71 protein-coding genes (1 of these 71 only partly in view) are annotated in these 84,756 nt (G+C 62.1%); 33 read left to right on the top strand and 38 right to left on the bottom strand.

All coding sequences use genetic code 11. The annotated features are described in order from the left end of the window. Positions 1–731, top strand: a 731-nt coding sequence (locus tag F4U95_RS02090; RefSeq protein ID WP_246171464.1) for an amidase family protein, incomplete at its 5' end; no start/stop codon positions are given. A 504-nt stretch (positions 732–1,235) separates the two neighbouring features. Beyond that, positions 1,236–2,141, top strand: coding sequence for an extracellular catalytic domain type 1 short-chain-length polyhydroxyalkanoate depolymerase (locus F4U95_RS02085; protein WP_343032310.1), 906 nt, complete (start codon positions 1,236–1,238; stop codon positions 2,139–2,141). Here the strand turns inward: F4U95_RS02085 and F4U95_RS02080 are convergent. From F4U95_RS02080 to F4U95_RS02065, 4 genes are all read right to left on the bottom strand, one after another. Further along, positions 2,131–2,256, bottom strand: coding sequence for a DUF2256 domain-containing protein (locus tag F4U95_RS02080; protein WP_120253321.1), 126 nt, complete (start codon positions 2,254–2,256; stop codon positions 2,131–2,133). The two genes, F4U95_RS02085 and F4U95_RS02080, sit on opposite strands and share 11 nt — an antisense overlap. A 7-nt stretch (positions 2,257–2,263) precedes the next feature. After that, positions 2,264–2,521, bottom strand: coding sequence for a hypothetical protein (locus F4U95_RS02075; RefSeq protein WP_120253320.1), 258 nt, complete (start codon positions 2,519–2,521; stop codon positions 2,264–2,266). A 211-nt stretch (positions 2,522–2,732) separates the two neighbouring features. Beyond that, on the bottom strand, positions 2,733–2,921 hold the full coding sequence (locus F4U95_RS02070) for a hypothetical protein (protein ID WP_120253319.1): 189 nt from the start codon (positions 2,919–2,921) through the stop codon (positions 2,733–2,735). Positions 2,922–2,974: 53 nt separating this feature from the next. Then, positions 2,975–3,688, bottom strand: coding sequence for a Crp/Fnr family transcriptional regulator (locus F4U95_RS02065; protein WP_120253318.1), 714 nt, complete (start codon positions 3,686–3,688; stop codon positions 2,975–2,977). Between the two features lie 494 nt (positions 3,689–4,182). Between F4U95_RS02065 and F4U95_RS02060 the strand changes: the two genes are divergently transcribed. Next, on the top strand, positions 4,183–6,264 hold the full coding sequence (locus F4U95_RS02060) for a catalase (protein ID WP_120253606.1): 2,082 nt from the start codon (positions 4,183–4,185) through the stop codon (positions 6,262–6,264). A gap of 75 nt (positions 6,265–6,339) precedes the next feature. Here F4U95_RS02060 and F4U95_RS02055 read toward each other — a convergent pair whose 3' ends face one another. Beyond that, positions 6,340–7,836: an alkaline phosphatase D family protein gene (locus F4U95_RS02055; protein ID WP_120253317.1), complete on the bottom strand. Its 1,497-nt coding sequence runs from the start codon at positions 7,834–7,836 to the stop codon at positions 6,340–6,342. A 124-nt stretch (positions 7,837–7,960) separates the two neighbouring features. On the opposite strand from F4U95_RS02055, the gene F4U95_RS02050 reads away from it, so the two are divergent. The 3 genes from F4U95_RS02050 to F4U95_RS02040 all read left to right on the top strand — a co-directional run bounded on the left by F4U95_RS02050 (position 7,961) and on the right by F4U95_RS02040 (position 11,998). Next, positions 7,961–8,536: an RNA polymerase sigma factor gene (locus F4U95_RS02050; RefSeq protein WP_120253316.1), complete on the top strand. Its 576-nt coding sequence runs from the start codon at positions 7,961–7,963 to the stop codon at positions 8,534–8,536. Next, positions 8,533–9,432 (top strand): FecR family protein, encoded by a 900-nt coding sequence (locus F4U95_RS02045; protein ID WP_161600360.1) that lies wholly within the window; start codon positions 8,533–8,535, stop codon positions 9,430–9,432. The genes F4U95_RS02050 and F4U95_RS02045 overlap by 4 nt, the downstream gene beginning before the upstream one ends. Positions 9,433–9,514: 82 nt before the next feature. After that, a complete protein-coding gene (locus F4U95_RS02040) occupies positions 9,515–11,998 on the top strand; it encodes a TonB-dependent receptor (RefSeq protein ID WP_120253314.1) in 2,484 nt (827 codons plus the stop codon). A 264-nt stretch (positions 11,999–12,262) separates the two neighbouring features. On the opposite strand, the gene F4U95_RS02035 is transcribed toward F4U95_RS02040, so the two are convergent. The 4 genes from F4U95_RS02035 to F4U95_RS02020 form a co-directional block, all read right to left on the bottom strand. Then, the gene (locus F4U95_RS02035; protein ID WP_232016336.1) at positions 12,263–12,580 is read right to left on the bottom strand and encodes a TonB family protein; all 318 of its coding nucleotides are present in this window, start codon (positions 12,578–12,580) and stop codon (positions 12,263–12,265) included. A 158-nt stretch (positions 12,581–12,738) separates the two neighbouring features. Next, entirely contained in the window at positions 12,739–13,857 is a 1,119-nt protein-coding gene (locus tag F4U95_RS02030) for a glycerophosphodiester phosphodiesterase (protein ID WP_120253313.1), read from the bottom strand. Then, complete coding sequence (locus F4U95_RS02025) at positions 13,857–16,313, bottom strand: TonB-dependent receptor (RefSeq protein ID WP_120253605.1); 2,457 nt, start codon at positions 16,311–16,313, stop codon at positions 13,857–13,859. Before F4U95_RS02025 ends, F4U95_RS02030 begins: the two co-directional genes overlap by 1 nt. A gap of 418 nt (positions 16,314–16,731) precedes the next feature. Next, the gene (locus F4U95_RS02020) at positions 16,732–16,914 is read right to left on the bottom strand and encodes a hypothetical protein (RefSeq protein ID WP_150411803.1); all 183 of its coding nucleotides are present in this window, start codon (positions 16,912–16,914) and stop codon (positions 16,732–16,734) included. 316 nt (positions 16,915–17,230) lie between these two features. Between F4U95_RS02020 and F4U95_RS25335 the strand changes: the two genes are divergently transcribed. Next, on the top strand, positions 17,231–17,353 hold the full coding sequence (locus F4U95_RS25335; protein WP_281347225.1) for a hypothetical protein: 123 nt from the start codon (positions 17,231–17,233) through the stop codon (positions 17,351–17,353). Here the strand turns inward: F4U95_RS25335 and F4U95_RS02015 are convergent. The 3 genes from F4U95_RS02015 to F4U95_RS02005 form a co-directional block, all read right to left on the bottom strand. Further along, positions 17,346–19,046: an alkaline phosphatase D family protein gene (locus tag F4U95_RS02015; protein WP_120253311.1), complete on the bottom strand. Its 1,701-nt coding sequence runs from the start codon at positions 19,044–19,046 to the stop codon at positions 17,346–17,348. The two genes, F4U95_RS25335 and F4U95_RS02015, sit on opposite strands and share 8 nt — an antisense overlap. Beyond that, the gene (locus F4U95_RS02010; RefSeq protein ID WP_161600359.1) at positions 19,046–21,205 is read right to left on the bottom strand and encodes a TonB-dependent receptor; all 2,160 of its coding nucleotides are present in this window, start codon (positions 21,203–21,205) and stop codon (positions 19,046–19,048) included. Before F4U95_RS02010 ends, F4U95_RS02015 begins: the two co-directional genes overlap by 1 nt. Positions 21,206–21,489: 284 nt before the next feature. Next, complete coding sequence (locus F4U95_RS02005) at positions 21,490–22,767, bottom strand: TetR/AcrR family transcriptional regulator (protein ID WP_120253309.1); 1,278 nt, start codon at positions 22,765–22,767, stop codon at positions 21,490–21,492. A 306-nt stretch (positions 22,768–23,073) separates the two neighbouring features. Between F4U95_RS02005 and F4U95_RS02000 the strand changes: the two genes are divergently transcribed. Further along, a complete protein-coding gene (locus F4U95_RS02000; RefSeq protein ID WP_150424401.1) occupies positions 23,074–24,870 on the top strand; it encodes an ATP-binding protein in 1,797 nt (598 codons plus the stop codon). A gap of 171 nt (positions 24,871–25,041) precedes the next feature. Here F4U95_RS02000 and F4U95_RS01995 read toward each other — a convergent pair whose 3' ends face one another. Next, positions 25,042–27,333, bottom strand: a complete 2,292-nt coding sequence (locus F4U95_RS01995; RefSeq protein WP_150424400.1) for an FdhF/YdeP family oxidoreductase — start codon at positions 27,331–27,333, stop codon at positions 25,042–25,044. A gap of 144 nt (positions 27,334–27,477) precedes the next feature. Here F4U95_RS01995 and F4U95_RS01990 point away from each other — a divergent pair, with 144 nt between their 5' ends. Together F4U95_RS01990 and F4U95_RS01985 are read left to right on the top strand one after the other, a co-directional pair. Further along, positions 27,478–28,569, top strand: a complete 1,092-nt coding sequence (locus tag F4U95_RS01990; RefSeq protein ID WP_120253603.1) for a catalase family protein — start codon at positions 27,478–27,480, stop codon at positions 28,567–28,569. Between the two features lie 236 nt (positions 28,570–28,805). After that, positions 28,806–30,356, top strand: a complete 1,551-nt coding sequence (locus tag F4U95_RS01985; RefSeq protein ID WP_120253307.1) for a cryptochrome/photolyase family protein — start codon at positions 28,806–28,808, stop codon at positions 30,354–30,356. 65 nt (positions 30,357–30,421) lie between these two features. Here F4U95_RS01985 and F4U95_RS01980 read toward each other — a convergent pair whose 3' ends face one another. Continuing rightward, positions 30,422–30,982 carry a YkgJ family cysteine cluster protein gene (locus F4U95_RS01980; protein ID WP_120253306.1) on the bottom strand — a complete coding sequence of 187 codons (561 nt, stop codon included), beginning with the start codon at positions 30,980–30,982 and terminating at the stop codon, positions 30,422–30,424. 146 nt (positions 30,983–31,128) lie between these two features. On the opposite strand from F4U95_RS01980, the gene treF reads away from it, so the two are divergent. Continuing rightward, positions 31,129–32,703, top strand: coding sequence for an alpha,alpha-trehalase TreF (gene treF / locus F4U95_RS01975; protein ID WP_120253305.1), 1,575 nt, complete (start codon positions 31,129–31,131; stop codon positions 32,701–32,703). 77 nt (positions 32,704–32,780) lie between these two features. Here treF and F4U95_RS01970 read toward each other — a convergent pair whose 3' ends face one another. The 3 genes from F4U95_RS01970 to F4U95_RS01960 all read right to left on the bottom strand — a co-directional run bounded on the left by F4U95_RS01970 (position 32,781) and on the right by F4U95_RS01960 (position 37,399). Beyond that, entirely contained in the window at positions 32,781–35,183 is a 2,403-nt protein-coding gene (locus tag F4U95_RS01970; RefSeq protein WP_120253304.1) for a TonB-dependent siderophore receptor, read from the bottom strand. A 394-nt stretch (positions 35,184–35,577) separates the two neighbouring features. Then, on the bottom strand, positions 35,578–36,615 hold the full coding sequence (locus tag F4U95_RS01965; protein ID WP_197716469.1) for a rod shape-determining protein: 1,038 nt from the start codon (positions 36,613–36,615) through the stop codon (positions 35,578–35,580). Positions 36,616–36,865: 250 nt separating this feature from the next. Further along, a complete protein-coding gene (locus tag F4U95_RS01960) occupies positions 36,866–37,399 on the bottom strand; it encodes a MarR family winged helix-turn-helix transcriptional regulator (protein WP_120253302.1) in 534 nt (177 codons plus the stop codon). Positions 37,400–37,591: 192 nt separating this feature from the next. Here F4U95_RS01960 and F4U95_RS01955 point away from each other — a divergent pair, with 192 nt between their 5' ends. Genes F4U95_RS01955 through F4U95_RS01940 form a run of 4 tightly spaced genes read left to right on the top strand, consistent with a single transcriptional unit; the run spans position 37,592 to position 43,868 of the window. After that, entirely contained in the window at positions 37,592–40,516 is a 2,925-nt protein-coding gene (locus tag F4U95_RS01955) for a TonB-dependent receptor domain-containing protein (protein ID WP_150411804.1), read from the top strand. Between the two features lie 24 nt (positions 40,517–40,540). Continuing rightward, entirely contained in the window at positions 40,541–41,959 is a 1,419-nt protein-coding gene (locus tag F4U95_RS01950; RefSeq protein WP_120253301.1) for an MFS transporter, read from the top strand. A 13-nt stretch (positions 41,960–41,972) separates the two neighbouring features. After that, entirely contained in the window at positions 41,973–42,887 is a 915-nt protein-coding gene (locus tag F4U95_RS01945) for a TauD/TfdA dioxygenase family protein (RefSeq protein WP_120253300.1), read from the top strand. A gap of 9 nt (positions 42,888–42,896) precedes the next feature. Continuing rightward, positions 42,897–43,868: a 2-hydroxyacid dehydrogenase gene (locus F4U95_RS01940; protein ID WP_120253299.1), complete on the top strand. Its 972-nt coding sequence runs from the start codon at positions 42,897–42,899 to the stop codon at positions 43,866–43,868. 215 nt (positions 43,869–44,083) lie between these two features. On the opposite strand, the gene F4U95_RS24525 is transcribed toward F4U95_RS01940, so the two are convergent. Further along, on the bottom strand, positions 44,084–44,635 hold the full coding sequence (locus F4U95_RS24525; protein ID WP_161600358.1) for a hypothetical protein: 552 nt from the start codon (positions 44,633–44,635) through the stop codon (positions 44,084–44,086). 133 nt (positions 44,636–44,768) lie between these two features. Here F4U95_RS24525 and F4U95_RS01930 point away from each other — a divergent pair, with 133 nt between their 5' ends. Continuing rightward, positions 44,769–45,257 carry a DUF3237 domain-containing protein gene (locus F4U95_RS01930; protein ID WP_232016328.1) on the top strand — a complete coding sequence of 163 codons (489 nt, stop codon included), beginning with the start codon at positions 44,769–44,771 and terminating at the stop codon, positions 45,255–45,257. Between the two features lie 101 nt (positions 45,258–45,358). Here the strand turns inward: F4U95_RS01930 and F4U95_RS01925 are convergent, their stop codons facing one another. The 5 genes from F4U95_RS01925 to F4U95_RS01905 form a co-directional block, all read right to left on the bottom strand. Next, positions 45,359–46,588, bottom strand: coding sequence for a phospholipase A (locus F4U95_RS01925; RefSeq protein ID WP_120253296.1), 1,230 nt, complete (start codon positions 46,586–46,588; stop codon positions 45,359–45,361). A gap of 152 nt (positions 46,589–46,740) precedes the next feature. Then, positions 46,741–47,442, bottom strand: coding sequence for an SDR family NAD(P)-dependent oxidoreductase (locus F4U95_RS01920; RefSeq protein WP_120253295.1), 702 nt, complete (start codon positions 47,440–47,442; stop codon positions 46,741–46,743). Between the two features lie 13 nt (positions 47,443–47,455). Beyond that, the gene (locus tag F4U95_RS01915; RefSeq protein WP_150411805.1) at positions 47,456–48,256 is read right to left on the bottom strand and encodes an SDR family NAD(P)-dependent oxidoreductase; all 801 of its coding nucleotides are present in this window, start codon (positions 48,254–48,256) and stop codon (positions 47,456–47,458) included. Between the two features lie 31 nt (positions 48,257–48,287). Further along, positions 48,288–49,286: an MBL fold metallo-hydrolase gene (locus F4U95_RS01910; protein WP_120253293.1), complete on the bottom strand. Its 999-nt coding sequence runs from the start codon at positions 49,284–49,286 to the stop codon at positions 48,288–48,290. An 11-nt stretch (positions 49,287–49,297) separates the two neighbouring features. Continuing rightward, complete coding sequence (locus tag F4U95_RS01905) at positions 49,298–51,610, bottom strand: TonB-dependent receptor (protein ID WP_120253292.1); 2,313 nt, start codon at positions 51,608–51,610, stop codon at positions 49,298–49,300. A gap of 279 nt (positions 51,611–51,889) precedes the next feature. On the opposite strand from F4U95_RS01905, the gene F4U95_RS01900 reads away from it, so the two are divergent. From F4U95_RS01900 to F4U95_RS01890, 3 genes are read left to right on the top strand one after another with little or no spacing between them, the layout of a single operon-like run. Further along, a complete protein-coding gene (locus F4U95_RS01900) occupies positions 51,890–52,960 on the top strand; it encodes an ABC transporter substrate-binding protein (protein WP_120253291.1) in 1,071 nt (356 codons plus the stop codon). A 9-nt stretch (positions 52,961–52,969) separates the two neighbouring features. Further along, the gene (locus F4U95_RS25035; RefSeq protein WP_120253290.1) at positions 52,970–53,980 is read left to right on the top strand and encodes an ABC transporter permease; all 1,011 of its coding nucleotides are present in this window, start codon (positions 52,970–52,972) and stop codon (positions 53,978–53,980) included. Next, positions 53,974–54,759: an ABC transporter ATP-binding protein gene (locus F4U95_RS01890; protein ID WP_170267461.1), complete on the top strand. Its 786-nt coding sequence runs from the start codon at positions 53,974–53,976 to the stop codon at positions 54,757–54,759. The genes F4U95_RS25035 and F4U95_RS01890 overlap by 7 nt, the downstream gene beginning before the upstream one ends. Before the next feature lie 34 nt (positions 54,760–54,793). On the opposite strand, the gene F4U95_RS01885 is transcribed toward F4U95_RS01890, so the two are convergent. From F4U95_RS01885 to F4U95_RS01875, 3 genes are all read right to left on the bottom strand, one after another. Continuing rightward, positions 54,794–55,684 carry a LysR family transcriptional regulator gene (locus F4U95_RS01885; RefSeq protein ID WP_150424399.1) on the bottom strand — a complete coding sequence of 297 codons (891 nt, stop codon included), beginning with the start codon at positions 55,682–55,684 and terminating at the stop codon, positions 54,794–54,796. Positions 55,685–55,859: 175 nt separating this feature from the next. After that, positions 55,860–57,926, bottom strand: coding sequence for a 2Fe-2S iron-sulfur cluster-binding protein (locus F4U95_RS01880; RefSeq protein WP_120253288.1), 2,067 nt, complete (start codon positions 57,924–57,926; stop codon positions 55,860–55,862). A gap of 61 nt (positions 57,927–57,987) precedes the next feature. After that, positions 57,988–58,608, bottom strand: coding sequence for a glutathione S-transferase family protein (locus tag F4U95_RS01875; RefSeq protein ID WP_120253287.1), 621 nt, complete (start codon positions 58,606–58,608; stop codon positions 57,988–57,990). Between the two features lie 289 nt (positions 58,609–58,897). On the opposite strand from F4U95_RS01875, the gene F4U95_RS01870 reads away from it, so the two are divergent. The 6 genes from F4U95_RS01870 to F4U95_RS01845 all read left to right on the top strand — a co-directional run bounded on the left by F4U95_RS01870 (position 58,898) and on the right by F4U95_RS01845 (position 64,466). Beyond that, on the top strand, positions 58,898–59,770 hold the full coding sequence (locus F4U95_RS01870; protein WP_120253286.1) for a UDP-2,3-diacylglucosamine diphosphatase: 873 nt from the start codon (positions 58,898–58,900) through the stop codon (positions 59,768–59,770). Between the two features lie 74 nt (positions 59,771–59,844). Beyond that, positions 59,845–60,873, top strand: coding sequence for a glycosyltransferase family 4 protein (locus F4U95_RS01865; RefSeq protein ID WP_120253285.1), 1,029 nt, complete (start codon positions 59,845–59,847; stop codon positions 60,871–60,873). Positions 60,874–60,999: 126 nt separating this feature from the next. Beyond that, positions 61,000–61,683: a DUF1013 domain-containing protein gene (locus F4U95_RS01860; protein ID WP_120253284.1), complete on the top strand. Its 684-nt coding sequence runs from the start codon at positions 61,000–61,002 to the stop codon at positions 61,681–61,683. 139 nt (positions 61,684–61,822) lie between these two features. Continuing rightward, positions 61,823–63,529: a long-chain-fatty-acid--CoA ligase gene (locus F4U95_RS01855; protein WP_120253283.1), complete on the top strand. Its 1,707-nt coding sequence runs from the start codon at positions 61,823–61,825 to the stop codon at positions 63,527–63,529. Between the two features lie 42 nt (positions 63,530–63,571). Beyond that, positions 63,572–64,105 carry a peptide-methionine (S)-S-oxide reductase MsrA gene (msrA, locus tag F4U95_RS01850; protein WP_120253601.1) on the top strand — a complete coding sequence of 178 codons (534 nt, stop codon included), beginning with the start codon at positions 63,572–63,574 and terminating at the stop codon, positions 64,103–64,105. 97 nt (positions 64,106–64,202) lie between these two features. Next, on the top strand, positions 64,203–64,466 hold the full coding sequence (locus F4U95_RS01845; protein WP_120253282.1) for a hypothetical protein: 264 nt from the start codon (positions 64,203–64,205) through the stop codon (positions 64,464–64,466). Between the two features lie 213 nt (positions 64,467–64,679). On the opposite strand, the gene F4U95_RS01840 is transcribed toward F4U95_RS01845, so the two are convergent. Then, positions 64,680–65,633: an L-threonylcarbamoyladenylate synthase gene (locus F4U95_RS01840; protein ID WP_120253281.1), complete on the bottom strand. Its 954-nt coding sequence runs from the start codon at positions 65,631–65,633 to the stop codon at positions 64,680–64,682. A gap of 136 nt (positions 65,634–65,769) precedes the next feature. On the opposite strand from F4U95_RS01840, the gene F4U95_RS01835 reads away from it, so the two are divergent. Further along, on the top strand, positions 65,770–66,588 hold the full coding sequence (locus tag F4U95_RS01835) for an ATP-binding protein (protein ID WP_120253280.1): 819 nt from the start codon (positions 65,770–65,772) through the stop codon (positions 66,586–66,588). A 78-nt stretch (positions 66,589–66,666) separates the two neighbouring features. Here the strand turns inward: F4U95_RS01835 and F4U95_RS01830 are convergent, their stop codons facing one another. Together F4U95_RS01830 and F4U95_RS24730 are read right to left on the bottom strand one after the other, a co-directional pair. Continuing rightward, on the bottom strand, positions 66,667–67,992 hold the full coding sequence (locus F4U95_RS01830) for a PQQ-dependent sugar dehydrogenase (RefSeq protein WP_120253279.1): 1,326 nt from the start codon (positions 67,990–67,992) through the stop codon (positions 66,667–66,669). 62 nt (positions 67,993–68,054) lie between these two features. Continuing rightward, positions 68,055–68,228: a hypothetical protein gene (locus F4U95_RS24730; RefSeq protein WP_170267460.1), complete on the bottom strand. Its 174-nt coding sequence runs from the start codon at positions 68,226–68,228 to the stop codon at positions 68,055–68,057. Positions 68,229–68,469: 241 nt separating this feature from the next. Here F4U95_RS24730 and F4U95_RS01825 point away from each other — a divergent pair, with 241 nt between their 5' ends. Further along, the gene (locus tag F4U95_RS01825; protein WP_120253278.1) at positions 68,470–68,679 is read left to right on the top strand and encodes a hypothetical protein; all 210 of its coding nucleotides are present in this window, start codon (positions 68,470–68,472) and stop codon (positions 68,677–68,679) included. 9 nt (positions 68,680–68,688) lie between these two features. Here the strand turns inward: F4U95_RS01825 and argC are convergent, their stop codons facing one another. From argC to F4U95_RS01805, 4 genes are read right to left on the bottom strand one after another with little or no spacing between them, the layout of a single operon-like run. After that, complete coding sequence (gene argC / locus F4U95_RS01820) at positions 68,689–69,633, bottom strand: N-acetyl-gamma-glutamyl-phosphate reductase (protein ID WP_120253277.1); 945 nt, start codon at positions 69,631–69,633, stop codon at positions 68,689–68,691. Further along, the gene (locus F4U95_RS01815) at positions 69,630–70,538 is read right to left on the bottom strand and encodes a C40 family peptidase (protein WP_120253276.1); all 909 of its coding nucleotides are present in this window, start codon (positions 70,536–70,538) and stop codon (positions 69,630–69,632) included. Before F4U95_RS01815 ends, argC begins: the two co-directional genes overlap by 4 nt. Next, entirely contained in the window at positions 70,498–70,893 is a 396-nt protein-coding gene (locus F4U95_RS01810; protein ID WP_120253275.1) for a MarR family transcriptional regulator, read from the bottom strand. The genes F4U95_RS01815 and F4U95_RS01810 overlap by 41 nt, the downstream gene beginning before the upstream one ends. 60 nt (positions 70,894–70,953) lie before the next feature. After that, on the bottom strand, positions 70,954–72,351 hold the full coding sequence (locus F4U95_RS01805) for a leucyl aminopeptidase family protein (RefSeq protein WP_120253274.1): 1,398 nt from the start codon (positions 72,349–72,351) through the stop codon (positions 70,954–70,956). A gap of 140 nt (positions 72,352–72,491) precedes the next feature. On the opposite strand from F4U95_RS01805, the gene F4U95_RS01800 reads away from it, so the two are divergent. Together F4U95_RS01800 and F4U95_RS01795 are read left to right on the top strand one after the other, a co-directional pair. Continuing rightward, entirely contained in the window at positions 72,492–72,695 is a 204-nt protein-coding gene (locus tag F4U95_RS01800; protein ID WP_120253273.1) for a hypothetical protein, read from the top strand. Beyond that, positions 72,695–73,513 (top strand): DUF4163 domain-containing protein, encoded by an 819-nt coding sequence (locus F4U95_RS01795; protein WP_120253272.1) that lies wholly within the window; start codon positions 72,695–72,697, stop codon positions 73,511–73,513. The genes F4U95_RS01800 and F4U95_RS01795 overlap by 1 nt, the downstream gene beginning before the upstream one ends. A gap of 105 nt (positions 73,514–73,618) precedes the next feature. Here F4U95_RS01795 and rimO read toward each other — a convergent pair whose 3' ends face one another. The 5 genes from rimO to serS all read right to left on the bottom strand — a co-directional run bounded on the left by rimO (position 73,619) and on the right by serS (position 81,700). Then, a complete protein-coding gene (rimO, locus tag F4U95_RS01790) occupies positions 73,619–75,001 on the bottom strand; it encodes a 30S ribosomal protein S12 methylthiotransferase RimO (RefSeq protein ID WP_172598904.1) in 1,383 nt (460 codons plus the stop codon). Positions 75,002–75,097: 96 nt separating this feature from the next. Continuing rightward, positions 75,098–77,923, bottom strand: a complete 2,826-nt coding sequence (locus F4U95_RS01785; RefSeq protein WP_150411807.1) for a TonB-dependent receptor domain-containing protein — start codon at positions 77,921–77,923, stop codon at positions 75,098–75,100. Between the two features lie 171 nt (positions 77,924–78,094). Next, positions 78,095–79,144: a potassium channel family protein gene (locus tag F4U95_RS01780; RefSeq protein WP_120253271.1), complete on the bottom strand. Its 1,050-nt coding sequence runs from the start codon at positions 79,142–79,144 to the stop codon at positions 78,095–78,097. Further along, positions 79,141–80,187, bottom strand: a complete 1,047-nt coding sequence (locus F4U95_RS01775) for a M23 family metallopeptidase (protein ID WP_170267465.1) — start codon at positions 80,185–80,187, stop codon at positions 79,141–79,143. The genes F4U95_RS01780 and F4U95_RS01775 overlap by 4 nt, the downstream gene beginning before the upstream one ends. Before the next feature lie 235 nt (positions 80,188–80,422). Beyond that, positions 80,423–81,700: a serine--tRNA ligase gene (serS, locus tag F4U95_RS01770; protein WP_120253270.1), complete on the bottom strand. Its 1,278-nt coding sequence runs from the start codon at positions 81,698–81,700 to the stop codon at positions 80,423–80,425. A 93-nt stretch (positions 81,701–81,793) separates the two neighbouring features. Between serS and F4U95_RS01765 the strand changes: the two genes are divergently transcribed. From F4U95_RS01765 to F4U95_RS01745, 4 genes are all read left to right on the top strand, one after another. Next, positions 81,794–82,231, top strand: a complete 438-nt coding sequence (locus F4U95_RS01765; RefSeq protein WP_120253598.1) for a host attachment family protein — start codon at positions 81,794–81,796, stop codon at positions 82,229–82,231. Positions 82,232–82,415: 184 nt separating this feature from the next. Continuing rightward, entirely contained in the window at positions 82,416–83,492 is a 1,077-nt protein-coding gene (locus F4U95_RS25030) for a hypothetical protein (RefSeq protein ID WP_232016320.1), read from the top strand. A 539-nt stretch (positions 83,493–84,031) separates the two neighbouring features. Next, positions 84,032–84,496, top strand: a complete 465-nt coding sequence (gene dksA / locus F4U95_RS01750; protein WP_120253269.1) for an RNA polymerase-binding protein DksA — start codon at positions 84,032–84,034, stop codon at positions 84,494–84,496. A 65-nt stretch (positions 84,497–84,561) separates the two neighbouring features. Then, on the top strand, positions 84,562–84,756 hold the 5' portion of the coding sequence (locus tag F4U95_RS01745) for a PilZ domain-containing protein (protein ID WP_120253268.1). It continues 174 nt past the right edge of the window; 195 of the gene's 369 nt are visible here — the first part of the coding sequence; it begins with the start codon at positions 84,562–84,564; its stop codon lies off the right edge, out of view.

Raw genomic sequence — 84,756 nt, 5'->3', positions numbered from 1 at the left:
AACCCGAGCTTCGCAGCTCACGTAGGAAAACAACCCTTCGCTCCGGTAATCGCCGCCCCGCATCTCAAATCCTTCAACCTCAGTTGAAGGCGTCTGAATCACCTCAAGCGGCTCAAGGAAAGAGCCTTTTTCCGCAACCTGCTAAAGCGCTCAAGGCTTTTGAAGCGATCGGCATGACAGTCGAGGAAGCCACGCTGTCCGAGCCTGCAGCGGATATGTGGCGCACCGCCGTTGCACTGCGCTTCTGGTCGGTCGGCGCGGATTTGCAGGCTTTTTATGACGATCCAGCCAAACGCGCGCTGATGAAGCCGGAAGCGATATGGGAAGTTGAAGGCGGCATGAAACTGACCGGCCCGCAACTGGCCGTCGCGTCCGCCGGTCGATCGCGTATCTATCAGGCGTTCGAAGCTGCATTCGCGAAATACGACTTTCTGGTACTGCCCACAGCCCAGGTCTTTCCGTTCGATGTCAAGGAACGCTGGCCGACGGAGATCGCCGGGAAGCCCATGGACAGCTACCATCGCTGGATGGAAGTCACCTTGCCGGCAACGATGGCGGGTTTGCCCGTGCTTGCGGTGCCCGCCGGATTCGGCGGAGCTTTGAAACTCCCGATCGGCCTCCAGATCATCGGGAAGCGCCATAGCGACCTTGCCGTCCTTCAGGTCGGGCATGCCTATGAAAAAGCGTCGCTCTGGATCGCCGCCAATTTGCCATCCGCCTTGAATGGTTAGATGACGGGCGGCCTGTCTGCCACCTTCTGGAGGAGAGTCGGCAAGCGGAACATCTGACGGAAGAGGTTTTCTATCGGAGATGCCTCGCTCCGCCGATTTATGATTTTTTGTCAAATTGCTATCCGCTCCATGGCGGCGGTTCATCCGATAGATAGATTTTGCGCCTTGTAAGCCCGACCAGGAAATCCATATTGTGCAGTGCAGCATAAACGGATCATCCCGGTATCAAACCGTCATGGTCGCAAGACAGGAGACTATCGTGTGGCCAGATTATCCGTCACGCTCGCTCGACTTGCCGCAATGCGAGGGCATCATTCCATCCACGCCGATGACGACCGGGCAAGCCGTCTGCATGACTTAAATGCGTTCGGGTCCAACCCCGGCGCGTTGAACGCAAAAATCCATGTTCCCGCTCGCATTGCCGAAAGGCCCGCTTTGGTCGTCGTGCTGCATGGCTGTACGCAAAGCGCTGGCGGTTATGATCGCGGTTCGGGCTAGTCGCAGTTGGCGGATGAGCATGGTTTTCTGTTGCTGTTTCCTGAGCAGCAGCGCGCCAACAACCCCAATCTCTGCTTCAACTGGTTCTCTCCCACCGACAATGGTCGCGACCGGGGCGAAGCATTGTCCATCCGTCAGATGATCGTGGCGATGATCGATGCTCATGATATCGATCCGTCCCGCATATTCGTGACCGGCCTTTCCGCCGGCGGCGCGATGACGTCGGTGCTGTTGGCTAGTTATCCGGAACTCTTTGCTGGCGGTGCGATCATCGCCGGCTTGCCGCACGGATCGGCTTCCAATGTCCCGCAGGCACTGGAAGCGATGCGGGCGCCAGGAAGCTATAGTACGAAGGATATGGGTGACCGGGTGCGTCATGCGTCGGACCATCATGGTCCTTGGCCGCGCATTTCGATATGGCATGGCAGCGCCGACGCGACGGTCAGCAGCGCCAATGCGGATGCGATCCTCGCCCAATGGCTGTCAGTCCATGGCCTTGAGCCGGCACCGCACGAGGCGGAACAAATAGCCGGCCATCGCCGCCGGGCCTGGAATGATGCAGCGGGACGCCCGCTCATCGAGGATTATCGCATTGCCAATATGGGCCATGGCACCCCGCTGGCCACGACCGGGCAGGATGCTTGCGGCGTAGTGATGCCGCATATGCTGGAGGCGGGAATTTCTTCGACGCGTCGCATAGCGTCTGCCTGGGGTTTGCTAGAGACTAAGGCGGAGCGCGCCCAAGCGCAATCGGCTGGGGAAACTCTGAAGGAACGCCCAAATCTGCCGGTATCAAGGATAAGCCGTCTGGAACCGTCGCCATCCGAACCTTCGCGCCCGACCATATCGGGGAAGGCTGGAGTTGAAAAGATTATCCACGACGCGCTCCGGGCGGCCGGTCTCATGCGATAGATGGCGGCTCTATTTGACTTCGCCCGCAATCCCTCGCCCATTTTTTGCGCGACGAGAATGCTCGCTCGCAACCGGGGCAGATATTCGAAGGCCGCTTCAACTTATGGTGGGCCATGACAGGATCACAGTCCAATTTTCTCGAGCACCGTCGCAACCTCGGGGTCGATGGCGTGATCGGATTTGGGTGTGAGGCGGTTTAGCGCGGTACGCAGTCGCTGTTGCGCCACCATCAATGTCTTATGCCGCACCTCGCGCGTCGCATTGGTACGCCAAGATCGGCTCTCGCCCAGCAACGCTGCCCATTTCGCCTCTTCTGCCGCCAGGATCGACAGTGCCAGTCGCAGACCATCCCGGCGGCCATGCGCATAATCCTGTTCCATAGCTATTCCTCGGCAATTCTCAGTCTATGCGTCGCTCATGTGCAATCTTGGTTCTCCGGTCAACGCAGGAAATAGGGCCTTTGCGCCGGCCGACTATCGCATCGGCGCAAGTTGATTCAACAGCCTCATCGCTGTGCCGGGAGGGTTGGAGTGCCGCGACGGGTGCGGGACATTGTGTCAGTCCACTCCTATTTCCGACGTGGGAAGACGGTCATGGATCGCGATCACCCGGTGAAATTTGATTCCGTGCTTCCAAAGCTGCTCGTAGCAGTTCTCTGGCGGTGTCTTCCGCGGCATCGGGGGTCATGCTGACCGCCACACCATCCGGTCCGTCAAGCATCACCTGGCCTTCTTCAGCAAAGGCCTTCCCGCCTTCTTCATAGACATATGCTTGAGACATAGCTTCTCCACCATTCCACTGGCGATGGACGCTTGCGAAGACAGACGGTTCCCTCACTCCCCTATGAACAGGTAGGAGGGGTCGAACTCGCTCAGGCGCCGCAGCGCCGGCAAATCCAGTATGGTCACCCGCCCGCGCTGCATATGCATCAGCCCGCGTTCCCGCAGTTCCTTCAGCATGCGGTTGATATGGACCGATGTCATGCCGCACGCTTCGCCTATGTCGGCCTGAGTCAGCGGGCAGGAGAATTGCCTGCCGTCACTCAGTTCCACGGCACGCAGCTTGGCTTCGATTTCACAGAAAAAATGGCCGACACGGGCGACTGCATCCAGGCGACCCAAACGGAATATCCATTCGCGGTGCATGGCCGCATCGAGCAGGGTGCTGAACCACAGCAGCTTCGTCAGATTGGGCCGGTCCCTCACCAACTGGTCGATGGCCTCGTGGCGAACAAGCGCAATCCTGCACGGGCCCAAGGTTGCGACGTCGTGATCCAGCCGCTTTAACGGATATCCATGCAGGTCGACGAAATCCCCTGCAACATGCACTGCCACCAATTGGCGCACACCCTCCCGATCATCCATATAGCGGCATATAAAGCCTTCGATCAGATAGGTGCTGACGCCGATCGGTTGCTTGGAAATCGCAAGGCTGTGGCGTGCAGGCACATTTTGCACGGCATGAACGCTCGCCTCCAGCGCTTGGAGGTCTTCTGAGGACAGTTCATCCCGGCGGCGGTCACGGAGAAAATCGTTGAAAATCGCCATAAGCCATCTTCCTTACTCCATAGGCCTGCGTTCGCGAAGTGCCTGAAGCATTATGCGCAGTCTATAGCGAGCGCGACAAGGCAGATTGAAGCGATCAGCGATAGGCCGATCGATGTCCGAAAGATCCACCGCCCGCAGTCCCCTCTCTCCATCCTAACATGGCGGGCTAACGCCCGGACCGTTCGGTAGGTCCATATTCGCTAGGGAAGTCACGAATATCATGGATTTGAGCCGCGTGAATAGCGGCCCTGATGCTTGGCGCATCGCGGATTGAGTAAACCCAGATCAAGCCGCCACAGGAAAATCGATCGGGTGGATGATTTGGCGGTGAACAAACTGTGTCTGACGCGTTGTGAAGGCTTGGGTCGATCTTGTCGGCCAATGCCTCGAACAGCAGTGACGGACCTTCGATGCGCAGACGACAGGCGCGTCGTGACAGAAAAATATGATCCGCCTCATTGCGATTGAACGATATGCAGAAAGGCGACACGCAAATGGCCAAGACACCCAAATCCGGCGGCAAGACGATCGGCGGCGAAACCCATCAGACTGCCGAAAGCCTGGATACGGCCGTTATCACGACCAATCATGGCGTGCCGGTTTCCGACAATCAGAATTCGCTGAAGAGCGGATCGCGCGGACCCACGCTGCTGGAGGATTTCGTCCTTCGCGAGAAGATTTTCCACTTTGATCATGAGCGAATCCCTGAACGTATCGTCCATGCGCGCGGATCGGGCGCCCATGGCGTGTTCGAGGCGACCGACGACATATCGGACCTCTCCCGGGCCGCTGTCTTCACCAAAGGCGAGAAGACCGAGGTTTTCGTCCGCTTCTCGACCGTGGCGGGCGGCGCGGGGTCCGTCGACACGCCGCGCGATGTGCGCGGCTTTGCCGTCAAATTCTACACGCGCGAAGGCAATTGGGATCTGGTGGGCAACAACATCCCGGTTTTCTTCATTCAGGATGCGCTTAAATTTCCCGACCTCGTCCATGCGGTCAAGATGGAGGCCGATCGTGGTTATCCCCAGGCGGGGAGCGCGCATGATACTTTCTGGGACTGGGCCTCGCTGATGCCCGAAACGACGCACATGCTGATGTGGGCGATGTCCGACCGCACCTTGCCGCGCTCTTTCCGCACGATGGAAGGATTCGGCGTCCACACATTCAAGCTGGTCAATGAAAAGGGCGAAGCCCATTTCGTGAAATTCCACTGGAAGCCCCGACTTGGGATTCAGTCTACCATTTGGGACGAAGCGCTGAAGCTTCAGGCGGCGGACAATGACTATCAGCGCCGCGACCTGTTCGAGGCGATCGACGCCGGCGATTTCCCGCAATGGGATCTGGGTATCCAATTGTTCGACGAGGCGTTTGCCGAGGCGCAACCCTATGACGTGCTCGACGCGACCAAGCTCATCCCGGAAGAGGATGTGCCCGTGCGCCTGATCGGCACGCTGACGCTCAATCGCAATGTCGATAATTTCTTCGCCGAAACCGAGCAGGTCGCATTTCTGCCCTCGAATGTTCCGCCAGGCATCGATTTTTCGAACGATCCGCTGCTTCAGGGCCGGCTCTTCTCCTATCTGGACACGCAGAATTCACGGCTTGGCACCACCAACTTCCATCAGATCCCGGTAAACGCACCGCGCTGTCCGTTCGGCAATTTCCAGCGAGACGGAAAAATGCAGACGATGGTGCCCAAGGGCCGTGCCAATTATGAACCCAACAGCCTGGCGGCGCATGGCGAGGAAGGTGGACCGCGCGAAAGCCCGGACGTCGGCTTTGTAACGGCGAATGCCGCCACTGGCGCTGAAGAGAGCGGCGACAAGCTGCGCGTGCGGGCGGAAGCCTTCGCCGATCATTACAGTCAGGCGCGGTTATTCTACCGTTCACAGACGATCAGTGAACAGGCCCATATCGCTTCGTCCTTCGTGTTCGAACTCTCGAAGGTGGCACAGCTCGATCAGGTGCCCGGCCGGATGGTGGCCAATCTACGCAATGTGGACGAAGACCTGGCGAGCCGGGTTGCGGACGGCCTAGGGATCGATCTGCCGAAAAAGACGCCCGCCGCCAAGGAGCCGATCGACATGCCGCCTTCGGACGCACTTTCGATCCATAAGAATATGCTGGCGACGCTTGAGGGGCGCAAAGTCGGCATTCTGATCGCGGACGGCAGCGATGCCGACGAACTGGCAGCAATCGTCACGGCAGTAGAAAAAGCCAAGGGCAAGGCTGTTGTCGTCGCGCCCAAAGTCGGTGGCGCAAAGCTCTCCAACGGCAAGCAGCAGAAGGCCGATGGTCAGCTGGCAGGATCGCCGAGTCAGATTTTCGATGCCGTGGCGATCATAGTGTCGCAGGAGGGCTGCGCGACGCTGCTGAACGAAGGCGCGGCGGTCGAATTTGTGATGAACGCCTTTGGCCATCTCAAGGCGATTGGCGCGAATGAGACAGCGCAGCCCTTGCTCGACAAGGCCGGCGTGGTGCCCGACGCGGGCGTCACAGGGGTCGATGCAGCGTTCGTCGAGGCGGCGGCTCTCCGCTTCTATGACCGCGAACCATCGCTGCGTATGCTGGCTTGAGAGAAGACATGATGAGCGATCAGTTTAACGCCTGGTCGCTCATGTCTTTTTAGCCGGGCCAGATGCAGTCGTCGCCTACCTGATATCCTGTTCCACCTGTTGCAGGATCTTGGGCTTTGCCCGGGCCGATTTCAGATCCAGTGCACGACATTGTGCCACGAGTCGCGTTGGTTCGATCTCGATGCGGACATAGCCGCTATGGTCCAGGTCATGAAAGCGGATGTGGGGGTTATTGGCGCGAACCTCGCCGAAGCGGCCGGCTGGCGGCGATTGGGCAGCAAGGGCGGAGGTGACGATTTCGGTCGCCACTGGCGGGGTGCCATCCGCCCGATGCAGGTCGTTCAGCCAAAAACTGTGGACGTCGCCGCTTAGAATTAGGGGATTGCGGACATTGGGCCGGGCCAGCTGATCCAGCAGCCGCGAGCGGCCTGCGGCATAGCCGTCCCACTGGTCGCTATAGACGGCGTCACCCGCGCCATCGAGCGCCAACGGCGCAAAAAACACGCCCTGCGCCAATAAAGTCCAAGGGCGCCGCTCTTGGGAAAGGCGCTGAGCCAGCCATGCCTCCTGCGCCTGTCCCAGCATGGTCCGATCGGGCGCCAAGCGTTCGGCGCAATGATCGAGCCGGACGTTGCGGGCTACCGACGGCGCCGCGCATGGCGGGCTGGACCGGAATTGGCGCGTGTCGAGCATGGAAAGCGATGCCAGCTCGCCCCAGTCCACCCCATGATAGAGGCGCGGGCTGGCCATCGAGCGCCACAGGCTGGGGCGGATCGGCATATGTTCGAAATAGGCCTGATAGGCCGCCGCTCGCCGCGCCGCGAAAATTTCGGGAGGTAGCCCCTCTCGATTGGCGAGCGCGGCATAATCGTTCAGCACCTCATGATCGTCCCATGTGACGAGCCAGGGCACGCGCCGGTGCGCTTCCTGCAAATCCGGATCGGTGCGATAGAGGGCGTAGCGGGCGCGGTACCCATCCAGATCGCGTGGTTCGGGCGCACCGAAGTCGCGGACCTTGGGCTGGTCGGGATAGGATGTTTCGTAAATATAGTCGCCGACCTGCACGATCAGGTCGGGATCGCCCGCGAGCATGTCGCGATAGGCGCCGAACCATCCCAATTCCCAATGCTGGCAGGATGTGAGCGCCAGCCGCAACCGGTCGGTGCGGTCCGGCACGGTGGCGGTGCGCCCGACCGGGCTGGTCGCGCCAAGCGCATGGAAGCGATAATGATAGGGTCGCCCCGGTCGTAGTCCGGTCAGTTCGATATGGATGCTGTGCGCCGCCTCGGGATGCGCGTTCAATTCGCCGGTGCGGACGATGTCGCGAAATCCTTCATCCTCGGCGACCTCGTAACGGACCGGGATCGATCCGGCCCGAAGAGGGTGGGCGTCGGGGCCGACGAGGCGCGTCCACAACACGAAGCCGTCGCGGGATGGATCGCCGCTGGCGACGCCGAGCGCAAAGGGGTCGGCCTGCGCAGTGAAGGGGGCGGCGAGCACCCGGAGCGGCGTGGCGCCAAGCGCGACAATGGCGCTGAGCACGGCGCGGCGATGCCAGGGAGGGGCTTGCATCGGGCGGCCCTATCGGCGGCGTTTGACAGTAATGCGACAGCGGCCCCCGACGAATGTGGATATTGTCCCGATATTGTCATGCCGACTGGCTAACCGCCCCGCTCATCCGAAGGGGGAAGCCGCCGTGACCTGGTTGAGGGATGTAGACCGCTGGTTCATTGATGAGATATTGCCGCACCGGGTCGCTTTCCGGCGGCAGGCGGCTCGGCTGGTCCCCACGGCCGAGGCCGAGGATCTGGTGCAGGAGGCTTATGCTCGCGCGATCAATGCGTCGCATCATCGCGAGATCGTCAATCCCCGCAGCTTCGTCCTCACCATCATCCGCAATCTGGCGCATGAACGTCATCGTCGCGCCACCATCGTCCGGTTCGAGCATCTGGCCGATATGGAGGCGATGGAAATTGCCGATAGCGCGCCGGATCAATTTGCAGTGCTATCGGGCAATATGGAGCTGGCACGGCTGATCGCGTTGATGGAGCAATTGCCGCCACAGGCGCGCGCGGTGGTGAAGATGCGGCGGATCGAAGGATTATTGCCGGGCGATATAGCGGTGCGGATGGGTTTGTCGGTCTCTACTGTAGAGAAGCATCTTGCCAAAGGGCTGGCCATTCTTGCCTATGCGATGCAGGAAGCGCCACCGCAGGAAGAAAGGGTCCCGTTTTCGCGCTTATGGCAACGCCACCGACACCAGAGAAAATGATGGAGGAAGCCGCCGGCTGGCTGGCGGCGCTCGATGCAGGCTCGGTCACGCCGCAGGCTTTCGAACAATGGCGTGCGGCCGATCCCCGCCATGCCATCGCATTTGCCCAGGTGGCCCATGCCTTTGAGCAGGTGGAGCGTCTACGCGCGGTCGAGGACCGTCCGGCCGAACCGGCGCCCACCGCCATCAACCGCCGTGGGATGTTGCGCGCCGGCGTCTTGGCTGGTGGGGCGTCGGTCGCCGGCGCGCTGCTGGCGGTACGGGCCACTGCGCGCGAACATGCCGAAACCGCGATAGGTGAACGGCGCGCGCTGGTGCTGGACGACGGCACCCGGATCGAACTTAATACGGGCACGCGGATCAGTTGGCGGATCGACAAGGGGGACAGCCGCATCTGGTTGGAGCGTGGCGAGATCGGCCTTACGGTTCCGGCTTCGCTGCGCGGCAAGCTGACATTGGAGGCAGGGAGCGCACGATTCACACTCGGCGCCGGCAGCTTCAATGCGCGACAGCAACCTGAATCCTTCAACTTTCTCGTGTTGAATGGCATGGCCGATAGCGTGCGGGGCGATGGACTTACAGCAGGGGCGATGGCGCGCGTGATCGGCCAGAACGTGGCTATCGGACCGGCCGACCCGGTAGCGCTGGACCGGGCGCGCAGCTGGAAAGATGGGCAACTGGTGTTCGAAGGCGAGAGCCTCGACTTCGTCGTGGCCGAATTCAATCGCTATCTCGACCCCAGGATCGTCATCGCCGATCCGGCGCTGTCGCGCATTCGGCTGGGGGGGCGTTTTACGACCACCAACCCCAATGATCTGCTGACCGCATTGCATGCGTCGTTCGGCATCCGATCGCAGCGCAGCGAAAATGGCGCCATTACCCTCACGGCCGGCTGATAATTTTTTTGCAGCTGCGATAGAGGTCGTGCCGCGCCCACCCATCCCATCCTCCGAGAGACGCTTCCATCGGAGGGCAATAATGAGTTTTCATGTCGTCGCACTACCCTTGATCCTCGCCGCGGCGCCCGCCAGTGCCGCGAGCGATCGCGCTATCGCCTTCAACATCCCGGCGCAGAATATGGCGACGTCGCTGAACGAGTTCGGTCGGCAGGCCGGCGTGCAGATGGTCTTCCCCTATGACGCCATCGCCGGTCGCCGCTCGATCGCGCTCAAGGGGCGCTTTTCCCGTGCCGAGGCGCTGCGCCGCCTGATCGCCGGACGAGGCGTGGCCATTTCCTACGAGGGCGCGGCGATGATCTCCCTCGCCGTCGCCAAGGCGCCGACCGATCTGTCGGCTGCCGAAGCGGGGGCGGGCGTTGCGGGCGGCGGCGATATCATCGTCACGGCGCAAAAGCGGGTCGAAGACCTGTCGAAAGTGCCGCAGGCGATCACCGTCGTTTCGGGCGAGGAAGCGGCAGAACGCAAGATTGCCGATTTCGCCAGTCTGGTCGATGAAGTTCCGGGCCTGTCGATCAACTACAGCACGGGCGGCGAAAGCTATGGCCTGCTGACCATCCGCGGGATCGGCGGCGCCGACGACTATAAGCCCAACGGCAGCCCGTCGGTCGCCCTTCATGTGGACGGCGTCTATCAAAGCTCCAACGCCTATCTGGGCATGCCTCTGTTCGATCTGGAGCGGATCGAGGTGCTGCGTGGGCCGCAGGGCACTCTCTATGGCCGCAACACCACGGCCGGCGTCGTCAACGCGATCACGCGCGGCGGCCGCGACACGTTCGACGGCTATGCCGATGTGCGTTATGGCAGCTATGACAGCCTGCGCGCGGAAGCGGCGATCGGCGGTCCGGTCAGCGACAATATGCGCGTGCGACTGGCAGTGATGACCGATCAGGGCGGCGGCTTCATGAACGGGAAGGGCGCGGGCGATCTGGCGGGCGCGCAACTGAGCGTCGGCGGCGTGGTCCAGAGACAGGTGCCTGCGATCAACGACCCTGGCGCACGCAAGGGCTTTGGCGACAAGGATCTGTTCGCCGCGCGCGGTACGGTGGATATCGATTTCGGTCCAGATACGAGTCTGACGCTGAAGGCCTTTGCCAGTCGTGACCGTGGCGATGCTCGTCAATATGACCGCATCAGCGCAGCGGAGGACAGCAGCGTTCTCAATGCCGGCGAAGATAATGATCCCTACAGCTTCTATTCGAGAGCCTATTTTCAGCAACGGATCGACATCAAAGGCGCGTCCGCGCAATTTTCGCACTTACTGAACGACACCACCCGCTTCGACATGGTCGCCGGCTGGCAGTCGAGCCAGCGCAATATCGGTGGTAACGGCGACGGCACGCCTTATCCCCAATATGAATATCTGTTCGACGAAGATCTGAGCCAGGCATCGCTCGAAATGCGCCTGCGCAACGAACAGCAGGGGCGCTTCAACTGGCTGGTGGGCGGCTTCTACATGAGCGACAAGATCGACTATCAAAGCCAATGGACCAGCTGGGCCGCGCGGACCATCTATCATAATGTCCATAATCAGCGCCGCCGTAGCGCCGCGCTGTTCGGTCAGGCTGATTATGAGTTGTTGCCCAAGATCAAGCTGACGCTGGGCCTGCGCTATACCAAGGACGATGTGGATTCGCAGGGCCGCAACATCGACGATAACCCCTGGGGCATATCCAATTACGCCACATTTTTCGCGACGACGCCCAATTTTCAGTGGGACAAGCAGTTCAAGGATGACGACCTGTCAGGCCGTGCTGCCGCGCAGTGGTTCATCACCGACGATTTGAATGTCTTCGCGTCGGTCGCGCGCGGCTATCGTTCGGGCGGCTTTGATGGCACTTCGATCATGACGCTGGCCGAGACGGAGCCGTTCCAGTCCGAGACGGTCTGGGCTTATGAAGCGGGCGTGCGTTATTATAAAGGGCCGATCCGTCTGTCGCTTGACGCCTTCGCCAATGATTTCGACAATCTGCAGGCGACGACGCGCCTCGACAATGACACTAACGGCCGCACAAACGTCGGTAAGGCCAAGACCCGCGGCTTCGAAGCCGCACTGGACGTCAACCTGCTGAACAGCGGCGGGCACAAACTCGATTTCGACGCATCGGGCACCTATCTCTATTCGAAGATCACCGAGTTTAATTCCAACCGCATCGCCGATGTGACCGCAACTGTCGGCGATCCGCTGCCCGGTGCGCCGAAATGGACCGGCCGGGTGGGCCTCGTCCACAGCTACAGCTTCGGTGATGGCTGGGTGCTAAAGAGCCGCGCCAACATCTTCCATCATGGCAAGGAATCGAACCGCCTGAACGCGGTCGTCGGCAATACCTCGCCGGCTTACACGCTGCTCAATGCCCGGATCGAGCTGGAATCGCCGCATGGCTGGTCGATCTATGCCATGGGCCGAAACATCACGGACGAAGTCTATTATCCCGAAATGAACGGCGCGTCGCGTATGGTCGGTGCGCCCGCCACCTATGCGATGGGCGTTCGCATGAGCTTCTAAAACCGGCCGAAGGTGGCTCCGCTTATGCGGGGCCTCCAGCCTTCGGGTCGCCCGGTGAGGCGCCATCGGCCAGTCCCTTGGCAGGTGGCGCCTTGTCATGATGGCGCATTGGTCCTGACGGACAGAAGAGATCGGTCGATATCGGCAGCCAAACGGGCCGGAGGTAGCGCTAGGTGACGAGGCGGCTTCATTGCCGACGCCTATCCATCACCGTGGCAGCTTCAGATGGCATGGATCAGCGCAGGCTGACAGCGACGGGGATCGTCAGTTCGACGACATCAGGCTCTCGGCGGGAATTGCCGGCAGGGGCTGGGCACGTATGAGCATATCGAGTGCGGCCTGATCCAGGTCGAAAGATCCCGATTTCCTGACGATAGCAGAGGATGGCACCAGGCCGACGCGGTTCATGCCAAAGCATATATGGGCGGTGCGCCGCTGACGAATTGCACGGGCGCGGGCCGAGTAGCGGCGGAACCGTTCCAGATGCGCGAGGATCAGGCTTTCCCAATCGGGCCTGACGTGACTGGAAAGCCGATCGACGTTGGGAGCAACGGCGTGCGTCGGCTCGGGTGGCGCAGCCAACGGCTGCAATTCGACTACAAGCGGCGCAAAGACCCGAAACTGCGATTGGACTTGCAGATGGTCAAAGGAAGTGGACTTACTGTGGTTGGCTAGTCCAGTTGGCGATCAAATGACCGGTAGAGGTGAATTTGGAATAGGCAGTTTTTATTCCCTCTATCCTAGGAAATCGCACGCCGTCCCAAAGCCGGATCGTCCGTGAAGATCGCATCGACACCCGCTGCAAGATAGCGCTGCATTTCCGCAATGCTGCCTTCTTCGTTACGCGCGGAAACGCCTTTGTCGCTGCGAAAATCGGCGGCCAGGAATTGATTTTCCGGGCGGAAGGTCCAGATGCTGACGAGAAGGCCCGCCGCATGTGCGGCATCGACGAGCCCCGTGGGTTTTGTCAGGCGCTGATCCTTGTCTACAGGAATGATCATTCGGACATGGGGCGCAAGATAATCTGCATAGCTGGCGATTTCGGAAAGACCTGCGGGCGTCAGCATATCGCGATAGAAGCACTTGTTGCCCGCCGCCTGCACATCGGCCGGCATCTGGGCCGGGTCGCCGATCAACTGCGCCAGCTGGATGTTGGGATAGGCGCCGATCCTGCCGCGCAACGCGCGTAGATTAGCGACCTCGAACGACTGGATGGCGAACGGCGCGCGTTGCAGATAGGCGCTCTTGCCGATGATATCGAGCAGGCGCTCCTCCTGTTGCAGGCCGATGCCTGCGAAATAGGTCGAATGCTTGATCTCCGGGATCAGGCCGATGGTCCGGCCGCGCGCGGCGGATTCGGCCGCCACGAAATCGGCGATTTCCTCCATCGACACGATCTGGAATGCGCCGTCATAGGACTGGCTTTCGGGCCGTATGGCGCCCAGCCGCTCTTTCGCGCGCAACGTCTTGAGTTCCGCGAAGGTGAAATCCTCCGTGAACCAGCCCTCCTGTCGCTCGCCGTCGATCGTTTTGACCGTCTTGCGCGCGGCAAAATCGGCCCGGGCGGCAACGTCGCTGGTCTCCGCGATATTATTCTCGTGCCGCGCGACCAGCACGCCGTCCTTCGTAGCGACCAGGTCAGGCTCGACATAGTCGGCCCCGTCTTGGATCGCCTTGGCATAGGCGGCAAGCGTATGTTCTGGGCGCAGCGCCGATGCGCCGCGATGGGCGATGAGCAGCGGCGGACCCTTGCGACGGGCAGGGGCGGCGATCGCTGCCCCCACATCCGTCGCAAGTGCGGCGGTCAGGCCGGCACCCGCCTGAAGCAGCGAACGGCGGGATACCGACCTGTCCTGCATCAGTAGTTCACCGACAAGGTGGCGAACCACTGGCGCGGCGGGATTGGGTAGACATTGTAATTGTTGGTGTTCGCGCTCGCCTGCACCGTGGACGCGCCCGTCGTGTCGAACAGGTTGGTGACGTTCAGGCTGATCTCCGCCTTTTGCAGGCCGACAATGCTGGCGGGCAGGCGATAGGCGATCCGGGCGCTGGCCTGGAACACCGATTTGACCGATGCGTCGTTGGTGAAGGTGGTGAAACGGCGGCCGACATAGTCGCCGATCATCTGGGCATCGAAATCGCCGAGCGTCAGCGTCGCAACCGTCTTGTTCATCCACTTCGGGCTGACAGGGATCAGCTTGCCGCCGGTGGGCACGACGCCCCCTACGGTCGCGATGCCGCCGATCCGCGTGCCAGTCGCTGCGCCAGTGACAGTGCTATAGTCGCTGTCGTAGATGGAGCGGTTGTAGGACACGGCGTTGTAGAGCGAGAAGACCTGCCCGAAGCGCAGCGTCAGCGCCGCGTCGATACCGTCCGTCTTCACGCCGCCGACGTTAAACACGGCGGGTGTGCCGCCGCTGATGCCACCGCCGCCGATGCCGCCGATCGCGCCGGGAGGCGTGATGCCAAGCAGGCGGTCGCTGAAATCGACATGATAATAGTTCACCTGCGCTTCGATCCCGGTCAGGAACGAACTGTCGATGGTCCGGCGACTGCGTAGGCCGATTTCATAGACCCAGGAGGTTTCGGGGCGGCCATTGAACTTCAGATTGTCGAATGCCGCTTGGCTGCCGCTGCTCCACGGCGTGACGCCGCCGCCGCCATAAGGCTGGAAGTGGCGCAGGTTCTTCTGCACGTTGACATAGACCTGCTCGCTGTCGGTGAAGTCCCACTTCGCGCCGATCGCGGGCAGGAACCAGCGCTTGGTGTTGATCTCGCCTTCGGGCAGGGCGCTTGCAGAACCAGGCAGCGATCCGATGATCGGCTGGACCGGGAAGGTGCCGCTGGCAAATTGCAGGCTGGACTTGAAACCGCCCTGGACCAGCAGGCTGGGCGTGACCTGCCAGCTGTCCTGCACATGAAGTTGCAGAACATTGGTGCGCATTTCACTCGCATATTGGGTGAACAGCGGATCATGCGGCGGCAGCGAATAGGGGTTGTAGTCCTGCGGCCGGGTCACATTGAGCGCATACCAGTTCCGATAGGCGGCCGAGCTGTTATATTCGTACCACGCACCAAGCTGAATCTGATGGTTGCCCAGCGTCGCGTCGATCGAGGACAGGATGCCGCCGCGATCGATGCGATATTCGGTGGTACGGATCGCATAGCCCGAATTGCCGGTGGCCGTCTTCAGATTCTGGCCGGGGAAATAGAGCGAGAACAGATTGGGCAGGCCCGCGACCGTGATCGGTCCGGCGACGATGCCCGCGCCGTCATTATTATGATAATATACCTGGTTCGACCAGTCGACTTGGTCGGACAGATGGGCCTGATATTTGATGTAGCCCAGATAATCGGTCCGGATCGCGGCGCTGTAATAGTTGCGATAATTCTGCGCTTCGGCGGCCGGTACATTGCCGCTGGCGTTCAGATAAGCGACCGCGCCGTCGAAATCGGGGTAGAAGAAGGGGCGGGTATAGGGCTGATAGGCCTGCGCCGCATTGGTAGGGTTCTTGAAGACGGTGGTCGCGTCCTCATTGGGTTCCTGCTTGTCGGAATAGCTGAAATAGGCGGTCAGCTTGCCATTGCTGTCGTCATGGACGAATTTGGCGTTGGCGGCCCATCCCTTCTGCTTGCCGCGGAAATCCCAAGCGCGCGCACGATGGCGCAGAACCGAGACATAGCCGCTATTGCCGTTGCCGAACTCGCCGCTGTCCAGACGGACGAAAGTGCGCGCCGTGCCGTAGCTGCCGAAAGTGTGGTTCAGCTGTGCGCCCATCTGCGCGCGCGGATCGCTGGAGAAATTCTCGATACCGCCGCCCAGGTTGCTGGTCGATGCGATGCCCAGTTCCGCGGTACCGGTGGCGACGACGACGCTGCCGACATTTTCGGATATGATCGCACGCTGGGGCGAAAGGCCGTTGAAATTGCCGTAGCTCTGATCGCCCAGCGGTACGCCGTCCAGGGTGTGGCCCAACTGCTGAGCGCTGAAGCCATGGATGAAGAGCGAGGCGTTCTGCTCGTTGTTGCCCCACGGATCAGCGGTCACATACATGACGCCGGGAAGGGTTTGGATCGCCTTGAAAGGCGCAACGCCCGGCAGGATCTTCTGGATTTCGGTTGTGGTAATGGCGGTCGCAGAGCGCGTAGCCTTAACACCGGTCACGACGATGGACGTTGCCTCGCCATCGACCTGCGCCGCTTGGTCTGCTGCGGGCGTGGGCGTCTGCGAAAAAGCGGGCGCGCTTACTACCAGAGCCAGCAGGCCGGCACTGCCAAGCAGGCAGGCGCGCGAACGCGTGTGCAAAATATTCATGACCCAATATCCCCAAAGCAGCGCGCAATTTCGCACTTGCAGCATCGCGTTAAATGGAGCGAGTTGCGATTTCCGGTCCGTTTCGGGTCGATTTGATGACATTTGGGCGGCGGACATGTTGCATTGCGTCCTGACGCTTATGATGGCGGTCAGGGTGCGGTGTAGGTCCGAATTTCGGCGAGAGAGATCAGGCGTGACTGTGTATTGGTCCGTCTGCGCTCAGTAAGTCGCCCAAGCTTTTCGGTAAGGGGAACGTTCATGGACGAGCATCGGGCATTGTGCAGCAAATGACGATAGTGGATCGTGCTCAGAGACTATTTTCACCCGAGCCAATAGTTGTTGTGCGCGGTTGCTATGCCGTGAGTCAGTTTTACGGATAGAATCTCTCGTACAAAAAGTCCGCGTCGTAATTTGTAACTCAATCATCATCAGAATCTGCAAGGCGGTCGTTCCATGTCAGCGACAAGCCGTTCATGAAAGGAGCAAGAAAAGCCCCTTTGAGCGCCATCGACCTCGCGGTCTTTTCCTCGCCGATGTGGATGTACCAAGGCAACCGAGACTCCTTGGCCACGATGCTGCTGAGCCGGGAACTGGTGCTCATCCTGTTGCTCCATGCGGGCGCTCGGCGCCGCCGACGCGGCAGAAGGGGCAGTGACGCTGTTTTTCATCGAGGAGGCGCTGGGGATTCACGGGTGGACCGGGGCGCTGCTGCTGGCCCATCTGCCCATCCGCCGTCTCGCATGGGGTGCCTACTATATGCTGCTGCGCGCGATGGTATCGGATCTGGTGCGATCGGGCGGCAATGGCTTTGCTGCCACGCACTACGCACTGTTTAATGTCGCGAACAAGCTTGCTGCCGCGCTGGGCGTCCTGGGCGCGCTCACGGCGCTGGCCTTTATCGGCTTCCTGCCGGGCGAGTGCATGGGCCAGGCGAAACCGCTTTGCGGGCGATCTACGCGCTGCCCTCACGCCTGGCTGGCCTCATCGGCCTGCTGGCACTGCGCCGGATCGCTCCGACGCAGTGCCGTTCGGTCAGCTGATCTCCCAGCCGCTCAACCCATCTTCGGCGATCCGTGCGCTGGCATGGCGCGCGATGTCGAGCTTTCCGCTCGCCTGGCGCGGCGTGAGGACGCGGACGAAGTCGGCCTCCACCCGGTCGCGTGTCAGCGATACCGTGACGAAGCCGACGGCATTGGTGTCGCACCAGCATATATCGCGATTGTCGTGAACGAAGGCTTCTCCGACCGGCCCGGACGGCAGGAGCAACTCCCCGATCGAAGGACCGGTCAGCGTGGAGGCGGAAAGTTCCAGGCCCATCCGCCGCTCGCCGCGATGGGGTTCGTTGATCCAGGCCATGTGACTGTCGCCCGACAGCACGAGGAGGTTCGCGCCGCTTTTCTCGAACTGGTCGTACAGCTTGTCCCGCTCGCCGGCATAGCCGTCCCAGGAATCGACATTGAGAAGGGGCAGGCCATAGCGCGTCAGGGCGTACATCGGCGCCAGCGCTGCCTTGCCATCGGGAAACTTCGTCAGATCGGGATAGACGTAGCTGGACAGGATGGTCGCGCTGCCGAACAGGAACCACGGGCGGCGAGCATCCTTATGGGCCTTTAGTTCGTCCGCCAGCCATGCGCATTGTTCGGCGCCGAGCATTTCGCGCGCGGGATCGGCAAGTTTCTTGCGGAAGGCTGCGACATCGGGTTCGCGCTTCACGCCTTGCGGCAGGGCCTTGAGGTCGAGTGTCTTGAGTTCCGCCGGGTCGGATATCACCCGCTCCCCACTGCCGCGCCGGTCGACAACATGCCAGTCGAGATCCCTGGCCAGCGACAATTGCTGCTGGCGGGCCTTGAGCCGGGTTTCGGGCAGGGCCAGCGTCGCGAGATCGCCGAACGCGAAACTGCGGGTGATGCCATAGGGATCAGAAGTATCAGGATCGCGGATCGGCATCCATTCCAGATAGGCCTGAACCGCCGCAGCCTTTCGCAGCTCCCAGTCGCCGTTCGCCGCCGGATCGTGATGCTGGGCGCCGTGCATCCAGTCGTCGTTCGCGATTTCATGATCGTCCCACATGCAAATCCACGACGCGCGGGCATGGGCATCGCGCAGGGCCGGATCACGACGCCACTGGGCATAGCGTGCGCGATAGTCGGCGAGCGTGACCGTGTCGTGCGTCGGCTCGATCGCCCGAACATCCATGAGCGCGGGCATCGAATTGGCGCCATATTCGTAAATATAGTCGCCGACGAAGAGGATGAGGTCCACCGCTTCCCGATCGGCAATGGCCCGGTAGGCGTGAAATTCGCCGAACATATACATGGCGCAGCAGGCGAGCACGATATCGAGACGATCGATGCGTCCCGTTGGCAGGGTTTTTGCCCGCCCGATCGCCGATACCGTGTCCATGGCACGGAAGCGGTAGAAATATTCGCGGCCCGCTTTCAGGCCGGAGGCGATCACCTTGACCGTATGGTCCCGCGCCGCCGATGTGCTGAACGATCCGCGCGCAGCGATGCGCGTGAACAGTTCATCCTCGGCCATTTCCCATGTGCCGCTGACCGGCCCATGGGCAGGATCGGTCACGCGGGTCCACAGCAGGACGCTGTCGGCATGCGGATCGCCACTCGCCACGCCATGCGCGAAGACCATGTTCGTTTTTGCCCCGGCAGGACCGGCGGCGAGCAAAAGCCCGCCCGCCGCCGATCCCGCAAGAACGCCGCGCCGCGTCAGCGCCATCAGAAGCGCGCCCCGAGCGAGACGCCCCAGGTGCGCGGCGTGCCGCTGAATGCCTGCGTCGCCGATCCACCGGTCGTGTAATCGACATCGGCGATGTTGCGCACGAAGCCGGCCACGGTCCAGCGCTGGTCGATCTTGAGATCGATGCGCGCATTGACGAGCGCGAAGTCCCCTACCGGCGCCGTGTTGTCGAGATCGCCATAATAGGCATCGACATAGCGGGCATCGACCTGAGGCGTCAGCGTCATGCGATCGTTCAGCGCGAACTCGTAGCGGATCGAGCCGTTCAGCGTCATGTTCGGCGCGAACGGCAAGTCGTTGCCCAGGCGCGCCTTTTCGGCAGCGGTGATCGCCTCGATCGCGGTGACCTTCGTGTCGAGCAGCGCGACGCCGAAATTAATGGTCATCGGGCCCACCGGGCGCACCGTGAAGCTCGCTTCGCCGCCATAGCTGCGCGCCTTGCCCACATTGGTGCGTACGCTGGTGGTGGCGCCATCATAGGTGCGGAAGGAACCGGCCTGGATGTTCGAGAAATCATAATAGAAGCCCGCAACTTCGAACTGCACGGGGCCGCGCGCAGGCATGAACTTCACCCCGCCTTCATAGGCCCATACGCTTTCCGACTTGAATGCATCGGCTTCGGGGGTCGACCAGATCGTGCTGCCGTCGAAGCCGCCAGCACGGAAGCCGCGTCCGACCGAGCCATAAACCCGTGCATCCTCGCTCAGTTCATACGTGACCGTGGCGCGACCCGAAGGGCTCGTCTCGCTGAGCTTGTTGTCGAATTCGGCGGGCAGGGCGAACACCAGCGATCCGATCGACACGCCATAGGGGTTGAGATCATGCGTATAGCCGCTGAAGCGGTTCTTTTCGTTGCTGATGCGCACGCCCAGATCGGCACGAAGGCGCGGCGCGACCTTGAAATCGACGTCTGCGAAGGCCGCGAGGCTTTCGCGCCGCTGCAGATAGTTCGCTTCGAACACGGTGCGGAAGGTGTCGGCGCCGTCCAGCGTGCTGAACAGGCTGATCTTGTCCTTGAACCATGCGCCGCCGACGGTCCAGTTGATGTTGCCCTTGTCGCGATTCTGCAGCCGTGCCTCGATCGAACCCTGCTGCACCTTGTCGCGATAATCGATGTCGAACGTGCGCGCGGTGGAACCGTCGTCCCACAGGAACTGGCTCTTCATCCATTCATAGCCGCCCAGAACGGTCAGCAGGGCGTTGTCGCCGACATCCTGCTGCAGCGTGATCGAACCGCCGACATTCTTGCGGCTGCGCGAGGGATCGATATTGCCGTAATAGCTGTAGGGCGGCGCGCTGCCATTGGTGGGCTGACCCTGCGCCTGACCGCCATGGTCCTTGAAGCCATGCAGGTTGAAGAGCAGTTCGGTGCCGGTGCCCGCATCGACGGACAGCAGCGCGCGGGCGCCATAAAATTCGGAATGGGCTGTCTTGTCGTCCCGACCCGGATCCGTGTTGCCGGGGATCACGCCCGGCAACGGCGTTTTGCCGCCGGCCCCATTGGCGCCCAATAGCGTCAGATAGCCATCCGTGCGGTCATACAGGCCCGAAACGCGCAAGGATACCGTGTTGGCCAGCGGCACGTTGACGGCAGCTTCGCCGCGCACGGTATTGAAGCTGGAATAGTCGAGCGTCGCGAAGCCCTCTGTCTTGTCGGAGGGCTTGTTGGAAATCACGTTGACCGCGCCGGCCGTGGTATTGCGGCCGTAGAGTGTGCCTTGCGGACCTTTGAGGATTTCGACACGCTGGACGTCGAACATCTGGCCTCCGATCAGCGCGGAAGACCCCTGATAGATGCCGTCGAAATGGACCGCCGCCGAAGGATTCCCGTTGGGCCGGAAATCGTCGAAGCCGATGCCGCGAATGGTGAAATTCTGCACCGTCGGGCCGCCCACAAGCGCGGTCGAGACAATCACGCCGGGTGTTTGCTGGGCCATGTCGACAAAGGTCTTCACACCACGTTCGCGCAGTGTTTCGCCGCTCACGACGAGCACCGACGACGGCACCTCCAGAAGGGTCTGCTCGCGCTTGTTGGCGGTGACGATGATCTCGCCGCTGGCATTTCCGATTTCGTCGCTCGAACCCTCCCGTGCGGCTGCGGACGTTGCGCCGGTGAGGAGGAGGGCAAGGGCAGACACCCCCGATGCGGCACGGCATGCGATCTTAAAATAACGGTTGTTCAATTTCTTCATCCCCAATGGCTGTCCGATCGTTCCCAGAAGGGTGACGACAGATAGCTGCGCACACTCGAATGCCGCACAGTGCGTAACGGCAATTCAATGGGCGCGCCTCTAGGATGCAACTGCGTCAGTTTGGTGACATCAGTTCAATTGCGCCTTCTGACAAATCGCGCTCATAATGCCAATATATTCGGGTTTTTCGGGAATTCGTCCGACCTTCTGTTTTATGAAAAAACAGAAGTTCAAATTTTTGGAGTGGGAGATCCCGTTAGCGCTTCCAAAATTGCTACCATATCGAACACAGGTTGGTCCGGGACCGAATCGACGATTCGGAAGAGGGCGTGCGCCTTGATCCAGATGGAAAAGGCCGATGCTGCGGCGGGGTCGAGGCGAAACTGAGGGGGCCACACCTTCAAGCTTGCACTGTGGATGCCCATACCCTCGATCGCCCGGAGTTGTCGGACCAGAGGGACGAGTTCCTGCCGTTGGCGTGCGAGCAGGCAGACCTGGCCTAGAATGCGGGCATAACGCAGATAAAAGCCCTTTGCCCCGTCCGTCGCTGCAGGATCGACTGCCGTTTCCAATCCGGACAGCCAGCCTTCCCGGGCGTCCCTGTCGGCGGAGCTTGCGATGTCGAGATAGCTCGGCAATTCGTGAGTCATCGCGCGCCAGATCGCGGCCGACATGAATGCGGCGAAGTCGCCATAATGATAGATGATCAGCGAGGGCGGGACGCCGGCTTGCGTGGCGATCCGTCGCAAATTGATGTCGCTGATGCCGTCGCTGACGATCTGTTGGGCGACCCTGGTGAGCAGCTCATCCATCGGAGAGCGCTCGTCGATCTTCTCACCCGCTGCCGGGAACGCCTTTGTGCGCGCCCATGTCAGGACGGGAATATCCGCTTTCGGGTCTGCCGCGATGCCGCCGCGGCAGGTGGCGAGGGCCGTCATGTGCAGTAACTGATCATAATCCAACTCATCGCGCAGGATGATGCAGAATGCCTGCTCCATAACTGTGTAGCCAGCAAGAAGGCGGACCTGCGCGGGCAAGAGGGCGGACGAGAGGCGGCTCCAGAAGCTTTCGCGCATCGCCATCCATTGCTGCAGCCGCGAGCCGGCATCGGTCAGGCGATCGATGCGCAAAAGCGCTTCGAGGCAGAAGCGAGCCGTGGCCGATTGATCGGCGGCGCCGACATAAAAGGCGACCAGCCGCGCCATGGATTCAGCGTCCGTAGGCAAGGCGCCAATGTCGGCCAGCATGGCTTCGTGGCGAAGATGCTCGCCAGCCAGTGCATGATCCAGCGCTGCGTCAAGGAGGCCCTGCCGTCCGCCGAAGTTCTGGAAGATAGTGGTCGTGCTCTTGCCGATCTCGCCGCTGACGGAACGAAGGCTTATGCCGTCAAACCCGCCCGTGTAGACCAAGGCCAATGTCGCCTCCAGCAGTGCGTGGCGCACCGAGGGCGGCGTATCGTCATTTGCCGATGCCGAAGCGTCGTCCTTGCGTGAGCGAGAGGTCATCATCGCCCCATGCCCCTGCCCTCTTGCGGCCTCAAGTCTAAAAGAAGCCTGTCTTCGTATCTGCAACTGGCAAACAAGGCGCCGGCCATTCGAAAATGTGGAACGGCGTGAGCGGTGGACAACTGCCAGAACCGGACGGTTTGCAGCTGGTAAAAACAATCATGATCTGAAAGTCGTGAAAGGGCGGTCACCGAATATTGATGGAACCGGGATTTGCGGATGTAAAGGATGACGGAACTTCCGGGTCACGCAGGGGTTGTGCGCGCACAGACCGACGATATCCGCTCGCGTCGGCCAGGGGGCAATTTCATGACAAACCCGCTTCACGGTCCACAACTCCTGGCATTCGATGGCCTTGCTCCTGAGCTGGATGGCGAGCTTGGCGATATCGATTTGCTTCATCGGATCAGCGTGGCGCTCATCAACGAGCAGGATCGCTTCGAGCTGTACGGCAAGATCGTCGAGGCAGCGGTGGCGATTACCGGGTCGCAGTGCGGCACAATGCAACTGCTGTGCCCCACCGGAGACTCGTCGGGCCATGGCGGAGAACTGCAACTTCTGGCCCATCGCGGCCTGCCCCCGGAAGCGGTCGGCTTCTGGCAATGGGTCAGCCCCGCTGCCTATAGTAGCTGCACCCTGGCACTGAAATTTGGCCAGCGTGCTATCGTTCCGGACTTCGAAACATGGGATGAGATCGCAGGCACGCCTGATCTGGAGGCGTTCCGCGCGGCGGGCATCCGTTCGGCGCAGACCACGCCCTTGCTCTCGCGAAGCGGCAAGCTGCTGGGCATGATATCGAACCATTGGAGCGAGCCGCATCAGCCCTCCGACCGTGACCTGCGTATGCTCGACATCGTGGCCAGGCAGGCGGCCGACATTCTGGAACGCACGATCGCCGAGGAACAGCTACGCGAGCTTGCCGAGACGCTGGAGGAGCGGGTCGAGGAGCGGTCACGCGAACTGATGGCGTCGGAGGATCAGGTCCGCCAATTGCAGAAAATGGAAGCCATCGGTCAGTTGACCGGAGGCGTCGCGCACGACTTCAACAATCTGCTGACGATTATTAGGTCTTCGGCCGAGCTTCTTGCCCGCCGTGAATTACCTCGCGACAAGCAGAAAAAATATATAGATGCCATCGCTGAAACCGCTGATCGCGCCGCGAAACTGACCAGTCAGCTTCTCGCCTTCGCCCGCCGCCAAGCGCTCAAGCCCGAAATATTCAACGCCGCAGACAAGGTCGCCAGCGTAGCGGACATGCTAAGAACCGTCGTGGGATCGCGGATCGCGCTCACTGTGGATCCGGTATGCTCGTCTTGCCTCGTGGAGGTCGATGTCAGCCAATTCGAAACGGCGCTCGTCAATATGGCGGTCAACGTGCGTGATGCCATGAATGGCGAAGGGAGTATCACGATCGCGATCGAGGCGGCCGGATATATTCCGGCAAGGCGCGGCCATGCCGCGGCCAAAGGCGATTTCGTGAAGGTATGCGTGACCGACACGGGTTCAGGCATGCCCGCCGATCAGCTTGATCATATCTTCGAACCATTCTTCACCACGAAGGAGGTCGGCAAGGGGACCGGCCTGGGCCTCAGCCAAGTCTACGGCTTTACCAAGCAGTCGGGTGGCGAGATCGATGTCGACAGTCAACTCGGCCAAGGCACGACCTTCAGCCTCTATCTTCCGCGTTGCAAGGCGGGGGCCATAGAAACCATTTCGCCTGCCGAGAAGATCGTCGCCTCACAGGCCAGCATCCTTGTCGTAGAGGATAATGATCAAGTCGGGGAGTTTGCATCCCAATTGCTGGGCGATCTGGGCTTCACAACCCAACGCGCCGCCAATGCGCAGGAAGCGATCGCTATCCTGGAGCGTGAGCATCGCGAGATCGATATTCTTTTCTCCGACGTCATCATGCCTGGGATGGATGGCGTGGAACTGGCCAGACAGGTTCGCAAGCGCTGGCCCGACCTCACCATCGTCCTGACGAGTGGATATAGTCATGTGCTGGCCGACGATGCCCGTCACGGCTTTGCGCTCTTGCACAAACCCTATTCCGTCGACGAACTGTCCCGTGTCCTGCAGGATGCCCGCCAGGCACATAGCTGCTAATCGCCAAAATCGAGCCATGTGCCAGAGCACAAAGTGATGGCGAGCCCGTTCGCTGTTTTCTTGTGCGTAGATTGGAAGGTCTGGGAGGCAGGCCAGCGATCATCATTGCTGGTTCGAGCCAGTCGGCGGTTTGGGTGACCGATACATGCATTTCGGCGTCGGGTTGCCTGACTATGCACGGCTGATCACGACCGGAACCGACTTGGCCGCGAGAACATGGCTTTGTTCCGCGTGATGCTCGACAGGTATCAGGCTGTTGCACTCGGGATAATAGGCACCAAGGCATCCGGGCGGAATGCTGTAGGGCGTCACGATCAGGCCGGGGCGCCGCCGGGCCACGCCGTCGTCCCACGAAGTTTCGAGCGTTACGATATCACCCTCGTTCAGCTTTTCGCGCACCATGTCGTCAACATTCATGAAAAGAACGTCCCTTGTGCCCTTCACACCGCGAAAGCGGTCGTGATAGCCGTAGATGGTCGTATTGAACTGGTCGTTCGAACGTAGGGTCATCAGGCGATATTGCCCCGCAGCGTCAGCGAAGCCGGTGGCCGACAGTCCGGATGGCACATGGAATTCCGCTTTCTGGGTTGGCGTCAGCCAGATGCGCTCCGATGTCTTATTGCCTTTCCAGAAGCCGCCAGGCTGGAAAAGACGTGCGTTGAAATTCTCGAATATGTCCGGGTATGTCGCTTCGATCGCATCACGGATGCGGGCATAGTCGGCGACCCATGCGTCCCAATCTGCCTGCGGATTGGGTGGCACAATCCGCTTGGCGATGGCGGCCACGATCGCAGGTTCGGACAGAAGGTGCGGGCTGGCGGGCGTCGCCTTGCCGACCGAACCATGGATGCAACTGCTCGAGTCCTCGACCGAGACGGCTTGCGGGCCGCTGGCCTGAACATCCTGCTCGATCCGGCCGAGGCAGGGCAGGAGGTACGCGATCCGGCCCGGCAGAAGATGGCTGCGATTGAGCTTGGTGGCGACATGGACGGTCAGGTCGAGCGCGGGCCAGGCCGCTTCCATGGGGCCGGTGTCCGGGATGGCGCGCAGGAAGTTGCCGCCCAGTCCGATAAATGCCCTGACCGATCCGTCGATGACGCCCCGACAGGTTTCGATCGTATCCAGTCCTTTTTCCGCAGGTGGATCGAAGCTATATAGTTCTCTCAACTTGTCGACGGGCGCGAGTTCCGTTTTCTCCGTGATGCCGACGGTGCGCTGTCCTTGGACATTGCTGTGACCGCGCACCGGCGTCGGGCCGGCACCGGGCTTGCCGATATTGCCGCGCAGGAGGAGGAAGTTGACGACCATGCGGACATTCTCGACGCCTTTTACATGCTGGGTCAGGCCCATACCGTAGATCGCCATGACGGCTTTCGACTGCGCATAGACGCGCGCCGCCTGCTCCAGCGCGTTGCGTTCCAGGCCGGATTCCCGTTCGATGTCGCGCCATTGGGTCGCACGGACTTTGTTGGCGAAAGCGTCGAAATCATGGGTGTGTCGTTCGATGAAATCATGATCGAGAACTGGCGGCTCGCCCGCTGCCCTTGCCGCATCGTCCCATTCGATGAGTAATTTGGCGAGGCCCGTGATCGCGGCAATGTCGCCGCCTGCCTTCACCTGATGATATTGGGTGGAAATCCCCGTTTCGGCCAATGTCACCATCTCCACCGGATTTTGCGGATCGGTGAAGCGTTCAAGCCCTCTTTCCCGCAAGGGATTGAAGGTGATGATCTCTACGCCACGCTTGCGTGCGCCGCGTAGGTCATGGAGCATCCGCGGCGCGTTGGATCCGACATTCTGTCCGAAGAAGAATATCGCATCACATTCCTCGAAGTCCTTGAGTTGGGTCGTCCCGACCGGCACCCCAATGGCCGCTTTGAGCGCGACGGAGGTGGATTCATGGCACATGTTGGAACTGTCGGGCAGATTCTGGTTGCCATACATCCGTGCCATCAGCCCATACATGTATGACGCCTCCAGGCTGGTGCGGCCGGAAGAATAGAAGACGACGGATTTGGGATCATATATGCGCAGCGCCGCCGCAATGGCGTCGAACGCCTCATCCCATGAACAGGCGACATATTTGTCCTGGTCTCTGTCATATCGCAGGGGGTGGGTCAGCCGACCATGCTGCTCGAGATCATAATCCCGCCACTGCCGCAATGCGGCGAGGCTATGTTCTTCAAAAAACGCAGGTGTCGTGCGCAGCTTTGTTAGCTCCCAAGCCGTCGCCTTTGCGCCTTCCTCGCAAAATTCGGCGGGATGGGGATGGGCAGGTTTGGGCCAGGCGCAACTGACACAGGCAAAGCCGTCGGCCTTATTCTGTCGGGCAAGCTCACGCAGGCCCTCGGCGGGCAGATGTTCGCGTGGCAGGATTTCGGCCAGAGAGCGAACCGATCCCCAGCCGCCGGCAGGCCCCTCGAACGGCTCGATACGGGGCTTGTCCGATCTCTGCTTTGCCATGGCTGTACCGCTCCTTCTTCCAGGCAATGGCAACGAGCGGAATGGGCGTTGGTTCACATGCCGGACCAAGCTGATGTGGATCAGCACAATTTGTTCGGAACGGCTTCTGCTGCCCTTCAGTTAATGCTGGAAAGGAGAATGTCCATGCTCAACCCGCCCGTCCGTTTCACCCGAGACGTCGAACAGTTTCAGCCAGATGAAGCGGAAACCATCGAGGGCTTGAAGCAGGCTTTCGACGTCATTCTGGAGCGGACGGCTGACGATTATGGTCATGCCGTTCGCTCGGTACATGCCAAGTCGCACGGGATATTGGAAGGCGAAATGCAGGTTGTGCCTGACCTGCCGCCTGAATTGGCGCAGGGTCTGTTTGCGCGGCCGGGCACGCACAAAGTCTATTTGCGCATGTCTACGAACGCGGGGGACATATTGCCGGACTCGATCAGCCTGCCGCGCGGGATGGCGATCAAGGTGCTGGACGTGGAGGGGGACCGGCTTCCCGGCTCGGAAGGAACGGCGCAGGATTTCGTTTTCGTCAATGGCCCGATCTTTCAGGCAAAGACGGCTGACAAATTTCTGGGCAATCTCAAACTGCTTGCCAAGACGACCGATCGCATGGAAGGCACGAAGAAAGCGGTGTCCGCAACGTTGCGCGGCGTACGTCACGCCTTTGAAGCTGCTGGAGCCAAGCCGCCTACGGCGCTCAATTCGCTGGGCGGCGCGCCGCAATCCGAGCCACTTGGCGATACCTATTACACGACGGTGCCCTTCCGGTATGGCGATCATATCGCCAAATTCAGCCTGGCGCCGATCGCGCCATCCATGACCGCGTTGACGGGGCAGGAGATCGCGGTCGACGGTCGCGAGAACGCAATCCGCGAAGATGTGCGAAAGGAGATGAGAGGCGTCGACGCACTCTGGGAGTTTCGCGTCCAGCTTTGCCGGGATTTGGAGAAACAGCCCGTGGAAGATCCGACCGTTGCGTGGGATGAAGAAGATGCGCCGTTCATCACCGTCGCCACGATCCGCGCGAACGCTCAGGACAGTTGGGATCCGGCGCTCGTGGAAAAGGTTAACGAACAAATGCGGTTCAGCGTGTGGACGGGCATCGCGGCACATCAACCGCTTGGCAACATCAATCGCGCACGCCGCGACCCCTATCGCCACTCCGCCGATTTTCGCGCGGCCTTCAACAACTGCCCCTATCATGAGCCGCAAAGGGGCGAAGCCTCGTCTTGAACCGATCCGTATTGAATTGCGTTTCCAGTGCCTTCGCAAGCATAAGGCACTGGAAACGAACCAACTTACGCGACCGTTTGCGCGATTGAATATGGTGGCGGGGAAGAGCCTGCCATCAACGTTTGCCGATAGGGCGGGCCGATTTTTGTCGGCAGGTCGGATGTCCTGCGCATTCTACACGTCGTCATTTGCGTAATGCCCCTATGGCATCATCGCCGGATGCCCGATAGAAGCGCATGACCATCCTCATTCCTCTCCTCGGCGACCAACTCAGCCATGGTCTGGCGCCGTTGCGCGATGTCGATCCATCGGATGCGGTGGTGCTCCTGATGGAGGTAGGGGATGAAGCAACCTATGTGCGGCATCACAAGCGCAAGATCGCCCTGATATTTTCGGCCATGCGCCACTTCGCCAAAGAACTCGAGGCCAAGGGCTGGCGCGTCGAGTATATGTGCATCGACGATCCGGGCAACAGCGGGAGTTTTACCGGAGAGGTCAAGCGGGCTGTCGAGCGTCATCGGCCGAGCGCGATCCGCATCGTCGAACCCGGAGAATGGCGGGTGAAGACGATGATCGATGGCTGGAGCAAAACGTTCGGACTTCCCGTGGATGTGCTGGTCGATGATCGCTTCCTCTGCGGCATATTGGAGTTCCAGACCTGGGCGCAGGCGCGCAACGACCTCGTCATGGAATTTTTCTACCGGGATATGCGCCGCAAGACCGGCCTGCTGATGGAGTCCGATGGACAGCCGACGGGCGGCGCATGGAATTTCGACAAGGAGAACCGCGCACCACCCAGGTGCGGCCTGAACTATCCAGAACCCATGCACTTTCAGCCCGATCAGATCACGGAGCAGGTGCTGGCGTTGGTAGAGGATCGTTATGGTCAGCATTTCGGGCGGCTGGAGAAATTCAGCCTGCCCGTGACGGCGGGGCAGGCGCGCAGGGCGCTCGGACATTTCGTTCGGACGGCATTGCCTGATTTCGGCACCTATCAGGATGCCATGGTGACAGGACAGGACTGGCTCTACCATAGCTGGCTCAGCCCGGCGCTGAACCTCGGCCTCCTGACGCCGCTGGAGGTCGCGCAGGCGGCAGCCGATGCTTATGCGGCTGGCGACGTGCCCTTAAATGCAGCGGAGGGATTCATCCGCCAGATCATAGGCTGGCGCGAATATGTCCGCGGCTATTACTGGCTCGAGATGCCGGAAGTGGGAGATGCCAACGCTCTTGCGGCAACGCGACCGCTGCCGGCATTCTACTGGACCGGCGATACCGACATGCTCTGCCTGGCAGAGGCGATCCGCAATACGCGAGACAATGCCTATGCGCATCATATCCAGCGTCTGATGGTGCTGGGCAATTTCGCCATGCTGGCGGGCATTCGCCCTCAGGATGTCGCGGATTGGTTCCTGATCGTCTATGCGGACGCATATGAATGGGTCGAACTGCCCAATGTCATCGGGATGAGCCAGCATGCCGATGGCGGACGCCTCGCGACGAAGCCTTATGCGGGCGGTGGCGCTTATATCAATCGTATGTCCGACCATTGCGGTGGGTGCCGTTATGACGTGAAGAAGAAAGTCGGGCCGGATGCCTGCCCGTTCAACGCGCTTTATTGGGATTTTCTCGCGCGGCACGAACGCCGCTTCCGTCGGAATCGCAGAATGGTTCAGATATACGCCAATTGGGATCGGATGAAGCCCGATGTCCGCGATGCCTATCGCGCAAGTGCGGCCGATTTTCTGGCGAAGCTGGAGCCTGCGGAAGAAGGCTGGGTCCGATAGGACTTAGTGTCGAAAGGCGACGCCTTTGCTGCGACGGCACGCTTCAGTCCTAACAAATTTCAGAGTCATCCTTTGGTCGCGAACGCAGCATAGCGCTCCCGCCAGGCGGTTACTTCGGCTCTCAAATGCGCAGGGGCGGTTTCTCCCGACAGGACGAAACCGGCGACGTTGCTGTCGGGGTGCATCAGCATCTTCTTCGATCCGTCGGTGAACCAAACCGGTACCAACATATCGCAGACGCCGTCGAGGATGGCGCCGGCCACGCCATTTTCGATCGCCTCGCTGCCGGGGAGCAAGCGCAGCATGATCGATACGCCTTCGAAGCAATTGCGTGGCTCACGGACAAAATCGAGCGACACCAAAATGCCGGATCGATCCGGACGAGCCTCGTCAGGCAAAGCCGTCATCCTGCGCCAGCCGCAAAACCAGGTTCGGCAAATATGCGGGCGCACGTCATGAATGCCGCACCCATGATCCGTCAGATGCGTACAATGGGTTCCGGCCGGCTTGTTGAAATCGGGCGTATCGACGGTAAGGATAGTGCAACAGATCGTGCAGTCGCCGCACGTCCGTTCAGGAAGGACGGGGCCCAGCAATGTGGTTTCCAGATCATTCTCTGCGCGCATGCCGGGTCAGGTGCCCGGAGCCTGCCTGAAATGCAAGTAGGGTACGCGCGCCTGCCCAAGGTGACGCTGCGCTGCTGAGCGGCGGTACCGGCCGATCATCCGATTTTGCCGTTGCAAAGGCTGGCGGGGCGACCGAAAGAGGGGGCATGAAAAATTGGCTATCCTTCGTTGCTGCCGGCCTTGTTTCCTTCCTCGCGTTGGGAAATCCGGGCTGGGCGCAATCTTCCCCTGCCGAATTGTACGGCGATCTGTTCCAACGCGTTCAGCTTGAAAAGCTGTTCCCCGACGGCAAGACCTTCGTCGACGCCACGCCGCGATCGGACCCGGCTGCGATCATGGCGGCCTATCGCCAGCAGCCACCCCAGGGCAAGGATGCGCTCGAGGCGTTCGTGCTGCGCCACTTCCGGGTGCCCGGCGTCAACGATCATGGCGCGTCCAACTTGCGCGCCCATGTGCGCACTCTGTGGCCCACCCTGGTTCGCCAGCCGGTCGAGCGGCAGGCGGGCAGTTCCGCGCTACCGCTACCTGCGCCCTTCGTCGTGCCGGGCGGGCGGTTTCGCGAAATCTATTATTGGGACAGCTATTTCACGATGCTGGGCCTGGCAGTCGATGGCCAGCAGCCGCTGATCGAAAGCATGTTGGTGGACTTCACCTCCACCATCGAGATTTACGGCCACATCCCCAACGGGATGCGCAGCTATTATCTCAGCCGCTCGCAACCGCCCTTCTATGCGTTGATGCTGGACCTGTCGAAGGATGACAGCGCCGACACCGCCACCCGTCAATTGGCGGCGCTGCGCGCCGAACATGCCTATTGGATGAAAGGCGCGTCCTGCGTGCAGCCCAGCGGCGCGTGCGAACGCGTGGTGCGGATGCCCGACGGCACGCTGCTCAACCGCTACTGGGACGACAAGGATACGCCGCGCGACGAATCCTACGCGGAAGATGTCGCGACCGCGTCGGAAGCAAAGGGCGACAAGGCGATCACCTATCGTCATCTGCGTGCCGGCGCGGAAAGCGGATGGGACTTTACCTCGCGCTGGTTCGGCGACGGACGGACGATCGCGACGATCCACACCACCGACATCGTGCCGGTGGACCTCAACAGCCTAATGCTGGCGATGGAACAGCGGATCGAGGTGCGTTGCCGCAAGGCAGGCGACGGCGCCTGCGCCACCGAATTTGCAGGGCTGGCGCGCAAGCGCAAGGCCGCGATCGACCGTTATCTCTGGGTGGCCAAGGAAAGCCGCTATGCCGATTGGGATAGCAAGGCGAAGAAGCCGACAGCCATCCTTTCCGCCGCAACACTCTATCCGCTCTTCGTCGGCGCGGCGTCGCCTTCACAGGCCAGTGCCGTTGCGACCACCGTCCGCGCCAAGCTGCTGGGCAGCGGCGGCCTGCGCACCACGCCCAATGCGACCGGCCAGCAGTGGGATACGCCCAATGGCTGGGCCCCGTTGCAATGGGTGGCGATCGACGGCCTGGCGCGAAACGGACAGGAAAAGCTGGCCCGCGATATAGCCGGACGCTGGATCGGCACGGTCGCGGCCGCTTATGCCGAAACCGGCAAGATGCTGGAAAAATATGACGTCGAAGAACGCAAGCCCGGCGGCGGCGGCGAATATCCGCTTCAGGACGGGTTCGGATGGACCAACGGCGTCACCAGCGCGCTGCTGGACCGCTATCCCGACATAGCGGCCGAACTGGAAAAGGCGGACTGAACGAAAAAGGGGCCGGGCGATTGGATCGCCCGGCCCCTTTTCCATGGCGGGGTGCCCATGGACACCCCGCTCATCCCTTAGAAGCTGTAGGCAGCGCTGAAGCGGAAGGAGCGGCCCAGGATCGGGCGGGCCAGGATCGTGCCTGCACCCTGCGATCCGATGATGCGCGGATTGCCTTCGGTCAGGCCCAGCTCGTCGGTCAGGTTGTTGCCGGTCACTGCCAGCTTCAACCGCTGATTGACGTCCACCGACACGCCTGCGTCCAGCTGATAATAGTTGGGCAGCAGCTGTGCATTCTCCGGGTCGGAGAAGCGGTCGCCCGTATATTGCAGCGTGGCGAAGATGGACGGACGGAAATCGCCCACCGTCAGTTCGTAGCTGGGCGTCACGCGCCACATCCATTTGGGCTGACGCTGCACGCGGTTGCCGGTGTTGTCGATGGTGCCGTTGCCGCTGAAGAAGCCGCGATAGGTGCCATCCAGATAGGTGCCCGCCGCCGCGATGCTGAAGCCCGCGAACGGACGGATCACGCCTTCCAGCTCGACGCCGGTCGCCTTCGCGCCGCCGACCGATTCATTGGGCACGCCGTTGATGATCTGCGTCGTGGCCAAACCGTCGAACTTATTGTGGAACAGGGTCGCGTAGAGGTTCAGCATCGGGGTCGATACCTTCAACCCGCCTTCATAGGTGTCCACCTTCGAGATGATGGTCAGCCCTTCGCGCAAATTGTCGAACTGCGGGAAGCTGTTGCCACGGCTGTACCGGGCAAAGACGCCGATCTGGCTGGTGAAGTCGTAATTGGCGCCCGCCGTCCACGACCAGCGCGATGCGTTATAGTCGATGCGGCTGGCTCCGCCCAGCTGCACGGTCCGGTCGTACAGGGTGGCGGCGCTGCCATCCTGATCGAAGGCCGCGCCGGAAGTGGCGACATCACCCACGACTTCGTGACGCTGCCAGCGCACGCCGCCATCGACGCGCAGCTTGTCGGTGATCTGAAGCTCATCGACCGCATAGAAAGCGATGTCGCGCCCTTCATAGCGGCCGTTCACCAGGAAGCTGGCGCCGGAGGTGAAGCCGTCGCGAGTCGCAATCCGGCCGTCGCCCAGCGTCAGGTTCAGGCGACGGGCATTGGGTTCGGCGGTCAGCAATACGTCATTGCCCAACGCCCAATTGTCGCGAGTGGTGTAGTTGGCGAGATAGAATCCGCCGGTCAGCGTGTTGCCGCCGGTCTTGAACTCCAGCGCCATGTCGTTGACGAAAGCGTCGATCCGCTTGCGCACGTCCCAGATGCCCGCACGCATAACCTGCGTGCCGGCCGCTGCCGCGCCGCCGCCCGATGCGTAGGTCAGGCTGCCCACGGTCGAGCCCGCACCGCCCAGCGTGGTGGCCATCGCCGCCGCGCTCATCGGCGCGTCGGTGGGAACCAGGCCGATGGTATTGGCCGTGCCCCACATATAGCTGGCACGTTCGCGAATGCTCAGGCCATCGACCAGCTCATAGTCGAAGCTGAGGCCCAGATTGCCCAGCTTCGCGCCGCGACCATCGGCCAGATCGACGGTGCGACCGGCATTGTTGGTGGTGACGCGCACATCGCGACCGGCAAGCGCGCCGGTGCCATGGTCGAAATTGGCATATTGGCTGATCTTGCTGCCGTCCTGATTGACGGGGATGGGCAGCAGCCACTGGCCATGATCGTTCAGATAACGGCCGTAGATCAGCAGCGAACCGCGACCGTCGAAATCATGGCGGATGTTCGCGGTGATCTGACCGCCCTTTTCGGCGCGGAATTGCGGATCGCGGATACCGTTGCCCTGCGCATAATAGCCGCCGACCATGAAGGTCGTGTCTTCGCTGATCGGGCCGGAAATCCAGGCGTCGCCACGGATTTCGTCATAATCGGTGTAGGACAGCTTCGCAAAGCCCTTGAGCGTCTGGCCGCCTTCGCGCTGCTGCACGTTGACGGTCAGGCCCGGCTGGCCGTTGGAAAAGAGCGAACCGGTGCCGCCGCGCACGGCTTCCACGCGATCGACGGTTTCGTCGAGGCGGATCAGCTGCGAATTTTCAAGGAAGGACAGGGTCGAAGGCGGGAAGAAAGGCACGCCGCCCAGCTGGAACGTCACGAACTGCGCGTCGCCGCCCGACGGATAGCCGCGCACGAAGATGTTGGCGCCGTTCTGGCCGCCGGAGCTTTCGGCGCTGACGCCCGGAATGGTGCGCAGCAGGTCGGCCGTGCTGTTGGGCGCGGCGCGGGCGATGGCGTCGCTGGACAGGCTGGTGACGGCAAAGGCCGCATCCTGACGACGCGTACCGGCGCCTGCGGTGCCGACGACGACGATGTCGGCCTGATTCTCATCGGCCGCCACGTTGGGCGCATCCTGCGCGGCAGGGGCGGTCTGGGCCATCGCGCTCCCGGCGAGCAGGGCGAAGGGGGCGGCGCCGGCCAGAAGCAGCCTGGACGCGGATGAACGGAAAGTACGCATTATGATATTCCTCCTGAGCCTCCGGCATTCTCAAAGGAGCCGGATCGCAATCATGTTCGGGAAGCCGCGTTGAACGATATCTTCCACCACCCGCATCGGAACGCGGGCGCAACGGCGCCCTGATCGCTTAATCGCGCGCTCGCAAGAAAGTTTCACACCTGTTGCAATTCGATAATTGGGTGTGACATTGATGCATCACAGCGCTCGCATGGCCGTGATGGGCGCCGGCCTTCTGACGGAGCCTTTGGATCAATTCGCCCCGACACACGCAGACGATCTGACAGCGTCAGAGCCTAGACGCCAAACATCGCAAGGTTCCGAAAACTACTAGGGTAGTCGGCCGAGCGATATGTCTGGGCATTGCAAGGACTGGTGGTTGCGCCGGTCGTCGGCCTTATGCCGTCGTCAGCACGCCGCTATATGCGGGATCCTCCAATGCTTTGCCGGCTCCCATTGCTACGCAGGTCAACGCATCGTCTGCCACCCGTACCGCCAGACCGGTCTGCTCTGACAAAGCCTGATCGAGATGGCCGAGCAAAGCGCCGCCGCCGGTCAATGTTATCCCCTCATCTATGATGTCGGCGGACAATTCCGGGGCTGTCTGTTCCAGCGCAGACATGACGGCCAGCTTGATCTGCCCCACGCCTTCGACCAGCGCTTCTGCGATTTCCGCTTCGCTGATCGTAATCTCCGCGGGACGGCCATTGACCAAATCACGGCCCTTGACCTGCATCATGCGCCCTTGATCAAGCGGTATCACCGCCGAACCGATATTATGCTTGATGCGCTCGGCGGTCATTTCGCCGATCATCAGATTGTGATTGCGCCGCACATGAGAGGCGATGGCCTCGTCGAGCTTGTCGCCCCCCATGCGAACGGAATTGCTGTAGGCGATGCCTTGCAAAGACAGGATCGCCACCTCCGTCGTGCCGCCACCTATATCCACCACCATGGCGCCGAGCGGCTGGGTGACCGGCAGGCCCGCGCCGATCGCCGCCGCCATGGGCTCGTCGATCAATTGAACGCGCGATGCACCTGCGTTCATGGCCGCGATCTGTATCGCGCGACGCTCCACCATCGTCGATCCGGACGGGACGCAAATGACGACCGCATGGCGCCGACCAAGCCGTCCGGACGAACCGACGGCCTTGGCCATGAAATGCTTTATCATCTGTTCTGCCACGTCGATGTCGGCGATGACGCCGTCCCGCAATGGCCGGATCGCCTGAATATTGGCGGGAGTCTTGCCCATCATGGGCTTTGCTTCATTCCCCACAACCTTGACGCGCCGAACACCGGCTATGGTTTCGAGTGCGATAACCGACGGTTCGTTGAGCACGATGCCACGATCGCGCACATGGATAACCGTATTCACCGTGCCAAGGTCGATCGCCATGTCATGAGCGGAGGAGGCAAATAGTCTGCGAAACATCTGATATCCGATTGGGAACAGCCAAAGCCCTTGCTTGCGCCGCTTGACGGCGCAATGGCTGTACGCTGAGCTGGATGATTGTCGGGATCATCGGAGTTTTCGGGGCGGCGCGTCGGTCAGGTAACGTTACCGCATATGCTGCGTTCAACTTGCCTCGTCACGGCGTATGTTCGGATCATGCGCAGGCAATCGAACCGGCAGAATCAGTACCGTTCAGCGCCTCGAACTTGGATCGCATATCCAGCCGACGTCATTCATCATTGTCTTGCTGCGCTTCGTTCACCCCGGCGACGACCATCTCCAGCACGCGCGTCGCCAATTCCATCTCTTGCATGCTCAGATTGACAAATACCTTGGTTCGAATGTCGGATAGGATAGGCTGCACCTGTTCGACCACCGCTCTGCCAGCGGCCGTGATCTCGATATAGCGCGAACGTTTGTCGGTCGGGTTTTCTACGCGTCGGATAAGACCATCTGATTCCAGCGAATTCAAGGTCCTGATCAGCGGCGGCCATTGGATGGCAAGGCGAGCCGATAACAAGGACGTGGTGATAGGCGGCGTGGCAACGCTGAGTACGAACAAAGTCTGCCATCTGGACCGGGACTGACCGGTCGCTGCCATCATCCGATTTTCGACATGCGTTCCCCAGCGACGGGCTGACAGCGAAAGAATTCGGGTCAGTCGAAATTCGACATCATCCCGCGACCCTTCGGGAAAATAGGCGCGATATTGTGGTGTCGTGCTGTCGAACGGATCGACCGGATTCGGATTGTCAGAGGTCATGCCATTCCCATCGCAATGCAGGCGAACCGAATTTAAGCCCGCTCTTCGCTCATAGCGACGCGCATGGCGAACTGCAAAAATGCCGAATTTCTTGAGTTTTCTTTCAGCGATAAGGGCCGTTGACAAACTATGTACCTAGATACATAAATACGGATGAGGCCGCAGCAGAAGGCCAGGAGAGGGAAGACAGATATGCGATTGAGCACGCAGCGCATCCGCACGAACGCGAGTGTCCTGGCCATTGTCGGCTTTACCATGGCGATAGTGCCTCAATATGCGGCGGCGCAGGAGGCGGCGACAGCCCCACCGTCCGCCTCGGCCCAGCCCGCAGGTGAAGAACAGAATGTCGCCGCTCCGGCCGGCTTGCCGGTGACGGACATCGTCGTCACGGGTACGCGCCTTGGCTCCAGCTTCAACGCACCGACGCCCGTAACCTCGATCGGTGCGGAACGGCTGGATGCGTTGGGCATCACCAATGTCGGTGAAGCGCTGAATCAGTTACCCAGTTTCCGCGCATCGAGCGGCCCTGCGGCTCAGGCCAATCTGGGCGGCAATATCGGTGCGCGCCTGCTCGATCTGCGCGGCCTCGACCCGCAGCGCACGCTTGTCCTGGTCGATGGCAAACGGTTCGTGCCCAGCACCGTGCAAGGATCGGTCGATACCAACCTCATCCCGTCATCCTTGCTCCGCACGGTCGATGTCGTGACCGGGGGTGCGTCGGCGGCCTATGGTTCGGATGCCGTCGCTGGCGTCGTGAACTTCGTCCTGGACCGGAAGAAGGAAGGTCTGGACGGCGAATTTGCCGCCGGCATGTCGCAACGCGGCGATGACGGCAACCTGTTTGCCAGCCTGTCGGGTGGCATGAGCTTTGGCGACCGGATCCATGTAATCGGCGCGGTCGAATATGAAAAGCTGGATGGATTGGGTACGTGCACAAGCCGCAGCTGGTGCAACAGCCAGACCCTGATCCTTGGCAATACGCCCGGCGCCGGCGGCCTGCCCGCCAATCTGATCATCGGGGGGGTCAATACATCGACCATGTCTCCTGGCGGGCTGATCAACCGTTCCTATAATGCGGCGGGTCAGGCGATCGGCACGACGGCGACCGACCCCCTGCGCGGGACCAAGTTCCTGGCTGACGGAACGCCTGGGCGTTTCCAATATGGCACGCTCGTCGGCCCGCTATTCATGCTCGGCGGCGAGGGGCAGGGGCGTAACGGCTTTATCTCGGCGCTGCGACTCAAGGTGCCGCTGGAACGAGTGTCCACCTATGGCGCGCTCACGGCGGAATTGACCGACGATGTGACGCTGACGGCCGACGTGTCTTACGGGCGCGTGAAAGGCACGGTCGATGGTGCGATCTTCCGCGACTTCAATGGTACGCTGATGGGCCGTATCAAGCGCGACAATCCCTTCATCCCGGCCGCAGTAGCATCCGCCATGGACGCCAATGGCGTCGCATCCTTCATCCTGGGCAAGGCGGCATTCGACCTTGGCCCGGGCCGGGCGACATCGACGACAGAAACATATCGCGGCGTTCTGGGCGTCGAGGGTAAGCTGAGCGACAAGTGGACGGTCAACGGCTTCTATCAATATGGCCGGACCAACTTCACCCAGCGCGCGACCAATCTCGTCAATCAGGCCCATCTTTTGAAGGCCGTGGACGCTGTGCGGTCCGGCGGCCAGATCGTATGCCGTGTCAATGCCGACGCCATAGCCAGCAATGACGATGCTGCCTGCGTACCCTTCAATCCTTTCGGCGAGGGGCAATTTAGCCAGGCATCGGTGGGTTATATCACCGGCAACGGTCTGCAACATACGGTCAATGAACAGCATGTGGCAGGCGTGGACCTGCGCGGCGAACTGTTCGACCTGCCCGCCGGCCCCGTGACGGTGGCGATCGGCGCGGAATATCGCCGGGATACGGTGGATGGCACTGCCGATCCGATTTCGGCCGCGAACGGCTTCTATTCGCTCAACGGCTCCGCTCTGTCCGGCGGCGTTACCGTCAAGGAAGTGTTCGGCGAAATCGCGGTTCCGATATTGCGGGATTCGGCGGTCGGCCATGCGCTCGACCTCAATGGCGCCGTCCGTCGTACGCATTACAGCACGACGGGATCGGTCACGACCTGGAAAGCGGGGCTGGTCTATGAGCCGGTCGAAGGCGTCCGGTTCCGTGGTACCCGGTCGCGCGACATTCGCGCGCCAAACATCTTCGAACTGTTCGGACCGCAGACGCTTCGTTCGATCGGCCTGTCCGACCCGCTGAACGGCGGCTTGCAGACCAATCCCTTCGTCATTACCGGCGCAAATCCGGACCTGTCCGTTGAAAAGGCGGACAGCTGGACCGGTGGCTTCGTCATCGCGCCGCGTCATGGCATTTTCCAGCGCATGCGCCTTTCGGTCGATTATTATGACATCAAGGTCGCCGATGCCATCGGCGCGCTTGGTGCACAGACCCTCGTCAATCGCTGCGCGCAGGGCGCCACCAATTTCTGCAGCCAGATTACGCGCGATGCCAATAATCAGATTCTTCAGGTGCGCGACGTCATCCTCAATTCCAATGCGCTCAAGACCAGCGGCTATGATATCGAGCTTCAATATCGCCAGCCGCTCGGATCGTGGGGCGAGTTGAACGCACAGTTGATCGCGAACATCACCAAGGAGCTGACCACTGTCGACGCCTTGGGCGCAGTGGATCGCGCGGGCCAGACGGGCGTGCGCACCGGAACGATACCGGGCGTGCCCGACTATGTGCTGGACGGCGTCTTGACCTGGACGGTGGGCAAGTTCCAGCTGACCGGCCATGGCCGCTATATTCCTTCGGGCATCTATTGGACCAACTTCGTTGGCCCCGATCAGGATGGTTATGCCGTCACTGCCCCGAACAGCGTCGACAATAATAATGTGCCCAGCCGCTTCTACCTCGACATGACGGCGCGGGTGAATGTCGAAACCGGCAATGGCCGGACCTTCCAGTTGTTCGCCACGATCAACAACCTGCTCGATCGGGATCCGCCGGCGATGCCCGGCCCATCGGGCGGCACCAACCAGATCCTGTTCGATCCGGTCGGCCGTGCGTTCAAGGTCGGTGCGCGCTTCCACTTCGGCAAATAAGGCGCAGGCGCGAGAGGCATTGAGATGACCATGAACGCAACCGATCCATCTCCCCCCGGCGTCATCATGGTGACGGACGTGATTGAGCGCCAAAGGATCAATGCGTTCGTCATCCGCCTCGTCGCGATATCCTGGACCGTCACCTTTCTCGACGGCTTCGACATGCTCGTCATTTCCTTCGTCGCACCCTATTTGCGCGACGGGTTTGGCGCCGACGTCATTTCCCTGGGCGAATTGTTCGCCGTGGGCGTGTTCGGCGCGATGCTGGGCGGGATCGCCTTCGGTTGGCTGGGCGACCGGTATGGACGGCGCCCGATCATCATCGCGTCAGTCGCGGCGTTCGGTGCCACCAGCATGGCCATCGCGCTCGCGCCGGGCATGCAGGCATTGTTGCTGCTGCGCTTCCTGAACGGTGTGGCCCTGGGCGGGTTGATGCCGCTCGCCTGGGCACTCAATATCGAATTTGTGCCCAGCCGCTATCGGGCTACCGTCGTGACCATCATCATGATGGGCTATACGCTGGGCGGCGTGGTCGCCGGACCGATGACAGTCTGGCTCGCGCCCCATTGGGGCTGGCAATCGGTATTCATGGTATCGGGCATCGCGACCCTGCTGCTCGTCCCGCTTCTTTTCGTCCTGCTGCCGGAATCCGCCCGTTATCTGGCGGTCAAGGGGCGATCGCCCGAAAAGATCGCCAAGGCGCTGAACGCACTTGAGCCGGGACTTGGCGCAAGGCCGGAGGATCGTTTCGTGGTGACGGACGAAATGGCTGGTTCGACAGGGCAGGGCTTTCGGATCACGACCCTGTTCAAAGGCGATCTGCGCCCGATCACCACCTTGCTCTGGCTGGCCTATATCGGCAGTTCGATGGCGGTCTATTTCAAGTCGAACTGGGGGCCGATCATCTTCGAGGATGTCGGCTTTACCCGGACCCAGGCGGCGATGATCATGTCGGTCAGCTCGATCGGCGGTTCGCTTGCGGGCCTGGCGCTCATGCGCTTTACCGATCGACTGGGTCCGATCGCAATCGCCTTCTATCCGATGCTGGCGGCGCCGTTGCTGTTGCTCATGGGGCTGGCACCCGTCTCGCTACAGGGCCTGGCCGCCTTCTCCCTGCTCAGCATGGCGATGATCAGCGGTACACATTTTGGCATGCACTCCATCGCCGGCATCTTCTACCCCAGCGCGATCCGGGCCAATGGCGCGGGATGGGCGACGTCCGTGGCGAAGATCGGCTCGATCTTCGCACCGCTGCTGGGTGGCTATCTGCTGGCGATGCACATGCCGCCACGCCTGTTGTTCGTCCTGCTGGCGGCAACGCCTTTGCTTTCCGCTGTTGCGCTCGTCCTGCTTGCCCGCGTCGGCAAGCGTCAGCGTGGCGGCAATCCCCACCCCACCGAAAATATCGTCCTGCCGGCGCAAGCCGTGACGACCAGATCCTAAAGGAAAAACGATCATGGCTTTGACTACGACTCCCATCACGCCCCGCTTCGGTGCCGAGCTTTCCGGCATCGACATGAGCCAGCCACTGAGCGAGGCTGATTTTGCGGCGATCAAGGATGCGATGAACATATGGGGCGTATGCGTCATTCGCGGGACCGGTTTCGACAATGCGGCGCATGTCGCCTTCAGCCGCCATTTCGGCCATCTGGAGACGGCGCCAGCGGTCAAAAATCGCCCGCGCCGCCATCCGCATACGCCCGAAATATTCGATGCCAGCAACCTGACCCCGGCCGGAGAGATATTGGTCGATGAGAATATGGTCCTGCACAAGAAGGGCGACCGGCTGTGGCATACGGATTCGTCTTTCATGGATCTGCGCTCGGCCTATTCGCTGCTGCTTGCCTATGAAGTGCCCAAGGAAGGCGGCCTGACCTATTTCGCCGACATGCGCTCGGCTTATGAGGATCTGCCCGCCGATGTTCGGGAAAAGATCGGTACGCTCGAGGCGGAGCATTCGCTCTGGTATTCTCGCCTGCTCGCCGGCTTCCCGATTACGGAGGAGGAGATCGATGGACGACCCAAGGCGCGCCAGCCCATGGTCATGCACCAGGAGGCGACGGGGCGCACTGCCATCTATATCGGCAGCCATGCGATGGATGTGGCAGGTCTGCCGAAGGAAGAAGGACGTGCGCTCATCAAATATCTGATCGACTTCGCAACCCAGCCGCAATATATATTCGGCGTTTCCTATCAGCCGGGGGACATCGTTATCTGGGACAATCTGGCAACGATGCATCGGGGCGGCGATTTCGACATCTTCAACGAACGACGCGACATGCGCCGCACCACGGTGCGCGAGGGCGATGCGCCGGAGCATGCGGACGATCCGTTCACCGCCTATTTCGCTGCTTCGGCCGCGACGAACTGAGCGGCCAATATGTCAGGCAAGCCCCGGATACTGGTTACGCGCAAATGGCCCGAGCGGGTCGAGGCCTTGATTGCGGAGCGGTACGACGCGACCTTCAGCGACGACGATCGTCCATTGACGGACGCCGCATTGATGGCTGCTATGCGCGACTATGATGCGATCTGTCCGACCATCACCGACAAACTACATGCCGGCATCGTCGGCGTTGCGGGACGACAGGTAAAGATCATCGCCAATTATGGCGCCGGTTTCGAACATATCGACCTGGCGGCTGCAGCGGCGGCCGGCATTGTCGTCACGAATACGCCGGGCGTCCTCACCAACGCGACGGCCGATATCGCCGTTACCCTGATGCTGATGACAGCCCGCCGCGCTGGGGAGGGCGAACGGGAATTGCGCGCCGGGCAATGGACGGGTTGGCGGCCGACCCATTTGCTCGGTACCAGCCTGCGCGGCAAGACGCTGGGACTGGTCGGCTTCGGTCGGATCGCGCAGGCTGTGGCGGAACGTGCCCGCTTCGGCTTTGGCATGAACATCGTCTATTTTTCGCGTCGTCCCGGCGCGCAGGACGATGTGCAGCGGCTGGACGCCCGATATATGTCCTCGCTTGGCGACATGGTGGCGCAAAGCGATGTCGTGTCGCTGCATGTTCCTGGCGGAGCGGCGACGCGCAACATCATCGATGCGCAGATGCTTGGCCGAATGGCGCCCCACACGATCCTCATCAATACGGCGCGGGGAGATGTCGTGGACGAAGGTGCCCTGATGGATGCCCTGGAAAGCGGGCGGCTGGGTGGGGCTGGCCTTGATGTGTTCGCAGGCGAGCCTGAGATTTCCCAACGTCTTCGTGATGCCCCGAACACGGTACTCCTGCCGCATCTGGGCAGCGCAACCCGTGAGACGCGCGAAGCGATGGGATTGCGCGCGCTTGCCAATCTGGACGATTGGCATGAAGGCCGAACACCGCGAGACAGTCTTTGAAGCAGGCAGGCATTGACGATATTATCGCAGCGGAACGCTTGCCGCCTTCGTACAGGGCGATGGTCGATCGTTGGTGGCAGCCATTGGCGCGACAGATAGGTGACTGGAAAAATGATGCTGGACGCCCGATAATCGTCGGCGTGAATGGCGCGCAGGGCAGTGGCAAATCGACTATTTGCCGGTTTCTGGCATCCCTTCTCCTGCCAGAGATTGGATTATCGGCGGTCGTCGTCGGGCTGGACGATCTCTATCTGCCGTCTAAGGCGCGGGCGCGATTGGCTCGGGATATTCACCCTCTGTTTCGGACGCGCGGAGTGCCGGCTACGCACGATATCGAACTCGGCCTCTCTATACTGGATGATCTGGCCGGCGGACGGCAGGCATTGATCCCGCGCTTCAGCAAGGCATTGGACGATCGGCTGCCGCAAAGCGATTGGATGCGCCATTCCGGCCATGTCGATGTCGTCCTGTTTGAAGGTTGGTGCGTCGGTGCCCGCCCGCAGGACGAAGCGGACCTTGTCGCGCCGATCAATATTCTCGAGGCGGAAGAGGATAAGGGCGCTGTTTGGCGCACGCATGTGAATGATGCGCTTCGAACATCCTATGCCCGATGTTTTTCGGTCATCGACCATATGATCATGCTGAAACCCCCATCGTTCGACCATGTGCTGCAGAACCGCCTGCTTCAGGAACATAAGCTTCGCGCTCTGACGCCCGATGCTGCGGGTATCATGCGTGATGAAGAGGTGCGGCGCTTTGTGAATCATTATGAGCGGTTGACCCGCCATATGTTCGCGGACCTACCGGACCGCGTCGATCTGCTTTTCAGCCTCGACGCCGGACAGGATGTTATGTCCTGCAGTCGGGCGGGCCTACGCGACATGAAAGAGAGGGATGGGCATGTCGGATGAAAATCTTGTGCCGGACGACGCCATTCGACCGGGTCTGGAATTTGTCTATGCCGCCCATGCGCAATTGGCCGCGCCGATTCAGATTGGCGACACACCGGATGGAACGCGTCGGATCATTCCGATCCTTTCCGGCAGTATTGAAGGACCGCGGATCCGGGGCCAAATCCTGGGCGGTGGCAGCGATTGGCAAGTGCGCAGGCCCGATGGTGTCACGGTGGCAGATGCCACTTATGGAATCCAGACCGATGACGGCGCTGTCATCCAGATCAGGAACCGCGGCCTGCGTCATGGCCCCGCCGACGTGATGGCGCGATTGATGGCCGGGGACATCGTCGATCCCAAAAGCTATTATTTTCGGACCGTGCCGGAATTTATGGCGCCGCTGGGCCGATATACATGGCTGAACGAAAATATCTTCATTTGCTCCGGCGCGCGTTATTCGGACTCCATCCGACTATGGGTCTGGCGTATCGTCTGAGCGGAAATTGAACCAGGATTTGGGATCGTGCCGGCGCGTCTTCTTGCCCGTTCTTCCGCCCGGAAAGGCTCCCTTGACCGAGACGAACCCCTATCTATTTCTCACCGCACAAGTGCGACGCCGATGCGCAGGCGCGTGGTGCGGCGATTATAGTCCAGCAGATTTTCGCCATAGCCTACGAAGCTCTGTCCAAAGAGGTAGAAATCCGGGCGGCCGCCCAGGATATGGCGAAGCGGATAGGACAAGTCGGCCGCGATCGACCCCTTGCCGCTGCCGAAGTTGATGCGGCTGGTCGTGGAGAGGCGCAGGCCGTCGTCCTGGCCAATTTCGACAGACAGGCCGCTATTGCCGCGATAACGGCGAATGTCGGGATTATCCGACAGGTCGCCGGCATAGAGCCATGCGCGCGGCGCCACGGTCAGGCGTGTCTCTTTGCCCAGAGAGAAGGCTGCCATCGGCGCGACGTAGATGGTGTTCAGGCTGCGCGAGAAATCGCCGTCGCGTCCGTTGGATTCGTGGCGCAGGCCGACCTGCGCGCTAAGTGTCGTCCTATCCGACAGCGCCTTGGGCGGTGTGGTGTAAAAGATTTCCGGTTGGAAATCGATATTGCGGAAGGGGGAGGAATCCGCCCCCAGATCCCAGAACATGCGCTGGGTATAGGCAAAGTAAAAGCCGTCGCCCAACGCCGGATGGTCCTTGCGAGCCTGGCTACCGAACAGCTGATATTTGAAGCTGAGCTGGATGCGGGCCTCGCTATTGGTGCCGGGACCATAGACGGCATAGATAGGCTGATAGGCGCTCAGATTTTCGAGGAAGGCGTTACCGACGGTACGGTCGCTGGGTGAAGGGGTAGCGGGCACAGCCGAGCCGACAGGCGCTTCGGCAACCGTCCTGTCGATATTTGCGGTCGCATGAGCGGCGCGAGTGGGCGCCGGCGCAGCGGCCAATGTCACCGCCTGGCCGTTCCAGCCGGGGATGGAGAGACGCGCGCCATCCTGAAAGGCGTCCGGTTCGAGCCGATAGCGCGCTGTGGCAAAACTGCCCGGCGCGATGCTGAGCGTAGCGGGGGTGGCGGGGTCGCGACGCAACATCACGGTACGACCGGTGCCCAGCGCGCCCGGCCGGTCCAACTGCGCCTCCACATTGTCGGCCACATCGGCCTGTATCGTGGTCGTGCCGATGTTGAGCAGGCGAATATCGACCAATGCTCCGCCGCCTGTCTGTGGTTCCACATGGCCGATCAGCGGCTCGACGCCATTCTGGGCGAAGGCCGCGTCCGGCACGGTCGCGGCCAGAAGGGCGGCGAGCAGGAACCTTGGGGCGATCTTCATAAGGGCGTCTTCTTCGCAGCGGATGGTGCGCCCCCCTTACCCGATTTCTCCGGTCGAACGACATATTTGTGCGATTGTCACGATGGGACGGTCCGGCATCCTTGCGCGACATGCTTGTTTCGGCACGGCTTCAGCCGTGGTGCGCAACCGGATCAATAGCGTTCGACCCATGGACGCAGTTCGACCTCCCAACTCCATGCGCTGCGATGCTGGGCCAATATGGCAAGATAGGTCTGGGCGATGCTTTGTGGATCGAGTGTGCTGTCGGGGGCATCCTGAGGATCGGCGCGCGCCTGACTGCGCACGGACCCGTCGATCACGAAATGGGCGACATGGATGCCCTTTGGCGCCAGTTCGCGGGCGGCGCTCTGGGCCAGGCCACGCAGGCCGAATTTGCCGATGGCAAAGCTGGCCGAATTGGCGAAGCCCTTCACACTGGCGGTCGCGCCGGTCAGCAATATCGCACCGCGTCCGTGGGGCACCAGCCTCCTGGCAGCCTGTTGCGTCACCAGAAACGCCCCGAACGACGATACTTCGATCGATCGTCGAACCAGTTCCGGGTCCAGTTCCGTCAAAGGGCCGCGCACGCGCCCGCTGGCATTATACAGCACCACTTCCGGCACGCCGATCGCGCGTTCGGTCTGCTCGAAAAGGTGCGCGACGGAGGCCGGGTCGGTCGCATCGACCTCCAGTCCGATGGCGTCGCTCGCATTGGCGACGTCGCGCAGCCGATCCGGGTTGCGGGCCGCGACCACGACCTTGAGGCCGGCCGCCGTCAGCGCGCGCGCGACGGAAGCACCGATGCCGGGGCCGGCACCGACGACCAACGCCGTCTTGTAGGGAAGATCAGCCATGATGGGCCTCCCGTTAATAATGGATGGCGCGAGGACTGCCGCCGCCCGCCGCGATCGCGTCGCCGTTGATGGCCACGCTGCGGGGGGAGGCAAGGAATGCGACCACCGCTGCGACCTCCTCTGCTTCGACGATACGGCCGATCAGCGATTGGCCGAACAGCGCCTTTTCCGCGGCGTCCGGGCTGATATCGTCGGCCGCCGCCTTGGCCGCCACGGCATCGGCGGTCTTTTCCGTCCGGGTCGCGCCGGGATGAACGACGGTGACGTTGATGCCCTTTGGCCCCAGCTCGTCCGCCAGATTTTTGGTGAGTGCGGCGATCGCGACATTGCGGGTCGATCCGGGGATCGTGCCCGATTGCCGCGCGGCAAGACCGCTGATATTGATGATCCGACCCCAGCCATTGGCCACCAGATGCGGCGCGGCGGCCCGCGCAACCCGCAGATAGCCGACCAATTTGGTATTGAGTTCGTCCAGCAGATAGTCGGATGCGACGCCCGCGACACCGGGCACTTCCGGTCGCGCGCCCGGACGGGCGGCGTTGTTCACCACGATATCGAGGCCGCCCAGCTGTGCGATCGCATGGGCGATCAGCGCATCGACCTGATCGTCATCGCGCGTGTCGGCGATGAAGGCATGGACCTCACCCCCCGTTTCGCGCGCCAGCTCTTCTGCCGCAGCGGTTGCGGCCGCCAGATCGCGCGCCGACAGCAGGACGCGGACGCCCTCCTGCGCCAGCGCGCGGGCGATCGCCTTGCCGATCCCCCGGCTGCCGCCGGTTACAAGGGCGCGCTTGTCCTTCAGTTGCAGATCCATGGCATGTCCTTTCGCTTATTTGGCCCGCGGATTATTTCGGAAGCCAGACATTGTCCGCCTGTGGCCGCAGTTGCGCGGCGCGCAGGCAGTGATGGAGGATCTGATAATAGCGGCCCACAAATTGCGGTCCCTGAAGGAAGGGGTTGGCTCTGTCCGGGGCTGCCGCGATCGCTTCGATGCGGGCACGCGTCCCATCGGCAAAGATATGGGTGTTCAACACCCCTTGTGCGGACGCCGCCCGGCTGATCTTCGCAAAGCGCAATACGGAACTGTCATAGGCCTTCAACCCACCGACCTTCTCGGTCGGCTCGATCGAGGCTGGGAAGGCGGTGCTGCCCAGAAGCGAGAGATTATGTACCTTGCCGTTCGACCGGACCGGCACGATCGCCGATACGGCACCGGGCGTATGACCGGGCGTCACGTAAAGGGCGACCTTGGTGTCTCCCAGCGTTATGGCCTGGCCGTCGCCGATGACGATGTCGCGTTTGGGCAATTGGGTACCGCTGCGTTCGATGGCATCGGCCGGCGTGTTTTCGATCAGCGTCCAGTCCGCGGCGCTGATCGCCACCCGTGCGCCATAGGTCTTCTGCAACCAGGCCGAACCACCGAAATGATCATAATGGCCATGGGTCACGATGACGTAGCGGATAGTGGTGGGGTCCAGCCCGAGTTTTTGAAGCCCCGGTATCAGATGCTCCCGCGCCTCCGTCTCGCTTTGCGCCGCGTCGAACAGGATCAGCCCCTCGCTCGTCTTGAGCACGAACACGCCCACGAAGCCGTTGCCGATATAGAAGAGATTATCGAACAGCTTCGTCGGTTCCAGCCATTGCTTGCTGTCCGTTTCCAATGCCCGCCGTACGACGCCGCCACCGTGCGGTTCGCACAGGAACAGGGGCGCCTTTAGGTCCTCTCCGGCAATGGCCCGCGCCTTGGCCGCTTCGGCCAGGGCGGCGGGGGTATCGGACACCGACTGCGCGCCTGCCGTCGCGGCGAGCAGGGCGCAAGCGATCGGGATGATGGAGCGATACATGGCTTTCCCCGTCAGAAGGTCTTGTTGATGAAGATGTTGACCGTGCGCGGTTCGTTATAGGCGCGGTAATAATTGACCTGCGATCCCGCATTATTGGGCGAATATCCCCCGGCCTGCCCCCGGCGCAGGTCGAAGATATTCTTGACGGCGACGCCCGCGTTCCAACTGCCATCCTCGCCGGCATAGTTGATCGTGCCGTTGACGAAGGTCTGGGCACGAACCTTGGTCTGCGCCGTATTGTAGATGTCGACGAAGCGGCGCGATTCATATTGCGCGTCGGCCCCGATCCGCCATTTGCCGGGCGTGTCGATCGGCAAAGTATAGTTGATCGCCACCGACGACTGCCATTTTGGGGCCAGCGGAAATTCCAGACCCAGCAATGTCATGCGGCCGGGGACATTGGCGGGCAGGGTCGCGGTAAAACTCTTGTAGAGCGTCTTGGTATAGGAGCCGCTGGTATCTATGCGCAGCCCGTCGATCGGCGCTATCGACAGTTCCAGTTCCACGCCCTTGGACACACCGTCGCCCGCGTTCAGCACGCCGTTGAAGGCCGGCTGGGTCGGGGTGGCAGGCGAGGTGGCGCGGACCTGGAAATCGCTGATGTCGTTATAATAGACGGCGATATTGGCGATCACGCGATCGTGCAGGAACCGGGTCTTCAAACCCGTTTCATAAGTGGTGATGACCTGCGGCTCGAACGGTACGGTCGATCCCAGCAGGCTGGCGCTGCGCAGGTCGAAACTGCCGCTTTTGAAGCCTTTGGAATAGGAGGCATATTGGAAGATGTCGGGCGCCCACTGATATTGCAGGCCCAGCTTCGGCGTGAAGTTGGAGAAATTCTTGGGGTCCGGCCGTGCCGTGAAGGTCGACTGATAAGGGCCATATTGTGCTTCATATACGTCGGGATCGAAATTCCATTCGGTCGGATTGTGCAACGGCACGCCCACGCTGTTGCCGACGAAAGACACATATTTGCGCCGGTCGACGGTATAGCGTGCGCCCACCGTGGCGGTCAGCGCATCCGTGACCTTATAGTTGAGCTGACCGAACGCCGCATAGCTCCAGGTACGCAGCGTGTTGCGGATGCGGGACACCGATCCGATATCGTCTGTCCGCGACGCGGTCGCCTGATTGAGGCGATTGTTGAAGAATTTTTCATAGAAGAAATACAGGCCGGCGACAAAGTTGAACCTGTCATATTCACCGTTGAGGTTGAACTCCTGCGTCAGCTGTCGCTGGCTGAATCCCGCATAACTATCGCCTTTTATCGCGGTGACGCCGTCATTGTCATAATAGATCGGGCCTTCCAGCCCACGCCATGCGGTGACGGATTTCAGCGTCAGATGATTGTCCAGCTCATAGGCCGCCGTCAGCGACGCGCCGAAGCTTTCCGTCGAATTATAGGGCGGCGTATCGGCCCAGGTCAGGTCGGGATCCGCCTTCTTGCCCGACGGTACACCATTGGGTTGGTTGACCGGCGTATAATAGCTCTGGGTCGATCGGTCGAACATGCCGTCGGCCGACAGGGTCAGCGTCAGCCTATCGGTCAGTTCCGACTTCAACTTGCCGCGCAGGACCAGCAGGTCGATGTCGTTGACATCCTCGTTCAGCGGTACGCTATATTGCCAGCCGTCACGCTTGCGCCGGATGATGGAGAAGGCGCCGTTCAACTTGTTATCGGGCAGGATCGCGCCATTGACGCGCAGGCGCAGGTCCAGATTGTCGAAGCTGCCATAGGTGGCGCCCACGAAAATCTCCCGGTCGGCGGTCGGATCCTTGGTAATGAAGCGGATTGCACCGGCGCTGGAGTTGCGACCGTACAGCGTGCCCTGCGGTCCGCGCAGCACTTCTACGCGCTCCAGGTCCGGCGTGTCGTAGAGCGACCCCACCGTGCGGGCGAGATAGACGTCGTCGACGTAGACGGCGACGGTCGGCTCGGGATAGGTGTCGATTTCGCCGATGCCGCGGATCGAATAGGTTTGCGTGGTATAGGCGGTGGAGCGCCGGGGCGCGAGCAGGCTGGGAACGCGGCCGGCCAGATCGCGAAAGTCCGAAATCTTCAGCTGGTTGATACCGTCCGCACCCACGGCGGTGACGGCGATCGGCGTCTTCTGGATATTTTCCGACCGTTTCGACGCGGTGACGGTAATTTCACCCAGCCCCTGTTCTGGCGCATTGTCCTCGGCCACGGCCGGCGTGCTTGCCACCGGCTGTGCGAGCGCCGTGCCGGCAAACAGGAAGGCGAAGGCCAAAGCGGCCGTCGAAGTGGTGATCAGTCCTGAATGGCGCGCAATGCGACGTCCGGCGTCATGGCCCGGTATCATCGTCAGTCCCCCGAAATATGATGGTGAGAGCGACGGGCTAGGGTTGGAACAGCTTGGCTCACAACAAAGTTAAACTGGCTGTCGAACAACTTATTATGCTTATTGCTTGTGAAAATATGTGACTGATTTCACTTATATAATTTGCTTTTCTAAAGTCATGCTGTCGAGGCGTCATAGATTGAGTTCTGGCGGCGACCTATAAGAAGAATGAATGATGCTGCTTGCAGCTTGGGAGTTAGGTCAGGGGGACTTTTCCTTCCCAACATTCTGGCGCCCTGCATGACTGACAAGCCTGACCTGAACGATATTGCCGAACCCGAAATCCCCAAAGGATCAACGCCCATCAATCGACGCAATCTGCTGATCGGCGGAGTTGCGGCGGCGGGTCTGGCCGGCGTGGGCGGCTACGCCGCGCTGCGGCCGCAGGATCTGCCGCGTAACGCCAAGGGGCAACGAAAGCTGACGCTGGCCTGGAATGCCAATGCCATCTGCCTCGCGCCCGCTTTGCTGGCCAAGGAATATGGCATTTACGACCGGTTCGGGCTGGATGTGGAGTTGCTCAACTTCTCGGGCTCCACCGATCAGCTGCTCGAAGCCATTTCGACGGGCAAGGCGGATGCTGGCGTGGGCATGATCCTGCGCTGGATCAAGCCGCTGGAGCAGGGCTTCGACGTCAAGCTGATCGCGGGGACGCATGGCGGCTGCATCCGCGTGTTGGGTTCGCGGCGACAGGGTATTACCGACGATATCGGCAGTCTGAAGGGGAAGACGATTGGCCTGTCCGATATTTCCGGGGCAGGGCGCAACGCATTGGCCGTGCTGCTGAAATATAATGGTCTGGACCCCAATCGCGACGTGGAGTGGAAGGCATTTCCTGCTCCGTTGCTGGCGGAGGCGGTGAAAAAGGGGGAAATCCAGGCCTTCGCCGATTCCGATCCCATCACCTATGTCCTGCAAAAGGAATCGGGCGGCGACCTGGTGGAGGTTTTGTCCAACCTGTCCAAGCCGTGGGACAATCGCGTTTGCTGCGTATTGGGGGCCAGCGGATCGCTGGTCCGGGACGATCGCGAATCTGCCGTCGCCCTTTCCAAGTCGCTGGTCGCGGCGGCATCGCTCTGCTCGGTTCAGCCCGAAACCGTGGCGAAGGTGTTCGCACCCTATGCCAAAGCCAGCGTCGAGGATCTGGTGGCGGTGTTGCACACCCAGACGCACAACCATCATCCGGTCGGTCGCGACCTGCATCGCGAAGTCGCGCTCTATGCCGGCGAACTGCGCGACGTCGGCGTGATGAAGCCCAACACCGTGCCCGACGTCTTCGCGTCGAAGGTCGTCGATACGCTGGATGCTTGAGGAGGCGATATGAACAGCATAGCCGAAACCGATCGCTTCGCCCTGCTTGGTGCGTCGTCGCAGGATAAGTCCGCCCCGATCCTCCCCCCTCTTTGGCGTGGCGGACTGGCGGCGGCCGCGGGCTGGGCCGTTGCGGCGAGTCTGACCTGGTTCTGGCCGGACCTGACGCCATGGGCGCGCACGGACTTGTTGGCCTTGCTGGAACTCGGCGTCACGCTGCTGCTGGCGGCGGTGGCGCTGTCGGGCGGGGGTCGTTTTGCCCTGATCCATCCCTATAATCGCTGGTTCGGGGCGCTCGCCGGCATATTGACCCTTTGGCAGGTGCTGACGGCAAAGACGGGCCTGCTGCCGCTCCCCTTTTTCCCGCCACCGCAATCCATATTGGAAGTCTATACCGATGATGCGGCACGCCTTTTCGAAAGCGTCTGGCGCTCGCTCTTCCTGCTGATCCCGGGCTATGCCATCGGCGGGATACTGGGCTTCACGACTGGCGCATTGATCGGCTGGTCGAAGGCGGCCAATTATTGGGGACATCCGGTGCTGCGCTTCGTCGGGCCGCTGCCGGCCACCGCATGGCTGCCCATCGCCTTCTTCTTCTTCCCCGGCTCGCATAGTGCGAGCACGTTCCTCGTTGGACTGGCGACCTTCTTCCCCGTGGCGGTCCTGACCGCGTCGGGGGTGAAGGGCGTCAATTCCGCCTATTATGACATCGCCCGCACCCTGGGCGGATCGGAACGCTTCCTGATCCTCAAGGTCGCCGTACCTGCCGCCTTGCCCAATGTCTTCGTCGGCCTGTTCATGGGACTTGGCTCGTCCTTTGCGGTCCTCATCATCGCGGAAATGATGGGGGTGAAGGCGGGTCTTGGCTGGTATCTGCAATGGGCGCAGGGCTGGGCTGCTTATGCCAATCTCTATGGTGCGCTGATCGTGATGGCGCTGCTCTTTTCGGGCCTCATCAGCCTGCTCTTCTTTGTGCGCGACCGGGTATTGGCCTGGCAGAAAGGCATAGTGCGGTGGTAACGAACCTGGATGCGCCGGCGAAAGCTGGCTTGTCGATTCAGACCCGTGCCGTCGGTCATTGGTTCGACAGCAAGGATGGCCGGCTGGATGTGCTGGATGATGTGACGATCGACGTCGAGCCGGGCGAGTTTGTGGCGTTGCTCGGTCCCAGCGGCTGCGGCAAGTCCACTCTGTTGCGGCTCATCGCGGGTCTGGAAGCGCCACGGACGGGGAAGGTCGGCGCGGACAAGATACGGATCGTCGGCCCGGATCCTTCGCGCCTGCTCGTTTTCCAGGATCCCACCCTCTATCCGTGGCGCACCGTGCGGGAAAATGTGGCACTGGGCCTCGAAGCGACAGGGCAGATAAAAGGATCGCAGGCGCGGATCGACCAGGCGCTCGATCTTGTGGGGCTGCGTGATTTTGCCGGCGCCCTGCCCAATGAATTGTCGGGCGGCATGGCGCAGCGCGCGGCGCTCGCCCGTGTGTTGGTAAACAATCCGCGCTTGCTGCTGCTGGATGAACCGCTGGGCAAACTGGACTCGCTCACCCGCATGACCCTGCAAGCGGAACTGGTGAAGCTGTGGAAGGATGCGGGGTTCACCGCGCTGCTCGTCACCCATGATGTCGAAGAGGCGCTGTTGCTGGCGCAGCGTATCCTGGTGTTCAGCCCGCGACCCGCGCGGGTGGTGCGGGAAATTCGCGTCGGTGCCGCTTATCCACGGCATCGCGACGCACCGGAATTGCAGGCTTTGCGGCGGGAAATACTTGTTTCCCTTGGCCATGATCATGAACTGTGACGTCGATCGCCCAGGCTGCGATCCCGGAACCCGCCTAATTGAGCAGGCGATTGGCGCGCAATCTTGATACCGCCATGTCCACAAAGGCCCTGACCTTGGCCGGGGCATGGCGTCCCTCCGGATACAGGATATGGATCGGCAATGGCGGCTCTTCATGCTCAGTCAGCACGATCTGCAATTCGCCTGCGGCCAGCGCCGGTCCGATCTGATAATTGAGCGCCCGCGTCACCCCCCATCCGGCCGTGGCGGTGGCGATGCTGGCCTCGTTGGTATTGCATTGCAGCGTGGGGTTGATCGTCACGCGCTGACCGCCGGCAAATGTCCATTCGGGCGATGCCCATGCACTGGTCGATGCCACCACCCGATGCAGTTTCAGGTCGTTCGGTGTCGAGGGAATGCCATGTTTCTCGAAATAGGCGGGCGCGCCGCAAATGACGCGCCGAACGCTGCCGACCTTTATCGCGGTGAAACCGGAATCCGGCAGATGGCCGATCCTGACCGCGACATCTATGCCTTCCTCCACGATATTGACGGGTCGGTCGACGAAGAATGTCCTGCCCGACATGGATGGGTAGGCATCCAGATATTCCGTCATGATCGGCAGGACATGCATTTGTCCGAACCGGAGCGATGCCGTGATCGCCAGCATGCCTGTGGGCGTGGCATAGGATCCCGCGGCGCTCGCCTCCGCCTCCAGCATATCGGCCAGAATCCGCCGGCAGTCGTCCAGATAGCGCCCGCCCGCCTCGGTCAGTTTGACCGATCGCGTCGTGCGAACGAACAGGCGCGCGCCGATCAGCACCTCCAGCGCAGCGATCGAACGCGTCACGGCCGGCGCGCTCATATGCAGGATCCGCGCGGTTTGCGCGAAACTGCCCGTCTCCGCCACGCGGACGAAGATCTGCATCGCCTGCCATCGGTCCATGCCATATCCCTGCCTGCCGCGCGGCTGCATGCGCCGCGTCAGATATGCAGGGTGCATAGCGTCATTTGCCGCGAGCAGGTCATGAAATAATCCGCCGCCACTCAGCGGCGTCGCCCCGATCCATGCAGGTGGGGACGAGGCGAACCTTTCCCTTCGCTTTTGGAGCGGCGATGGGTCACAGCGCGATCCTGATGCTTTCGCCATCGTCCGGCTGGGCCGGCACCGCCGAGCAGAGCAGCACTTCATCATCGCCGACCGTTGCGCCCGGCTTTTTCAGATAAGTGACCTTGCCCGCCAATAGCTTGACCTTGCAGGTGCCGCAACTTCCTTCCCGACAGCTATAGTCCGGTTCCAGCCCGCGTGCTTCCGCCAGCTCGAGCAAGGGTCCGGACCCCGGCTGCCAGCGCGCCTCCTTCGCCGTTTCGGTGAAGATGACCTTGACCGGATCGACGGCGGGGGGCGCCGATGGTGCCGCCATCGCAGTGGCATCCTCACGACGCGTCAGTGATGACGGCCCGAAGGTTTCGGCATGGATACGGCCGTCCGCAATATTGCGGTCGCGCAACCCGTCATACATCGCCTGGGTGAAAGTGGGCGGGCCGCACATATGGAAATCATAGTCGTCAAATGCCAGGAAGCGCGTGAGCAGCGGCATGTCGATGCGCCCGGCCACGTCATGGTCGTTTCCTTCTTGCGCGCTCTGCGGCGCGCTCAGCACCCGGATCACGCGCACGGCGCCATAGGATGCCTCCACCAACTCTTCGAGTTCTCGGTCGAACGCCCGTTCCGCCTTCGACCTGGCCGAATAGAACAGGGTCGTGGGTCGGACGCGCTGCGTGCGCACGCCTTCATAAACTATATGGCGCAGCATCGCGATCATCGGCGTAATCCCGACGCCCGCCGCAAGAAGGACGGCGGGCCGTTGCGCGCGCGCATCGATGGTGAAATCGCCCGCAGGCGCCCGCACCTCGATCCGGTCGCCGACCGCGATCTGGTCGTGCAGGAATTGCGAGACAGCGCCATCGCGCTTCACGCTGATGCGATATGCCTCGTCGGACGGTGCGACGGACAGCGTATAGGTGCGGATGACCGGTTTGCTTGCCCCCGGCAGTATCACGCGGATCGGCAAATGCTGCCCGGCGGCATGGGGCAGCCGACCTGCACCATCATCCGGTTGCAGATGAAAGGATCGGATCGTCGCGCTTTCATCGACGATGCGGGTGACGCGAAAGGGCCGCCACCGACCGGCCAGTTCGGCCGCGACAAGGCGGTCGGCAGCCTGCGCCCAATCCCCGGTCATGATCGAATGGGGCGACGCACCACCGTCTCGCGCCGTCCCGCGGAGCGCCAGTGCGCCACGCCGGCGCACGATCCTGCGCGGGCGAAAGGTCCAGAGCCGCTCCGCGCCCTGGAATGCGGCGATCTCCGGCGAATTCAGGACGACCTTCGCATCGCCTGTCATCTGCACCATATCGCCCGTTGCAAAATCGGCGAACAGCAGCCCGGCCTTGCCGTTCGACAAGATGTTGCCCAGCGTGTTGAAGAACAGGTTGCCATCGAAATCGGGAATGGTGAGCAGGCCATCGTCGCTTATCCGGACGAAGCCCGGCTTGCCCCCGCGATGGGACATATCCACCTGACGCCGATCGTCGCGCTCGGCGTAGGAGGCGACGAAGAAAGTATCGGCCGCGCCGATCATATCCCGCGCCTCTGCGTCCAGGCCGCCATATGTCTCTGCGGGAACCGGATGCGGCGCGGCAGGATCGCGACTGAAGGCGAAATCCCGCAAATGGATATAGCGCGGACAATTGCCGAAACTTTGATCGACGTCGATATGCAGCCCGGCTCCGGTGCGGGTGACAAACCCATTCATCCGGTTGCGGCGGCGCGTATGCATTTCGATCCCCAGCAGGCCGACCGGATTGCCATCCTGCATGCCTGTCGCTGCCGGATCGCCAAAACCGGGTAGCGCTGCCAGGTCGAGCGCGGTCGGCGTGGGGGAGGTCATGAAGCCTGGCTGCCCCTCCAGGAAAGTCGCCCAAGCGTCACCATCGGGATCGACGCTGCCAACGGCGATAAACGGTAGTTGCGCATAAAAGTCGCGATGCTGGTCGGGCATATGGTCGCGGATCACCCGTTTGCCGATCGCTTCCATGCGCTCCACCATGCCGACACTGGCCTGGATGGCCTTTTCGCCGGCGTGCCAGACGTCCAATATTTGCCGGGGCAGTGGCTCGCTCATGGCTTCCTCCCTATTCAACATGGCCGGGCCCGCGCTACACGTTGCCCAGCCCTTGATGGCCCTATGCGCCGTTGGCGGTCAGGCCGGCCGGCGTCCGGGCGAACGGCACAAAGCCTGGCAGCGCCTCGATACGGCGGAGATGCGCATTGACGGCGGGGTAGGGCGACAGGTCCACATTGCCCTCGGGCGCCCGCGCGACATAGCTGTAGAGGGCGACGTCGGCGATGGTCGGCGCATCGCCGACCAGCCAATCTTGCGCGGTCAGATGCGCTTCCAGCTTCCCGAGCAAATCATGGGCCCGTGCGATCACCTCCTGGGGATTATGGTGCGATCCGAACACCGTGACCAGCCGGGCCGCCGCCGGGCCATAGGCGATTTCCCCTGCGGCCACCGACAACCAGCGTTGCACGGCGGCGGCGGCGGCAGGTTCCTCCGGCAGCCAGTCCGTCCGGCGATGTTTTTTGGCCAGATAGACGAGAATGGCGTTCGAATCCGAAATCACATGCTCCTCGTCCTGCAGCACGGGCAGCTGGCCGAACGGATTGAGCGCAAGGAAGCCCGGCGCCTTGTGCGCGCCGGCGGCAAGATCGACTTCGATCAGGTCATGCGGCAGTCCCAGCAACGAAATAAACAGCCGCGCGCGGTGGGCATGACCGGACAGAGGGTGATGATAGAGTTTCATGAACGCGTCTCCCATATATGGACGGGGGGCCGCCCCGTTCCGTGCGTCCCTTTTCCCTGAAGATCATGCGCGAGAGAATGGCGTTGCTAGGCACTTCATCATTGCGTCTCACGTAATGATGGTTCGGCGATTGCGGTCGCGTCTGTCCCGTCTCACCCGGTTTGGAAAGCCGTTATCTCGTCTCGAAACCAGCCAAAATCGTAGCATTTCCGTCATATTCGGTGCGGAGTTGTAACATTGCGGCGTTAGGGATTCGCTCCCGAGGACATTGATCTTTGGGGATCGTATCATGAACGCCATCACCCGACTTCCCTTCCTGAGCGATATGGAAGAAGGCGTCGACGACCGCTTCCATATCCCGGAACGGGAAGGGCAGCGGCGCCGCTATCGCACCATCTGGATTTCGGACATTCATCTTGGCACGCGTGGCTGCAACGCGGCGATGCTGATCGATTTTCTGGATAATGTGGACAGCGACACCATCTATTTGGTCGGCGACATCATCGACGGCTGGCGGTTGAAGAAGCGCTTCTACTGGCCTGCCAGCCATAATGACGTGGTATGGCGCCTGATGAAGCGCGCCAAGCGCGGCACGCGGGTCGTCTATATCCCCGGCAATCATGACGAAATGTTCCGCCAGTTTACCGGCATGAGCTTTGGCGGCGTGGAAATCCGGCGCAAGGCGATCCACCAGACGGCGGACGGACGCAAGCTGCTGGTCCTGCATGGCGACGAGTTCGACACGATCATGCTGGCACATCGCTGGCTCGCCTTTGTCGGTGACGCGGCCTACACCACGCTCATGCGCCTCAATGTGGTCGTGAACGCCGTGCGCCGGCGCATGGGGCTGCCCTATTGGTCGCTCAGCAAGATGGCCAAGCACAAGGTCAAGAACGCGGTATCCTTCATCTCTCGCTTCGAAGAAGTGGTGGCGCATGAAGCTGGCGCGCGCGGTGTCGACGGCGTGGTATGCGGTCACATCCACAATGCCGAAATGCGTGAGATCGAAGGCATCGAATATTATAATGACGGTGACTGGGTCGAAGGCTGTACCGCGCTGGTCGAGCATGGCGACGGCCAGATGGAAGTGCTGCATTGGGCCGATGAGATCGCCAAGCGCGAACGGGAAGAGCAGGATGCGCGCGAGCGGATCGCGGCTTGATTCTTGATAGCGGATTTGAAGCAGCAACCGTTCGCTCGAAACGAACGAAAATCAGCGCAAGAGGAAACGACCCAATGCGCATAGCGATCGTGACCGATGCCTGGAGCCCACAGGTCAATGGCGTCGTGCGGACGTTGCAGACGATCCGCGCGGAACTGGAGCGGATGGGCCATGTGGTCGAGGTGATTTCGCCCGACCTCTATGGCTCGATTCCCTGCCCGACCTATCCCGAAATCCGGCTGGCTCTGGTCCGCTCGGCGGTGGTGGGTCAGGCGATCGCCGCGTTTCAGCCCGATGCGGTGCATCTGGCGACGGAAGGGCCGCTTTGCCTGGCCGCGCGGCGCTGGTGCCTGCGCAGCCGCGTACCGTTCACCACGGCCTATCATACCCATTTCCCCGATTATGTGGCGCAGCGCACCGGACTGCCGGCTGCCTGGTTCTGGCGCTATATTCGCTGGTTCCATGGCCCGGCGCAGGCGGTGCTGGTATCGACCCGGTCGGTGCGCGAACAGCTGCGCGCGCATGGCGTTCCCAATGTCCGGCCTTGGGGGCGGGGGGTGGATCTCAGCGCCTTCACGCCCGAAGCGCCGCTGCCTGCCGCCTTTGCCGATCTTCCGCGCCCGATCATGCTCTATGTCGGCCGCGTCGCGGTGGAAAAAAATCTGGAGGCGTTTCTCGCCACGGATCATCCGGGCACGAAAGTCGTCGTCGGCGACGGCCCGGCTCGTGCCTCGCTGGAACGTACCTATCCGCAGGCGCGGTTCACCGGGCCGATGTTCGGCGCGGATCTGGCCGGCGCCTATGCCGGGGCGGACGTGTTCGTTTTCCCCAGCCGCACCGATACGTTCGGCCTGGTGATGATAGAGGCGCTGGCTTGCGGGACGCCTATCGCCGCCTATCCCGTCACTGGTCCTGTCGATATCGTCACGCCCGAAACGGGGGCCTTGTCGGAAGATCTGGGCACCGCGATCGGGCAGGCGCTCCGCTGCGATCGGGTTGCCTGCGCGACATATGGCCGCAGCTTCAGCTGGGAACGCAGTGCCCAGGAATTCCTGTCGGGCCTGCACGCCATCGACCCCGATGTCATGGAAAGCGCAGCCTGACGCTTTTCTTGGCGGAATTCCTTGCCGGATGCGGCGGGATGTTCTATCTCTGATCCGTCGTGGCCGCCCTGATTGGGCGGCCCTTATCGTTTTTACGTGCGGAGAACTCCCGTGTCCCAGCCTCTCATGCCCCACGCGACCGCCAGTTGGCTGGTCGATAACAGCGCTCTGAGCTTTGACCAGATCGCCGAGTTTTGCGGGCTTCACATTCTGGAAGTACAGGCGATCGCCGACGATACCGCCAGCATCAAATATACCGGCCGCGACCCGGTGCGCGCCCATGAAATCACCGTTGAGGAGATTCACAAGGGCGAAGCCAATCCCGACTATAAGCTCAAGATGCTTAAAGGTCCGGAACCCGTCCGCCGTACCAAGGGGCCGCGCTATACGCCGGTCAGCAAGCGTCAGGACAAGCCCGACGGCATCGCCTGGATCCTGCGCAACCATCCGGAAATTTCGGACGGCGCGATCGGCAAGCTGATCGGCACCACGCGCACCACCATCGCGGCGATCCGCGACCGCACCCACTGGAACATCAGCAACATCACGCCGAAAGATCCGGTGACGCTGGGCCTGTGCTCGCAGCGCGAACTGGACGGGCTGGTGACGAAGGCGGCGAAGAAGGCCGGTATCGAAGCACCGACCGATTCGCGCCTGGACGGCGATCGTGAGGCGCTGATCGAAGAATTGCGCCGCGAACGCCAGGACAATGCGCGCCGCGCCGAAGAGGCGTTGAAGAGCGAGTCCGAATTTATTTCCGGCGCCGCGACCATCCTCGACCCGTTCAGCAGCAACAAGGGCGAGGTCTGATGCCGTAGCGTCATCGCTCGCCTGTTACAGGCCGGCCATGACGCAGCAAGTTTTGAGGGCCGCGCAGGGCAACCTGCGCGGCCCTTTTTGCTGTGGTTGACGCTTGCGTAAAGTAACTGCTGCCCATAGACTTCATGCCATGGAGAGCATGGAAAAAACCTGGAGAGAGCGGTACCAGCACCCGACGGTCTGGGACCAGAGATTCACCCCGATGTCGATGGGAGAGATGGTCGAGGCAAGCGCCCTTGCGCATCCCGACGCCCCGATGATCGATTTCATGGGCCGGCATTTCAGCTATGGCGCGATGCTGGACCAGATACGCCACATCGCCTGCGGCTTGCAAAAAATGGGTGTGCAAAAGGGCGACCGGGTCGGCCTGTACCTCCCCAACACCCCCCATTATGTCGCGGCCTATTATGGTGCGCTGATGGCCGGCGCCATCGTCGTCAACTTCTCCCCCCTTTATACCGCCGCCGAACTGGAGCATCAGGTCGAGGATAGCGGGACGAAGATCCTGTTCACCTTGTCGGCCAAGGCGCTGCTGCCGACCGCGCTGGAGGTGCTGGACCATAGCACGCTCGAAACGCTGGTGGTCGGATCGGTCGCTGAGATGCTTTCGCCGGTCAAATCGCTGCTGTTCCGCTGGTTCAAGGCCAGCGAAAGCACGCCGCTGCCGGATGATCCACGCATCATTCGTTATGATCGGCTGATCGCCAATGCGGGCGCCTGCACCGTGCCCGCCATCGACCCCATCAACGACGTCGCGCTGTTGCAATATACCGGCGGGACGACCGGCACGCCCAAGGGCGCGATGCTGACGCACCAGAATCTGACCGCCAATGCGCGGCAGGCGCAAGCGATCGACCCCCATGCGAACGAGCCGGACCGGATCATCGCGGTGCTGCCTTTCTTCCATGTCTTCGCCAATACCTGCACCTTGAACCGCACCGTGCTGAACGGCGGCGAGATGGTGATGCTGCCCCGCTTCGATGCGGCGCAGGTGCTGGCGGCGGTGCAGCGGGTGAAGGCGACGTCGCTGCCCGGCGTGCCGACCATGTTCCAGGCGCTGCTGGACCATCCCGCCATCCGCAACATCGACTTTTCCTCGCTGCGCGCCTGTATTTCCGGTGGCGCCCCACTGGCGCTGGAGTTGCGACAGAAGTTCGAGGCGGCGACCGGCGCCAAGCTGATCGAGGGCTATGGCCTCACTGAAACCAGCCCGATCGTCTGCACCAATCCCTATGAGGGGCTGAACAAGACCGGCACCGTGGGTCAGCCGGTGCCGGGCACGCGGGTCAAGGTGGTGGATCGCGAAGACCCGACCCGTCCCCCGCCCGAGGGTGAGCCGGGCGAACTCCTCTTTGCCGGGCCGCAGGTGATGAAGGGCTATTGGAACCGTCCGGACGCCGATGCCGAAGTCTTTGTCGGCGAATTCGTCCGCACCGGCGACGTCGGTCTGGTGGACGAGGACGGCTATGTGAAGATCGTCGATCGCCTGAAGGACATGATCGCGGTCGGCGGGTTCAAGGTCTTCCCCAGTCAGGTGGAATCGGTCCTCTACCATCATCCGGCGGTCAAGGAGGCGCTGGTGATCGGCGTGCCCGACCATTATCGCGGCGAGCAGCCCAAGGCCTTCGTAACGTTGAATGACGACGCGGACATTGATGGCGCGACGCTCAAAGCCTGGCTCAATCCGCAACTGGGCAAGCATGAACGCGTGTGCGAGGTGGAGGTGCGGCTGAACCTGCCCAAGACGCTGGTCGGCAAGCTGTCGCGCAAGGAACTGGTGGCCGAGGAACGGGCAAAGGCGGACGCCGCACGCGCGGAGGCTGGAACCGTCGCCTGATCGTCCCTATCTGTGCAGCCAAACATGGATAGGGAATCGATCATGGCGCAGAAAATCGCAACGCTGGCCGGGGGCTGCTTCTGGTGCACGGAAGCCGTCTATCAGAACCTCAAGGGCGTCGAGGGCGTGGAGAGCGGTTATATCGGCGGGACGGCCGCCAACCCGACCTACGAACAGGTCTGCTCGGGCGCGACCGGCCATGCCGAAGCGATCCGCATCAGCTATGACCCGGCGGTCATCAGCTATGCGGAACTGCTCGACATTTTCTTTGCAACCCATAATCCCACGACGCTGAACCGCCAGGGTAATGATGTTGGCACCCAATATCGCTCCGCCATCTTCCCCCATTCGGCGGAGCAGGAAAGCGAGGCGCGCGCCGGCATCGAACGCGCGCAGGCGGACCAGAGCGATCCGATCGTGACCGCGATCGAACCGGACGCGCCCTGGTATCCGGCCGAGGATTATCACCAGAAATATTGGGACCGGGTCGGTGATCAGAACCCCTATTGCATGGCCGTGATCCCCCCCAAGCTGGCAAAGCTGCGCAAGGGCTTCGCCGCGCGGATCGAGGGCTGATCTTTCGCTACGGCCGGTCGCGTATCGCAGCGTCCTTTATGGGCGGTTCATCCGTCCTGTGTTAAGGACGCGCGAACGTGCAAGTCGGGGATGGAAGATGAAGACGAAATTGTTGATCGCGACGCCGTTGCTGCTGCTGGCGCTGCCCGGTTGCGTGCGGACGGTCGCCAGCGTGGTGACCGCGCCGGTGCGGGCTGGGTCGCAGGTGGTAGACTGGACCACGACGAGCCAGGAAGAAGCCGATCGCAATTACGGGCGCAAGATGCGCAAACAGGAAGCGCGCGAAGGCAAGGAGCGCAAAAAGGCCGACAAGGAACGGCGCGATCAGTGCCGCAGGGCTGGCTACGATAATTGCGGGTGATGTGGGCCTGAGCGCCAAATTCCCTCATTGGCGGGAATGTCGGCGCTCGGACTATGGGGGTGGGTAAGCAAGCGCCTGTTTTTCCCACCGCCATCCCGGTTTCACCACCGTCATCCCAGCGAAGGCTGGGATCTCAGGCATCGTAGCGCGTCATCGCCGGCGACCCCAGCCTTCGCTGGGGTGACGAGTGATTTATATCCAGTCAGTCGGCACTCAGGCGGCCGCGCGCCGCAACCTGTCGTTGATCGCCGCGCCGATGCCGTCCGACGGGATCGGCGCCACTGCGATCCGGCTCGAAGCGGCAGCGTCTGCGATATGTAGCGCTGCAAATAGCTGCGCCGCCGCCTCGCGCAGATCCGCCTCCTGGCTGAGGTTGATGTGGCAGGGCATCAGGCCGAAACCGATCAGATATTCGTCTTTGTCCGCGCGCAAAGCATTGAGCCGCACCGGCTTGGACGGCGCATAATGGCTTTCCAACTGGCCGGGCGCCTCGATCTTCGCATCGCCGCCAATCACCACCGGCAGGCTGGTCGCTTCTTCGAGCATGGCCGCCGTCACAGGGCCGGGGCGCAGCAGGCGAATGCGGTCTTGCTCCGGCGCGGCGATCGTGGATTCCAGCCCCTCGCTGGTCGGCCCTTCGTCCAGGATCATGCGGATCTTGCCGTCCAGGCTGGCCAGCACATGGTCGGCGCGCGTGGGGCTGATGGACCCGCTGCGATTGGCGGACGGGGCGGCCAGCGGACAGCCGCTCTCGCGGATCAGCGCGCGCATCGCCGGATGGGCGGGCAGGCGCAGCGCCACGGTCGGCAGCCCCGCCGTCACCAGTGGCGACAGGCCACTGTCGGCCCGCACCGGCAGCACCAGCGTCAACGGCCCCGGCCAGAAACGATCGGCAAGCAGCGCTGCGGATGGCGAAATGTCGGCCAGTCGTTCCGCCATCGCCCGGTCGGCGACATGGACGATCAGCGGATTGAAGCTGGGGCGTCCCTTGGCGCTGTAGATGGCCGCGACGGCGTTGGTGTCGGTGGCATCGGCGGCCAGGCCATAGACCGTCTCGGTCGGCACGGCCACCGGTTCCCCCGCCCGGATCAACAGCGCAGCCTCCCGCAGGGCCTCACTGCCATAGCGGACGGACTTGGTGGAAAAGACTGGATGAGCGATGGTCACAACCCCCGCGATATAGATCGCGGTTCAAGCGATTAAAAGGCCATTGCGTCAGCGCCATGACAAGCGGGCCATGACAGGATAGCGATTGCCATCCATATGCTTGCGGCTGGCAACAAGCAGGGTTAAGCCCGCCGCCATGAACGACGCCCTTCTGACCCGCATTGCCGACGCGCTGGAGCGGCTGGCACCACCGCTTGCCTTGTCCGCCGATCTGACCGCGCATTCCGCTTATGTGTGGGATGGCCGCGCGATCCGCGCGGTGGAGGCGTTTGCGCCGGTGGATTATGATTTGCTGACCGGCATCGACGCGCAAAAGGGGCAGTTGCTCGACAATAGCCGGCGTCATGCGGCTGGCCATGCGGCCCATGACGCGCTGCTGTGGGGCGCGCGTGGTACCGGCAAGTCGGCGGTGGTCGCCGCCGTCGTCGGCCAGCTTCAGCAGGAAGGTCAGGATATCGCCCTGCTGCAATGCGCGATCGACGAACTGGCCAGCCTGCCGACGCTCTTCTCTCTGCTGCGCGGCACCAACCGGCCCTTCATCCTTTTCCTAGACGATCTGGGCTTTGACGAGGGCGGGGTGGGCGACGCCCGCACGCTGCGCTCGCTGCTTCAGGGTGGCACTGCCGCGCGCCCGGCCAATGTCCGCCTCTACGTCACCTCTAACCGCCGCCACATCGTGCCGCGCCATCTGTCGGAACAGGACGACCCCATCAATCCGCGCGACGTGGTGGACGACCGGATGGCCTTGTCCGACCGTTTCGGCCTCAGCCTGGGCTTCCATGCGCTCGATCAGGACGCCTATGTCGCGATCGTGGGCGGCTATGCGGCAAAGCTTGGCGTCAGTTTCGATCCGCTGGACGCGATCCAGTGGGCCACCCAGCGCGGCAGCCGGTCGGGCCGTGTCGCCTGGCAATATGTGGTCGAACTGGCCGGCCGAAACGGGCTGACGGTTTAATCTTCCAACGTCCGTTCGTTTCTCGACCCTTCGACAGGCTCAGGACAGGCTTCGCTCGAAACGAACGGATGTTAGTTTTTACTGCGCCTTCGTCACGCGCCACACCACGCCGCCGACATCGTCACTGACCAGCAATGCGCCCTTGGCGTCGGCAGTGACGTCGACCGGGCGGCCATGGGCAGCGCCATCCTTGTCCAGGAAGCCGGTCAGCACATCGACCGGCTTGGCCTTGCCCGCTTCGCCATCGGCAAAACCGACATAGACGACCTTGTACCCGGCGGCCGGCTTGCGGTTCCAACTGCCGTGCAGGCCGACGATCGCGCCGTCCGTAAAGGGCGCGCCCAGTTGCAGCTTGTCAACGAAGGTCAGGCCCAGCGGCGCGACATGGTTGCCCAGCGCATAGTCGGGCCGTTTGGTATATTCGCGGATTTCCGGACGCTGCGGCTGCACCCGGCGATCTTCATAGCCGCCCCAGTAATTCCAAGGCCAGCCATAGAAAGCGCCGAACTCCACCCGCGTCAGATAGTCGGGGACCAGGTCGCCGCCCAGCATGTCGCGCTCATTCACCACGCCCCACAATTCGCCGCTCTTGGGTTCGAACGCCAGACCGACCGGATTGCGCAGGCCCGACGCGAAGATGCGCTTGTAGCCGGTCTTGGGGTTGACCTCGAACACCAGCGCGCGGTTCTTTTCCACGTCCAGCCCATTGTCGCCGATATTGCTGTTGGACCCGACGCCGACATAGAGCAGCCCTTCGGGGCTCGCGGCTAGGCTCTTGGTCCAATGCTGATTGGGCGCTTGCGCTGGCAGGTCGATGATCTTGCGGCCCTTGTCCGTGATCTTCGTGTCGCCTTCCTTGTAGGGGAAGGCCATCAGCGCGTCGGTATTGGCGACATAGAGCGTGTCGCCGATCAGGGCCATGCCATAGGGCGAATTGAGGCCGGTCAGGAACGCCGTCTTCGTCTCCGCCTTACCATCGCCATCGGTGTCGCGCAGCAGGGTGATGCGGTTGGCGGACGGCACGCCGGCGCCCGCCTTGTTCATCAGGAAATTCATCACCTTGTTGACGATGCCGCCCTGCGGACGCGGCGGGCTATTGGTTTCGGCCACCAATATGTCGCCATTGGGCAGGCGCAGCAGCGATCGCGGATGCGCCAGCCCTTCGGCATAGCGCGCGACGGTCAGCCCCTTGGCCGCCACCGGCTTTTCGTTCGCGGTCCATGGCTTTACCTCGGCGATGTTCACCGTCGGCAACATCTCGTTCTTCGCGGTGGTGAAGACCGGCTCCTTGCCCGTGTCCGCGCCCGGCGGCAGCTGTGCCGTGTTGCCTTGCGCCAGATAAAGGAACGTGCCGCCGCCAATCAGCAGCAGGATTGCGGGGATGGCGATGATATGTTTTTTCATGACGCCACATCTATGCGGACGCATGACCGTGGGCAAGAGGGCGGTGATGGGCGCGTTGCGCCTTATTTGCCCCGTTCGCGCAGCCACAGCAGCAGCGCGATCAATATGCCCGCGGCGGTGCCTGCCAGCAGGCCGATGCTCGGCTGGCCCATCAACCCGCCACCGATCGTCCCGGCAAGGATCAGGAATGCGATGATCGCGCCGGCGCCGGTCGGTTCTTTTTTGCGCTTGGTCATTCTTGCCCCTTGCCATGATAGGGGGATCAAGGCCAGATGCTTTGGTCGCAGGTGCGCGGCTAGGATGCAGTGGCTCGTTTTGGGATCATCCATCCCGTTTCGGGAAATATGTCCCACCATGGGACTTCCCTAATGATGCATTGACTCTCGTAAGGCGCCTGCGCCACCAAAGCGTTGAAATGGCACGGTGATTGATAGGCCTGTTCCCGTATAAGTCGCCAAGAATATATCGGGGGTTGCAATGCAGGTTCCATATCTTTCGGATCGAAAGAGCTATGATGACGCGGCCGAACTGATGGCCATGTTCGGCGCCAATGCCGGCTATGAAGCCGCTGCGCGCGCTGACCGCAGCCTGGACATGGGCAACCACATCCATTTCTGCCACTGGCGCCAGATCGAGCGACTGATCGTGTTGCTCACCTACGACCAGCCGCTCGGCACCATCCATTAAACTCGATCGTTAGAGGCGCAGGCCCGCTGTTTCTGGCAGGCCCGCCAGGATATTGAGATTCTGGACTGCGGCACCCGCCGCGCCCTTGCCCAGATTGTCGAGCGCCGCGACCAGTCGCGCCTGACCGCTTGCCGCGCTGCCAAACACGAACAGCGCCAGCCGATCGGTCGCCCCGACATGTTCGATCGCGACATTGCCCAGCGCCGCGCTCTCGTCCAGCGAAGCGACGCTGACGATCTGCGATCCGGCATAGGCGCCAGCCAGCGCGGCGTGAATGTCGCCCAGCGCCGGTGCGCCCGGCATGGCGCGCAACTGCAACGGCACTTCCACGATCATGCCGCGATAGGCATTGGCCACCGCTGGCGCGAAGAGCGGCGGATGGGCAAGGCCCGAATAGCGGGTCATTTCCGGCACATGTTTGTGGCCCAGCGCCAGCCCATACGGGCGGAACGCGCTCGGTGCGCCTGTGTTGCCCTCATATTCGGCGATCATCGCCTTGCCGCCGCCCGAATAGCCCGACGCGCCTGACACGGTGACCGGCCAATCGGCAGGCAGCAACCCAGCCAGCACCAGCGGACGCACCAGCGCCAGAAAGCCGGTGGGCCAGCAGCCGGGATTGGCGACGAAGCGGCTGTCGGCCAACACGTCGCGATGCCCAGGCTCCAGTTCGGGGAAGCCGTAGGTCCAGCCGTCCGCCACGCGATGCGCGGTCGATGCGTCGATGACGCGCGTATGGCTATTGTCGATCAGCGACACGGCCTCCCGCGCGGCATCGTCCGGCAGGCAGAGAATGACCACATCGGCCGCGTTCAGCGCGTCCCGGCGCGCACTGGCGTCGCGGCGCAGCTCTTCGGGCACCGTGATCAGCGACAGTTCCGGGCGACCGGCCAGCCGATCGGCGATTTCGATGCCGGTGGTGCCATGCCCACCGTCGATAAAGACCTTCGTGCTCATGCGCTGATTCTCCGCCGGGCGATAATGGGCTGCGGATGGGCGTCGGCAAGGCGCGCGACGACGTCTGCCAGCGGTTCCTGCACTACCGCCATCCAATGGGCATTGGCATGCAGCAGGGTCTTGGCGTCGCTCATGATGCCGACATGACCGGGAAAGAAGATCAGGTCGCCACGCTGCAATGCCGCATCGCTGTCGATCGGCGCTCCGATTCCTTCGCATTGCAGATCGGTGTCGCGCGGTACGGCGATCCCCACCTGGCCCAGTGCAACCTGCACCAGTCCCGAACAGTCGATCCCGCGATGGCCGCGCCCGCCCCAGATATAGGGCTGCCCCAGATAGCGCTGCGCCGTCGCAACCCAGTCGGCCGGTTTTGTATCGGCCGGCTCCGCATGGCGGACGTGGATATAGCCTTCGGCACAGGCGATGAAGCTGCCCTGCGCCTCGCCCGAAAACAACGCGCCGCCCGGCCAGTGATCGGCGATCGACGATTTGATGTCCGGCGCGCTGAACAGCGGCGCGCTTTCCACCTTGATGCGGTGAGTCGGCGTTTCCAGCAGGTCCAGTGCATCGCGGCGAATATAGCCGACATAGCCGTCATGGCCGCAAAAGCCCCAGGCCCAGTCGGTCATCACATCCAGCGCATGAAAGGTTTCGCCGCGCAGCAATTCGCTCACGGCTTCGGCCGTCGGCGATGCGGCCGACACGATCGCCGCGCCGGGGGCCACGCAAGTCAGTGGAACGGCCTTGGCATAATGGGCGGAGAAGAGAACGCCGGCCAGCGAGAGATCGGCCAGGTCGCCACGCGCGGCATGGATGCGGCGGTCGAGCGCTACCGAACGCCCGTCGAGCTTGAAACGGGTTCTTTCAGGCGGTGCGTTCCGCGCGGAGTTGATCGTGCCTGTCATCGCGGCCGGTTCCTGCGATGAAATGGTGAAAGGCGTCAAGGAATTCCGCCCCTTTTGACGTCCGAGTGATGAAAATATTGCGACGATCGGCGACATCGCGCTCTCGGCGGAGGTAACCGAGCGCCGAAAGCTTGTTCAGCGCGCGAGTGATGACGGGTTTGGAAACATGTAGCGCCTCCGCCAGGCCGCGCACCGTATGCGGGCCAGACCCGATATATACGGTCATCATCAGGGCCATCTGGCGGTTGGTCAGGTCGGGTTTCCCCGACCGGACATAATCGACCAGCGTGCGCATCCACTGTCCCAGGGGTTGAAGGGCGGGGCGCTCGGTTTCGGTGAGGCTATGCGCGTTCATGCCCCTTTAACGCACGATTCCCAATCCGGTTGCGTAACGGAATGAGAACCGGTCGCAGCTTTAATGGCTTCTGCCGTAGCGGCTCTGAAGAAGGTGGAAAACCGCGCGCAGGCCCAGCGCCTCGCCGCCCTTGGGCCGACCGGGTTTCGATGCAGGGCGCCAGGCAAATGTATCCAGATGGAGCCAGGGTGTCCCCTCCGGCACGAAGCGCTTGAGGAACAGCGCGGCGGTAATCGCGCCGGCAAAGCCGCCGTCCCCCGCATTGTTGATGTCCGCCACGTCGGACTTCAACATGTCGGCATATCCGTCCCACAGCGGCAGGCGCCAAGTGGGATCTTCGACCTGCGTGCCTGCCGCTGCGATGTCGGTCGCCAGAGCCTCGTCATTGGCGAACAAAGCCGGCAGGTCGGGGCCGACCGCGACCCGCGCCGCGCCGGTCAGCGTGGCGAAATCGACGATCAGATCGGGCTTCTCCTCGCCCGCGCGGGTCAGCGCATCTCCCAGCACCAGCCGCCCTTCCGCATCGGTATTGCCGATTTCGACGGATAGGCCCTTGCGCGTGCGCAAAATGTCGCCGGGGCGGAAGGCATTGCCGGCAATCGCATTTTCCGCAGCCGGGATCAGCAGGTGCAGCCGCACCGGCAGCCGCGCGCCCATGATCAGTTGGGCCAGCGCCAAGGCATGTGCCGCGCCGCCCATATCCTTTTTCATGATACGCATGCCCGCCGACGGCTTGATGTCCAGGCCGCCGCTGTCGAAACAGATGCCCTTGCCGACGATGGCGATGCGCGGAAGCGCGGCATCGCCCCAATGAAGCTCGATCAGGCGTGGCGCGAAGCTCTTGTCCGCCGCCTTGCCCACGGCATGGATCATCGGGAAACCCTGCTCCAGCGCGTCGCCCCGGATGGTCGACACGCTTGCGCCGAACGCCGCGCCGACCTTCTCCACGGCCGCTTCCAGATCGGGCGGTCCCATGTCGGCGGCCGGTGTATTGACCAGGTCGCGGACCAGCGTCACCGCCTGCGCCAGCTGCACGGTTTGGCCGATCCGCGCCACATCGCCCGTCAGCAATATGCGCGCGCCGGCCTGCGCCTCATCCTTGCGATAACGGTCGAACCGATATTGTGCCGTCAGCCAGCCCAGCGCTGCCGCACCGGCCGACCCCTCGGCCAGGCGATAGCTACCCTCCGGCAGAGTCTCGGCCAGCCGGGCAAGGCACCAGCTGCCCAGGGCTTCGCGATTGGCGACCCCGGCAACCACTGACCAATCATTGTCATGCTCGCCCGGCAGGATGGCGTGCTCATGCGGAAGCCCCTTGAACTTCTGCGCCGCTACCAAGGCGCGAACGGGCGCGGGGCGGCTGGCCAGCCAATTGTCGAAACTCTTCGCGTCGATCAGGTGGATCGAACGGGCGGGCTGTTGATTGTCGGCTTTGAGCAGGTCTGAAAAATCGGTCATCCTGGCGATGTAAGGGAAAGGCGTCGGCGAAGGGAAGCGCAATTTTTTCATCGCTGCGCCGCCACGCTCGGCCCTTTCTTCATTTGCGATGTGAACCGGCTGAGCCTAGCTTCGTTGCATAAGCAAGAAGGAGACGGACGATGATTCATGGTGATGACCGCAGCTTGCAAGCTGTCAGGGCAAGGGCCTATGCGCTGGCCGAAACCGGTCAGTTCGACAACAGCAACGCCGTTCAGCAGGCGTTGATTGCAGAGGGCTGGTCCAATGCCGGCCGTGCGCTCGGCAGCGACTATGCGCGCCAGGCGATCGGCGAACGTTGTCGCGCCGCTGCAAAGGCGCATTGATGCGGACAGGGTTTTTTGTTCCGGCGGCGGTCCTGCTGATCGCCGCCTGCGCGCCGTCGCAGGACAAGCAGAATGCGAGCGTCGCCGACAACGAGGCGGCGGCGCGTTTTGCCGACAAGATGGCGGGTACGCCGCAGCCATCGCCGCCCGCAAAACCGTTTGCGCAGGCGGACAAGAGCGAGTTTCTCGAATTTTCCTATGCCTATCCGGCGCAAGCGGCGGCAATTCCTTTTCTGGTCGAAAAATTCGGCAAGGATGTGGCGTCGTCAAAGGCCAATGCGTTGAAAATGGCGAAGGAAGACAGCGTTTCGGCCAAGGAGTCGGGCTACCCCTTCCGCCCGCACAGCATCGAAACCAAATGGCAGGTGGAGGCGGACACGCCACGCTTCCTGTCGCTGGAGTCGGAATCCTACGTCTATACCGGCGGCGCACATGGCATGACCGGCTATGACGTGGTTCTGTGGGATAAGGCACGGCGCCGCGAAACCAGCGTCAAGGCGGTGATGACCTCGCCGGCAGCTTTCGCCGCAGCGATCCGCGATCCCTTCTGCAAGGAACTGGACCGTCAACGTGCGGAAAAGCGCGGCGAGCCGGTCGTACGCGGTGACGACGACTTCACCCAATGTATCAATCCGATGGAGCAGGTGCTGGTCCCGACTTCCAGCAACGGCAAGCTGATCGACAGCATGACCGTGGTGGTCGGCCCCTATAATGCCGGCCCTTATGCGGAAGGCAGCTATGACGTGAAGCTGCCGGTCGACGCCGCCATGCGCAAGGCGATCAAGACCGAATATCAGGACGGATTTGCAAGCCCCTGATATCTAAAAGCAATGATGTGAACTATGGCTCCGCGTTCCCCGGCTTGCGCCGGGGAACGATACACATGAGTCAACCTAATCGCATCGAGCAGCGACGAGGTATGTTTAAGCCGGCACGCCGTATAGGTCGTGATCGTCGGCGTCCTCGATCAGCACGTCGAACATGTCGCCGGCTTTCCGCCCTTCGCCCACATCGCGCAGGAAGACATTACCGTCGATTTCCGGCGCGTCGGCTTGGGATCGCGCGGTGGCGCCGATGCTGCCATCGTCCTCGTCCGCCTCGCCCACTTCGTCGAGGATGACGGGCAGGACGCGACCGACTTTCGCCTGCAATTTGGCGGCGCTGATCGCGGCGGTCTTTTCCATGATCCGTTGATAGCGTTCTTCCTTGACCTCTTCGGGCACGGCGCCCGGCAGGTCATTGGCCGCAGCCCCCTCGACCGGTTCGAAGCGGAAGGCGCCGACGCGGTCCAGTTGCGCTTCGTCCAGCCAGTCGAGCAGATATTGGAAATCCGCCTCCGTCTCGCCGGGGAAGCCGACCACGAAGCTGGAACGGATCGCGATGTCCGGGCAGATGTCGCGCCATTTGGCGATACGGCTCAGCACCTTGGCTTCGTTGGCGGGGCGCTTCATCGCCTTCAGCACGCTCGGCGACGCATGCTGGAACGGAATGTCCAGATAGGGCGTCAGCAGCCCCTCGGCCATCAGCGGAATGACCTGATCGACATGGGGGTAGGGGTAGACATAGTGCAACCGCACCCATGGCGCCTTGCCCTCGGCCGTGCGCAACTGGCCGAGTTCGCGCGCCATGTCGGTCATGTGCGCGCGGACCTCGCGGCCCTTCCACATGCGCGGATCGTGGCGCGTGTCGACGCCATAGGCCGACGTATCCTGGCTGATGACCAGCAATTCCTTGGTGCCGGCCGCGACCAGCTTCTCCGCTTCACGCAGCACCGCGTCGATGCGCCGCGACACCAGATCGCCACGGATCGAGGGGATGATGCAGAAGGAGCAGCGATGGTTGCAGCCTTCCGAAATCTTCAGATAGCTGTAATGGCGTGGCGTCAGCTTCAGCCCGCCTTCGGGGACCAGATCGACGAAGGCGTTGGGGATGGGCGGCGACGCGTCATGCACCGCATTGACCACCTGCTCATATTGATGCGCGCCGGTGATGGCCAGCACTTGCGGGAATTTGGCGCGGATCACATCCGCTTCGTCGCCCATGCAGCCTGTCACGATGACCCGGCCATTTTCCGCCATCGCCTCGCCGATCGCCTCCAGCGATTCCTCCTTGGCGGAATCCAGGAAGCCGCAGGTGTTGACCAGCACGACGTCGGCGCCGGCATAGTCGGCGGACATCTGATAGCCGTCGGAGCGCAGCTTGGTCAGGATACGTTCGGAGTCCACAAGGTTCTTGGGACAGCCGAGCGAAACCATGCCGATTTTCGGCGCGTCTGGGATTTTGGTTGCCATGATCGCCGCGCACATAGGGATTTTTACGGCAAATGTCACGGGGGGCCGCGAAAATGAGCAGAGGCGCGCCTTTGCCGACGCGCCTCCGCTGTTTTCAAGCGACTGGATCGCTTACATTTTATAGGACAGGCGCAGATAGCCGAACTGGCCGGGCACGTCATAGCTGGTCGTGTCGAAATTCGCCCCGTCGCAGGTGCCGCACAGTGGCGGATCGCGATCGAACAGATTGTTCACGCCGATCGTGAAGCGCGCGCGGTGATCCATCCAGCCGGGCGAGAAATAGGCCTGGATGTCGCCGTAGAAGGTCGCCTTCATGACGTTGCCGTCGCTTTCGGTCACCTTGCTCAGATACCGGCCGGTGAAGGACAGGCCATAGGCTTCGGTCGAATAGTCCAGCGTGGCATTCGCCTTGAAGTGCGGATAGGCCTGATCGCTCGACCCGCAGCGTTCCGTACCGGCGCATTTGATCGTCGGTGCGCCCAGATCGGCTGGCGGCTTGATGTTATACTTCAACAGATAGGCGGCGTTGACGTTCAGGCCGATCGATCCGTTGCCGACCATCTTCGATCGATAGTTGAGCGTGCCGTCGATCCCGTCCGTCTCGATCGCATTGAGGTTCTGGAGCACGCCGTTGATGCCTGCAACCGCGCCGCTGCCGGTGCGACTGATGGCGGCGCAGCTGATCGGATCGGCCTCGAACGCACAGCGTTGGAGCGTCAATGTCGCGGGGACCGAGTCGATCGCATTCTTCAGCGTGATCGTGTAATAATTGACCTCGATGCTGAACTGGCTGGCGAAGCTGTCGCGCGCCCAGGCGGGGCTATAGACGCCACCTGCCGTCCAGGTCTTGGACGTTTCCGGCTTCAGGCCGATAAAGCCTTGGGAGAAGACGCCCAACTGGCCGCCCTGCGGTTCCGCATAGCTGCCGCTGGCCGGCACGCCATTGGCGATGCAGTTGGCCCGCACGGTGGCATTGGTCTGCCATGCGCTGCCCGCCACATTGGTGCAGGGGTCGTTGATCGTTGCGTCGGTGCGCGACCGGCCGGCATAGAGTTCGCCGATGCTGGGCGCGCGCAGGCTTTCGGCATAGCCGCCGCGTAGCAGCAGGTCGCGCGTCGGCTTCCACAGCCCCGACACGGTATAGGTCGTGTTGCTGCCAAAGCTGCTGTAATTGGAATGACGCACCGCGCCGTCCAGCTCCAGCTTGTGGAAGAAGGGCGTGTTGGCCAGGATCGGGATGCGCAGCTCGCCGTAAAATTCATCGACGTTGAAACCGCCCCGTGCCGGACTGGTCGGCACGTCCGCGCCCAGACCTGCGGTGATGATCGGGTCGGGCGTGTAGGACGCCTGCTGATCGCGATGTTCGTAACCGATGGCAAAGCCCACCGGCCCGCCCGGCAGGTCGAACAGGTCGCCCGAAAGGTTAGCGGTCACGTCCCACAATTCCTGTTCGCTGCGGTCCCGCTGGTCGAACGTCACATAGTCTAGCATCGCCTGCGTGATCGACCCTGCGCCGCCGAAAATGTTGAACGGTACGCAGGCACCTGTGCAGCCCGCTACCGGACCCAGCGCCTGGGCCAGCTTGGCGGCATTCAGGTTGCCGGTAAAGGTCTGATGCGCATTGTTGGTGCCGTAACTGCCATTGACGTCCCAATACCATTTGCGGTCGCCGGCATCGAACGTGCCTTCCAGCGTCGCCGCCATGGTCAGCGTATCGACTTCCTGGCTGAAGATGCGGGGGCCACCCTCCACGAAGCGGCGGCGGATGGTCGAATAATTGGCCGGCGTACCGTTCGCGCCGGAAGACAAGGTCACGCCGAACGGGTTGAACGGGTTGCTGGCATCGACCGAAATGGTGTCGAGCAAATTGCCGTTGCCTGCATCCGGCCCGATGAACAGCGGCAGGAACGCCGCCTGCGTGGTGGATTCGCGATGCTGATAGACCAGCCGCGTGCGAAGGCTGACGGCATCGGAAAATTCGAACTTGCCGTTCAGGAAGGCGCCGTAGCGTTCCGACGGGGTCAGCAGATAATTATAGGGCGAAAAATTGAAGGAGTCGGTCGACGAATTATAGGCGCGATAGTCGCTCCGCACCGGCGCGCGGCCGATGATCGGGCTGCCGAGCGTCAGGCTTTGCCCCAGCACGTCGTAGCGACCGTTTGGCGTGGCGCTGGAACAGCCGCCATCGGCGCAACTGCTGCCACCTGCCGCGGGCCATTGCGATATGGAGCGATCGGCGGTGCTGACCCCCTCCTGCTTCACATAATTGCCACCGACGACGACGGAGACGCGGTCGCCCTGGAAACCATAGCTGGCATTGATATCATAGGTATGCCCGTCGCCCTGGCGATAGGTGCCGAACTGGGCCGACATGTCGAGGCCCTTTTGCGACTGGCGGGTGATGATGTTCACTACACCTGCGACCGCATCCGACCCGTAAAGCGGGGAGGCGCCCGATTGCAGCACTTCCACCCGCTCGATCATGCTTTGCGGAATGGTGTTGAGGTCGACCGAGGCCGGGATGCCGCCTGCTGCCGATCCGTTGACGTAACGCATGCCATCGACCAGCACCAGCGTGCGCTTGGCGCCCAGATAGCGCAGGTCGATTTCGGCCGAACCCGAAGACACGCCGGTGCCGTCGGGCGGTCCGCCGATATTGCCGGCATTGTTGGTCTTGGTATTGAGGCCACCCGCTGCGCTGGGGATGCGTTGCAGCACGTCGGCAACGGAGGTCAGGCCGGTGCGGGCGATCGCCTGCTGGTCGACCGTGACGATCGGCTTGTCCTGGTCCAGGGGATCTCTGCGGATGCGCGATCCGGTGACGATGATCGCGGCGCCATCTTCGGCTTGCGGTTCGACGGATTGGGCGAAGGCGGGAACGGTCCAGGCGACGACGGACAGCATGACGCCGCATTGCAAGGCACTTTTAAAGCGCATGTTACACCCCTTTTTTCAGCGACCTGTCTGGCACAGGTTCTGGGAAGGAGTGTTTGCGCTTTACAACAGTATAGCAATCGGGCTGGTGAACGACGTAAAAAAGTGTAGCGCTAATATTGCAAGCTGTTGCCGCGCTGCAACAAAAGTAAACGCTTCGTCTCTGTTAAGGCTCTATTTGTCGGACTTGCCGTCATCGCCTTCCGTCACCTCGATGATGAGGTCGCCGGTCTGGAGCCGCGCCGCGCCCTCCTCCCAGAAACCGATCGGCCGATCCTCACGATAGATGCGCAGGCCGATGCCGGTCTTGATCGCCGATAGAGGCCCGCCAATCTCCTGTGGCAGTACGGCGCGTTCGTTGAGTTTGATACGCCCGCCGGTCGCGGCAAGGTCGGTCATATAATCCGCGATATGCCGCCCGCTCGTGCTGCCTGCCAGCAGCAGGCCGGCAAAGCTGACCGGGTTGATCACGGTGGTGGCGCCCGCCTGCCGCGCGGGCAGTTCGTTATCCTCGTTCCGCACCACGATGCTGATCGGCAGGCGCGGCGCCAGATGCCGCGCCGTCAGGGTTATCAGGATGGACGTATCGTCCCGCCCCGCCGATACGATCATATTGCGCGCTCGATGGATGGCGACGTCCTTCAACGTCTTGTCCCGCGTGGAATCGCCGCACAGGATATTGCATCCCTGCGCCTCCGCCAGCGCTAGCGCCTTTTCATTGCCGTCGATGACGACGATCTCGCGCGGGTCGGTGCCGCGGGCGAGCAGTTCGTTCACCGCTTCCTGCCCGCTGGTGCCGAAGCCGGTGACGATGATATGATTGTGCAGATCGGCCTGAATACGTGCCATGCGCCACCTGTAGAGGATGTTGCGGAGGAAGAGATTATAGGCCGTGCCTAGGAAGATCAGCCAGACGAACAATCGGATCGGCGTCACGAAGATGGATTCGAACAGCCTCGCTTCCGGCGTCACGGGCACGATGTCGCCATAGCCCACCGTCGTGACGGTCACGGTGGTGAAGTAGAGGACGTCGATGAAGCTGATCTGATTGTCGTAATTGTCCTTCAGCCCGTCCCGCCCGACCCAGTGGAGCAGCAGCACCAGCGCGATCAGGCCGAAGACCAGCCCAAGCCGCCAGACCAGATCGGCCCAGAGCGGCAGGGACGATCGCCGTCGCAGGAAGCCCGCTGTGGCTGAGGACGCGATCGGCTGGCTGATCCTCATGCTGGGGGCAACTGAGGAATCGGGTTCACCGGCACACGGTCCTTGCGCAGTTCGAAATGCAGCTTGGGCTTGCTGGCATAGCCGGTATCGCCGGTCAGGCCGATAATCTGCCCTTTGGTGACCTTCTGTCCGCGCACCACGTCGACGCGGCTGGCATGGCCATAGGCGCTGACCCAGCTGCTGCCATGATTGATCAGCACCAGCCCGCCAAATACCGCCACCTTGTCCCCCGCATAGGCGACGACGCCGTCGGCGCTGGCACGGATCGGCGTCGCCATCGGCGTGGCGATGTCGATGCCATTATTCTTTGCGCCGCTTTCGCCGGGGCCGAAGCGAGACAGGATGGTGCCCTTAACCGGCCAGGCAAAGCTGCCGGCGAAGCGTGCGGGCTGCGCCGCCGGCACGTTGGAGGGCAGGGGCTTTGGCGTGCTGGATGCGACTGTTCTGGGCGCCTTGTCGGTCGTGGCGGGCTGGCCGCCGGTCAGCACGTCGTCAATGTCGATACGGAAGGCGGCCGCCCGCTGCTCGATGCTGCTGGGCGCGCGGGTGGGCGTGCTGCCGGGCAGCAGGAGCCGTTGGCCCCGGCGCAGGATATAGGGTTCCTCCAGCCCGTTGACGTCGACGATCTGCCGCCATGGCACGCCATAGGCCCCCGCGATGGCGATCCCCGTCTCTCCCTCCGCCACCAGATGATATCGTCCGCCGGGAATTTGCAGCCGTTGCCCGGCGCGCACGCCATAGGGCGGGGTCAGGCCATTGGCCTGCGCGATCGCTTCCGACCCGGCACCGGTCCGGTTGCCGATCCCGCGCAACGTATCGCCCGGCTGGACGACATAGGTGGATGCGGCGACCGTGCGCGCGCTGGCCACCACCTGCTGCGCGGTCCAGACCGGCTGCGTTTCGGCCAGCTCCACACTGGACGCGTCCGCATCCATGCGCGGCGGCGGTGTAGGGGCAGGATCGGCGCGATCCGCCTGATTGGGAATACAAGCCGCCAGCAAGAGCGGACCAAGGGGCAGGATCAGGAGAGACGGGCGCTGCATCGCGCTCTGTTTATCTAATCCTGCCATGGTTTCCAGCCTTTTAGGGAAGGGCCAGGGGGGAGGTTGATTTTTACCTCACCCGCTCGTTTCGAGCGAAGTCGAGAAACTGGAAGCGCGGCGCCAGACACTTCTCGACTTCGCTCGAAGCGAACGGAAATGGTTGGCAAGATAACGAACTTGGCGCCGCGCTTTTTACCTGTGCAACTCGCTGTCGCACATCGCGCAGACTATCGCCTCAGCGCGGCTCCAGCGTCGTGATCCCGCCCATATAAGGGGCCAGCACGGCTGGCACGGTCACGCTGCCGTCGGCCTGCTGGTAATTTTCCAGCACCGCGACCAGCGTACGGCCCACGGCAAGGCCCGACCCGTTCAGCGTATGCAGGAAGCGCGTCTGCTTCTCCCCGTCCGGCTTGTAGCGGGCGTTCATCCGCCGCGCCTGGAAATCGCCGCAGTTGGAGACGGAGCTGATCTCGCGATAGGTTTCCTGGCTCGGCAGCCAGACTTCCAGATCCCATGTCTTGCGCGCGCCAAAGCCCATGTCGCCGGTGCACAGCAGCATCTTGCGATAGGGCAGCTCCAGCGCCTGCAAGATACCCTCGGCCGCCGCGACCATGCGTTCATGCTCGGCGTCCGATTCCTCGGGCGCACAGATTGCGACCAGCTCGACCTTCTCGAATTGATGCTGGCGAATGAAGCCGCGCGTGTCGCGCCCGGCGGACCCGGCTTCGGACCGGAAACAGGGCGTCAGCGCGGTCAGCCGGATCGGCAGGCTGTCGGTCGGCACGATCTGCTCGGCGACCAGATTGGTGAGCGAGACTTCGGCGGTCGGGATCAGCCAGCGACCGTCCGTGGTACGGAACAGATCCTCGGCGAACTTCGGCAATTGTCCGGTGCCGAACAGCGCTTCATCGCGTACCAGCAAAGGCGGATTGGTTTCCTCATAGCCGTTGGTGCCGCTCTGCGTATCGAGCATATATTGCGCCAGCGCCCGGTGCAGCCGCGCCATCTGGCCGCGCAATGCGGTAAAGCGCGCGCCGGACAGCTTTGCACCACCCTCGAAATCCAGGCCCAGTGCCGGCCCGAAATCCGCATGGTCCTGGGGTGCAAAATTGAAGCTGCGCGGCGTGCCCCAACGGCTCACCTCGACATTGTCCGCTTCGTCAGCGCCCTGCGGCACATCGTCGCCGGGCAGATTGGGGATGGCGGCCAGCATCGCGGTCAGCGCTTCGCCGACGTCCTTGTCCTGCGCTTCCAGCGCGGGCGCGCCTTCCTTCAGCGCTGCGACCTCTGCCTTCAGCGCCTCGGCCTTGTCCATGTCCCTGGCCGCCATCGCCTGACCGATGGCCTTGCTGGCTTCATTGCGGCGGGCCTGGCCCTGCTGCAATTGCGTCTTGATCGCCCGGCTCTGCTCATCGAGCGCCAGGATGTCGGCGGACAGAGGCGCCAGCCCGCGACGGGCAAGGCCTGCGTCGAAAGCGGCGGGGTTTTCGCGGATGAAGCGGATGTCGTGCATGGGGCCGTCCTATGCCGCCGTGCGACGAACCGCGCAACCCTGTGCGCCGCCGTCCGTTGGTTCTGCATCGACGAAAAAGCAAAGGAGACGGCGATGCAGATCGATCATGACGCGATGATATTGGTGGCGGACGGCCGCAAGCTGCTCTTTTTCCGCAACAAGGGCGATAGCGCCTATCCCCAGTTGGAGGCGGAAACGGTCGAGGTGCAGGATAATCCGTCTCATCTGGAACAGGCGTCGGACAGGGCCGGTCAATCTTCCTCCACCGGCACCGCGTCCGGCACGATGGGTGAGAATAATTTCCATGAACTGGAGGAGCAGCGCTTCGCCGCCCATGCGGCCGACCTTTTGAAGCGTCGCGCCTTCGCGCAGGATTATGAAAAGCTGATCATCGTCGCGCCGCCATCGGCGCTCGGCGAAATGCGCAAGCATCTGCATAAGGAAGTGCAGGGCCGACTGGTGGGAGAGATCGCCAAGGATCTGACCAATCACCCAGTGGGCGAGATCGAAAAGCTGATCGCGGCCAGTTAAAAGGGCATTTGCTTTGTACAGATGAAAAAGGGGCGGCCCCGATAGACGGAGCCGCCCCTTTTTTCACGCGCCGTTCCGCTGTCAGGCGGCGGCTTGCGCCTTGCGTTCGGCAAAGCGGCGCCGGGCGATAAGTGCCACGGCGGCCGCACCAAACAGGAGCACCATGGGCGGCGCCGGAACATCCGTGCCCCCTGTGCTACCACCCGAGCCCCCGCTCGAGCCGCTGGACGACGAGCTGCTGCTCGAAGAGGAAGAGGAGGAGCCGCTAGACCCGGAGCTGCCGCTGGAGCCGCTCGATCCGCTGCTGCCCGAACTGCCGTTGCTGCCGCCCGTGCTGCCGAAGCTGGACGATCCGCCCGACGAGGAGCTGCTGGACGAGGAGGAGCCGGACGACGAAGAGCTGGACGACCCGCCATCGGACGACGACCCGCCGCTGGAACCCGAACTGCCCGAAGACCCGCTGCTGCCGCTCGATCCGGAAGAACCGCTGGAGCCAGAGGAGCCGCTCGACCCGGAAGAGCCGCTGCTGCTGGACGATCCGCTAGATCCGCTCGACCCACTGGAACCGCTCGATCCCGACGACCCGCTGGACCCTGAAGATCCAGACGAACCGCTGCTGCCGCTGGAGCCCGACCCGCCGCTCGACGTGCCATGGCCGGGCTTTCCAGGCTTGCCGCCGCTCGATCCACCCGAGCTGCTCGAAGAGGAGCTGGAGGATGAAGAGGACGAGCTGGAGCTGGACGAGGAAGAACTGCTGCTGACGCCCGAAGAGGTCGAGACGTTCCCCGAAGAGGTGGAGACGTTGCCGGACGAGGTGGACACATTGCCCGACGACGTCGAGACGCCACCGGTCGAGGTCGACACGCCGCCCGTCGAAGTGGAGACGCCACCCGTCGAGGTCGAAACGCCGCCGGTTGTCGAGCTGGTCGAACTGCTGATGCCGCCGGTCGAGCTGCTGGTCGAGGAGATGACGACCGATCCGCCACCGCTGCCACCACCGCCGCCGCCGAAGAAGCCGCCGATGAACCCGCCGCCGCCAAAGCCGCCGCCACCGCCCATCACGACCGGCACGGCCCCACCGCCGCCCGACATCATCGGCATTTCCGCCATCGGCATCGCCGCAGGCAGAGGAATGGGGGCAGGCTGGGTCGTGACGGTCACGACCTGCGGCGCTGCTGCCATGCGAACGGTCTTGACGACCTTGCGCTTCACGGTGCGGACGGCCAGCCTTTTCTTGGGCGCGGCCTTCACGCTCTTGTAGCTGTGCACCACGGCAGGGCGCGCGTTCTCCGCGACATGGACGGCACCGCCGCCAATGATCGCCCCGCCACAGGTGCAGGCGCATAATTTCGCCAAAGCCATCCGAACCGACATAGGATCTACTCTTTTCTCGTTACCCCCGTACCCTTTGCCGAATCCCCTTCAGCGCCAGGTTCACGGGAACTTCCTATGCGTATAGAACGCAAAAGAAAGGGTTAACTGCAATCCCGTTAACCCTCAATATAGGGTTCGGGGCGCAGGAAAAGCTACTGTTTGCTGAAAGTAAATGGTTAACGTCCCACTATGAAACGGCCGGCGGTCAAGGTCTGAACGTGAGCGTGGGGCGCCTCGCCGCATATGTGCCGCACGCGCCAGTCGATGACAACTCCTGTCATTTGTTGGAGAAAATCGCCTAAACCATGTTCCGAACCCTGGATTGCCCGCTTGTGTCGGCCTGCGCCGATGGCTATGAGGCCCGCACAATCAATATTTGGGCGCCCGGAACATCAAGCGCCGGGGCCTGACGAGTCGGAGAGCCAGATGGCATCGGTCCTGAATCCCGATAAAGACGGTGAAAAGCCGCCCAAATCGACTGTGACGCTTCCCGCCGATTACCGCCCGTCGGCTGACGAAGAATTTATGAATCCGCTTCAGCAGGAATATTTCCGCCAGCGCCTTTGGGACTGGAAGAAGCAGATCCTGACCGAAGCGGAAGGCACGCTGGCCGTGCTGCAGAATGAACCGCTTCGCGAGCCCGACCTTAACGACCGTGCGTCGAGCGAGACGGACTGGTCGATCGAACTGCGCACCCGCGATCGTCAGCGCAAACTCATCTCCAAGATCGACGCAGCTTTGCGCCGCATCGACGACGGCGAATATGGTTATTGCGAAGTGACCGGCGAACCCATTTCGCTGGGCCGGCTGGAAGCCCGTCCGATCGCGACCATGACCGTAGAGGCGCAGGAGCGTCATGAGCGGCAGGAAAAGATATCGCGCGACGATTAACGGTTTTTCCATCAACCCATGGTTATAATGGCGCTATTACTGCTTTCTTGACCATGGGTTGCTGCATGAACGACGAACGGGATATTTCGGGCCGGGGGCCGGCGCGCGCTGCGCCGCGTGATAGCCTGTTCCTGCTCACCACCCTCAGCACGCCGGATGGCGTTCAACTGGGCAAGGCGCGCGTTCGTAATCTGTCCTCCACCGGCCTGATGGCCGACTGCGAACGGGCCGTGCCCGCCAGCATCCAGATCATCTGCGAA

It is taken from the genome of Sphingobium limneticum (assembly GCF_008710165.1).
Taxonomy (GTDB): Bacteria; Pseudomonadota; Alphaproteobacteria; order Sphingomonadales; family Sphingomonadaceae; genus Sphingobium; species Sphingobium limneticum.
This window is presented reverse-complemented; position numbering and strand designations above follow the sequence as displayed.

Coding starts and splice junctions, on each gene's coding strand:
- F4U95_RS01795 (WP_120253272.1), top strand. CDS start 72,695: ATGCGGACAGGGTTTTTTGTTCCGGCGGCGGTCCTGCTGATCGCCGCC.
- F4U95_RS01830 (WP_120253279.1), bottom strand. CDS start 67,992: ATGAAAAAACATATCATCGCCATCCCCGCAATCCTGCTGCTGATTGGC.
- F4U95_RS24525 (WP_161600358.1), bottom strand. CDS start 44,635: ATGATTCACAAAGCGCCGCACCTCTTCATCACGCATGATACCCGCAGC.
- F4U95_RS02055 (WP_120253317.1), bottom strand. CDS start 7,836: ATGCAAGCCCCTCCCTGGCATCGCCGCGCCGTGCTCAGCGCCATTGTC.
- F4U95_RS01905 (WP_120253292.1), bottom strand. CDS start 51,610: ATGATACCGGGCCATGACGCCGGACGTCGCATTGCGCGCCATTCAGGA.
- F4U95_RS02005 (WP_120253309.1), bottom strand. CDS start 22,767: ATGATGACCTCTCGCTCACGCAAGGACGACGCTTCGGCATCGGCAAAT.
- F4U95_RS01775 (WP_170267465.1), bottom strand. CDS start 80,187: ATGCAGCGCCCGTCTCTCCTGATCCTGCCCCTTGGTCCGCTCTTGCTG.
- F4U95_RS01855 (WP_120253283.1), top strand. CDS start 61,823: ATGGAGAGCATGGAAAAAACCTGGAGAGAGCGGTACCAGCACCCGACG.
- F4U95_RS01835 (WP_120253280.1), top strand. CDS start 65,770: ATGAACGACGCCCTTCTGACCCGCATTGCCGACGCGCTGGAGCGGCTG.
- F4U95_RS02065 (WP_120253318.1), bottom strand. CDS start 3,688: ATGGCGATTTTCAACGATTTTCTCCGTGACCGCCGCCGGGATGAACTG.
- F4U95_RS01865 (WP_120253285.1), top strand. CDS start 59,845: ATGCGCATAGCGATCGTGACCGATGCCTGGAGCCCACAGGTCAATGGC.
- F4U95_RS02030 (WP_120253313.1), bottom strand. CDS start 13,857: ATGCAGGACAGGTCGGTATCCCGCCGTTCGCTGCTTCAGGCGGGTGCC.
- F4U95_RS01810 (WP_120253275.1), bottom strand. CDS start 70,893: ATGAACGCGCATAGCCTCACCGAAACCGAGCGCCCCGCCCTTCAACCC.
- F4U95_RS01940 (WP_120253299.1), top strand. CDS start 42,897: ATGTCAGGCAAGCCCCGGATACTGGTTACGCGCAAATGGCCCGAGCGG.
- F4U95_RS01955 (WP_150411804.1), top strand. CDS start 37,592: ATGCGATTGAGCACGCAGCGCATCCGCACGAACGCGAGTGTCCTGGCC.
- F4U95_RS01950 (WP_120253301.1), top strand. CDS start 40,541: ATGACCATGAACGCAACCGATCCATCTCCCCCCGGCGTCATCATGGTG.
- F4U95_RS01815 (WP_120253276.1), bottom strand. CDS start 70,538: ATGACAGGCACGATCAACTCCGCGCGGAACGCACCGCCTGAAAGAACC.
- F4U95_RS01845 (WP_120253282.1), top strand. CDS start 64,203: ATGAAGACGAAATTGTTGATCGCGACGCCGTTGCTGCTGCTGGCGCTG.
- F4U95_RS01885 (WP_150424399.1), bottom strand. CDS start 55,684: ATGGACCGATGGCAGGCGATGCAGATCTTCGTCCGCGTGGCGGAGACG.
- F4U95_RS01920 (WP_120253295.1), bottom strand. CDS start 47,442: ATGGCTGATCTTCCCTACAAGACGGCGTTGGTCGTCGGTGCCGGCCCC.
- F4U95_RS01910 (WP_120253293.1), bottom strand. CDS start 49,286: ATGTATCGCTCCATCATCCCGATCGCTTGCGCCCTGCTCGCCGCGACG.
- rimO (WP_172598904.1), bottom strand. CDS start 75,001: ATGTGCGCGGCGATCATGGCAACCAAAATCCCAGACGCGCCGAAAATC.
- F4U95_RS02025 (WP_120253605.1), bottom strand. CDS start 16,313: ATGAATATTTTGCACACGCGTTCGCGCGCCTGCCTGCTTGGCAGTGCC.
- F4U95_RS01980 (WP_120253306.1), bottom strand. CDS start 30,982: ATGCGCGCAGAGAATGATCTGGAAACCACATTGCTGGGCCCCGTCCTT.
- F4U95_RS01825 (WP_120253278.1), top strand. CDS start 68,470: ATGCAGGTTCCATATCTTTCGGATCGAAAGAGCTATGATGACGCGGCC.
- F4U95_RS01915 (WP_150411805.1), bottom strand. CDS start 48,256: ATGGATCTGCAACTGAAGGACAAGCGCGCCCTTGTAACCGGCGGCAGC.
- F4U95_RS02075 (WP_120253320.1), bottom strand. CDS start 2,521: ATGGAACAGGATTATGCGCATGGCCGCCGGGATGGTCTGCGACTGGCA.
- F4U95_RS01995 (WP_150424400.1), bottom strand. CDS start 27,333: ATGGCAAAGCAGAGATCGGACAAGCCCCGTATCGAGCCGTTCGAGGGG.
- F4U95_RS01785 (WP_150411807.1), bottom strand. CDS start 77,923: ATGCGCTTTAAAAGTGCCTTGCAATGCGGCGTCATGCTGTCCGTCGTC.
- F4U95_RS01805 (WP_120253274.1), bottom strand. CDS start 72,351: ATGACCGATTTTTCAGACCTGCTCAAAGCCGACAATCAACAGCCCGCC.
- F4U95_RS01860 (WP_120253284.1), top strand. CDS start 61,000: ATGCCCCACGCGACCGCCAGTTGGCTGGTCGATAACAGCGCTCTGAGC.
- F4U95_RS01930 (WP_232016328.1), top strand. CDS start 44,769: ATGTCGGATGAAAATCTTGTGCCGGACGACGCCATTCGACCGGGTCTG.
- msrA (WP_120253601.1), top strand. CDS start 63,572: ATGGCGCAGAAAATCGCAACGCTGGCCGGGGGCTGCTTCTGGTGCACG.
- F4U95_RS02015 (WP_120253311.1), bottom strand. CDS start 19,046: ATGGCGCTGACGCGGCGCGGCGTTCTTGCGGGATCGGCGGCGGGCGGG.
- F4U95_RS02020 (WP_150411803.1), bottom strand. CDS start 16,914: ATGAGCACCAGTTCCCGGCTCAGCAGCATCGTGGCCAAGGAGTCTCGG.
- F4U95_RS01875 (WP_120253287.1), bottom strand. CDS start 58,608: ATGAAACTCTATCATCACCCTCTGTCCGGTCATGCCCACCGCGCGCGG.
- F4U95_RS01985 (WP_120253307.1), top strand. CDS start 28,806: ATGACCATCCTCATTCCTCTCCTCGGCGACCAACTCAGCCATGGTCTG.
- F4U95_RS01800 (WP_120253273.1), top strand. CDS start 72,492: ATGATTCATGGTGATGACCGCAGCTTGCAAGCTGTCAGGGCAAGGGCC.
- F4U95_RS01945 (WP_120253300.1), top strand. CDS start 41,973: ATGGCTTTGACTACGACTCCCATCACGCCCCGCTTCGGTGCCGAGCTT.
- F4U95_RS01870 (WP_120253286.1), top strand. CDS start 58,898: ATGAACGCCATCACCCGACTTCCCTTCCTGAGCGATATGGAAGAAGGC.
- F4U95_RS01780 (WP_120253271.1), bottom strand. CDS start 79,144: ATGAGGATCAGCCAGCCGATCGCGTCCTCAGCCACAGCGGGCTTCCTG.
- F4U95_RS01970 (WP_120253304.1), bottom strand. CDS start 35,183: ATGCGTACTTTCCGTTCATCCGCGTCCAGGCTGCTTCTGGCCGGCGCC.
- F4U95_RS01880 (WP_120253288.1), bottom strand. CDS start 57,926: ATGAGCGAGCCACTGCCCCGGCAAATATTGGACGTCTGGCACGCCGGC.
- F4U95_RS02070 (WP_120253319.1), bottom strand. CDS start 2,921: ATGTCTCAAGCATATGTCTATGAAGAAGGCGGGAAGGCCTTTGCTGAA.
- F4U95_RS01925 (WP_120253296.1), bottom strand. CDS start 46,588: ATGAAGATCGCCCCAAGGTTCCTGCTCGCCGCCCTTCTGGCCGCGACC.
- F4U95_RS01990 (WP_120253603.1), top strand. CDS start 27,478: ATGCTCAACCCGCCCGTCCGTTTCACCCGAGACGTCGAACAGTTTCAG.
- dksA (WP_120253269.1), top strand. CDS start 84,032: ATGGCATCGGTCCTGAATCCCGATAAAGACGGTGAAAAGCCGCCCAAA.
- F4U95_RS24730 (WP_170267460.1), bottom strand. CDS start 68,228: ATGACCAAGCGCAAAAAAGAACCGACCGGCGCCGGCGCGATCATCGCA.
- F4U95_RS02080 (WP_120253321.1), bottom strand. CDS start 2,256: ATGGCCCACCATAAGTTGAAGCGGCCTTCGAATATCTGCCCCGGTTGC.
- F4U95_RS01965 (WP_197716469.1), bottom strand. CDS start 36,615: ATGTTTCGCAGACTATTTGCCTCCTCCGCTCATGACATGGCGATCGAC.
- serS (WP_120253270.1), bottom strand. CDS start 81,700: ATGCACGACATCCGCTTCATCCGCGAAAACCCCGCCGCTTTCGACGCA.
- argC (WP_120253277.1), bottom strand. CDS start 69,633: ATGAGCACGAAGGTCTTTATCGACGGTGGGCATGGCACCACCGGCATC.
- F4U95_RS01765 (WP_120253598.1), top strand. CDS start 81,794: ATGCAGATCGATCATGACGCGATGATATTGGTGGCGGACGGCCGCAAG.
- F4U95_RS25035 (WP_120253290.1), top strand. CDS start 52,970: ATGAACAGCATAGCCGAAACCGATCGCTTCGCCCTGCTTGGTGCGTCG.
- F4U95_RS02040 (WP_120253314.1), top strand. CDS start 9,515: ATGAGTTTTCATGTCGTCGCACTACCCTTGATCCTCGCCGCGGCGCCC.
- F4U95_RS02000 (WP_150424401.1), top strand. CDS start 23,074: ATGACAAACCCGCTTCACGGTCCACAACTCCTGGCATTCGATGGCCTT.
- F4U95_RS02045 (WP_161600360.1), top strand. CDS start 8,533: ATGATGGAGGAAGCCGCCGGCTGGCTGGCGGCGCTCGATGCAGGCTCG.
- F4U95_RS01900 (WP_120253291.1), top strand. CDS start 51,890: ATGACTGACAAGCCTGACCTGAACGATATTGCCGAACCCGAAATCCCC.
- F4U95_RS01960 (WP_120253302.1), bottom strand. CDS start 37,399: ATGACCTCTGACAATCCGAATCCGGTCGATCCGTTCGACAGCACGACA.
- F4U95_RS02060 (WP_120253606.1), top strand. CDS start 4,183: ATGGCCAAGACACCCAAATCCGGCGGCAAGACGATCGGCGGCGAAACC.
- treF (WP_120253305.1), top strand. CDS start 31,129: ATGAAAAATTGGCTATCCTTCGTTGCTGCCGGCCTTGTTTCCTTCCTC.